This window comes from Arthrobacter sp. B1805, assembly GCF_002929745.1.
Taxonomy (GTDB): domain Bacteria; phylum Actinomycetota; class Actinomycetes; order Actinomycetales; family Micrococcaceae; genus Arthrobacter_D.
This window is the reverse complement of the sequence record NZ_PJIQ01000001.1, coordinates 168,956-280,725: the sequence shown is the minus strand read 5'-3', so window position 1 is coordinate 280,725 and position 111,770 is coordinate 168,956. Positions and strand designations below refer to the sequence as shown.

The following is a 111,770-nucleotide window of genomic DNA, read 5'->3' as shown; positions in this document are numbered from 1 at the left end:
CCTCCGTCCCGGACGGCGCCAACCCGACCCTGCTGGACGGCGAGGCCCTGAGCCGGGGCAGTGATCCGATCGAGGACCTCGAGGTGGGCGAGGCACGGGGCGCCGGCGGGGACCGGGTCGAGGTGCCCGTGACCTACACGGTGGACGGCGTCGCAACGAGCACCGTCTTCCCGCTGCAGCGGACCGGGACCGAGTGGGGCTTCTTCAACGTCTGGCGGTTCGAGCCGACCGTCCTCCCGACCGTCGAGGTATCCGCGCTGAACAGTGTCGTGGCCGCCGTGAACGGCGTCGACGTAGGGCTACCCGACGGCAGAGCAGCCCTCGCGGCCCTCTACCCCACCGCCCTCACCGCCGAGTACGAGGGCAGGTACTTCTCGGCGCCCGCGAGGCACGCGACAATCACCAGCCGCGAGAATCCTCCGCCTCCCCTGGCACTGGCGACGGAGGCGACGCCGGAACTCACCCAGGCCGTCGACGATCAGCTGCACGCGTTCCTGGACGGCTGCGCGGAGCAGACCGTCTTCCAACCGACCAACTGCCCGTTCAACTATCCGACGAACGAGCGTCTGGCCGGCGACATCTCGTGGTCGATCGCGGAGTACCCTTCCGCCACCATCACGCCCGGCAACGGCGGGTGGTCTCTCGCGACGCTCCGCGGAACCGCCCGCATAGAGACCCGGCTCCGGGACTTCTTCTCGGGTGCCGTCCGGGATGTCTCGGAGGCCGTCCCATTCGAGTTCGAGGCCGACCTCGTGGTGACCGAGGACGCGATCACGGTGACCCCGGTGGTGCGGTACCGGTAGCGGTCGACGCCGTGGTTCGGGAGCCGGGTACCTTCAGGGAATGAGGTCCTCCCCGCGGTAGCGGTCGAACAGCGTGACGAACGCATCGTAGGTCCGTCGATACCCGGTGAATCCGGCATCGCGGCTCTTGCCCATATCGGTCACCACTTCGATGTCGCGCCCGAGATCGCTGTCGGTGTGCCACCAGGACGCCATCCGGTCGAGGTTCGGCTCCGCGAGCCCGTGGCGCTGCGCGAGTTCCCTCCACCGGTCCTCGGTGCCCGCCATGGCCTGCTCGAGCGGACGGGGCGCCGTCGCGAAGCCTTCCCATTCGACGCCGAAGTACGCAGCCAGCCTGGGCCACATCCAGCGCCACCGGAAGACATCCCCGTTCACGATGTTGAACGCCTCATCAGCTGCGCCGGGCGTGGTCGACGCCCACAGCATGTGTTCGGCCAGGAGCCCGGCATCCGTCATGTCGGTCAGGCCGTTCCACTGGGTCTTCGAGCCGGGGAACACGAAGGGCTCGCCCGCTTCCCTGCACAGCGTCGCCTGGGTGGCCAGGGTGAGGCCCATGTTCATCGCATTGCCGACGGCATGACCGATGACCGTGTGCGCCCGGTGCACCGACCACGTGAAGCCCTGCTCGGCTGCGGCAGCCCAGAGCTCGTCCTCCTGCGCATAGTAGAAGTTGCGGACCGGCAGCCGCGGTTCCTCCTCGTGGAACGGTGTGTCGGCCATCCGCCCGGCTGCGTAGGCCTCGAACGGTCCGAGGTAGTGCTTGAGCCCCGTCATGAGTGCCACGTGGGCGACGTCCTTGCCGCGCAGCGCAACGAGCAGGTCACGGAGCATGCCCGCGTTGACCGCGATGTTCTCCTCTTCGGACTCTCGGCGCGACCACGCCGTGAAGAACACGTGCGAGGGGTTCTCCTGGTGGAGTGCGGCGGCCAGCGATTCGGCCGACGTCAGGTCCGCGGACAACCAGCGAACGCCGTCGCGCTCCACTCCCGGTCGACGGGAGAGTGCCAGGACGGCCCACCCCTCGAGGGTCAGCCTCTCGACGAGCGCCGATCCGGCGATACCGGTGGCCCCCACCACGAGCGCCGTCTTCTGTCCGTCCACTGCTGTCGTGTTGTCGATCGCCATACTTGGCACAAGCCCGCCCGCGGAGGGTCTATTCCTGCGAGCAGCCCGGCAGTGACGGCCGGACGCACCAAGGGCACCGGCGGAGACCGGTGCCCTTCGGAGCCGGAGTGCGGGACCGGCGGTACCCTTCAGTACCCGTCAGTCGAGTCCGCGCAGGTCCAGCGTCAGGGCGGTGTCGCCGTCGCCGGTCACGGACACGGGGATTCCCCAGTCCTGCTGGTACAGGTGGCAGGCGGCATGGTCCGGAATCTCCCCGCCCGGCTCGCCGTCGCAGGACGCCGCCCGTGCGGTGATGTGCAGGACGCCGTCGCCCGCCTCCGGTGAGAGGACCAGCTCCCGCGTCAGGCCCGTGGACGTACCGCCGCCCGAGACCAGGAGGGATTCCGGTGAAGCGCTGATCTTCAGCTGGGTCGGATCTCCCCAGCGGTCATCGAGCTTCTGGCCCTTCGGCGCAGTGAACCGAACCGTCAGGGCTACCGGCCCGGCGGACATCGGCGTCTTCGGCCGCTGCGTCTGGGACGCTCCCTCGTCGACCGCGAGTGCTTCCTTGGGCAGCGGCACCCTGACGAGCTGGTGCCGGTTGGTCTCGACGACGATGAGCAGCGGATCGCCACCATCGGCCACGGGCGTCATGTCGACGAGCACGTCCGACGGCTCGGAGAGACCACGGAGCAGCGTGGATACCTGGCGCGTCGCGGGGTCGTACCGGCGGACGGCACCGTTGTACGTGTCCGCGATCGCGATGGAGCCGTCCGGAAGTGCTGCCACGCCGAGAGGGTGCTGCAGGCGCGCCTGGCCGGCATCGCCGTCCCGGAAGCCGAAGTCGAACAGGCCGGTCCCGATGGCGGTCTGCACCTGCACCTTCCTGCTCCCGTTCACCTCGATGAAGGACAGGAGCCGCACCGAGGAGGTCTCGGAGTCCGCGACCCAGAGGGTGCCGTTCGCGTCCTCCGCCAGCCCGGAGGACTGGGCGAACCAGGCGGCGGATGCATCGCCGTCGAGCAGCCCCTCGAGGCCGGTACCGGCGATCACCTCCACCGCGTGGGTGCGGGGGTCGTAGCTGAAGATCTGGTGCGTCCCGGCCATGGCGATCACCACGCGCCCCAGCACGGACGAGTACAGGACGTCCCAGGGGGAGGACAGCGACACGTTGAGCGCGTCCGTACCGAGCTGAGTCTCCGTGAGGCGCGGTGTCCCGCTCTCCGTTCCGATGTCCTGGGAGTTCTCCTGCCGCCCGATCTTCGTGTGGTTCCCGGCGTCGAGCAGGCGCTGTGTGCCGTTGCCGGCGAGCGTGCGCACCTCGCCGGTCGCAAGGGAGACGCCGCGCAGTCGGTGGTTCACCGAGTCGGCGACGACGACGTCGTATCCGACCTCCGAAGCCAGCTCGGCAGGCAGCAGTGCGACGCCCTGAGGCTCGTTGAACTGTGCCTCGTCGGGGCTTCCGTCGCGGTGCCCCTTCGTGCCGGACCCGATGGTGCGGCGCACCGTGACGAGGTCCGCCTCGAGCTCTACCAGCCGGTGGTGCCCCGTATCACCTGCGAGGAAGGTGCCGGTTGCGGGCAGCGCGAGGAGCTTGCCGGGGAACTTGAGGTCGCCTGCCGTGCTCTCCGCGGGGACGTAAGGGCCGTCGCCGCGGTGCAGCGTGCCCTTGGCTTCGTGCTCGGCCACCAGTTCCTCCACGAGGGAGGTCAGCCCTGCCGCATGCCCCTCGCCGGAGAGGTGCGCCACGATGTAGCCCTCCGGGTCGATGACGACGAGCGTCGGCCATGCGCGGGCCGTGTAGGCCTGCCACGTGGTCAGCTCGGGGTCGTCGAGGACGGGATGGTGGATGTCGTAGCGTTCGACGGCGGCGGCCAGTGCCACGGGATCGGCCTCGTGCTCGAACTTGGGCGAGTGCACGCCGACGGTGACGAGGACGTCCGAGTACTGCTCCTCGAGGGGGCGCAGCTCGTCGAGGACGTGGAGGCAGTTGATGCAGCAGAACGTCCAGAAGTCGAGGATCACGATCTTCCCGCGGAGGTCCTCGAGCTGCAGCTGCCTCCCGCCGGTGTTGAGCCAGTTACGGCCGGTCAGTGCTGAGCCGCGCACGCGGTATCCGGTGCGCGTGGTGGTCTCGGTCATTCATCGTCTCCTGCGGTGGTGGTCACCCGCGCCGTGGGCTGCTGCCCGGAACGGCGGGGTCCGGCGTCGCGCGCGGCGAGGTCGGCGAACATGCTGTTGTAAGCCGTGAGGTCGGCGTCATTATTCCTGTCGGCTGCCCGGTCCTTGCGCTTGGTCTCGCGGGCGTCCGATCGGGACCACATGATTGCGACTCCGATGGCCAGCAGCAACGTGGGCAGCTCACCGACTCCCCATGTGACGGCGCCGCCCACCTGCTGGTCGGCCAGGGCCGAGGCGCCCCACTCGCGGCCCATGTTCCCGAACCAGGACGCCTCCAGCAACGACGTCGACCCCATGAGCGTGACGCCGAAGAAGGCGTGGAAGGCCATGGTCGCGAAGAGCAGCAGGATGCGCAGGGGGTACGGAGCGCGCAGCGGCACGGGGTCGGAACCGATCATCGAGAGCACGAAGATGTAGCCCGTGATGAGGAAGTGCGTGATCATCAGCTCGTGGCCGACGTGCTCGCGCAGGGCGAATCCGAAGAGCGGCGAGTAGTAGAACACGATGATCGACGCCACGAAGTTGCCCGCCGCGAACAGCGGATGCGTGATGATGCGTGAGGGCCACGAGTGCACGATGACGAGGATCCACTCGCGCAGGCCGCGGGTGCCGTCACGTCGCGCGGCGAGGGCCTTGAGGGCCAGCGTGACGGGCGCGCCGAGGACGAGGAACAGCGGCACCACCATGGTCAGCGCCATGTGGTCGATCATGTGCGCGCTGAAGAGCACCATCCCGTAGATCGCCGGCGCTCCGGACGTGAAATAGGTCAGCAGCACCAGGCCGACGACCCAGCTGACGAGCCGCAGGAGCGACCACGCATCGCCACGGCGGCGGAGCTTCATCACCCCGAGGACGTACGCGACGCCGAAGGTCACGGCGACGGTGATCCACAGCCAGTCGGGGCGCCATTCCGTGAGCCACCGGGCGGCGGTGGGCTCGGGCGGGAGGTCGTATCCGGTGAGGATGCGGGCGGGACCGGCCTCGGTGGGCAACTCCTCGGCCCGGGGCGGTGCAGTGCGACCGAGGGCGCCGGCCACGCCGGAGACGGCAGCCATGATGACCAGTTCTACGGCGATGAGCTGCCAGAGCACGCGACGTGCGGAGTGCTTGGAGGTCGCCGTGCCGTTGGTGGCCTCGAGCTGCGGGATGATCCACTGCCGGTGCATCCAGCCGACGCCGCCGAGCAGGAGCGTGGCGATGGTCTTGAAGGTGACGAGCAGCCCCCACTGCGAGCTTAGCTGAGCCAGGTCGGTGATGCGGAGGCTCGCGTTCACCACGCCGGAGGCGACGACGAGGAGGAAGGCGAACCCCGCCAGGGCCGAGAAGCGCTTGAGTACCGGCAGCGTCTGGTTGCCGAGAGTGCCGCCGACGACGGCGAGGGAGATGATGCCGCCCACCCAGAGACACACGCCGACGAGGTGCAGTGCGATGGAGTTGACCGCTGCGTTGTGGTCGTCACCACTGGCGGAATGCCCGATCAGTGCCATCGGCAGGAGGTTCAGGAGCGCGAGCACCATCGTGAGAGCGAGCCCCGTCTGCGACCGGACACCGAAGAGGATCGTGGCGAGCACGGCCGAGACGATGGACGTCACCAGCCAGGCACGTCCCGTCGAGAAGTCGGTGAGGAAGGCCGCCAGCCCCTGGGTGTAGGCGGGGTCGGTGCTCAGCGGCAGGCCCGCCGCGTCCGAGTAGGTGAAGACCATGACGCCGAGCGCGCCCAGCGTCCAGACGACGGCGGAGACGGCGGCGAGCAGCAATACTCGGGAGAAGGCGGGGTGCTCGGCCGCATCCGGCTTGGGGGTGCGGCCCTTGCCCGCTACCTGCCGCGGCAGCATGACCACGGCGAAGACGAGGGCGCCGATGGTGGCGGCGGCGGCCGTGTTGTTCAGGACCTTCGCGACGGGCAGCCCCCACCGGGTGACGGCACCCGGATCACCGAGTTGCCGAGCTGCAGCGGCGCCCGAGTAGAACAGCGCGACGACGAGTGCCGCGAAGACGACGGCACCCGCGAGGATCAGCCAGACGTTTCCGACGCCGGTCTCACGGTCGGCGCCGGCAAGCGCGCTGCGGGGTTGCTTCGCTGTAGTCGACACATACACCATTCTCTACCCGGAGTAGAAATAGGGCCAATCATGGACAGGTCCCTGCTCCGGGCGAGACATCGATCCGAGACGGAGGGCCGCTGCCGTCACGGCAGCGGCCCTCCGGGGATCTGGAAGCTACTTGGCGGAAGCCTTCAGCTTGGAGCCTGCGGTCAGCTTGACGCTGTGCCCGGCGGCGATCTGGATCGTCTCACCCGTCTGGGGGTTACGGCCGGTGCGCGCTGCGCGGCTGGTGCGCTCGACGGCGAGCCATCCGGGGATGGTGATCTTCTCGTCCTTGGCGATGGACTCTGCAAAGACGTCGAACAGAGCGTCAAGGACGCTGTTGACCGATGCCTGGCTGGTGTCAGCCTTCGCTGCTACCTCGGCGACAAGTTCACTACGGTTTTTAGCCACTTTAGGTCCTCCTGGACGTCACTCTTCGGAACGAGCTTTTCACGGTATACGAAAAGCCTCTGTCCGAAAACCTATCAGCTAGTGCGCCCTGTTCCGCGTGTTTACGCGGCTTTCCGGCAGAATCACGGCCTTTTCGGGGCGGTTCACCGCCCGGAAAGGCTCCGAGCGGATCCCCTCGGAGCCGGCTTGGGCCGGAAAGACGGAGAAGCCGGCAACCCGAGGGCTGCCGGCTTCTCCGGTCACCGCCAGGGGCGGTGGACGATGCTGCTGGAGCGTGACGCTCCGGAGGGTGTTACCAGCTCGACTTGGTCACGCCGGGCAGTTCGCCGCGGTGGGCCATGTCACGGAACCGGATGCGTGAGATCCCGAACTTCTGGATCGTTCCGCGCGGGCGTCCGTCGATCTGGTCGCGGTTGCGCAGGCGCACCGGCGAAGCGTTGCGGGGAAGCTTCTGCAGGCCAAGGCGTGCTGCTTCGCGTGCTTCATCGGTAGCGTTCTCGTCGACGAGAGTCTTCTTCAGCTCGAGGCGCTTGGCCGCGTAGCGCTCGACGATGACCTTGCGCTGCTCGTTGCGAGCAATCTTTGACTTCTTGGCCATGGTTAGCGCTCCTCTCGGAATTCGACGTGCTTGCGGATCTTGGGGTCGTACTTCATCAGGACCATGCGGTCCGGATCGTTACGACGGTTCTTGCGCGTCACGTAGGTGTAGCCCGTACCAGCGGTGGACTTCAGCTTGATGATCGGACGTACGTCTTTGTCCTTTGCCATTAGAGCTTCACTCCCCTCGCGAGGATGGACGCCACGACAGCGTCGATGCCACGGACATCAATCGTCTTGATGCCACGGGCGGAAACCTGCAGGGTCACGTTGCGGCGCAGGGAAGGCACGTAGTAGCGCTTCTTCTGAATGTTGGGGTCGAACCGGCGCTTGTTGCGGCGGTGCGAGTGCGAAATGCTGTGTCCAAAGCCGGGCTCGGCTCCGGTCACTTGGCAGTGGGCTGCCATAACTCTCCTCCAGATTAGATGAACGTGACGGAATCACTTGTTGAGCGTCCCGCCACCAGTAATGACACCGTTATTACTGCAGCTTTCCGGAGGTTGACCTGGCAGGGTGAGAACCTGCCGAAGCGCCTCGCCGCGGGGAAGACGGTGAAGATTAGGCTGGGTACGGCCTTGCGGTCGACACAGCCTTAAATTCTAGGTAGTCACGGGTAGCTGGGCAAATCCCGTCCCGTCCTGACGACGGGGCAGCATCAACCGCAGCCAAACGCCTTACCATACTACCGGCTGGATCTTGCTTGACCAAAACCGGCCGGTCGCCTGTCCGTCAGTCCCTGGGAACGATCAGGGGATCGTCGGGTCCCGTACCCTCGCGGGCTCCGGACACGACGGCGCCCGAATCGACGATCGCGTACCTGACGGAGCCGCCGCCCGCGACCCGCACGCGGTCCAGCAGCACGGAGTCCTCGACGACGGCCCCCGCCTCGACCGTTGCGCCGGATCCGATGACGCTCCTGCGGACGGTGCCGTGCACCACGGCGCCGGGTGCGATCAGCGCATTGCCGATGACGGACCCATCGCCGATGAATGCAGGGGCCAGCTGCGGAGGCTCGGTGAGGATCGGCCACGCCGGGTCCGCGAGCTCCAGGCCCTTGCCGTCGAGCAGGTCGAGGTGGGCGCGGAGGTAGTTGGCCGGGGTGCCGAGGTCACGCCAGTACCCTTCGAGCCGGTGCTCGACCACGGAGCCCTGCTCCACGAGGTGGGGAACCAGGTGGTGGCCGTAGTCACCGAGGCCGCCGTGGTCGTCCTGCAGCCGTTCGAGCGCGTCGAGCAGGCTTGCGGCGGTATAGAGGAAGACCTCGGCGGCGACGATGGTGGTTCGCGGGTTCTTCGGCTTGTAGGCGAACCCGGTGACGCGCCCGTCGTCGTCGACGTCCGCCACGCCGTGGTTGGACGCGTCGCCGTCGAAGTCGACCGTGACCATCGTGAGGGCGGCGCCGGTCCTGACGTGGGTGTCGATGACGTCGCGATAGTCGAGCCGGTACAGGTGGTCCGAACTCAGCACCAGCACGAGGTCCGGCGCGAAGTCCCGGATGAAGGATGCCTGGCGGAGGAGCCCGTCCGCGTTGCCCTCGGCGAAGCCCTCGCCCTCGTGGCCGCTGAAGGGAGGCAGCACCAGCAGTCCGCCGCGCGTGCGGTCGAGGTCCCAGGGCCGGCCGTTGCGGAGGTGGTCGTTGATGGTCTTGGGCTGGTACTGCTCCATGATCCAGACGTCGGAGATCCCGCTGTGGTGCAGGTTGGACAGGGGGACGTCGATCAGCCGGAAACTGCCGCCCAGCGGCATGGCCGGCTTGGCCCGGTGATCGGTCAGCGCGCCGAGGCGTCCGCCCGCCCCTCCCGCCAGGACGATCGCGAGGATGCGGGGCTCGTGCCGGGAGTGTGGCCGGGAGTGTGTCTGGGTCATGCGTCGTCCTGTCCTGCCCGGCCTATGCGCCGGTCTCGGGTGCCTGTTCGCCAGGGGCGTCGAGCGCGGCACCGGATCCCTGCACAGGCACCCCGCCCGTGATGTCGGCCTCCACCGCCGCTTCGCCGTCGGCGAGGATCCAGTGGGCGCTGTCCATGCCGCGCAGGATTTTCCGGCCGACCCGATCGAGGTCTGTCACGTCCTGTTCGTCGAGCGCGTCGAAGACGGTGGAGCGGACCTGGGCGACATGGGACACCGCCAGCTCCGTCAGCATCTCGAGCCCGGCCGGCGTGAGGGAAGCGGTTGTCACGCGTCCGTCGGACGACGAGGGTACGCGGGCCACCCACCCGCGGACCTCGAGCTTCTTGACCACGTGGCTCAGGCGTGACAGGGATGCCGCCGAACGCGCTGCCAGTTCGCTCATGGGCAGGCGGGCATCCTCGGCCTCGGAGAGCATGGCCAGCACGTGGTAGTCGAACAGGGTGATGCGCGCCTCGCGGAAGAGATGGGCGTCGAGGCTCGCCGGGAGGAGGGACGACAGCGCATAGAGGGCCAGCCACGCGCGCCGCTCCTCGGGTGTGAGCCAGTGCGCCGCCATCCGCTCATTCTGGCACATCGGTCCCTGGGCCGACGGGGGTCCGGGCTGTGCGCCCCGTGCTTGCGCACGTCCCGAAGATCGTGGTGAGTGCGTGCTGCTACCCGTTCGCCCGGAGTCTCAGGCGCTGGTCGTGACCCGGCGCGGATGGGTCGGCGTCGGATACTTCGGCGTCAGGGTGTCGCCCGACGAGACACCGCGCAGCCGCCTGCCGACCCACGGCGTCAGGTACTCCCGCGCCCACTGCGCGTCGGCCCGCAGTTGCTCCATCCGTCTCAGGGCAGGGCGCTCCTGGAGTTCCGGCAGGTCGATGCGGTGCGATGCCTGCATGGCCTCGAGGACCCGCGCGGCCATGAGCGTGTGACCGGCCGCCGACATGTGCATCCGGTCGACATCCCAGTAGCCCCAGTCCTGGAACTCGCGCAGGCGCCAGTAGTCGACGACGGTGGCGGCCCTCGTGTCGGCGATCTCGCGCACCCACTCGTTGTACACCGCCGTGCGACCCCTGGTCCTGCCGAAGACAGCCGACCCCGACGCGTCGAACCCCGTGAACAGCACGACGTCGACGCCCGCATCACGGAGCCTGCCGATGCCTTCGTCGTAGTGCCCCATCAGACGGTCGATGTCGATGCGCGGGCGGAGGATGTCGTTGGCGCCGGCATAGATCGTGACGAGCGTCGGCTCCAGCAGCAGGGCCGCGTCGACCTGCTCGTCGAGGATCTGGCGCATCTTCCGGCCGCGGATCGCCAGGTTGGCGTAGCCCCAGGACGCATCGGCGAGGACGAGCTGCTCGGCCACGCGATCGGCCCAACCGCGGACACCGTTGGGTGATGCCGGGTCCCAGTCACCCACTCCTTCGGTGAAGGAGTCGCCGAGTGCCACGTATCGCTGGGTGAAAGTCACGTCCGAAAGATTACCCCTAGGGCGGCCACCCGCAGCGATAAGCTCGGCAGAGGCCCCCGTTGACACCCGGACGAAGGACATCATGCCTACCGACGCACCACCCGAAGCAACGCCTGACACGGCCGCCGACGCCGGATCGGGCAGTCGCCGCGCCGCGCTCATCATCAACCCCATCAAGGCCACCACCGGCGATGTCGAGGGTGCTGTCAGGCGCGTCTCGGCAGAGGACGGCTGGGAGGAACCCCTGGTCATCGAGACCACGGAGGACGACCCCGGGCACGGCCAGGCACGCCAGGCGTTGGACGCCGGCGTCGATCTCGTGATCGCGGCCGGCGGGGACGGTACCGTGCGGTGTGTTGCCGAGGAGCTCGCGGAGACCGGCACCATGATGGCCATCGTGCCGCTGGGCACCGGAAACCTGCTCGCACGCAACCTCGACATCGCCGTCGATGATCCGGACGCCGCCGTCGAGGCTGCGTTCAGGGGGACGGAACGCACCATCGACGTCGTGCACGTGACGGTGGACCGGGCACAGGACGCCCACGTCTTCCTCGTCATGGCGGGCATCGGCTACGACGCCGCCATCATGTCCGATACGCGCGACGACCTGAAGGACAAGGTGGGCTGGCTCGCCTACGTTGACGCGGGCATCCGGAACCTGCCGGGCAGGCCAGCGCGGACCACCATCTCGGTCGACGGCGGAAAGCCCTTCGTCCGCCGCCTGCGCAGCGTGATGGGTGGCAACTGCGGGAAGATCATGGGCGGTCTGGAGATCTTCCCCGGTGCGAAGATCGACGACGGCCTGATGGACCTCATGACGGTCGCCCCGAAGGGCAGGCTGGGCTGGCTGGCCGTCGCCGGCAAGCTCGTCGCGCGGGGGAAGGGCAAGGGCAAGGACCCGTCGCTCGAGTACTTCCAGTGCCGCACCGCCGAGGTCACCCTGCACGAACCGCTGGAGGTTCAACTCGACGGCGACCCGCTGGGCAAGGCGACCCACATGGCGTTCGAGATGAAGCCCGAGTCACTCCGGTTGAGGATGCCCCTCGGGTACAAGGATCCCGCCGTCGTCAGCGAACCGCTGCCCTGACAGGCGCCGGGGCGCCTCCTCGGATCGCTCCTGCGCGGTACCGGCGGCCGCCATGGCCGCGTGCTCACCGTCGGGTGCAGCGCGACCCCGGGATCGCCCGGGCTAGAGCCAGGGCTGCGGATCGACCTTCTCGTCGTTCACCATGACCTCGAAGTGCAGGTGGCAGCCGGTGGAGTTCCCGGTGCTGCCGACTGCGCCGAGGACCTCGCCACGGTGCACCTGGGTACCGGCCGGTACCTCGAGCACGCTCATGTGGTTGTAGGTGGTCTTCATGCCGTCGCCGTGATCGACGACGATGCGCTGGCCTCCTCCGTAGGCATGCCAGCCGGAGTCGATGACGGTTCCCGCATCGGCTGCGACGACGGGCGTACCGCACGCGCTGGCGTAGTCCAGGCCGGTGTGGAGTTCCGAGCCGTAGCCACCCATGGGGTTGACCCGGTATCCGAAGGTCGAAGCCACGACGGGATTGGCCACGGGAACGTCGAACGCCTTGCGTTCCTTCGCTGCCGGGGTCAGCGAGCTCGAGAGGGCCCTCGCGCTGGCGATGCTCGGAGCGATGCCCTCGGTCGCCGGGCCTGCACTCTCCAGGCCGAACGTCACCGACGCCTCGGCAGGCGCAGTGACAGCAGGAGCGACACCCGAGGCCAGTGCGACACCGGGCGCTTCCGCGGCCGTGGCACTGCTGCCCGTGGCCGCGGTCGTCGTCGAGGGAGCCACGGCACCCATGACCAGACCGGCGGAAGCGAGGACGATGCCGGCGGTCGCGGCGTTGTCCCGCAGTCGTGTGAGCGGGGTGGGGCGGGCTGCGGCGCGGCGGACTGCCGCCGGGCGGACTGCCGCGCGTGGCCGTGTGCCCTGGTGCGGCCGCACGGCCGCAGAGGGCTGGTGGGCGCTCCGGCGCGTCGCCGGGACAGCGCCGTCGACGTCGTCCACCGGTGGTGCCGGTGTGGGTCCGGTGGCTGAAACCTCGACCGGTGCGCGCCTCGGCTCTCCGACGGCGACCTCGACCCGTTCGGACGTCAGGCTCTCGGAGTGCAGGAGCACGGCTGCGGCTGCCTCGCGCGCGGCTTTCCCCTGTTCACGGATCTCCCGGCGGGTGAGCAGGCGCTCGGAGGGGGCGGGCACTGGAAGGGCACGCGCGGTGACGGGCGGAGCCGATACGGGCGGTCGTGGTGCTGCAACCCGGCTCGAGGCTTCGACGGCCGATGCCGCAGGAGGACCAGCCGGAGTCGCGGCCCGTCGACCGGCGCGGGTGGGGGCCGCGCCACCGGCCGAGGCAGCCATGGGCGCGCGGGCAGGAGCCGTCGGGAGGCCTGGAACGGCCACGCGGGCGGTAACGGCCGCGACGGGAGCAGGCGCAGCAACGGCAACGGCAACGGCAACGGGCTCAGCAACGGCAACGTGGGCAACAACGGAAGCGGGCGCGGCTTCGATGCCGGGCGCAGCATGGGTCACGATCGTGGGGCGCGTGTCGACGGGGGCGACGCGGGCCGCGGGGGTCCGTACTGCAGGTCGGGCCTCGTACGTCCCGACACGGAGCGACCGGCGGCTCGGGAGGGCGGGGGCAGAGCTGTGCGGAACCGACTGGTGGTGCGCCCGATCGTCGGACGCGCGACGGCGCCCGGACGTAACCGTCTGGGTCAACTGCATACCTCTCTCAGGACGCCGGCGAAGTTAGCTGTCGGATTCGAGCAAGAGTTGACTCGGCCCCCTCGGCGCAGCCCCGGACGCGGTGGAACCGCAGGTGGGGCCGTGCTGATTAGCAATGCGTAGAGGGCTTCACCCCAAGGCGGCTCGCACCGCCGGAATGTGGATCCTCCACCCCTGTCACAGGTTGTTCATGCGGTCCGCTGACAGGGTTAGGCGTGCGGACCTGGATCACAATAAAACGAGCTTCGACTGCTCAAACCTTAGGGCACGGAACGCGCAGTTACAATTCCGTTATCCATCCTGTGGATCTTTCGTGCAATACTGCTTTCCGCTCACGGGAACCTGCGCAATTCCCCCGGAGAACCTGCGCCTCAGGAACCGATCGGCGGCATCAGGACAACTCGGCGCGCCCTTTGCGCCAGTACCCCATGAACGCAACCTGTTTCCGGTCAACGCCCACATCGCGCACCAGGTAGCGGCGCAGTCCCCGCACCACCGCGGCCTCCCCCGCGATCCAGGCGTAGAACGGTTGGGTGCCCGACGGGCGCTCGGGATTGACCGTCGACCTCACGATCGCAGTCTCGAGCAGTTGCGGGGTCTCCCAGAGGATGGTTCTGTCGACATCGACGTACTCGGGTTCGGTACCGCCACTGACGGCGTCGGCGGAGCCGGCGAGGGACACCCAGCCGGGTACACGCACGGCGTCGCGAACCGCTGTCTCCAGCAGCTCGCCGTGCGGGAGGCCCTTGCGGGGAAGCCAGGTGATGGCGACCGAGGACCGGGTCTCGATGCTCTGGATGTCCCGCTCGTCCGGGACCTCGAGGAAGGCCTGCCCGCCCATGTCCTCGGGGAGCGCCTCGAGGATGGCGCTGATGGCGGGCACTGCGGTCTCGTCACCGGCCAGCAGGACGTGCTGGGCAAGCCCCGGGCTCCACTCGATGCCGCCGTAGGCTCCCGCCGTCAGGCACTGCGCCGCCGAGGAGTTGGGTCCGATGATGCACACGCGGTCCCCCGGCCGCGCCGTCGAAGCCCACTCGGCTGCGGGCCCTCCCCGGCCCTCGTCGTCGAGGTGCATCACGAAGTCGACGTCGATCTCGGGCCGTGGCCCTTCGCAGCGCGCATCGCGCACCGTGTACGTGCGCATCGAGCCGCGCTCCTCCGCGTCCATGCCGAGCCACGACTGGTACCAGCTCGCGGCACCGCCGCGCTGCATCAGCCCTGCGATGTCCGGGCACTCGCGACCCTGCGACGGGATGATGATCTTGATCCTGAGGTCCAGCGTGTCGCCCGCCACGCCGAACGCCGCGAGGCACGAACCGCCGAAGGTGATACGGCGGAAATTCGCGCCGAGCTCCTGCACCCGGGTGACGACGACGTCGAACGCCAGCACCATGGGCTCGGTGTCCGCGGCGGTCCGCAGGGTGCTCCGCTGGCTCACTTCGGTCATGATGTTGCCTCCAGGTGGGCCGGGACGGTGTCCTGCGGGTTGGGTCGGTAGCCCCGTGCCGGCACCTGGCCGGCACGGGAGGTCGGTGCGCTCATCGCCGTCGGGGCGCCGTGGTGCCTGCCGACAGGCACGACCATCGGTGTGCCGGAGACGGGATCCTCGATGACGCGGCAGTCGAGGTTGAAGACGCCGGAAACGGTCTCCTGGGTGACGACGCCGGACGGGGGGCCCTCTGCGACGATCCGCCCGTCCCGCATCGCGATGAGGTGGTCGGCGTAGCGCGCAGCGAGGTTGAGGTCGTGAAGCACCATGACCACCGTGGTCCCGGCGCGCCGGTTGAGGTCGGTGATCAGATCGAGGACCTCGATCTGATGCGTGACGTCCAGGAAGGTCGTGGGCTCGTCGAGCAGCAGGATCCCGGTCTGCTGGGCAAGTGCCATGGCGATCCACACCCGCTGGCGCTGCCCGCCGCTCAGTTCGTCCACGCTGCGGTCGGCGAGGCCCAGGGTGTCGGTGGCCTCGAGCGCGCCCGCCACTGCCGCGTCGTCCTCCGCTGTCCACTGGCGGAACCAGCCCTGGTGCGGGTACCGGCCGCGTCCCACGAGATCGGCGACGCTGATGCCGTCGGGAGCGACCGGCGTCTGTGGGAGGAGCCCGAGTACGCGGGCGACAGCCTTGGTCGACTGGGTGTGGATGTCCGATCCGTTCAGCACGACAGTGCCCTTCGCGGGTTTCAGGAGGCGCGCCAGTCCGCGCAGCAGCGTCGACTTGCCGCATGCGTTCGCGCCCACGATCACCGTCACCCTCCCCGCCGGAACCTCGACGGAGAGCCCTTCGACGACGACGCGTTGGTCGTACGCGAGCGTGAGGTCCTCCGCCGACAGGGTGTCGGTCGTCCTAGGATCTCGGCGTGCAGCCATCATCAGCCTCCCTGGCCGGAGCGGTTGGCCGTGGCGAGCAGCCACAGCAGGAACGGCGCGCCGAGGGCGCCTGTGACGACGCCGACGGGCAGCGATGCCCCGGGGATGAGGTTCGCGGCGACGAAGTCGGCCGCGAGCACGATCACCGCACCCACCAGTGCCGCCATCGCGAGCGAGGACCGGTTCGCGAGCAACCGGCGGGCGATCGGTCCGGCGAGGAAAGCAACGGAGGCGACGGGCCCGGCTGCCGCGGTGGCCACCGCAGCGAGGGCCACGGCCGTGAACATGAGCCACAACCGTGATGCCTCGACCCGGACGCCGAGGCCTGCGGCGGCGTCGTCCCCCAGTTCGAGGCCCTGCAGGCTGCGGGAGAGGACGGCCGCTCCCGGCACCAGGACCACGAGACAGGCGAGCAGCACTGCAACACGGTCCCAGTTGCTCGAGTTGAGCGACCCGCTCAGCCACAGGACCGCCTCCGCCGCCGTCCGGAGATCCGCACGGGTGATGAGGAAGTTGACCAGGGCGTGCATGACGGCGGCGAACCCGATGCCCACGAGGATGAGCCGGTAGCCCGCCACACCTCCGCGCCGGGAGATCAGGTAGATCGCCGCGGCCACCACCAGTGCCCCGATGAGCGCCGAGAACGAGACGGTCGCTCCGGCAGCCCCGAAGAGCACGATGGCGGCCACCGCCGAGGCGCTCGCGCCGTAGCTGATGCCGATGATGTCAGGGCTCGCCAAGGGGTTGCGCAGCATCGTCTGGAAGACTGCGCCGGCGATCCCGAAGGCCACCCCGATCATGAGACCGATCACGGCTCTGGGCAGTTTGCTCTCCAGCACGATGAAGCTTGCGCCCGGTATGTCGGCCCCGCCCAGGATCCGGAAGAAGTCGGGGATCGTGACGGTGTAGGAGCCGAGAAGGATGTTCACCGCGAACAGCACGAGGACGATGCCGGCCACGGCGGCCATCCGTATTGCCGAGCTCCTGCGCCGGCGGGCGCGGACGGCGGCGAGGCCTTCAGCGGGGTGCGGGAGTGTCCGGGGATGCCGGACGGCGAGGGAGGTGCTCACAGCTGCGCCATCCTCCGTCGACGCACCAACCAGATGAAGGCGGGAGCGCCGACGACGGCGGTCATGATGCCTACCTGCACTTCGCTCGGAGGCAGGACGACTCGCCCCAGGATGTCGGCGCCGAGCAGCAGCACGGGCCCGAGGAGCGCGGAGAACGGCAGGATCCAGCGGTAGTCGGCTCCGACTGCCAGACGCACCACGTGCGGGATGACGAGCCCGACGAAGGCGATGGGACCGGCGGCAGCCGTCGCGGCACCACACAGGACCACCGCGCCGAGGCCGGCGATACCACGCGCCAGGGCGACATTCTGGCCGAGCCCCCGGGCGACATCGTCACCGAGCGCGAGGCTGTTGAGGACCTTGCCGGTCGCGAGGGTCAGCGCGAGGCCCGCCAGGAGGAACGGCGCCACGATCCCGATGACGTCCCAACCGCGGCCGGAGAGCGTGCCGACCTGCCAGAACCGGAAGGCGTCCAGCGTCTCCTGGCTCGATACGAGGATGGCGTTGGTGAGGCTCGCGAGCCCTGCCGCGAGGGCAGCACCCGCGAGCGCGAGCTTGACCGGCGTCGCGCCCTCCCGCCCGAGGCTCGCCACCGCGTAGACCGTGAGGGCTGCGGCGCCTGCGCCCGCGAAGGCGAACCAGATGTACCCGGAGGCGCTGCCGAGCCCGAAGAGGTAGATCCCGACGACGATCGCGAGGGAAGCCCCTGCATTGATCCCGAGGATGCCGGGGTCGGCCAAAGGATTCCGGGCGATTCCCTGGAGTGCTGCGCCGGCAGTTGCGAGTGCCGACCCGACGAGCAGTCCGACGACGGTGCGCGGGACGCGGGAGAGGACGACGGCGTGGTCGCCGTTGGCGGGATCGAAGGCAACCACGGCATCGACCATGGTGCCCACGCCGACGGACCGTGCGCCGATGGTCAGCGAGGCGAGGCAGAAGACGGCGAGGATGACGGCTGTGATGAGGAGCCCCGCCACGGTGCGCGGTGTGGACCGGCGGCGAACGGCGGGACCAGGTTCGGCCGCGGGAGCCGGACGCAGCACGGAGGCCTGAACTGCCATGGTGCCTCCCTCAGCCAGACGATCGGTCTGAAGTAAGGGTAGCCTGTGCTATTGCCCATTAAGAAACGGATTTGTTTCCTAATGCTCCGGGCCGCCGCGTCGTCCGGGGCAGCCGGACCAGCCGAGTACCTAGGCGGCCGCGGGCGGCGTGCCGTTGCCGAAGGGCCTGCCCCCGAGGGATTCGCGCCCGTGCTCGGTGGTCCATCCCGCGAGGTCAGGGCCCTTCGGGACGATCCGGGTAGGATTGATGTCCTCGTGCACGATGTAGTAGTGCTGCTTGATCTGCTCGAAGTCGATGGTGTCCCCGAAACCCGGCGTCTGGAACAGGTCGCGGGCGTAGGCCCACAGCGCCGGCATCTCCGTCAGCTTGTTCCTGTTGCACTTGAAGTGTCCGTGGTACACGGGGTCGAACCGGACCAGCGTCGTGAACAGGCGGACATCCGCCTCCGTGATCGTGTCCCCCACCAGGAATCGCTGCGAGGCCAGGCGTTCCTCGAGCCAGTCCAGGGCCGTGAACAGCCGGTCGTACGCGGCGTCGTACGCCTCCTGGGAACCGGCGAAACCACAGCGGTAGACGCCGTTGTTCACCTCGGTGAAGACACGCTTGTTCACGGCGTCGATCTCCTCGCGCAGGTCCTCCGGGTAGAGGTCCGGCGCGCCGTCGCGGTGGAACTCCTGCCATTCGCTGGAGAAGTCGAGGGTGATCTGCGGGAAATTGTTGGTCACGACCGCGCCAGTCGTCGTGTCCACGATGGCCGGCACCGTGATCCCGCGCGAGTAGTGGGGATCGCGCTTGAAGAAGGCCTCCTGCAGGCGCTCGATGCCCAGCACCGGGTCGCGTCCGTCAGGATCGAGGTCGAACGTCCAGGACCGGCTGTCGTGCGTCGGTCCCGGAGTTCCCAGCGAGATGGCATCCTCCAGACCGAGGAGCCGCCGCACGATGATGGTCCGGTTGGCCCAGGGGCATGCCCTCGCGGCGATGAGGCGGTATCGCCCGGCTTCAACGGGATAGCCATCGGAGCCGTCACGCGTGATGCGCGTCTCGATGTACTGGGTGTCCCGCGTGAATTCCTTCCCCGAGGTTACGTAGGCCCCCTTGGTGCTGTGCCCTGCCGTGTCGGACTGCTGCGTGTCGGTCATGGTGCAAGTGTAGGACCGTCGGCATACCGGAGGCCCGGCCATTGACATGGCCGGGCCTCCAGGTGCAGGCGCGGTGGTGCTACCGCCGCGCGGACTCCCGCCCGTATTTCTCCCGCAGTTCGCGGCCCTCGTTCACGAGCTTGAGCTGCTTGTCGTGCTTCTTCTCGGCGGCCTTGGTATCCCGCGGCGGCAGCTGGATCGTCTCCTCCGCTTTGATGCCACCCTGCAGCTGCCGTCCACGTTCCATCTCGGCGTCGAACTCGACGCCGAAGAGGAGTGACAGGTTCGCGAGCCAGATCCACAGGAGCAGGACGATCACGCCTGCGATGGCACCGTAGGTCTTGTTGTAGTTACCGAAGTTGGCGACATAGAGCGAGAACCCGGCGGTGGTGACGGCGAGGACGATCAGTGCGATGAATCCGCCCAGACTCATCCAGCGGAACTTCGGCTGCTTGACGTTGGGGGAGCCGTAGTACAGCACCGCGATCATGAGCACGGCGAAGAACACGACGACGGGCCACTTCGCGATGTTCCAGATGATCAGGGCCGTTCCGCCCAGGCCGATCGTGTTACCGACCGCCTCGGCAACGGGACCGGACAGGACGAGCATGAGGCCCATGATCACGATCAGCACGAGCACGATGACGGTGATGAGGAGCATCTGGGGGCGCAGCTTGAAGAACGAACGGCCCTCTTCCACCTCGTAGACGCGGTTCATCGCCCGAGAAAAGGCGTTGACGTAGCCCGACGCCGACCAGATGGCGCCGAGGAGGCCGATGACGAAGGTGAATCCGGCCGCCTGGTTCGAGGCGAGGTTCTCGATGGTGGGCTTGATCGTCTCGACTGCGTCCGGCGGGGCGAATTGACCGATGATCTCCATCACCTGGTTCGTCGTGTTCTGCGCCTGGCCGAACAGGCCCAGGAGGGACAGCAGCGCGAGGATGCCGGGGAAAATCGCGAGGACCGCGTAGTAGGTCAGCGCCGCGGCCAGGTCGGTGCACTGGTCCTTGCCGAACTCGCTGACGGAACGCTTGAACACGTACTTCCAGGCCGGCTTCTTGACATCACTCGGATCGTCCGGCTTGCGGGGATCTTCCGGATCCGGCGCCGTGTCGGCCCTCTTCGCCGCCTCACTCCTGGGGCCACTGCCCACCTTGCTGTTGCTGCTCACGGATACCTCCCGGTCTGGCCCCGGAATCGGTGGGGCGTGCTGACGGCTGTACGCCTCCTCCAACTGCACCATAAGCTTACTTAGTAGTCCAGTTCCGATCAGCACACGCCGTGTGCCAGCGAACCCCGAGACCAGGAGTTAGTCATGCGCATCGCAGTCATCGGAGCCACCGGGAACGTCGGCACCGCGCTCCTCACCCGCCTCCAGCGAGCAGCCCGAGACCGGGAGGCCATCCAGCGCACCGGCTACGACACGTCGGAGGGCGCCGACGGTATCTCGATCACCGCGATTGCCCGCACCGTCCCCGATACAACGCAGGAGCCGTACGACGGCATTGACTGGCACGCCATCGACATCGGCACCGACGAGGGCAGGGACGCCCTGACACGCGCCCTCGAGGGGGCTGACGCCGTCGTGCACCTCGCGTGGGCCATCCAACCCAACCACGACGAGCCGGCCATGCGCCGTACGAATGTCACGGGGACGGCCAACCTGCTCCATGCGGCAGGGACCGCCGGCGTTCGCCAAGTCGTCTGCGCTTCCTCCGTCGCCGCCTACTCGCCCGCGGACAAGGGCAGCCGCAGGGACGAGACCTGGCCGACCCAGGGCGTCCGGTCCTCCCAGTACAGCCGCCAGAAGGCCGACCAGGAGCGGCTGCTGGATGCGTTCGAGCAGGAGTACCCGGAGATCGCGGTGGCACGCCTCCGGCCCGGACTGATCTTCCAGAACGCGGCGGGCAGCGAGGTGGGGCGCTATTTCCTGGGACCGCTGATCCCGAAGGTCCTGCTGGGCCGCCTGCCGCTGCCGCTGCTACCCATTCCCTCGGATTTCATCTTCCAGGCAGTCCACGCCGAGGACGTCGCGGAAGCCTACTGGCGCGTCGTGGCGCGGCGCGCGTCCGGAGCATTCAACATCGCCGCCGAACCCGAACTCACTCCGGTACGCCTCGCCGACCTCCTGGGAGCCCGCCGCGTGATCGGCTTCCCGGTGCGCGTGTTGCGATGGATCGTGGCGGCCAGCTGGGGGCTCGGTATCCAGCGAACCGATCCCGGCTGGATCGACCTGGCAGCGCAGAGCCCTGTCATGGACACCTCCCGGGCCAGGAGGGACCTCGGGTGGGAACCGCGCCACTCGTCCCGCGAGGCGGTGGCGGAGGTACTGGCAGGGATGCGCCACGGCGAAGGGCACAGCGGCTCCCCGAAGATGTACCCCCGGTCGGAGGGCTAGCCCGGGTCGCGAGCTCAGGGTGCCGGAACCTGGGGACTGTCCTCGGCGTCGACCAGGGGAATACCTTCGGGCAGGTGCCCGGGCGCACCCGGTAGGCTGACGGTGAACTCGGCGCCGCCCTGCTCCACGTTGCGCACCGTGATGGTTCCTCCATGGCTTTCGGCGATCCGACGGCAGATCGCCAGTCCGAGGCCTGTGCCTGTCGCCTGTCCAAGGCCGTTCTCCGATCGGTGGAACTCCTCGAAGACCCTCTCGAGGTCGCCCTCGGGGACACCGATACCGTTGTCCTGCACATGCACGAGGGTCCTGCCCGACGACGCGTCCGTGGAGGTCGACACCCGCACCTCGCCCGTGCCGTCCGTGCGCCCGTACTTCATGGCGTTCCCGATCAGGTTCTCCATGAGCTGCAGGAAGAGCCGCTCGTCGGCATAGACGGGGTGGGGCGCGGACACGTCGAACATCACCGCAGGCAGTTGTGTTCCGGGCAGGGCGGTGCGCAGGTCGATGATCCCCTCGACCACCTCCGCGACATCTATCCTCGAAGCGCTGAGCTTCTCCTCCTTGGCGAGACTGTAGGCGAGCAGGTTGCGGATGAGCTTCCTCATCCGCAGGCTCGCCTGCTGGAGACGCTCGATGCTGGCCTGCCGCTCGGCGGGTGGCAGGTGCGGGTCCTCGAGCATCTCGAGCCAGCCATCGAAGACCGTCAACGGCGTCAGCAAATCGTGCGCCACGACGGAGGCGAAGCGACCGAGATCGCGCTGATGGACCCGCTCGTCGGTGACATTGCGCATCACCACCAGGGCGCCCTGACCATTCGGGAGCGGCATCGCGTCGACGGACAGGTACTTGACCTCCCCCGAGCGGTGCATCAGGTCAAGGTCCAGCCGTTCCGTGACCACGCCCTGCAGCGCCAGCGTCAGCGGGTTGTCGTCGTCCGTCAGCGGTTCACCGTTCGGCGCCGTGACCTGGTAGTCGCGGGTCCATATCTCACCGGGCTGCGCGCTGCCGGGACCGAGCCACCGCGCGCTCGTCGCGTTCTGGAAGATCAGTCGGCTATCGGGCCCGGTCACCAGGACGCCGTCGTTCATCCGACCGATGACGAGGTCGCGGAGATCCGCAGCGGCCTTCGCCTCGTCGGTCGCCCGGTACAGCCGGGCGATGAGCCGGCGCCGCTCGTCCATGCTGAGCGCCAGGACGGCCGAGAGGGAGAAAGCGATGAACATGAACGACTGCGCCACATAGGCGGCGATGTCGGGCCTGAGGTCCTGGAACGGGCCCAACCCGGCCAGGGTGAAGAAGACCAGGAATGCGCCGCTGAGGACACCGTGCACCATCGCCCAGGCGGAGCGGAGCCTGAGACCGGCCCACATGTGGGCCGGAATGGTCGCGTAGGCGACCGGCAGTGCCATACTCGTGCCGAAGGTTGCGACATACAGCACCACCGACAGGACGACGAGGAGGGCGTACTCCGCCCGGCGTGCCGACGGTAGGGGCGGGGACACTTCATTCCTTGCGCGTGCAGCGATGCTCGCCGCAATGACGATGCCGAGTGATCCGAGCGCCGTCAGGGAGACGGCGTGACGCACGAGCCAGGGGATGAACGCCGTGAACGGCTCGGCCGCCCCGTCGAGGGCGCTACCGGCCACGATGAACAGCGCGCCGACCGAGCAGGCACCGATCGCGACGCCGCCGAGGCGCAGGTACTCCCCCACGGTCCGTACGCTGAGCGTTGGGACGAATCGCCGAAAGAAGTAGACGGACAGGGCGGTCTGGGCGAGGCTCCCGAACGCCACCGACAGTGCGAGGACGGCACTGAGACCGGTTACGAGGTTGACCACCGCCAGGATGGGAACCGTGCACCCCAGCGCGATCGCGAAGTCCCTCCTCGTCCGTGACGCCCACAGCCCCCACAGGAAGTTGATGCCGGCGGCAGGCCAGACGAGTGCGAGGCCGCTCGATTCGAGGTTGGTGTTCCGACCAAAGACCGCGGCAAGTGCCAGGAGGAGGGCGAACAGGAGGTGCAGGGTCACCGGCGACAGGGTTGCCAGCCTGCCCGTGACCGCCTGCATCCGCCCCTTGCCCATGCCACTACCTGTTCGAAAGTATCAATGTCCTGCCGCGGTCGGACCAGGACCGGCGGAGCGCAGCCTGGAGAGGCCACCGTGGCTCACAGCTTACTGGCTCCCCGGCCTCCGGCGCGTCCGATCGTCGTCCGGTCGTAGTCCAGTGGCCCGTCCCACGCGCCGAGCGGCAGGGCCGGGCCCACGGACTCCCAGCGCTGCCGTGGGAGTGCGTCGGGGTATCGCTCCTGCAGGAAGCCCACCATCGACTCGCGGGTCTCGCACCGCAGGTCCCAGAGAGAGCTGCTGTCCTCCGCGCTGACGAGTGTCCTGGCACTCACTACGCCGTCCACGGCATCCGTCACCTGCAGCGCGCCCGTGCGCCCGTCCCACAGGTCTGAGGTACGCAGGACGTCGTCGAGGTACTTCCGGAGGGCCGACACAGGGGCATGCCAGTCCAGATCGAGTTCCACCGTCCCCAGGAGCTCGGACCGGCGGCGGGTCCAGTTCTCGAAGGGCGTGCTGGTGAAGTAGGTGGACGGCAGGATGATGCGGCGCTCGTCCCAGACGCGCACCACGACGTAGGTCAGGGTGATCTCCTCGATCGTCCCCATGTCCTCCTCGACCACCACGACGTCGTCCACGCGGATAGCCCCCGTGAAGGCGAGCTGGACTCCTGCGAAGACGTTGCTCAGGGAGTTCTGGACCGCCAGCCCTGCCACGATCGGGATGAGGCCGGCGGACGCGAGGATCCCGGCGCCGAGAGCGCGCACCTCGTCGATGGTCACGAGCACGCTCGCGACGGCGAGCGTGCTGATGAGCGCCACGCTGATGCGCCGCGCGAGCACCACCGCCGTCTCGAGCCGCTTCAGGCGGCGCGTGTCCTTCGCGAGCGCCGTGTAGCGAGCAAGCACGACGGTCTCGACGATCAGGAGCACGACGACGAGGAACCACCATGCGAACGCGGCGATCAGGAGCAGGACGAGCGCGTAGTCGACTGCTCCCGACCTCGGTTGGTCCGACGCCGTCTACCCCAGCGCGATCCTCGCGCCGAGCACGGACAGGACCAGCCGCGCCGGATTGTTGGTCCTCCTGGTCACGGCCTGCACGTCCGGCGCGGCCCGCAGGAGCCGGTGGACCAGGCGACGACGAGGGCGACGACGACGGCGCCGACGACAGTGGCGAGTGGTTGGAGGGCATCGAGCAGGGAATCCATCCCTCCACCATGTCAGATCACGCAAGCACCTTGGGTTGCTTTAGCCGTTCCGGCCGCGTCTTCGATAAGGAACTCCCGCTCGACGACATCGCCGAAGCCTACCGCCTCATGGACTCTCGCGAAGCCCTCAAAGTCCTGATCCGCCCGTAACCATCTAAGAACCAACAGCCGGGTGACGAGGGAAGGACACAGCGTCATTCCCTCGTCTGTCATCGGGGGACCTGTTGTTCAGGCATGACAAGCAACGTTGCACGCGGCGGGATTCCTGACACATCGTCCCGCCGCGTACGCCATGGATAGCGGCATTGCCTCTGACACCTACCTTCACTCTTCACCCTTATCAGGGTGTGATGCCTGCGATGCAAGTGGTTGCCGCGCAGCTGGGCAGGAAAATTCACCAACTGGGCTTCCTTGTGATCCATGCTGAGGACCGGCGCATTTGGTGATCCTTGTTAGTGTGCTGTTTTAGGTTCGGGTTAAGACGCTAGCTCGTTCCACCGTCGTCGAATGGCTTACGCATGCCCTCCACCATCGAGCCCTCACCCTCATCCGGGTCCGGTGTCGATTACTTCATTGACTGTCCGACCGGCACCGTAGAGCACTACTTCGCTGACGACACCTATACCTGGTCGGATGAGCTGTACCGGATCCACGGGTACGAACGCGGTGACGTTGTCCCGAGTCTCGAGCTGGGCATGTCCCACGTCCACCCGACAGACAGGGACGCCGTCCGTGCGTTCTGGACCAAGGTCACCACCACCGGTGGACCATCATCAATCTACGCAACCCTCCTCGATCTGAAGGGGGGCACTCGCAAGCTCCTGATCTCCGCGGACCTCATCCTCAACAACGAGGAAGAGCCCGTTGGGATATGGGCTCTCGTGGTGGATCTCACCCACTCCATTCACGCGGACACGCACAAGATCGCCAACGAGGCGGTTGCCGCGTCCGCGCTGACCCGTGCCGTGATCGAGCAGGCCAAAGGCATCCTTATGGGCCGCGCCGGTCTTGATGCCACCGAAGCGTTCGAGCGGATCAGCTCCTACAGCCAGCGTACGAACCGCAAAGTCGTCGTCATATCCCAGGAGATCATCGACCGGGCACTACACCTGACACGCCAGCGTTCCCACCAGTCCTCACCCGACGCGATGATCGAGCTCTTCCAAGCGCTCTAACCTCTAGAAACTTCACGCAGAACCCCAGACTGCCGGCGCGTCGACGCCCGATTGACGTCAGCTCTGTGTTGTCGATGCCCGTACTAAGGTAGTGGCACACGGTTGCGCGACTAGCTCCGCTGGTTGAAGGCTCGCATAGCGTTGAGGCCGGCGCGGCCCATAGGAGTGCCTTCGGCCGGCTCGATCACGGCCCGGCTGACTGCGGATGCGGCGGATGCATCACTGGTTAGTTGGTGCGCCTATGTGGGACTTTTCCGAGCGCCGCAACACCCCCGGCCCTAGCTCGCCGCTGAGTGCGGGAGCCGGGGTTGCGTAAAGCTGAGGTCAGATGGTGGGAACGGAGCCGCCGTCGATGACGTACTCTGCGCCGAGGATGGCGGAGGCGCGGTCGGAGACGAGAAACCCGACCAGGTGGGCCATCTCGTCGGTTCGGGCGAAGCGGCCTAGCGGAACGCCGCCCAGACCGTCCATGACGCCTACTGTCCTGAATGACAAAATGATGGTGCGTAGTCGTGGTGTCAGGATTTCGGCGGGAGGAGGCCGCGTTCGAGCATGCGGTCGGCTGAGGCAATCGCGTCCTTCACGAATCTCTCGGTGAGGTCGGTGTATTGACTGATGTCGGCGTCCGACCAGCCCTCAAGCACCTCGGCGATCATTCGATCACCGAGGGCGTAGACGCCGCGCGCCGCCTCCTGTCCGGCCTCGGTAAGGCTGATGAGGGTCGCTCGACGATCGGTCGGGTCGGCCGTTCGCTCCACGAGTCCGTCGCCTTCGAGCCGGCGCACGATCTTGCTCACGTGCGAAGCTCCGGTCGCCAATACCTCGGAGAGAGCGGTCGGCCGCATCGACCCCCACGCGAGCAGGTGCCGAAGGGTCTGATGGGACTGCTGGTCGAGGCTCTCACCGGTCTTGGCGAGAATGTCTCCCTGGATGGCGGGAGAGTCCCATAGGAGGATCAGGGCGCTGAGATTCGCGAGCAGCTGCGACCTGTACGGGAAGTCGCTGGCGCGCAGCGACCTCGGGCCGTCGGTCTTTCCATTGTCTTCCACGACGCGATCCTATCGATCCAGTCACTCACTCCTAAAGTACTGTCCATTACGACAGTACAGGTGATACTGTCGTAGAGGACACAAAAAGGGCTAGGGGTCAGCCCACCCAGCACAGAAGAGAGAAACAGATGAACGACATCACGCTTTCCAGGGCCGTCGAGAACTTCGTCGCCGCGAACAACGCCCACGACGTCGATGGTCTGATGGCGACGCTCGCTGCGGACGCGGTCGTGTCCGATGACGGCAGGACCTACACGGACGACGCCGGCATCCGCGCGTGGATCGGCAGCCACCTGATCGCCCCCAAGATCGTCATCACCCCGACGTCGTTCGACGGCAACCGCATGGTCGCGTCGTCCTCCGGCGACTTCCCGGGAAGCCCCCAGCCGTTCGCCTTCAAGTTCGACATCGAAGGCGATCTCGTCAAGGGACTGTCGATCGATCCGGCCTGAAGCGTCGTCAGCCGGAGCAACTCGTCACGCTGCTTCCACCAAACGCAGGGACGCGGGCATGAGCCTTGGTGGTCGGCGCCCAGTTTTCAGTACAAGTCAGATTATCAACGCCCGCCGACTCATCGAGCAAGGCCAACCCGCCACCCACGTCGCCCGTGCCCTCGGCATGTCCCGAGAGCACGCCCCGGGCAACGTGATCAGCGGCAGAGGGTCCTGAAAAGATCAAGTACAGGCCGTCGCGAGCGGATCGCAGGGGTCACTGCTTCACTGGGATGACCCGAGAATTGGTGACGGGGTGACCGGAAGCTCACCTCCCGGGATTTACCCAGGCACAGGAAGGCGACATGAGCGAGGACCGCAGACGGGAACTGGGCGAATCGAACGCCCCAGTCGAGGACGAACTCAAGGAATCCTTCGACAGAACGATTGAAGAAGGAGCCGAGAGGCTACACCGGACCATGAGGAACATTTTGGTGACGGGCGTCTTTGGAGGATTCGAGATCGGCCTTGGCATCCTGGCCTACCTGGCCGTCATGCATGAGACGGGCAACCACCTGCTCGCCGGCCTCGCGTTCAGCGTCGGCTTGGTCGCACTCTTGCTGGCTCACAGCGAGCTCTTCACCGAAAACTTCCTCATGCCCGTCGCCGCCGTCGTCGCTAAAGAGGGAAGCATCGCGCAACTGGGGAAGCTATGGGCAGGCACCCTGGTGGCAAACCTTGCTGGTGGGTGGGTTTTCGTCTGGATTGTCATGCAGGCCTTCCCGCAGTGGACCGACACCGTCAGCGAAAGCGCCCACCACTTCGTGGATGCGCCCTTCTCCCTGCAAACCGTCGCCCTCGCGGTTCTCGGGGGAAGCACCATCACCCTCATGAGCCGCATGCAACAGGGTACCGACAACGACGTTGCACGCATCGTCGCCACCGTTATCGGAGGATTCCTTTTGGCCGGACTCCAGTTGTTCCACTCCATCCTCGACTCCCTGCTCATCTTCGCCGCCATCCACTCCGGCTCCGATATCAGCTATGGTCAGTGGCTCGGCTGGTTCGGTTACACCCTTCTCTTCAACATGCTCGGCGGGCTGGTCCTAGTCACCCTCCTGCGGCTCGTACGCACCAAAGAACTCCTTGAGAAACGCAGAAACGAAGCTCCCCATGACCCAGAAGCGCCCCACGGCCGATAACAGAACTCCACCGGCCATGGAAAGTAACGCGGTTTGGGCATAGGAACTGTCGGACCTGCATGGATGCGGGTTTCACAGCGGAATTTCGACGGTGGCACCGCGCGCACCGTTGCTGTGTACTGTCGAGAACAACGCTACAAAAGGGGCATGCGAGAGCCGCATGGAAGGAGAAAGATGATCAACGCCAGCACCGTGCTTGCCCGCTGTCACCCAGGTACTGCGGCCAAGGGCTTCATCGTGATCGGACATGGGAGTGTCAGCAATGTGGTTTGACTCGTGGGCCGACATCGTCCGGGTCCTCGTTGTAGGGACTGTTGCTTATGGCACACTCATCGGGGTCCTGCGGCTCTCCGGCAAGAGGACTTTCAGCCAGCTCAACGCTTTCGACTTCATCATCACCGTCGCCTTGGGATCAACCCTCGCGACGATCCTGCTCAGCTCCGATGTCGCATACGCCGAAGGAATCACGGGCCTCCTAGTCCTGGCGGGACTGCAGCTCATCGTCGCCTGGATTTCCGCGCGTTGGCCTGGGGCACGGAACACCGTGACAGCGAAACCCACCGCCCTCGTCATCAATGGACAACTGCAGCACGACGGGCTCCGCCGCAACCGGCTTACCGAGTCCGAAGTCCTGCAAGCGGTGCGCAGCACCGGGACCGGGGACTTGTCCTCAGTTGCCGCCGTCGTGCTGGAGACCAACGGGAAACTCAGTGTCATTCCTATGAAGACACTGGGTAGCGGCTCCGCTATGCACGGCATCAGCGGCTACCCCACCGGAGACGGTTTATAGTTCAGCACTGATGGACGAGGGACTGATGGAGCCGGCTCGGTGAACGAACTGATGAACGAACCGGTGACGGGGCGCGACGCGAGCCTGCTCCGCGCGGAAGCTATGGCAGCCCGCCTGGATAAGCCCATGGGCATCCTGGGCGTCATCTTCCTGTTCGTGGTGCTCGGGCAGATCCTGGCCACCGGTGCCGGGATGGTCCTGTTCTTCACCGTGGTGGGGTGGGTGTTCTGGGCCGTGTTCGTCGCCGAATTCCTGCTCCGCGCCTACATCGCCGGGTTCAGCGGAACGTTCTGGAAGAAGAACTGGTGGCAGGTCGTCTTCCTCCTGGTACCGTTCCTGCGCTTCTTCCGTGCACTGCAGGCATTACGCTTCGTCCGCCTGGCCCGTCTCGCGCGCTTTGCACGCTTCGGCGGCATCGTCTCCGCAGGCGTCCGTGGCTCACGATCGGCCGGAAGGCTTTTGTCGAGTCGGATCGGCTGGCTGGCGGCCGTGACAGCGGTCGTCATCCTCGCCTCTAGCCAACTGCTGTATGCGACAGGCACCCACGATTCCTATGCCGATGCCCTTTTCGAATCCGCGATGGCAACGATTACCGGCAGCGGTCTCACCCCCACAACGTCCTTCGCCCGTATCCTGCAGGTGATCCTCGCGGTCTACTCGGTCGCGGTCTTCGCCACTCTCGCCGGGTCCCTCGGTGCCTTCTTCCTGCGTGGAACCGCCCCATCCTCATCCCTACCCGACCAACCCGACCAACCCGACGACTGAACACCCGTAACCGAGGCGTCCCGGCCCAGACCCACATGCGGTGGCCTCTGAAGAGGTTCGGTCGTCGGGTTGCACATCATTCCCACAGCTTCACGCCGGCGAGGCTATCCGTAAGGCATTGCTGGATCACCGAGTCCAGGGGCGAACCATCGATCGAGGATCGGACTCGTCGGACCTGCGCGTGGAGCGGGGTGGCGAGGTGGGCCAGCGAGCCGGCGCGGGCCGCGCTGAGAGTTATTTCCGAGAGCATGTCGATTGTCCGGGCAGCTGTTCGCGGATCGTTGAACGCGTAGGTGATGAGCTGATCCATCACGAGCTCGAGGAGCCCGGTGAAGGCCGGAAGCGTCAGCCGCACTCGTGTGATCCCTTCGCCGTCGGTGAGCGTTCGTGGTCCTGTGGACCGGTCGGTGAGGGAGCAGAGGATCGCGGAGATGTGGCTGAGGGCGTGGACGGCTGTGGTGGGGTCGTTCACCCCGGGAGACAGCGCCTTGTCGGTGACATCGAGGAGTTGCTGAAGGCCGAAGGATGGGTCCTGATTGGAGGTGCGCTCGAAACCGGTCCTGAACGCCGCAAGCACCTCCTTCGCTGCTTCTGCGCCTCGTTCATCGTCGAGCGGTGCCCCATTCGTGCTCCACATTCGGGCGACGGGAACTCCCTGTATGAGGGAGGCCCCGGGAGTGACGTCGACGCAGACGAACACCGCCCTTCGGGTAGCACTGGCAATGAGGGCTTCCTCATCGACTTTGGTGAGGAACCCCGAGCGCGGAGCCGGCAGCGGTAGGCCTCCGGAGCGGGAAAGCCGTTCCTGATCCTCCTTGAATCCTTGATCGGGGTAGATCCGCTTCAAAGTGCGGTCCGTCTCGCGGTGCACATCGCGCAGCATGGTCTCCACGCGGATCTGCCGCGCCAGGTGAGCCAGGAACAGGACGAGGCCCACCACGCTTGCGACGGTCAGCATGAACGCGGTGGTGACAGCGATCTCCGGGACGAAACTAGCACCAGCGCTGCTCTCCACCCGGATACTCCTCAGCACAGTCAGAGCGAAGACGAACGTCGCAAGGAACAACGCGAGGGTGTTGTGGACGAACCGATCCCTGGTGAAGGTGCGCAGCAGGCGCGGGGAGAACTGGCTGCTGGCCAGTTGGAGAGTCACGACTGTCAGGGAGAACGTCAGCGACGTCACCGTGATCGTCGAACTCGCGATCGTCTCCAGCAACGACCGTGCCGCCTCAGGTCCCCCGCCGAAAAGAACACCCGACACCACGGCAGGCATGCTGTCATCGAGGCGCTCATCCAGGATCGGAAGAACCTGCCCCAGGACGAGTGCGACAAGGACAGCGGCCAGCGGGATCGGCCACAGCTGGGCTCGGAGGGACTCCCGAACAGACTGCCCATCCATACGACTCACCCCAGATCGACCTCCTCTTCCCTGTCTCTGTCTTTATCTTGCGGTCGCACAGCATCGCGTGACGATCATCGCTGGGATGAAGAGCACTGAGACACCGAGATAGATCAGCGCACGCGGCACTGACCGTAGCGTTATTCGGGTAGGTAGGGCCGGTACCGCTCAAGAGTCCCATCAACGACCGGGACAACCAGGTCCGTTGTTTCGCCGTCGGCCTCGACAGTGATGGTCGTATTAGCCCCCGGCGCATCTCCTGCTGTCTCGAAAATCGCCTCGTTCGTATCAAAGGGGTACTGCCCATTGCCAGCGACAGTAACAATGACGTTGTCATCCTTGTCGCTGAGCGTGATCTCGAGCGGCTGATCCGTCTCGTTCATTAGGGTGCCCAGCAGCCGCGCAGGCTCACCCTCACCAGCGGAAACCAGTAGGACGCTCAGGAGTTCCACCGACCCCACCTTCCCGTCCTCCCCTACGGCGATCGCGTCCCTATCCTCCTCCGCCGGGCTCGAACACCCCGCTCCTACCAAGACCAAAAGAAGGACGGACGCCACAGTCCATCGGGTACGACGAGTAGCAGGGAGACCCAGGCTGAAGGAGCCCATTGATGCCTTTCCAGAGCGGAGAGCGTGGCGCAGACCCACGCCACGGCGAAGCACGTGCTTCAACCATAGATATTAAGCACTGAGCAACTAACGAAAAAGGAAGAAGAACAGAGAATCGTAACCATACTGAAGAGCGCCAGCCATCCGGCCAGCAACAACCAACACACATCGAAAATACGGAGCCCACACACGACGCCGAACAGGCAACAGAACCCTCCAGGGCGTCCCAAAAGTGCTCGTCGCTTCCAGGCTTTGTGAATCAGCACGGCGGAATGGGGCATCTTTGTCATACCCGTGTCAGCGCATCGAGCCAGGACGCGCTGTTGCAACTCGACGCACTGACGGTCGCGATCATGCGCTGACGTAACGTGTTCGCCGGTGTCACCCTAGGAGCGGAGACCGAGACGCAGCGACCCGGCATGAAGAAACTGCCCACAGGCTCATATATCAGCGTGTGATGGGGATTTCGCCGCTGGTGATGAGATCATGGGCGACGTCGATGACTTTGGTGTGGGTGCGTTGGCTGGCCAGGGACAGCACCATGAATGCTTCTGCCCCGGTGATCTTGTGGCGTTCCATGAGAATGCCCTTGGCCTGCCCGATGGTGTCTCGTGAATCGATGGCATCTTTGAGGTTCCGGTTCTTCTCTGCCCCTGCGAACGCCACCGCGGCGTGGGAGGCGACCAGCAACCCAATGTTCTCCGACTCGTCGGTAAAGGCGCCGGCTTCGCGGGAATACAGGTTCAGGGCGCCGAGGTCATCGCCTTCAACCCATAGCTGGATCGAGAGCATCCCGTGCGCGCCTGCCTCTGTGGCGCGTTTGGCGAAAAGCGGCCACCTCTGCTCGAGACTCATGTCTGGAACACGGACGGTGCTGTGTTCGTATGCCGCTTCCAGGCACGGACCCTCATTGGTTTCCATCTGCAGCGCATCAATGCGCTCAGGCAAATCGCCCGAAGGCGCTTTCGAGCCGACGTTCTTCCGGCCCAAGACGACGCTGACAGAGGCTTCGTCCGCTCCCGGAATCAGATCCAGGGCGGCGTGAACGAAACCGGCAAGAACAGCATCCCCGTCAGGGGCCTGCTGCAGTGACCGAGCGAGCTCCGCGAGTTCCGTCGCCAGATCCCGGGCCCGCTCCTGCCCATCATGATGGGTGGACGGCATGCCCCTTGCCACTCCGGGCTCCTCACTCACAACTCCCGCACCCCATCCTTTGAATCATCTCAGCCTTCGATTGATCTCGGCCGATTCGGCCCGTTCCATACTTCCATCGCCTCTCACACTTTGCTGAACAAGTCATCAGGAGGGAATCGGTTGATCCTTGCCCCGGTTACCCCCTTCACTGGAATAAGTCCTTAGGTCAAGCAGCCGGCACTGAGGGCGGCAGGGGTGTAGGGCCCCACCGCCCTGCACCCCTGTTCACCCCTGTTCACCCCTCAGCACTGCACTTCCAGGAGTGAGCCTCATTCCAAGGGCCGTGGTGGCCCGGCTTCCTCACCGCATCTGCCCCACAGCGCCACAGCGCCACTAATAGGACCATCGAGCGGTACTCGACCGGCTACTGAAGGGTCGGCTGGGTGGTTGCGCGTGGTGGCTAAAGAGACGAGATGCACACTGGCCTAGGAATCGTTTAGACTCCTTCACGGCTAAACAGATGCCTGACGAAAACTCGTTACGTGAGGTGTCTGCAATGCCCACCAACCCCTTTGGACCTGTTCGCGGCCTTTCAGTGTGGTCCCTCGTCCGACCTAACGTTGCCGAAACAGTTCAGGACGATCCCGGCTACGGCCAGGATCCCGCCCGCACGATACCGGTGGACCTTTCGACCATGTCGACGCGTCAGTTACGCGTCCTGTCCAACGCCCTTTATCGCGACCTGGACACCAAAGCCCCACCCTTCGGAACCTGCGCGCATTACCAAGACGTGTCCGAGGAACTGAAACTTCGCGAAACCGAAGCGGCCCAGCACCTCGGCAAAAGCACATCATTCAGGGACAACCCGCTACGCTCACGCTTCGAGCTCTTCAGCGACGGCGACCTCGTCGGCACGCTCACCTACACGCTACGAGCAGGTCACCTAACCTTGCAGAAAACCCTCGTTACCGATGACATCTATCAGGCAGAACTGGAAGCTGACCTGATCCGTCGCGCGCTGCTCAACGCACACCGGCGCCGCCTCGCCGTCCGTCCATACTGCCCTCAGACCCGACAGTTTTTGAACGACCATCCCCAATTCCGGTCACTCGTGCCCAGACACTGATCCCACCAGTCACTGACACCACCAGCACACCCCTCGGACAACCAGAGCACCCTGCTGCCTGGGATTCCCGAATTGTGCGTTCTTGCAGGACGCTGATCGTGGCGACGGAGGCCAGAGCTTGGGCGATGACGGCATCTTCCTGCTCGAGTTCTCCCGTAGTGGTGCCGAATATTCCCATGCCGCCGATTCAACCCACAACTGGATGGACAGCATCCCACAGGCTCCTGCCTCGGTGGCGCGCTGAGCGAAGGGCGGCCACCGCTGCTCGCCGCTCATATCAAGGACCCAGATGGTGCTGCGCTCATGTGCTGCTTCAGGCACGGACCCTCGTTCGCTTCCATCGGCAAGGCTCCGAAGTGGAAGGTCGACGACCGGCACTCGCCAGGACCGATCATCCGATACGGCGAGCCGCTTGCCCGCAGTACGCTCAAGAGGAGCCCTCCACGTTATTCCCAGGGTCATCCTGCTACGATGTAGACCCTACGGTGTAGCATAGTGACGGACGACTGACCTGCTGAAGAATGAACCGAGGAATTGCCATCAACCAGCCAAGGGACCCCGACGGGCCGAATGAGCCCGAGAATCCAGTTGAACCGCCCCGGAAACCCGGCGAGGTCCAGAGGGCTGGGCAGGATCAGGCCGGAAGCAGGCGTAGCCGGCTGAGTCGGGAGGCTGTTCTTAGGGCAGCCCTTGATCTGGTTGACGCGGACGGCCTCGACGCTCTGTCTATGCGCAAGCTGGGTACTAAACTCGGCAAAGATCCCATGGCTTTGTACCGGTATGCAGCTAACCGGGATGCACTCCTGGATGGCCTGACCGAGCTTTTGCTGGATCAGTGGATCATTCCGCGAACCAGTGACCTGCCGTCCTGGCAGGACCAGTTGCGCTACGCGGCCCATGACTTCCGTGCCCTGGTCCTGCAGCACCCCCATGTCGTTCCACTGCTGGTGACACGGCCCCTTTCTACACCGATGGGACTGCGACCACTGGGAGCTCTGCGGCCGCTGGAGCAGATCCTGGCTGTACTCAGAGGCGCCGGATTCGCTTCCGCAGGCGCCCTCCATGCGTACCGCGCCTACTATGGTTTCCTGATCGGTCACATCCTCAACGAACTCGAGGAATTCGTTGTCAATCCCGACGAGGACGAACTCGGACTGAAACTCGGACTGCACCGACTGCCGAAGAAGGACTTCCCGCACCTGCGCCAGCTCGCGCCAATGCTCCTGGGTTACGACGGGGAAGCAGAGCTCGACCAGGGCATGACCATCCTCCTCCAGGGACTGCAGGCACAACTCCACGCCAAAGGACCCTCAATAGCACCCTCGGCATCACCATCAGCGTCATGACCCAGATGAGTTCAGTCGCGCGGAATGTGATGCACGCCTGCCCCTCAATATCCCAGAGATCAGATGGCTTGTGCCCTGATCAAGGAGGACCGGCCGGGGTTACACTAAGCATGCTGATGAATTGTTTCAGTGGCTGTTCGCACCACTAGCCGCTCCCTGTTCCAACCCGAAGGAGACGCAATGAGTACGAAGGTTGAAAAAAGCATTCTCGTCAACGTCCCGGTCAGTATCGCGTACAACCAGTGGACCCAGTTCGAGGAATTCCCCCATTTCATGGACGGTGTCAAGAAGGTCACCCAACTCGATGATGAGCGACTGAACTGGGTCGTCGAGATTAGCGGGGTTCGCCGGCAGTGGGATGCGGCCATCCTTGAGCAGGTTCCGGACACCAAGGTGTCATGGGCGGCGACGGAGGGTGCGACGAACGCCGGCTCGGTGTCCTTCGATGACGTCGGAGGCGGGCAGACGCAGGTGCATCTCGTGCTCGAGTACGAACCCGAGGGCGCGATTGAGAAGATCGGCGACAAGCTCAACGTCGTCGAAAAGCAGGCCGAGGGAGACCTCGAGCGGTTCAAGGCATTCGTCGAGGACGAGGGCTACGCTACTGGCGCGTGGCGGGGAACGGTAGGAACCGGCATCGATACAGGTGAGCCCGGAGTCGAAGCTGCTGCCGCTTCACGAGGCGACAGCGGCAAGGCCGGGATCTCAGGCAAAGTAGCTGCCGGTGTCGGACTGGCCGCTGCCGCTACCGCTGCAGCCGTCAGTGTCGCGGCCAGCAAGAAGAACTCGGAAGACACGACGGAAGCGAACGTCACGATCACACCCGCCAATGACACCGCCCCGGAGGTCTACACGACCGAAGAGGACAGCGTACTCTCACCCAGCACGGCGGCTACCCTCCGGCATCTGGATGAGGCGGACCCGTCCCTCACCGGGACGCAGGCCGGGCAGACCGGCCTCGGCGCTGATGCACTGGATGATCCGCTGCTCGACAAGAATCGCAGCACAGGCGGCGCACTCTAAACAACACCGCCACCTGCACCACTGGCACCACCGGGACCGGCGGTGATCACCGGTAATCACCGAAGGGATGAGTTCGAGCACCACTAGCAGTCACCCGCCCACCTCCACTCGGAGCGGGTGGCTGCCAGCCTCCGGACGAGAGGAGCCGACGATGAGACCCGACACCACAACCAGAATGACGGATGTGGATCACCTGACTACCAGCCAGTTGCTCACCGTTGCGGCGAACCTCGTTTCCCACGCCTGGAATCAACGCCTCATCCAGCTGAGTGTCACCCACGCGGGCCTGGTGACGCTGCAGGAACTTGCGATTGCAGGACCGCAACGACAAATTGACCTAGCCACCCGGCTGCAGGTCGCCGGTCAGACGCTGGGACGAATGCTGCACAACCTCGAGGAACGCGACCTGGTGAGCCGGACCGCCGGCATCAACGGCGACACTCGACAGGTCCTTGTCACACTCACCCGCCGAGGCAACGACACCCTGGCACAAGCCAAGAAACTCGAAACGGTTCTCGAGGCCACGGAGGCGCAGCTCGGCGACGGGTTACGATCCGACCTCCTCCACATCCTGCAATCCCATAGCAGGAACCACCAGAAAGACCGCCGCAGCGACATACCTGGGATGTCGCGTGCCGCGCACAAGCACCCGCATTCAAGCGATTCCTGCTGAGCGACAGCACGCGGGGAGCGGCCCAGCCTCGCTCCTGATGCTTGAAAGGTGCCCTTCCTCGACCACTGGTAAGCCGACTTGCTAATTCGGCATCTACATCGTAGGATCTACAGAGTAGAGAGCTTCCGTGGAGGACACCGCGGACTGACTCAGTCTCTCTCTCCCTTCTACAGGCTGACTCGACTTCCGAGCGCTTGTTCTTCTGCCGATCACGGCACCCCCGCACATTAGGAGCTACCTCATGACTAATAACAACAACAGCAATAACAACAACGGCAACAATGGCGGCGGCAATAACGGCACTCACAACAACAACACCGAGACCCGTTATTCAACCGAGACGAAGGCCTCGACGAAGAGCACTGAGTTCTTCGCCTATGTTGCTATGGTCCTCGCCACGGTGGTCACGTCGGTGATGGTCGGTAACGGCGAGGGTGGCGGCGATGACATCTTCGACGGCCGTGACGCCATGCAGCTCATTACGTACCTGACCATCGGCTACATGGTGTCCCGTGGACTGGCGAAGTCCGGCAGCCGCGAATACTACAACGCCTAGCACTGGATGAGGATCCTCGTGCCGGAGCGGTTGCTCCGGGACGAGGATCCTGTCGTATTCAGGACCGGTCGAAGGTGGATTTTCGCCGCCAGCACCGGCTCCGGCGTCACAGCCGCTCCAAATCAGGCACAGAACCCACATCCCACTTGCACCACCGTCCACCCAGCACCATCTACCCAGCAGCATTCCCCAGTAGACCGAGGAAGACACCCTTGAGCGATCTCGCCACCCCACCGGCCGTGCCTCTCGCCACCTCTGCCGCTCCTGAAGCGCCCCTCGCGGCTGCCCCCGTTGCTGCTGCCGCGCGCACCGTGCGTATCTCGAAGCCGAATGACGTCGTCGCTTCCTACTCGGTGCTGCTGAAGCAGGTCCGCAAGGAAGGCCTCCTGAACCGGCGGCGGCGCTTCTACGTCTCGGTGTTCGCCGTCCTCGCCCTGGTCATGGGGGCGGCCTGGACCGGGTTCGCGCTCCTGGGTGACACCTGGTTCCAACTCCTCATCGCCGCCGTCCTCGGCGTCGTCCTCACCCAGGTCGCGTTCCTCGCCCACGAGGCCTCGCACCGCCAGATCTTCAGGACCCGCGGCGCCAACGACTGGTCCGGGCGCATCCTCGCCGCCGGCGTCGTCGGTATCAGCTACGCCTGGTGGATGGACAAGCACACCCGCCACCACAATGATCCCAACACCCGCGGCAAGGACCCCGACATCGAAGTCGACACCATCTCGTTCCTCGAGGAGGACGCCGCGAAAGCCACCGGCCTCCATGCCTGGATCACCCGCCGCCAGGGTTACCTCTTCTTCCCCCTGCTGACCATGGAGGGCATCAACCTGCATGCCCGCTCCATCAGCACCCTCTTCGCCCGCCGCACCATCAAGGGCCGCTGGGTCGAACTCGCGCTCCTGGGCGCCCGATTCGGTGCCTACCTCGGCGTCCTCTTCTGGTTCCTCCCGGTCGGCATGGCCTTCGCCTTCCTCGGCGTCCAGCTTGCCGTGTTCGGGATCTACATGGGCGCCAGCTTCGCGCCCAACCACAAGGGCATGCCCATCGTCCCCAAGGACAGCAAGCTCGACTTCTTCCAGAAGCAGGTCCTCACCTCCCGCAACATCCGCGGAGGGTCCTTCGTGAACAACGCCTTCGGCGGATTGAACTTCCAGATCGAACACCACCTCTTCCCCGACATGCCGCGCCCACACCTGCGCCGCGCCGCCGTGATCGTGAAGGAACACTGCGAGCGCCTGCGCGTGCCCTACACCGAAGTGGGCGTCACCGCCTCCTACGCCGCCGTCGTCACCTACCTCAACCGGGTAGGGCTCGCAGCCCGTGACCCCTTCGACTGCCCCATGGTCAACCGCTACCGCCAACCCTGAGACCTGGACCCGCTCCGACGCTAAATGCAGACGACCTGGACGCAATACTCAGGATCCCGCGAGTTGGACCCCAAGAACTCCGAGACCACGAGAAATCAATGATGCCAACACAAACCGCCGACGCTGCCGCAATGATCGCGAGCACGAGAACCATCGAGGTCGACGCCGCGCGCGAGCGCTTTTCCTGCCGGATACACCTCGCCCGCCGCGTGCCGGACCCCGGACAAGTCCGGCCCCTGTTCGTGATGGTGCATGGGATCGGCATGTCCCACCGCTATTACGACAAGCTGCAGCGCAAATTCATCGAGCACGGCGACACTCTCATCCTGGACCTGCCCGGTTTCGGTGGCACACCGAAACCGGGACACCGGATGAGTGTGGAGGACTACGCGGCAGTGATCGCCCGCACACTGGACGATGAGGGCGCCAGCGGGTGCGTGGTGATCGGGCATTCGATGGGCGCACAGTTCGTCACCGAACTCGCCATCAGCAGACCCGACCTCGTCTCCCGGCTCGTGTTGATCGGTCCTGTCACCGACGTCGAGCATCGCTCCCCGATGAAACACACACTCATGCTCGCCGCCGACACCCTGATCGAACGGCCCGTCACCAACCTGATGGTCGGTACCGCCTACGCCAAGTGCGGGATCCGCTGGTACCTGCAGGAACTACCCGTCATGCTCGACTACAGCCTCGATGACCGCCTTCCCCTGGTCGACTGCCCCGTCCTGATCATCCGAGGCACCCGCGACATCATCTCCGGCCACGACTGGTGCGAGAAACTCAGCTGCCATGCCCGCAACGGCAACCTCGTGGAGATAACGGGACAGCCCCACGCTGCCCACCGTGGAGGCGCCGCCGCGATCAGTACAGCAGTGCTCACAACGGTGGAGAAGCAGGCAAGGAAGCAGGCGGAGGAGTCGGCTGCTGACCAGTCAGATGAGCCAGCGGACGGGCGGGCAGGTGACCGACCGCTGCAGGGTGAGCTGCTCCAGGAGAAGCACGCGCACGCTTCTTTCACCCGTTCTGCCAGGTCCTACACCCCCGGGCCCCGATCCTTTCCTCAGGTGCTTGAGCTGAGGAGTATTACCGTGGGGGACCGGCAGTGCCGCTCCTACTTCATCGGCCATGACACAGGTCCTAGCCGCGAAGGCCGCACCGACCGCGTCCGCCCGGGAAATGGAACCGCTGCGCCGGTATTCGTGCTCATCCACGGGATCGGCATGTCCCACCGGTACTTCCGCCGCCTCGGCGCTGTCCTGGCCGCTTACGGTGACGTGCACCTGATCGACCTACCTGGATACGGCTGGACGAGACGACCGGAGCACGCATCCAGCAATGAGGCCACGGCTGACCTGGTCGGCAGGCTCCTGGACGAAGCCGGTGCGTCGTCCTGCGTCGTTGTCGGTCACTCCATGGGAGTGCAAAGCGCCACGGAATTGGCCATCGAACGCCCCGACCTGGTGTCGCACCTGGTCCTCATCGGTGCCGCCATCGACGTCGACCACCGCACCGTCCCCCAGCAGGCCGTGAGGCTGGGCGTCAACTCGATCCTCGAAAAACCATTGCTGAGCATGATGCAGTCCTTCGACGTCCTGCGGTGCGGGCCGCGCTGGTACCTGGCCCAGCTGAAACTGGCATTGAGCTACCCTATCGAGGACCGCTTGCCGCTGGTTGATCAGCCCGTGCTCGTCCTGCGTGGTTCACGTGATGTCGTCGCAGGCGCTGCGTGGTCCGACCGGCTCGCCCGCACCGCCCGGCGGGGAGACGCAGGCACCATCGACGGCGCACCCCACGCCGCGCACCACAGCGCCGCCGGCGCCGTAGCAACTGCCATCACTGATTTCCTGAGCCGTCGGTAATCTGTCCGTAAGCCCAACCCGACCTGTCGTGTGGTCACCCTCCGCGACGTTGCACGCATGATGAAGACCCTTCCACTGAAAGAGCAGTCATGGACACGACATCCACGGAATGGCCCCGCAGGTTCGATGTGATCACCATCATTTTCAACCCGAACAGCACCGGCGACGCCCCGAAACTCGCCCGGGAACTCCACGATGAGCTCACCCCCCGGCTTCCTGGAACCGATATTCGGCTGACACCTACCGAACATGCCGGCCACGCGATCGACCTCGCCCGGAAAGCGGCGTCGGCCGGCAACGCGCTGATCGTGTCGGTCAGCGGGGACGGCGGCTACAACGAGGTGGTCAACGGCGTCATGTCCAGCGGCAGCGACGACGCCGTCTGCGCGGTCCTGGCCGCCGGGAACGCGAACGACCACAGCCGCGTCACCGGGCGCAAGCCCCTGGCCGAGGCGATCATCGAAGGCCACGTACGCCGGATCGACCTGCTGCGCATCAGCATCGGCCCGGCAGGCACGGACGCGGTGTACGCCCACTCCTACATCGGCTTCGGGCTGACACCGGTCATGGCGATCGACCTGGAGAAGGGCAGCAAGGGCGCCATCAAGGAGATGTTCTCCGTGGCGCGCACCTTCCGCAAGTTCAAGCCCTTCGAGATCCGGCAGAGCGACGGGGAACGCCGCGCCTTCGACAGTCTGGTGTTCGCCAACATCTCGCAGATGGCCAAGTACGCGACCCTGAGCGAGGCCGGCGACCAGCCCACCGACGGGAAGTTCGAGGTCATCACGTTCCCGCACATGGCCAAGTGGCGGATCCTGCTCACCGCGCTGCGCGCCACGACCAAGGGACTGGGCGATCAGCCGAGCTACGCCCAGTACCGGTTTTCCACCCTCAAGCCCATGCCCTACCAGCTCGACGGCGAAGTGAAGTCCGTCGAAGCCGCCACGGACATCACCATCGAGAGCGTTCCCCGGGCACTGTCCATTCTGGGCTGACCACCCGCCATGCGATACATCCACTAACAACACATGGGGCATTTCCATGCCCCCCCCCCCACTGGCCGATAACAGGAGTGTGACGCACTGTGGCCCAGTAAAGCTTGAATGACAAGGAAACCCAACACCATGAGCCATGCCACCACGAGGACGACTGCCCTTCCAGCGGCGCCGAGGGGTCCCTGGACCGATTCCCTCGGACGCAGCAGCATCCGAGCTATCCAGGTACTGGTGCTGCTGGCCCTGGCGCTGGTGGTAGTACGCGCGCTGGCACAGGTGCAACTGGTCATCATTCCGCTGCTGCTGGCTCTCATCCTCGCCGCGGCCGTCGGTCCACTCGTTATCTGGCTGCGCAAAAAAGGTTGGCCCAGTGCCGCCGCAACCGGGTTCTCCTTTTTCCTGCTCCTGTCCGCCTTCACCGGACTCGTCACCGCGATCGTGATCGCGGTCATCGGGCAGGCCGGTGAACTGGTCAGGCAGGCCATCGAGGGCTTTGACCAGGTGTACGCCTATCTGCAAAACGGGCCCCTGCCCATCGATGATGCACGAATCCAGCAGGTGCGCACCACGGCTGTGGATTTCGCCACGAGCAGCACGGCCGGCGCAAGTGCGGTCACCGGCATCAGCGTCATCGGGAACTTCCTCACCGGCGCACTCCTGATGGCCGTGATCCTGTTCTTCTTCCTCAAGGACGGCGAGAAGATCTGGGCGTTCATCCTTCGGGCTTTCAAGGGTCCCCGGCTGGTCAAGGCCCGGCTCGTCGGCCATGACAGCCTCGCGGTGCTCGGTGGTTACGTCCGCGGCACGGCGATCGTGGCGCTGGTGGATTCGGTGTTCATCGGTCTTGCACTGATCATCCTCGACGTGCCCTTGGCCCTACCCCTGACCGCCGTCGTCTTCGTAGGCGCCTTCATCCCCCTAGTGGGTGCCACCCTCGCAGGTGTTCTTGCTGCGCTGATCGCCCTCGTAGCCAACGGTCCCGTCACGGCCCTGATCGTCATCATCATCGTCTTCGTGGTGAACCAGCTCGAGGGCAACTTCCTGCAGCCGGTCGTCATGGGGCGCACCCTGAGCGTGCATGCCCTCGTCATCCTGATCGCCCTCACCGCCGGCACGATCCTCGCAGGCATCATCGGCGCCATCCTCTCCGTACCTCTGACAGCAGTGGTGTGGGCGGCCATCAAGGCGTGGAACGAACACGACGACGACCAGATCAGTGCCGGCTCCATCGAACAGGCCGAATACGAAACACTCCTCGATGAGACCGGCCACGGCGTCAGCACCCTGCCCGATGGAGAAATACCCCAACTACCGGCATCCGGCACCACGACATGATCATCCACCAACGCTGAACACGCACTGGGATGAGAAGTTTGATCCCGCCCGTCAGGCTACCCAAGCTCCCCGCGATTCCACTGGCCTAATGGACGATGGCCGAAACTAGTGCCACGGTTGCTCAACCCGGTTCATGCTCGGTGTGAAGGTCCAGGACAGCTTTCACGTCGGCAGTGGACAGTGGGTGTCCGGCGTAGAACCGCACCTCAGGCCCGCCGACGACGAGCCCGTCGGCGGGCTTCCAGCAAAGGGGCTCTGACACGGTGAATTCACAGGGCCTGCACAGGGCCCGTGTGGCGAATTCCACGAAAGGCGCTGCGGACACCGCCGCTGGGCGGGGAGTGGAGTCGGCCAGGCGCACCCTGTGCGACCCCGTCCGCGCCTAGCCGAGCGTGGCGGTATCGATCACGAAGCGATAGCGCACGTCGGAGGAGAGCACTCGCTCGTAGGCGTCGTTGATGCCGTCCGCCGGGATGAGCTCGATCTCCGGCGCGATGCCGTGCTCGGCACAGAAGTCGAGCATCTCCTGCGTCTCACGGATGCTACCGATCCCCGACCCCGCGAAGGAACGCCGCTGGTTGAACAGCGTGAACACGTGCAGGGGAAGGGCATCCGCCGGGGCACCCACGTTGACCATGGTCCCGTTGAGTCCCAGGAGCGAGAGGTACGCATCCAGGTCGATCTTCGCGCTCACCGTATTGATGATCAGGTCGAAGGCGTTGGCGAGCTGCTTGAACGTGTCGGGGTCGCTGGTGGCGTAGTAGTGCTCGGCCCCGAAACGCCTGCCGTCCTCCTGCTTGCTCAGGGTCTGTGACAGCACGGTGACCTCGGCACCCATCGCGTGCGCGATCTTCACTGCCATGTGGCCGAGTCCACCGAGCCCGACGACGGCTACCTTCTTGCCCGGTCCGGCTTTCCAGTGAGCGAGGGGCGAGTAGGTGGTGATGCCCGCGCACAGCAGGGGCGCAGCGGCCTCGTAGGGGATGCTCTCGGGTACCGACAGTACGAAATCCTCGACGACCACGATGTGCGTCGAGTAGCCGCCCTGCGTGATGGACCCGTCCCGGTCGACGCCGGCGTAGGTGCCGGTGTTCCCGTTCAGGCAGTACTGCTCCTCTCCCTGCTTGCAGTTCGCGCACTCCCTGCACGAGTTCACCATGCAGCCGACGCCGACCCGGTCGCCGACCTTGTGCCGGGTGACCTCCTCGCCCGTCTCCTCGACGACTCCGACGATCTCGTGGCCCACGGTGAGCGGATAGTGCTGCGGTCCCCACTCGCCCCGCACGGTGTGGATGTCGGAATGGCATATTCCTGCGAAGGCGATCTTGATCAGCACGTCCTTCGCCCCGACGTCGCGACGTTCGATGGTCGTGGGGATGAGCGGGTCGGTGGGCGACGTGGCGGCGTACGCCTTCACTGTCTTCATGCGGTTCCTCCTCGGAACATCGGGGACGCGAACTGGGCCTGCAGGTTCACTAGTCCAACGGTAGGTCGGATCGGGCAGGCGTGGGAGGTTCTGCTGGTACCCCCGTCGGCCGCGCGAGATCGAGCCACTGCCGTGCCCGGCGAGCGGTCTCGAAGTATCTCGTCGGGTAGGGCGGGCTGTGGAGCTGCTTGTAGTAGGAGGCGATGACGCGGTCGCCCTCCGCACCGACGATCGCCAGGGCGGAGACATCCAGCCGGGCGGCGAAGACCTCGAGCGCTTCCTGCGTGAGCGAGACCATGTCGTTGTTCAGTGCGAGCATGGGCCGGCGGTCTGCAGGAGTCAGGGCAGCCACGGCCGCCACCAGCGCTTCGGCGACGGCAGCGTTCACACTCATACCGGCGTCCCACTCGACCATCACCAGGCCGTCCTCCAGCCACGCCCTGAAGGGTTTCCGTGCCGCTTCCCGGCTCGTCGACTCGCCGCCGTCCGCCCGCCCGGTCAACCATTCGATGGCCTCGGCCTCGGTGGAGAAGTACCGGCTGGGCGTCACCGACCGGTAGTTGAAGGCGGTCAGCACCTTGCTGACCTCATCAGCTCCCACGACGCCGGTCCGGGACGAACAGGTGTCCTCGATGAGCAGGTGCCGCGCTTCAAGCGTGATCGCCTCGACCAGTCCGATGTCCACCAGGAGCGGTCGTTTGCACCCGTGCGACGCCGCCGTCACCGCTGCCATCGTGGAGAGGACGTCCTCGGCCCCGATGGTCACCCGCGCTGCCCACTCGAGGCGGAGGAAAGCGCCGTCGTCCGTGAGCGTGTAACGAGGCTGTTCCCCCAGTTCCCCGGTCATGTCGATCCCGTTCCTCGTGAGCCTGGATCCGATCCTAGGCGCAGGAGCTCCCGCGCGACAGCGCGGGCACTCCCTGTACACGGGCGCATTGTGGCCCACCCGTACGGGGTGGAGGATGGGAAGCGCCACCCCGGACAGATAGAAGGAGCTTCCCCATGGACTACGCGTTCGACGTCCTCGTCATCGGTGGCGGACCCGCCGGCATGGCCGCTGCCACGCGCGCAGCCGAGCTCGGCGCACGCACGGCTGTCGTCGAACGCTCAGCACTCGGCGGGACCTGCGTGAACTCGGGGTGCGTTCCCACCCGCGTGCTGGCGAAGACCGCGCGCCTCTTCCGCGAGGTCCGCACCGCCTATGACTACGGCATCGTGGTGGACGAGCCCTCGGTGGACTGGAACAAGACGGTGCAGCGTGTCCGGGCGACGGTGGCGCGCGTCCTCGACGCGAAGGGGTACGGACCCACCATGGAGCGCCTCGACATCGAACTGATCGAGGGCGACGCCGAGCTCACGGGCGAGCACACCGTCGTCGTGGACGGGAGCGAGATCACGGCGGCGACCATCATCCTCTGCATCGGTGGCAGCGGGCGGCGCCTCCCCATCGAGGGCGCCGAGCACGCCGTGCTACCCCACGAGGTCCTGGGCCTCGAGAGTCTGCCGGGCACGGTGGCGATTATCGGCGGCGGGCACACAGGCGCCCAGATGACCACGATCTTCGACGCGCTGGGGTCCGAGGTCCTGCTGCTCGACCTCGCCCCACGCATCCTGATGACCGAGGACGACGACGTCGCTGCCGCCGTCACGGCCAGCTTCACCGGCAAGGGCGTCCAGGTGGAGACCGCCATCGGCGGCATCGAGGCCATCCGCAGGGACGGTGAGGGGCTCGCGCTGGCGTGGACGCGTGACGGCGAACCCCGGTCGCGGCGGGTTGACGCCGTCATCATGGCCGCGGGGTGGCCCGCCAACCTCGCCGGCCTGGGGCTGGATGCGGCGGGCGTCCAGGCGGCGAGGTCCTTCATCCCGGTGGACGAGTACCTGAGGTCGAACGTGCCGCACATCTTCGTGGCAGGTGACGCCAACGGCAGCAGCATGCTGGTACAGGCAGCCGTCTTCGAGGGCGAGACCGCCGCCGAGAACGCGGTGCTGGGAGCCACACGCACCACCCCGCACCATCTCCTGCCCGAGGGCGGCTTCACGGATCCGGACTATGCCGGCGTCGGACTGACCGAGGCCAAGGCCCGGGAGCGCGACGCCGAGTGCCATGCGGTCACGGTGCCCTACGCGGCCGTCGAGCGTCCGATCATCGACGACCGCGAGCAGGGCTTCCTGAAACTCGTGATCGACCGGCGTCGCGAACTGATCCTCGGAGCCCACGCTGTCGGCGAGAACGCCGTCGAGGTGGTCACGGCCGTCGCGTCGGCCATGGCGGCGGGGACGGACCTCGCGACCCTCGCGCGCGTGAAGTTCGCCTACCCCACCTACAGCGCTGTCATCGGACACGCCGCCCGCGCCGCCCTCCGCAGCTAGGGCTCAGCTGCGGACCAGCACCAGTTCTTCCAGCGGAAGACGCGTACGCGGCGCGGTCTCCCGCTCGGCCAGGGCCTCGGGAAGCTTGTCGGCCTCATCGGCGGTGCCCACCGCGGTGATCGTCAGGGGCTTGAGGTTCTCGTCGAGGTCGAACGCGGCCACGATCTCGCCCCATTCGACACCCGCCATCTGGTGCGTCGCCAAGCCCTCCGCCTCCGCCTGGATGGTCAGGTGGGCCACGGCCTGGCCGAGGTCGTACTCCGCGTAGGGGCGCACGTCACCTTCGACGGAGGACGTCTCGGCGATCCCGACGATCAGGGCCGAGGCGTTGTGGGCCCAGGCCGCGTTGAACCCCACGAGGGCCGCGACGATCGTGTCGAACTCGCGGGTACCGCGACGGGCGACGATGAACCGGCGGGGCTGGAGGTTGATGGCGGACGGCGCCCAGCGCGCAGCTTCCAGCAGTGCATCGAGCTGGTCGTCGGTGATCGTCGCCTCGGGATCGAAGGACCGCGGGCTCCAGCGATCGGCCAGCTCGGGCATGATCGGCACGCGGGTCTCCGCACTGCGGGTGGTCGTCATGGAAGGAATGAGTGACATGGGAATACTCCTGTGCTCGATGCGGATACTCGGCGCACCGTTGAGCCTCGGTGCCTGCAACAACAGAATCCGCAGGGCCATTCCCGAGGAGCACTCGGCATCCAGGCCCAGTCCATCGGATGCATCCGTACGCCCACTAATAGGAACTATGTTCTATTGTTGGTGGTGAGCAGCAATCGGAGGGAAGGGCAGCGGGCATGACAGTACAGGCCACCGATGCAGATCATGCAGGGCGCCGGCTCCTCGACGAACCTGCCACAATCCGTTTCACGCCGTCCGGGAGGCCCCTCGCCCTCCGCTGGCACGGCAGCATCTGGCAGGCCTTCGGAGAATCCGTTCCGTCACCGGGTGGCCCCGGAGCCTGGACGGAGGCCGCCCACGCGCCGGGCACGACGCCGTCCGCCTGGCTGTTCACGGCACAGACCGGTCCCGTCTCGCCCGTCCTGGAGTTCAGGATCGCCTTCGACACCCGGCGTGAGGAATGGCGCCTGCTCAGCGTCCGCCCCGTGGAGGGTTGACGGGCGCAGTCCGCCGTCCGTCCGCTGCAGGAACAGCGATCCTCGTCAGCGCCGGCCCAGCTCCTCGGAAACAACCGCACGATCGTCGCGACGGCGCCAATAGGCGGCGATCGCGGCTCCGGACAGGTTGTGCCAGACAGAGAAGATCGCGCCCGGCAGCGCCGCCTCGGGAGTCAGGTACGTACGGGCGAGTCCGGCCGCGAGACCGGAGTTCTGCATGCCCACCTCGATCGCCGTCGTCCTCCTGGCCGCAGTAGGCAGACCGAACAGGCGCGCGGCCCCATAGCCGAGCGCGTAGCCCAATCCGTTGTGCAGGACCACGGCCGCGAACACCAGCAGCCCGGCCGAGAAGATGATGCCGGCGCTGCCGGAGACCACGGCGATCACCACCACCGTGATCGCGGCCACCGAGATCCACGGCAGCGCGGGCAGCAGCCGCTCCACCAGGCGAGGCAGGAAGTACCGGACGGCAAGGCCGACGAGGACCGGGATCAGGACGATCTGGAGGATCGACAGGCCGATGGCAGCGGCATCGACGGGCATGTACCGGCCCGCGAGCCACAGGGTGAGCAGTGGCGTCAGGAAGGGCGCGAGGATCGTGGACACCGACGTCATGGCCACGGAAAGTGCCACATCTCCCCGGGCAAGGTAAGAAACCACGTTGGAGGCGGTCCCACCCGGACAGCACCCGACGAGGATCACCCCCGCCGCGAGCGCCGGCGGAAGTCCGAGGGCCGTCGAGACACCCCACCCCAGTAGCGGCATGATCATGTACTGGGCCACGACCCCGATGACCACCGGAATCGGTCGCTTCCCGATCAAGGCGAAGTCCACTGGCGTGAGCGTCAGTCCCATCCCGAACATGATGACGCCCAGCAGGGGGTTGACCAGCGCTCCGAGTCCCGTGAAGGTGCCGGGTGTGAGGACCGCCGCGACTCCCCCGGCGAGGATCAGGAGCGGGAACAGGGTCACCGCGATCCTCGCACTGCGCTCTTCTGCGGTCCGGGGGCGGTGATTCTGTGTGCTCATCGTTAACCCAATACCACCTGCTCCCGGATATGACCCACTGCTACCATTGCAGTCACCCGAAAGGCAAGGGTACTTAGTTCCTCTTCAAGGGCAGGTATGACGATGGCGACGACCGACAAGAAGTTCACCGCTACCGAGGAGTCGACGAGCAAGCATCCGCACGATTGGGGCCGGGCGATGGCGGTTGCCATCTGCCGGCTCACGGACATGGCGAGAGAGGCAGGCGATACCGTCCACCATGAGGCGCTCATCGGTGAGGACCTCCACCTCTTCGTGGAGGACACGGAACACGGCGTCAACATCACGATGTCCTGGACGCCGCGAGAACAGGGCGCATTGACGGACGGTGCCGATCAGGAAGGCTCCGAACCGGACAAGGGCGGGCTGTCGCACAGCACGGCAGGTCAACGGTTCGACCCGACAGGCGGAAGCACTGCGGGCGTGGGCCAGTAGACCCGAGGCGCAACCCCCACCCGGAGGAAGGATAAGTAAGCACGCTTACCTTGTGCGGGGTAGGGTGAGACCGAACCGTCGGTCAACCCGTGGAGGACAGCATGAGTGAACGCCCGGACCCCTTGAACGCAGGGAATCCTGATCCTGTCGAGAGCCACATCACCGGCCTCGAGCCCGGCGGCGGAGTGCCCCCGGGCGAGACTCCGCCTGCCGAGTCCAGCACCGCCTGGCAGCAGCAGGGCCATGCGGACGAGGAGACCCCGTCGAAGGGACGTCAGGCCCTGTGGATCACGATCATCGGCATCGTCGTCCTGCTGGTACTGCTCTACATCGTCGGCTACATCGTCGGCATCATCGATCTGTTCTAGGCGCAGGCCGACAGGAAGAGCCCCCATCCGCCGTCGGCGGGTGGGGGCTCTTCCTGTACCTGCGTGCCGGCTAGGACGACACTGCGTCATCCCGCAGGCTGTAGTAGTCGACCAGCGCGGACTCCTCCTCCGGAGAGAGTTCCACGCTGCTGGCGGCGCTCGGCGCACCGACGATCTGGTCCTTCGTCCATGCGAGGTAGAGAGCGTCACCCTCGAAGCGCGAATTCGCCAGCGGCACGTAGTGCTTGCGGGAGTTCAGCAGCCCGAGTGACACAGTCACCCACGCAGGGACGCCGGACTCCTTCTCGAGGTGTACGTCATTGACGTCGCCGAGCTTCTTGCCCTTGCTGTCCCAGGCCGTTGCATCCTGGAGCTTGTTAATTTCCGCCTGGACCATCGAGGTTCCCTTCACGAGTCGGTTCTTCCACCATTCCAACCGAGATACGGTCGAAGGGCAATCGGCAGCTGTTCGTCAGGCCTTGTCCGCGGCCTCACCGAGCATCGGCAGGAAGCGGTCCAGCGCCCAGACCAGGCTCAACGGGTTGGCCGCGGAGATGGAGAGCGTCAGGGTGTTGTCGCTGTCCGCGACGAGTGCGCCGCTCTTGACGGCCGGGATCTGGCTGAGCAGCGGATCACCGGCGATGGCCTCCTTGGTGCCCGCATCCGGAACCCAGGTGACGAAGATGTCGGAGTCGAGCTCGTTGGCGCGCTCGGCCGACCACGGAATGAAGAACTCTTCCGAGCCCTTCGTGTTCTCGGTGACGACGTCGGCCTGCACCATGCCGAGCTCGGTCAGGAACCGGGGACGGTTGTCGTTGGCCGTGTAGACGCTCACGCCTTCGGCACTGGCCGGTTCGAGGTTGCCGTAGATGAAGGTCTTGTCTTCGAGTTGCGGGTACTCGGCGGCTGCGTCGGCGATCGCCTGCTCGGTCTCGGTGACGAGCTGTTCGGCGTCGTCGGACAGACCCAGGGCCTCACCGATGATGCGGGTGGAGTCCTGCCAGGCGGTGCCGTAGGCGACCTCAGGATAGGCGACGACCGGGGCGATCTTGCTCAGTGTGTCGTAGTCCTCCTGCGACAGCCCCGAGTACGCGGCGAGGATGACATCGGGATCCGTGGCGGCGATGTCGTCGAACGCGATGCCGTCGGTCTCGGAGTACTGCACGGGTGCATTCTCGGTCCCGATGGCGGCGCCCAGCTCCTCGAGCTTCGCGTCCTTCCAGGGGGTCGACTGGTTCTCGTTGCCGCCATAGCTGTCGGCCGGCATGCCGACGGGCACGACGCCGAGGGCGAGGGACACATCTGCATTGACCCACGAGACCGTTGCCACTCGCTCCGGCTTCTCGGTGAGGGTGGTCTCACCGAAGGCGTGCCCGATCGTCACGGGGAAAGCCCCGGCATCGGCGGAGGCGCTGCTACCGCTCGTGGACTCGGCGCCGCTGCCGGCAGGGCCGGTGGAGCACGCGGAGAGGGACAGAACGGCGACGGCGGCAGCGGCGATCAAGCTGCGCAGGCGTGAGGGGGCCATGAGGCTCCTTGGCTTCTGTGGCCTCCCAGGAGGCCGTGGACGGGGTAGAAGTAAGGCTAGCCTAAGCCGCCGGCTATTACGAAATACTTTCGTAGCGTAATAGCTACTGCTTGCGTGCCCTGCGCGTCTCCCGCTCGTTCGCCTTCTGCAGTGCGTCGACCAGCTCGTCCTTGGACATGCCGGAGCGGCCCTTGACGTCGAGTTTCTTCGCGAGGTCGTAGAGGTGCTGCTTCGAGGCATTGGCATCCACCCCACCCGCTGTCGGCCGCGCTTCCGCGCTGTCTCGTGCGGCCTGCTCGTCCGAGGGCCCCTTCTTCTCCTTCGGCTCCCAGTGGTCGCCCACCTTCTCGAAACCGTGCTTCAGCGACGCGAAGGCAGTGCGCCGCGCCCGCTCGCCGTCGCCGTACTGCTCCTCGGCGGCGTCGAGCGTCGCCGCGAAAGTGTCCTGAGCCTTCTCGTCGGAGCGCTGCAGCGTGCTCGGTAGCGCGTCCGGCTTGACCTTGCCGTCCTTCGTGAAACGGGACATCCCTGCATCCTCTCGGAGAACTCGAGCCCGCCACACGGGCCGGCCTGTACCAGCACGCTACCGCGTAGCTGTCAGCCGCGGGCGGAGAGAAATGCCTCGAGCGCCGGCAGATCGTCCGTGTTGATGTGGTCCACCCCGGCGTCGGCCAGTTCGGTCCAGACGGCGTCGCGGGCCGCTCCCGGACGATCCGGCGTAGCCCAGAAACGGACGCGGGCGCCCTGCTCATGCGCAGTGGCGACATAGGCCCGCAGCTTCGCACGCTCCCCCGCCGGCATCTCCCCGACGCCCTGCCAGGAGAAGAGCTGGGTCCAGTTGTTGCTGATCAGGGGCATGAGGCTCGACGGGAGCGGGGAACCGAGATCGGTGGCACGGCCGTCGTAGAAGCTGAGCCGCTGCTGGGCGGCAGCCATGGTGGCGAGGGGGCGGTTGCCACTGATGACCACGCTCACGGCGCCCTGCTTGACCTTGCCATTGCTGAAGCGGCTGAGCATGGGGCGGTGCTCGCCCAGCTCGCTCTCGATGGCGGACCAGGTCTGCTCGGCGTCACCCTTGATATCCACGAGGAGCTGGAACTCGCCGCTCCACCCCGGGTAGACGCTGCCTCCCCGGCCACGGACGAGATCATCGAGCGGATCGAGGTAGAGACTCTCGAGCGTCACCCCCGGCACCACGTCCTCGAGGTCGTGGGCCACCAGGAGCTCGCCGTCCACGAGCCACACGTCGGCCTCGACACTTGTGAAGCCGTGCTCGAGGGCGTCGTACAGCGGTCGGTCGTGCTCGTAGTCGTTGTGCGCGTGGGCCGCCGCGTGCGGCTCGCCGAGGACGACGTCGTCCCGTACGGAGCGGCAGCTGCCGGCAGGGCCGTGGAGATCGCGAGTGCGGAGCCCGCGAGCAGGACGGCGATGGGACGTGCGAGGGTCATGGCTCAACTTCCTTCGGGTGCGTGGACGCACCCACGCTAGGAAGCGGAGGTGATCAGCAGACCGACGGCGGTTGACCCTCCGATGAACAGCACCGCCGGTCCCGCCGCGTCAGCCGAGGGTCTTCAGGTACCGGACCAGCTCCCTGGGGGCGGACGTCGGGGCCACGGCCTCGACGGCGGCGTTGTAGTTGGTGTTGGTATTGACGTCGTAGGTCAGCACCCTGCCGTCCGCCGTCTCGATGAACTCGATGCCGCAGACCTCCAGGTCGTTGCGCCGGGCGAACTCCTCGAACCGGGCGATGACCGGGTGGTCGAATCCCTCGCGGAGGCTGAAGAGCTGCTGGTCAGGCTCGGGCGGGATGGTGGCGCCCGGCGGCATGATCGGCCTCCCCGTCTCCGGGTCGATCGCGCACGCATCCGCCGGGCACAGCTGGAAGCCGCCACGCGCGGTGTCGGCCTTGATGGCATAGACGAAGCGCCCGCCCACGAGCTCCGCCCGGGTGATGAAGGGTTCCGCAGCCTGGATGAATTCCTGCACGAGCGTGATGCCGTCCGCCGGCTCCTCGAACTCACTCGACGCCACGTACTCCGCGAGCTCCTGGTGCGAGTCTAACTTGCGCACGCCGAGACCTTTCCCGCCCTGGTTGTGCTTCAGGATGAGCGGCACGTCGAAGCCCTGGGCCGCTTCGAGGATGCGGTTCCGCCCGACGGCGGCAACGGTGCGCGGGGTTTCGATACCCGCCGCACGCAGGGCGGTGAGCTGGTCCACCTTGCTCATCTCGAGCTCGAGGACGCGGCGTCCGTTGACGGTACGGCGTCCATGGGCTTCGAGCCAGGACAGCACCGATCGTGCGTAGTCCTTGGAGAGTCCGTGGTCCCGCGTGTGGGCCGAGGCGCTGATGCGTGACCAGAAGACGCCTTCCGGCGGGACCGAATCGAGGTCCAATACGCCGTCCGTGAGCAGCCACTCGACCACCTCCACGCCTTCCGCCTCGAAGGCACGGGCGAACGGAGGAAACCACTCGGGGTTCTCGTGCAGGGCGTAGACCGTCGTCACGGATAGATCCTTCCGTCAGGGAGCAGGGGCTTCTGGGATAACCCGTGTACCCGGGCACCTATTCCGTCCGCATCTCCCCGATCAGCTGTCCATCCGTCAGGTTCTCCCGTCACCCCGGAACAGAGTGCGCAGCAGGGCGTAGACCTGAGCGGCCGCGAGCACTCCGCTGATGAACAGGGCCGGCAGCCAGGGCAGGCTCGTGCCGTACACGAGGACGAAGGCCATCGACAGGGCGAAAACGGCGATCGCGAACACACGGATCAGCTTCAGCAACCATCGGCGCCCTGCAGCTTCCGCCAGGAGGTGCCGCGGGATGCCCTGATCGTCGTGCGCGTCGTCCTCCACTGCCCCTCCTCCTGTCGGACCTGGCCTTCAACCCACGAGATCCCACTTCTCATGGCCCTGCGCCCCTCCGTCCGGGACATCCGACGCTCTGCCGGCCCCTCCCCCGTGCCGGTCAGTCCTGTATGAAGATGTCGTTGCCCGGGCCCATCGGCAGGTCGAGGTAGAAGAACACCGTCAGGATCGCGACCCAGGCCAGCCAGAAGGGCACCACGAACGGCAGCATGCGCGCCATGAGCGTGCCGAGGCCCGCCTCCGGCTCGTACTTCCGCAGCATCGTCAGCAGCACGATCATGTACGGGTTCAGCGGCGTGATGACCTGCGTGGCGGAGTCCCCCACTCGGAAGGCGCCCTGGATGAAGGCCGGCTCGTAGCCGAGGAGCGCGAACAACGGTACGAAGACCGACGCCATGAGAGTCCACATCGAAGAGCCCGAGATGATGAACAGGTTCAGCACCGATGCGAGGAGGATGAAGGCGATGACGGCCGGATATCCCGTCAGCCCGATGGCGCTGAGCCCCGACGCCCCTGCCACGGCGATCCACGACCCGATCCCGGACCAGTTGAAGAGGGCGATGAACTGGCCGAGGATGAACGCGAGCACGAGGAATCCCGCCATGTCCTTGATCGCCTCGCCCATGACACGGGGGACATCGCGGCCGGTGGTGATGGTCCCGACGATCCGCCCGTACACCAGCCCGGGAATGGTGAAGAGCAGGAACACGATGAACACGATCGAGCTCAGCAGCGGCGAGCGCGGCAGGAAACCACCGGTCTCGTTCCGCCAGGGCGAATCCGGCACGATCACCGCGACGAGGATCACCAGCGCGACGACCGCGCCGACGATCATCGACCACTTCAGCCCTCTCGCCTCCCGGGGCTCAAGCTCGGCCTTCAGCACCACGGGCGCCGCCGCGTGATCGCCGTCCTCAACGATCTCGTCGACCGGGACGTTCTGCCGGGCGAGGCGGGGTTCGAGCACCCGATCGATGATGAATCCGGCGATCAGGATCAGCACCACCGAGGACGCGATGTTGAAGTAGTAGTTGGACAGCGGAGTGACAGGGGCGCCGGCATTGGGAAGGTTCTCCGTGACCGCCGTCGTGATCCCGGCGAACAGGGCATCGAGACTCGTGACGAGGAGATTCGTCGAATAGCCGGCCCCGGCCGCCGCGAAGCCGCCGAGCAGTCCGGCGACCGGGTGGCGTCCGGCAGCCTTGAACACGAGCGCCGCGAGCGGCGGGATGATGACGAAGGCGGAGTCGGACATCACCGATCCGACGACACCCACGAAACCGACGGCGTACGGCAGTGCCCAGCGCGGGGCGGATCCGAAGACGCGCCGGATGAGGGCACCGAGCAGACCCGACTTCTCCGCCACTCCGACCGCGAGCAGGATCGGCAGCACTGTGGCAAGGGGCGGGAACCCGAGATAGTTCGCGCCGATGTTGGCGGTCAGCCAGGTCATGCCCTCCCCGGTGAACAGGCCCTTGATGACCGTCATCTCCTCCGCTCCCGGCACCTGCACCGTCACCCCGGCGAGCGCCATCCCCGTGGTGACCACGGCCGTGATGCCGAAGAGGATCAGGAAGAGCATGAACGGATCGGGCAGCTTGTTGCCGACCCTTTCCACGCCCGTGAGGAACCGGTCGGTCAGTCCCGGTCGGGTCGCTGCGGTGGATGACATGCTTTCTCCTTGGCTGTCGGTGGTGCGGGCGCTGCGCCCGGTCGGAACAACCGGTGGCGACCGCCGGATCAGTCGAAGTAGGACGGCACGTCGATGGCGCCGCCCTGCTCCTCGAACTCCGCGTGCACCGCGGCGCGCAGGGACGCGTCGAACAGGTAGTCGAGCGCAGTCAGGGCCAGCCCGACGGCGCCGTCCAGCGCGCCCTGCTCGGCTGCCACGCTGGCTGCTGCCTCCGCGAAACCGCGCGTGTGCAGCGCCGTCGAGGGTTCGGCGATGCGGATGAGCGGGTGGATCCCCGGGACGCGGTAGCTGACGTTCCCGAAGTCGGTGGACGCGGCGAGGGTCTCGGAGACGACGCCGAGCGGAAGCGGAGAGCGTCCGCGCCGTTGCTGGGCGGCGACCCAGCGACCGGTCAACGCGTTGTTCGTGCGGATAGGGAGCGACGGCGGATGCTCGTCCCACTGCAGCTCCACGCCCGTTCCCGTCATCAGGGCCGCCCCCCGGGCCACGTCCTCGAGGCGCCTGCTGAGGTCCTTGAGGGTGGCAGGCTGCTGCGAGCGCGCGTAGAGCTTCAGGACCGCGCGGCCCGGGATGATGTTCGGGCTCTGCCCACCCTCCGTGATGTTCGTGTGCACCCGGTCCGACGGCGGTAACTGCTGGCGCAGCAGGCCGATGGCCTGGTAGGCGAGATTTGCGGCATCGAGCGCGTTACGGCCCATGAAGGGTTGCGCCGAGGCGTGTGCCTCCACGCCGGTGAACGTGATGGTCAGCAACCGCCGACCGAGCCAGACCTGATCGGCGAGGTCGTAGCCGTAGGGGTGCACCATGATGGCGGAGTCGACGTCGTCGAAAGCCCCGTGGCGGGCCATGACCTCCTTGCCGGAGTGTCCTTCTTCGGCGGGCGTACCGAGGAGGACGACGCGACCGGGCAGGCGGTCAGCCACCCCGGCGAGGGCCAGGAACGCGCCGAGGGCTGCTGCGGCGATGACGTTGTGGCCGCAGGCGTGGCCGATCTCGGGCAGGGCGTCGTACTCGGCGAGGATCGCGATGGTCGGACCCCGGTCCCCACTGCCCACCTCCGCGCGGACCGACGTTCCGACGCCGTACCCGCCGAGCCGTGCGTCGATGCCGTGGCGCGCGATCTCCTGGTGCAGGAGCATTGCGCTGCGGTGCTCCTGGAACGCGGTCTCCGGGTGGGCGTGCAACTGCTGGACCACGTGCCGCAGTTGCTCCGCGACGGCGTCGATGCCCTGTTCCACCTCCTCCGACACGGCGGTCGGCGCGCCGTCGAACGGCGAAGGATCCGGAACGGACTCGGCGAGGAGCCTTCTCGTCAGCGCATCGATCGACTGGAGATACGCCCGGTCCGGCTCGGTGGGTTGGCTCATTCGAGTAGCTTAGGCAACGATCAGCAGGCTGGGCAGTCCCTCACGTACATGCTGGGTAACACTGCGCCTCGGGTCCCGGAAAGATAACCTGCCGGAAATACCCCGGCAATACCGCTTCTGAATCATGGAGACAGCCGCCCCTCACCCGCACCGGGACGGACCGTGAAGATTCAGGAGCACCCCATGACCACCATCGCAGTCCCCAGCACCGCCCGTGTGCTCGACCTGGGCACCCTCAGCGCCGGAACAGTCGTGGAAGCACGACGCAAGAACGAGGTGCACTACCGCGGCTGCGTCGAGGACACCGCTCCCGGGCTCGGCGTCGTCTGGGTCCGTGACGATATGGCCGGGCACCGGGCCATCCTGCACCTCGACGAATACAGCATCTGGCAGATCAGCGCCTGAGCCGGACCGGCGGAGCCGGGCCCCTTCTAGACTGGAGGAATGACTGCAACCCTCGTGGCGAAGGACCTGTCCGGGGGCCACGCCCACCGCACCCTCTTCTCGAAGCTCGATCTCACCGTCGCGCCCGGCGACGTCGTCGGGGTGGTAGGAGCGAACGGCGCTGGGAAGACCACCCTCCTGCGCCTGCTCGCAGGAACAGACACCCCGCTGGCCGGCACCGTGCGCACGACTCCCGCCGACGCCTTCGTGGGCTGGTTGCCGCAGGAGCACGAGCGCGTCGAGGGTGAGACGGTCTCCACCTACATCGGGCGGCGCACGGGCACGGCGGCGGCGACGGAAGCGATGGAGGCCGCTGCCGCCGCACTCGGCAGCGGAACCAAGGGTGCCGATGACGCCTACGCTGCGGCCCTCGACCACTGGATGGCGTCCGGCGCGGTCGACCTCGAGGACCGCATGCCGGCAGTACTGGCCGACGTCGCGGGCGCGATCGACCCGGCGACCCCGACGACTGCCCTCTCGGGCGGACAACTCGCGCGGGTCGCGCTCGCCGCACTGCTGTTGAGCCGGTTCGACGTCGTGCTCCTGGACGAACCGACCAACGACCTCGACCTCGCCGGGCTCGAGCGCCTCGAATCGTTCATCCAGAACCTGCGCGGCGGCGTCGTCCTCGTATCCCATGATCGGGAGTTCCTCGCGCGGTGCGTCACCACCGTCGTCGAACTGGACCTCGCCCAGAACAAGGTGGCCGTGTACGACGGCGGCTACGACGCGTACCTGGAAGAACGCGCCGTGGCGCGCCGGCATGCGCGCGAGGCCTACGAGGAGTACGCGGAGAAGAAGCAGGATCTCGTGGGGCGGGCCCGGACACAACGCGAGTGGAGCTCCCAAGGCGTGCGCAACGCGATGAAGAAGAGCCCGGACAACGACAAGATCCGGCGCAGGGCGAGCATGGAGTCATCGGAGAAACAGGCCCAGAAGGTGCGCCAGATGGAGTCCCGCATCGCGCGGCTGGACGAGGTGGAGGAACCGCGCAAGGAATGGCAGCTCCAGTTCACCATCGGGTCGGCACCGCGATCCAGTTCCGTCGTCGCCACCCTGAACAATGCATCGGTCACCCAGGGCAGCTTCACCCTCGGGCCGGTCTCGCTGCAGGTCAACGCGGGCGAGCGCATCGGGATCACCGGCCCCAACGGGGCCGGCAAGTCGACGCTCCTGCGCCTCCTGCTGGGTCACCAGCAACCGGACGACGGCGCCGCCGCCCTCGGATCGAGCGTCGCGGTCGGCGAGATCGACCAGGCGCGTGGTCAACTGGACGACGCCAGTCCGCTCGGTGCCGCCTTCGAGGCCCTCGTGCCGGATATGACACAGGGGGAGGTGCGTACGCTGCTCGCGAAGTTCGGGTTGAAGGCCGACCAGGTGCGGGCCGCAGTCGGTGCACTGTCCCCCGGCGAGCGGACCAGGGCGGGGCTCGCGCTCCTCCAGGCGCGTGGCGTGAACCTCCTCGTGCTCGACGAGCCGACCAACCACCTGGACCTTCCCGCGATCGAGCAACTCGAGGATGCCCTCGAGTCCTACTCAGGCGCGCTGCTGCTCGTCACGCATGATCGCAGGCTGCTCCAGAACGTCCGCCTCGACGCGCGCTGGCAGGTGGACGGCGGAACGGTGGTCGTCGACTAGGAGAAAGGTGCACCGGGCAGGGCGGTCCGCCGCCTGTGCAACCATGGATGTGAGGCGGATTCATCCGTCTCCCGGACGAGGGGTGCCGTACCCGGTGTGCGACAAGACGGCCCATGGGAGTGAGTCATGGCCTGGATAGTCCTCGTTGTCTCGGGAGTCCTGGAAGCTGTCTGGGCGACAGCGCTCGGCAAGTCCGAGGGTTTCAGCAAGGTGGCGCCGACCCTGGTGTTCGCCGTTGCGATCATCGCCAGCATGGCAGGCCTCGCGTACGCCATGCGAACACTGCCCACCGGAACGGCCTACGCCGTCTGGGTGGGGATCGGCGCGTCGCTGACGGTGATCTACGCGATGGCGACCGGCACCGAGCCTGCGTCCCTGCTCAAGATACTGTTCCTGCTCATGATCGTAGGCGGCGTCATAGGGCTCAAGCTCGTTCACTGACCGCGGCTTCCTGCTCCCGCGGCTCTGTACTCCCGAAGCCTCGCGTCAGGACCGTCCCCGCTCCTGACCGCCCCTCGCCCCTCGCCCCTCGCCCCTCGTTGAGGATGTTCGGCGACCTTGCGCCAAAACTGAGCGTGCACAGGCCGTTCAGTTGAGGTGCGTTCGCGAGTATTGAGGGAGGCCCAGTTGGGGGCCGCGACGAGGAGTTGGGCACAATGCAGTACGACGAGACCCGGACGGCGATGGAATTCGCCGGACTGACGGCCTACGAGACATGGATGCACTATTGCAACATGGGCGGCCTCACCGACTATTTCGAACTCGATGCCTACCTGTGCGGCCTCTACGGGCTCGACCCCGAGGACGCCGACCTCGTTTCACAGGCAGTCAACGAACTCATCGATGACCTGTGCACCTCCGAGGACGCGATGTTCTGCCGTGCGCCCTACTCCTGGACAGAGGAACGGGCCGGATCGTTCGGCACGGACCACGAAGCCGGCAACGGCCAGGAGGGTTTCAACGGGGCCCGGCCGGTCCGGATCCCGGCCGAAGACCTCGTCGAACCCCACGGGGCGGGGACGTTCGGCTCACGCTTCCTCTCCGAACTGGATGTCCGCGCCCTGGCCGGCCGACCCGGCGTACCGCTCCCCCCGGGAGCCCACGCGGAGCTCCTGGGTGAGATTCTCGACAGCGGGATCATCGGGCGCATGTTCTCGGGCGAGCGGAACCAGCGCTAGCGCCCGGGCTCCCGCTCGAGTGCCTGGTCGTGCTCGGCGTGCGCCTTCCGGATCATCTCCATGAACTCCGTCTCGTTGCGGATCAGCCGCTTGTACTTCTCGGGGAGCGTCCTGAGATCCGCCTCCTCGGCGCAGAGCTTCGCGAAGATCTTCTCGCGCTCCGTGATGTCGGTCTCGTAGTTCAGGTCCAGGTACTCCGCGGCGTGGCGCTTGGCCCCGGAGATGGCATTCTTCGCCTTGCCCTTCGGACTCAGGACCGAGGCCAGGACGGTCACTACGAGCACACCGAGGATGACGGTCAGCGATAGCCCGGTGCTGATCTCGACCACTTTCACGTGTTCGCCGTCGTTGATGAAGGGCAGGTTGTTCTCGTGCAGGGCGTGCAGGATCAGCTTCACGCCGATGAAGCCGAGGATCACGGCCAGGCCGTAGGAGAGGTAGATCAGACGGTCCAGCAGCCCGTCGATCAGGAAGAACAGCTGACGCAGGCCCATGAGCGAGAACGCCGTCGCGGTGAACACGATGAACGTGTTCTGGGTCAGGCCGAAAATGGCCGGGATCGAGTCGAGGGCGAACAGGATGTCCGTGGCACCGATGGCCACCATGACGAGCAGCATCGGGGTGAGGACCCGCTTGCCGTTCTCGACGGTGAAGAGCTTGTCGCCGTCGTAGTGCTCCGATGCCGGAAGGAAACGCTTCGCCAGGCGGATGACAAGGCTCTCGCTGTCATCGTCATGACCGCCGGGCTTGAGCAGGTTCCCGGCGGTGATGAGGAGGATCAGGCCGAAGATGTAGAACACCCAGGCGAAGCTGTTGATCAGCGCAGCGCCGAGGAAGATGAATCCCGTGCGCGCGATGAGCGAGAAGACGATGCCGAACAGGAGCACTTTCTGCTGGTCCGCACGCGGCACCCTGAAGCTGGACATGATGATGAGGAACACGAAGAGGTTGTCGACCGAGAGCGCCTTCTCGGTGATGTAGCCGGCGAAGTACTCGGTGCCCATGGTCGGCCCTCCGGCGACCAGCACTCCGACGCCGAACAGCAGCGCGATGCCGACGTAGATCGAGGACCAGACGGCGGACTCGCGGAGGCTGGGAGTGTGCGCCTTGCGGACATGGAAGAAGAAGTCGAACACCAGCAGTCCGACGATGCCGACCACGGTGGCGATCCAGACGAAAAGCGGTACCTCCATGCTGCAGGTCTCCTCAAGGGTCTCGCTGACGCAGTGCCGTTGTCCTCAGGTATTCGGTTGTCTGCTCCTTCTACACTCGGGCAACCCGCTCTCCACCGCAATGGTTCCCGTGCTGCATCCCGGCAGGGTCACACCGTGGTTCGGGCCTCGTTCCCATCACCCTGCGTGGGCGGGGACTCCGTCCTGAGACTGGGCCACTGGTACGAGGCGGGTGAGTTGCGTGACGTGCCTGGGCTCGAGCTCACCGAGGTGGGAGACGCCGAGCAGGCGCATGGTGCGCTCGATCTCGTCGCGCAGGATGGCTATGGTCTTATCGACGCCTTCGCGTCCGCCGGCCATGAGCCCGTAGAGGTAGGCGCGGCCGATGAGGGTGAACTTCGCGCCGAGGGCCATGCAGGCGACGATGTCCGCGCCGTTCATGATCCCCGTATCGACCATGATCGTCGCGTCCGAGCCGACCTCGCGGATGACCTGCGGCAGGAGGTGGAAGGGGATGGGCGCGCGGTCGAGCTGACGGCCGCCATGGTTGGACAGGATGATGCCGTCGACGCCCATGTCGACGAGACGAACGGAGTCCTCGACGTTCTGCACCCCCTTGATCACGATCTTGCCGGGCCACAGGTCGCGGATGACGGCGAGGTCGTCATAGCTGATCGTCGGGTCCATCGCGGCGTTCAGCAGGTCGCCGACGGTTCCGCCGGTGTCGGTCAGGGACGCGAACTCCAGCTTCGGTGTGGTGAGGAAGTCGACCCACCACCAGGGCCGCGGGACGGCATTGAGGATCGTGCCGATCGACAGCTGCGGCGGGATGGAGAAGCCGTTGCGCTTGTCGCGCAGGCGGGCGCCAGCTACGGGGGTGTCGACGGTGAACATGAGGGTGTCGAATCCGGCTTCGCCGGCACGCTTGACGAGTTCGTAGGAAATCTCCCGCTGCCGCATCACGTAGAGCTGGAACCAGTTTCTCCCGGTCGGATTCGCAGCTTTCACGCCCTCGATCGAGGTCGTGCCGAGGGTGGACAGAGTGAACGGGATGCCCGCGGCAGCGGCCGCGGACGCGCCGGCCGTCTCACCCTCGGTCTGCATGAGCCGGGTGAACCCGGTCGGAGCAATGCCGAAGGGAAGGGCACTGGGCCCACCGAGGATCTCGACCGATGTGTCGACGTGCTCGGCCGGCCGGAGGATCGATGGGTGGAACTCTATGTCCTCGAACGCCTGGCGGGCGCGCGTCAGGGACAGTTCTCCTTCCGCTGCGCCGTCCGTGTAGTCGAAGGCAGCCTTGGGGGTCCGGCGCTTGGCGATCGTCCGCAGGTCCGCGATCGTGAGCGCCGAGTCCAGCCGACGTTTCTTGCCATTGAACTCGAACTTCTTGAACTGCATCAGCTCGAGCATCTCCGCCGGAACGGGAAGTTGGCGCTTGGTCACTGAAACGTCCTTTCAATCTCACGATGGGTGCGGCACTGCACAGCTTGAATCGTTTCATAAGAATTCCCCGCAGGCTACATCCGCAGCCCCGGTCGCGCGCTCACGGCGCCACTCCCGTGCCATCATTCTGCAGGACGGACGAGAGTCCCGATCCACCCAGCGGCTCGGCATGCCAGCACTCCAGCGTCCACCGGGACCACGCATCCTCTGCCAGGACGCTCATCCCGGTGTTCTGGATGGTCAGGTTCCGCACGGCGGTCGGATCCATCCCCGTCGAGACGGCCGTGTACGTCCTGATCGCCGCACCGTGTGAGAACACCGCCACACGATCGCCCGGGCCGTGGTTACCCGCAATCTGCTGGACAGCGCGGTCGTAGCGATCGAGGAACTCGCGCCCGGTCGCGCCTCCGGGCATGCGCCTGTCGAGGTCGCCCTCCATCCACCCGACCACGCACTCCGCGTAAGCTGCAACCGACTCGGCGTCGTTGAGCATCTCCAGCGCGCCTGCGCCCACCTCCTCCAGGCCCGGGACGATGCGGATGTCCAGGCCGAGCGACGATGCCAGCGGACGTGCGGTCAGCTGCGTACGGATGAGGGGTGAGGCGTAGACGGCTGTAATCTGCTGGTCCTTCAGCGCCACCGGCACTGCTTCGGCCTGCTGTTCTCCGAGGCGGGTCAGACCGGCTCCAGGGAATGCCGTATCCAGCGAACGCGCGGCATTGTTCGGCGTCTGGCCATGGCGGATCAGCAGCAATCTCATGGACCGACCCTACGGTGCCCAGGCCGCCCCGGTGCCGCGCAACGGCGAGGTTCTTCGCTTCAGCTCGCGTCGCGGTCCGCTCGCGTCGCGGTCCGCTCGCGTGTAGGTCCGAAGCATGCTTACGATGTCAGTGGCACGTCTATCCAAAGGAGAACGACTATGCAGCAACGCTCGCTCGGCGGTACCCCGGTCAGCGCCCTCGGCCTGGGCGGAATGCCCATGTCCATCGAGGGACGTCCCGACGAGGACCGTTCCGTTCGCACTATCCACGCCGCGCTCGATGCCGGCGTCACCCTGATAGACACTGCGGACGCGTACCACCGCGACGCGGACGAGGTAGGCCACAACGAATCCCTCATCGCGAAGGCCCTCGCGAGCTACGGCTCCGACAGCTCCGGCGTCCTCGTGGCGACCAAGGGCGGGCACCTGCGCCCCGGTGACGGCTCGTGGACGCAAAACGGCCGTCCGGAATACCTGAAGGAAGCGGCGAAGGCGTCCCTCAAGCGACTCGGCGGCGACGCGATCGATCTGTACCAGTACCACCGGCCGGACCCCGAGGTTCCGTACGAGGACTCGATCGGTGCGCTGAAGGAGCTGCTCGACGAGGGCGTCATCCGTATGGCGGGCATCTCCAATGCCACCGTGCACCAGATCATGAAGGCCAACGAGATCCTCGGCGGCAAGCTGGTGTCCGTGCAGAACCAGTTCTCCCCCGCCTTCCGTTCCAGCGAGGACGAACTCAGGTACTGCGGGGAGAACAACATCGCCTTCCTGCCATGGAGCCCGCTCGGCGGCATCAAGAAAGCAGGCGGCCTCGGCGAGCAGTACACGCCGTTCCAGGAGATCGCCGACAAGCACGGAGTCAGCCCCCAGCAGGTGTGCCTGGCGTGGGAACTGGCCCTCGCGCCGACGGTCATCCCGATCCCCGGGGCATCACGGCCGGAGAGCATCCAGGACTCGGCCCAGGCCTCGGAGCTCGTGCTCTCGGCGGACGAGGTCGAGACGCTCTCGCGCACCGAATAGCGCACTGCCGGCGCCGCATCACCTGCGACGGACGTCCGCACTCCTTCCCGGAGCGCGGACGTCCGTCCATGCTCGGGCCCTTGGACGCCGCGACGGATGGACGCCTAGCGGCGACCATCCGCATCGAGCGCGACGGCGCGGACAGGAGCACCGTCCGCGCCTGCGAGTGCCAGAGGGAGCACGGACACCACCGGCCGGTCCCAGGTGACCTCGACCAGGTTCGTGAGATTCTCGATGATCACTCCGCCCGCGCCGAGGAACGCGGTATGGAACGGCAATCGTCCTTCGTTGTCTAGAGTCGGATCCGGATTGAGGGTGTCAACCCCGACGACATCGATCCCGGCCGCCAGGAGTCGATGTGCCACCTCGGGAGCCAGGACGGGGTGCTCGAGGTAACGGTCCTCCCCGAAGTACTCGGACCACCCCGTCCGGAACATCACCATGGCGAGTCCGTCGAGATTCCCCAGCTGATCGGCGACCGAGGGCCACGTCACCACCTCGTTCGGCGCCAGACCGGTACACCGGACGATCCGCGCCGGCCCGATCAACCGGGCGAGATCGATGTCATCCACCGACCCGCCGCCCGGAATCGAGTGGAGCGGCGCGTCGAGATGGGTCCCCGTGTGGGATCCGGCATGGAGGGACGCGACCTGGTAGCCGTCCTCGGTGACCGTCGCCACGGTCGTCAGGGTGACGTCGGGATCGCCCGGGTAGACCTGCATCCCCGTGTGGATCGGCTGGGAGAGGTCAACGACCCGCATGCGCCCGGTCGGTCTCAGGGAGGTCCAGGAGGTGGGCGTGTGCGCGGTTCGTCCGGTCGATGCGTCCGGTGGCCGCCGCCCAGGCCAGGTACAGCAGGGCCGAGAGCACGAATGTGGGGATGGTCGCCCCGATCGGGCTTGGCACCACGTAGGTCAGGAGCAGGGAGGCGCCGGCCCCGATGAGCCAGACCAGCACTGCGGCGATATTGACCCCACCGCTGTACCAGTACTCGCCTCCGTCGGCCCGGAGGATGTCCCGGCCGTAGTGGCGCGCCCGCACCACGTAGTAGTCGACGATCATGATGGCGAAGACCGGGATGAACAACGCTCCGATCACCACGAGGAAGGCCGTGAACTGGTTCAAGAGCGCCAGCCACGTGGACCCGAGGATCGAGATGACGCCGAGGACGATCGCCGTCGGCAGGAACGTGACCCGGCGGGACGGCGCCATATTCACCACGGACGCGACCATCCCGTACACCACCATGGTGTTGGTGGCCATGACGGACAGGAAGATCACGACGGCGAGCGGCGCGCCGAAGGAGGCGACGATCACGGTGGGATCGAACGGCACGGGTTCACCGCCGTCGAGCACCACGTACCCGATGGCCACGGCGCCGAGGGTCATCGAGAGCACGGTCGACAGTGTGTACCCGATGCCGGAGCCGATCATGCCGGCGGACTGCGTCCGCGCGAGCCGGTTGAACTCCGCGGACAGGACGGTCCACGAGACAGCGGTCGCGATCACGACGTCGAGGGCCGCGACGGGAGTCCAGCCGGCTGCGACATCCTGCGGGATCGACGCGAACTCAGCAGGGCTGAAGGCGAGGAAGGCCGCCGTGAAGATGTAGGCCATGAACGCGAGGATCACGAGGGCGAGCCATGGCTCCACGCGCGCGATACCTGCGTGGCCGAAGATCGCGAGGCAGACCACGAGCAGCTGGCACAGCACGGAGAACAGGACCGGGCTCGAGAACCCGGTGGCCTGCTCGACCAGGAAATTCACGGTGACTCCTGCGAGCATCGCCTGCACCCAGCTCCAGCCCATCAGGATCAGCACGTTCGCGACCACCGGCAGGAAGGAACCGCGGAGCCCGAAGGACGCCTTGGTCAGGGACATCGTGGGCAGACCCGTCCGCGTCCCCATGTTTCCGACGAGCACCAGGACGGACCCGCCGATCAGTGTTCCGAGGACGATCATGCCGACCGCTACGCCGACGTCCAGACCGGGGACGAAGAGCGTGCCGGTCAGCAGCGTGGTCACCACCAGGTTTGCTGCCAGCCAGATCATGCCCATGCGGGCGGTGCCGAGCGTACCCCGGAGCGGTCCATAGCCGTCGGAGTTCTTGTCGAGGTGGTCCGACAGGCGCCGGAATGCGGAGGTGGATCCGGGTTTCATCATGGCGTGCTTTCTTCCGTGGCGCTGGCGGGGATGGGGCTCAGGTGCTCGTGGACGGCGAGGATGGATCTGTTCGGAGTACCCGATCGGTGGAACACGATCGTCTCCCGCTCGCGGGTGGTCTCGGTGGTGCCCACGATCGTGGTCGTCGTACGGACGTCATGCGTGAACACCGCCGTCGCGCCCAGCATCTGGACCAGAGGGCTGCTGCTGAGGCACTCCTCGACCCGCCATCCGTCGGCGAGCCATGCGCCCCACAACTCCTCGTATTCCGCCCTGCTCGCGAGCCGGCGTTGCTCGGTGTGGAACACGAAGGTGGCGTCCTCGGCGAAGGAGTCGAAATAGGCGCGGGTGTCCGTGGCGCGGAAGGCAGCGACGAGCGAACTCGCAGCCGCGAGGACCTCAGCCTCCGTGAGGTGTGCAGCGGGTGGGTCGTGTACAGGCACAATGCCCTCTCTCAATTGAGTTGCCCCCCAGTGAACAAATGTTGTCTAGCGATCTTGTGTGACGCGGACCGCATTGTCAACGGGCGGCAGCAGCTCCTTGCGTCCGTAGGTGCCCGTGCGACGTGGCTCCGGCATGCCGCCTTGCTAGGGTGAGGGGGTGTCCACCACACCTGTCGCCCTCGTCACGGGAGCTTCCCGCGGCATCGGCCGTGCCATCGCCGAAAACCTCGCTCCGACGCACCACCTGCTGCTCGGCGGTCGCGATCTGCATGCGCTTGCGGAACTGTCGTCGTCGTTCCGTTCGGCGGAACCCTTCGCCGCGGAACTGCGAGACGCCGCGCAGGTCGCCGCCGCCGTCGCCGGCATACCCCGGCTCGACGTCCTGATCCATTCGGCGGGCGTCCTGCGGATGGGCGCGGTCGCGGAACTGTCCGACGACGCCTGGCGCGAGAGCTTCGAGGTCAACGTGTTCGCCGTCGCATCCCTGACCCGGGTGCTCCTACCCGCACTCCGCTCGGCCGGAGGCCAGGTCATCGCGATCAACAGCGGCTCGGGCTACAGTTCCGGTGCGGGCTCGGCCGTGTACAGCGGCACCAAGTTCGCGCTGCGCGCCTTCACCGACGCGTTACGCGAGGAGGAACGGCCGCACGGAGTCAGGGTCAGCTCGATCCACCCCGGCCGGGTCGCCACCGACATGCAGGAGGAACTGCATGCGTGGGAGGGCAAGGACTACCGGCCCGAGGCGTGGATCCAGCCGGATCAGGTGGCAAGGGCTGTGCGCCTCGCCGTCGACGCGACGAGGGATGCGACCGTGGAGTCCCTCAGCATCCGACCCTCGGGCATGACCCTCGGGTGATCAGGATCGCACGGTAGGACGCAGGAGCGGCCGGCGTCGGCATGGCGAGGCAGTCAGCCGGGGCGCACCACGCTGGGTTTCCCGAACTGCGTCTGCACGCCCGGTGAGAACAGCACCGACTCCGGTGGCCCCTCGACGCGCAGCCCGGCGGCACCCAGCAACCCGTCGTCGAGCTCCGTGAGGACGGCATGGTGGAGCGGCCAGGAGCTGTGGGTGTTCGGGATGTAGAGCGTTCGGCCGGCGAGGGTGCTGTGCAGGCCGAAGCGGGCGGTGAGCTCGAGCGACAGCGCGTCGTCGGCCGTCCGATCCATCTCCGGCAGGACCAGGAAGCGGGACGTGGCCTGCCTGCGGTACCGGACGACGTCGTACCCGTACTCCCGCTCGGCTTCGGCGCCGCGCGTCAGAGGCGAGCACTTCGACCACACGTAGGGGATCCCACCGGCACGTGCGGCGAGAACCACGGCCAGGCGCGAGGCATCAAGGGTCACGAACACCACCCCTCGCGTGCCGTCGGGGCCACGTGAATACAGCCGGACGTTGATCTCGCTGAAACTCCCGAAGTACGGCACGGGAAACCCCCGGCCCAGACCGGCGCCGACCATACGAAACCCGATCAACCCGACCCAGGAGGAACCGTCCACCACGTCGGGGACGACGCCGGCGGGCATGTAGCGCGCGACGGCTTCAGCACCGATCCGCCAGTGCAGGAACACGGCGTCCGCCCAGAACTGATCCATGATGACGGGCCGCGGCAGAGTCGGCGCGAGGTGCCGGTCCGGGTCCTGCTCGCGATGCGTGGTCACGCCAGCTGCTCCCCGCAGTCGTCGGGCTCCTCCGCGAAGCGATACCACTCCGGGAGGGCCTCCGTGAACTCGGATCGGGTCTCGGGATTCTCCAGCACCGTCCAGTCCACGGCGGCACCCACCTCGGGCTCCACCTTGTTCCACTCGAACCAGTTCACCATCCGCAGCTGGGGCAACCGCTCGTGTACCGCCGGGTCGAAGACCTGCTCCCACCAGGCACGCTTGATGTTGAGTGCCCGAAGGTCACCGATACCCTCGACGACGAGCGCCGCGGTCTCCGGGATGGCGACGGGCTTGTCGTGGCCCACGCCGTACTCCGCATGGAAGTCCGGCAGCATCGAATCGTCGCCGTTCTTCCCGTTGTACGTGCCGGTCAGCTGATCGACGAACTTGCCCTCCTCCGGTATCTCGCTCTCCCCCCAGGGGTAGGTGCTGCCCCAGTGGTAGAGGGACATGCCCACCCAGTCCACGGCGTCGTCGCCGGGGTAGTAGGGGGCATAGGGATCATCGAAGGGGGTCAGGGTGCCGTCGGCATCCGTGTCGAGTTCAGGGAAGCCGGAGGTTCCGGGCAGGGATTCGTAGGATCCACCCGAGAAGGGATACCCGCCCGCATAGTTCGGCGCCCACATCATGGCCGACCCCGGAGCGGCCCGGTGCACGGCGTCGGCGACGCGCCGGAATGCAGCGACGTACTCGTCGGCTTGCTGTCCCCAGGGATACCAGGAACCGTTCATCTCGTGCGCGAAGCGGACGATGACAGGGACACCATTGGTATTGAAGTGCGCGAGCATCGCTGCGAGCTCATCGGCCCGTTCATCGGTTACGGCCGCGAGGCCCTGCTGGGGCTCGAGTGTCAGCAGGAGCATTCCGCCCTGCTGACGCACCTGCTCGGCTGCCGACGCGATGAGGTCGGGTTCGCCCTCCTCGAAGGGGAAGTCCGCGAAGGTGACCGCCACCGCGGGCCGCTCGCCGAGCCTCTCCGAGTACTCCGCGAGCGTCTCCCTGCCCCATTCGAGGTTCACGCCCATCAGCGTTCCGTCGGCCGGGGCGAGGTTCTGCCCATCGATGTCCTCGCACGCCACGGCGGCCGGGTTGATGTTGCACGCACACAGCACGAGGAGGAGCAACGCGGTGAGTACGCGTGCGAGATGTGAGACCACCCGACCAACCTACCGGTTCGAGCGCCCGGTCGACGGCCGGCCACGAAGGAGCCGGTTCGGGCCCGGATCAGAACGCATAGCGGATGCGGCAGTAGGGCAGACCGGTCTTCGCGAGCCGGAGGAATTCGTCGAGGTAGCCGCGCTTGTCATAGGCCATGTACCGCACATTCGTGAAACCGTTCTGGGAGCGCTTGGTCTCCTGGAGGTCCGGTCGCCACAGGATCTCCTCCGCCTGCGGATGCCAGCCCAGGTTGACCTCGTGCAGTTGCTGGTTGTGCGTGAGGAAGATGACCTCGGCGGCGAGCTGCTGCTTCGCTGCCGGTGAGAGAGCGGCGTCGAGCTGCCCGAAGAGCTCGCGCCAGTCCTCCTGCCATCCCGGCGTCACGATCACGGGGGAGAAATTCACGTGCACCTCGTAGCCTGCATCCACGAAGTCGTTGATGGCCGCTATCCGTTCCGCGACGGGCGCCGTGCGTACATCGACCACACGGGCCAGCTTCTCCGGCATGAGCGAGAAGCGGATACGCGTGCGCTCCTGCGGGTCCCAGGTCAGCATGTCCCGATTGACGTACTTCGTGGCGAAGGACAGCTTCGCCGTGGGCAGATCCCGGTAGAGCTCCACGAGATCGCGCACGTTGTCGCTGACGAGGGCGTCCACGGAGCAGTCGCTGTTCTCGCCGATGTCGTACACCCAGGCGTGGTCGTCGCATTGATTCGGCTCGAGCTTCATGCCCTGGCGGGCCACGTGCCGCTCGAGGTATCCGCTGATCTGCTCGATATTGGCGAACACCGTGATCGGGTTGCTGTAGCCCTTGTGGCGGGGCACGTAGCAATAGGCACAGGCCATGGCGCAGCCGTTGGCGGTCGAGGGCGCGATGAAGTCGGCCGACCTGCCGTTGGGCTTGGCCGTGAGGGTCTTCTTGATGCCGATGACGAGCGCTTCGGTCTTGATCCGGACCCAGCGCCGCACGTTCGCCTCGTCGCCGCTGAGCTCGGGGATACGCCAGTGACTCGCCACCTCCACGACGTCGGCCTCGGGCCATCGCGCGAGAATCTCCTTGCCCCGGGGCAGTTCTGCCGCCGCGGGCTCGACATAGATACGACTGACCTGGAGCAACTTGTTGGCCTGGAGCATTGGACCCTTCGACGTGTCGGCTTTGCCTCCACGGTATCGCTCGCCACCGACATTTCCCGGTCCCTCCGGGGAGGCCTACGCTGGTCGCATGGCTCACGGTCCCACGGGCGGCGACACCCCTGACCGGGTCGGCATCGTCGACCTCGGGGACCATGACGCGACCCGTTCCGACGCGCCCGAGACGTCCCCACCCGCCCTGCCGCGCCGTCGTCGTACCGTCTACCTCGTCGGGTTGGCCGCTGCGCTGCTGGTCCTCGCTGCGAACATTGCTTCCCGCGGGGAGGGGCCACCTCGGCCCGAAAGGGGCGTGCAGGCACAGGACAGGGCACTCAGCGTCTGCGAGGCCGTCTCCTTCGCGAACCAGACCGGCGGGCTCCCCTCCAGACCGACCGTGCTGCCCGCCCGTGCCAGCGGCTACTTCGCATTCATCGAACCGACGAGCCGCAGCACGGTCGTCGGCGGGCTGGCCTACCAGGACGGCACGGTGTCCCTCTGCCGGCCTGTGCCCGAACCCGGAACAGGTAGTCCCAAACCGCTACAGCGCCAGCTGCCCGTCCTCGGCACGGGGGAGACGTACGCGTACGAGATGCGCCCCGGTGGTCTGACGCTGATCGGCGAGCGCGCGGTGGACGGCACGATCGTTCGGTACGAGGACCGCCCACATCCGCACCCGCACGATCCCGCCGTGCCGCGGTCCCTTGTGGGACTCGACCAGTAGTACACTAACTATCAGGCCCCGAATAACCGTCGACAGTGCAGGAGGCAGCATGTCCACCACGTCCACCCCGACGGATGAGGATCTGCTGCTCGAGCGCCAGCTCTGCTTCGCGCTCTCCGTGGCGGCCCGGAGCGTGGTCGGTGCGTACCGTCCGGTTCTCGAGGAGCTGCGACTGACGCATCCGCAGTACCTGGTGATGCTCGCACTGTGGGAGGAGAGCCCCAGGACGGTGCGGAGCCTTGGACAGGCACTCGCGATGGAGTCCGCCACCCTCTCCCCCATGCTCAAGAGGCTCGAGGCGCTGGACCTGCTCACCCGGACCAGGGCACCCGGAAACGAGAGGGCACTCGCCGTCGAACTGACGACTGCGGGGCGCGAACTCCGGACGAAGGCCCTCTCGGTCCCGCAGACGATGATGGAGCGGCTCGGCCTGACCCGGGCAGAAGTGGAGACGCTCAACGAAGCCATGCACGCGATCATCCGCGCGACCGGGACCGACCTGCCCCCCTCCCCCCGCACCGGAAGCGCTGGAAGCACCGGCAACACCACGTGACACGCGATCACACCAGCACGATCAGCCACGAGGAAGGAACTGGCAGATGAGCAAGAAGGAGCCGATGTCGGCACGTTTCATGAGCGCGACCGGCAAGCTGCGGATGTTCTTCGGGCCTGCGGCGCGCGGTACGACGTCGGGCCCTGTGGTGTATCGCGACGATGACGCCCAGCGCGCCCGCCAGGAGGAACTCCAGCAGTGGCGGGTCGTTCGGAATCCGGACGGCTCCACGTACCTCACCACGAAGCGGGACGAGTAGCCCCCGGCCGGTCCGCCGACTGCGTCCGGGAGGCCCCCTTCGCCCTGCCCGTCTGCAGTGCTAGATGGACTGGCGCGCGCGGATGCCGGCCCTGCCCATCGCGTCGGCGTAGGCCGACTGGATGTCCTTGAGCCACAACTCCTGGTTGGCCGGGGTGCCCTTGAAGGCCCGTTCTCCGGGGGACCGTACCTCGTAGATCTTGAACCCGCGCTTCGCGATGGCGCGATTCTCGAGCTTCATCAGGCGGCGCGCAGCCTTGTGCGCGTCGGCTCCGTGCGCAACGAGCGCCGAGGCTCGGGGAACCTGCTGGAGGAACGTCAGGAGCGGTTTGACGCCGTCCGTGATCTGATCCATGGTCAATGCGCGTTCCTTGCCCTCCGGGAGGTACCAGGGGTGCGCGTTCCAGGGCATGAAGGCATCCGGGCGCAGACCGACGGCCTCGTAGATGCCTGCCATCCGGATGGATGCGGGGTCATCGTTCTCGAACGAGACGAAACCCGAAGGCAATGATGATCCCGGGTTGGAGAAGAGACTGACGATCTTGCAACCGTCGACGTCGTGGATCGGGTCGATGTAGGGAACCGCCGACCCTGGCTTGGACTCGGCCAGCGTGTCGCACAACCGGTTCACATCCTCGATCTGCGGATCGTAACGTTGTTCCCACTGCTGGGCCCGATACGTGGGGTCTGACATACGCTGTACCAATTCCGCCTCCTCGCGGACGGCGCCAGAGGTGGCGCGAACGTGTCCGCAGGATTCCAGCCTACGCCAGTACCCGGCGGATTCCCCGAGCGGGGGCGCCTACCAGTCGTGAACCGTGCCGTCCGAGAGGCGATTGTAGGGCAGGTATGCCTGCTGGTACGGGAAGGATGCGGCGGCCTCCTCGTTGAGTTCGACACCTAGCCCGGGAGTATCTCCGGGGTGCAGGTAGCCGTCCGTGAAGGTCATGGACTGCTCGAAGACGGTATTGGTCTTCGCGCTGTGCTCCATGTACTCCTGAATCCCGAAATTGTGGATCGCCAGCCCTACATGGGTCTGCGCCGCCAGGCCGACCGGTGATACATCGGTGGGGCCGTGGAACCCGGATTTGATCTGGTACTGCGCCGCATAGTCCATGACCTTCTTCAGCGGTGAGATCCCTCCGAAGTGCGTCGATGCCGCCCGCACGTAGTCGATCAGCTGCTCCTTGATGAGCGTCTGGAAGTCGAAGACGGTGTTGAAGATCTCGCCGACGGCCAGCGGCGTGGTGGTGTGCTGGCGGATCAGCCGGAACGCCTCCTGGTTCTCGGCCGGCGTCACGTCCTCCAACCAGAAGAGGTCGTAGGGCTCCAGCGACTTGCCGAGCTTCGCCGCCTGAATGGGGGTCATCCGGTGGTGGCCGTCGTGCAGCAGCGGGATCTCCGGGCCGAACTCGTTGCGGACGGCCTCGAACACGGTGGGCACGTGCCGCAGGTACGCCCGGGTGTCCCAGTCCTCTTCCGTCGGCTGGGCTCCGCGGCCCGCGGGCTCGAAGTCGTACCGCTCCCCCGTGGCCTGGGCTTGAGCCGCGACTCCATAGAGCGCGGTGATGCCCGGCACGGAGGTCTGCACCCGGATGGACTTGTAACCCTCCTCGAGGTGGTGCCGGATGGAGTCGAAGAGTTCCGGGATGTCCCGGCCGGAGGCATGCCCGTAGGTGCGCAGGGCCGTGCGCGAGGCCCCGCCCAGCAGTTGGTAGACGGGCATGCCTGCCGCCTTGCCCTTGATGTCCCAGAGCGCCATGTCCACTGCGGCTATCGCGGCCATCGTGACGGGGCCACGGCGCCAGTAGGCGCTGCGGTAGAGGAACTGCCAGGTGTCCTCGATACGGTGAGGGTCCCGGCCGATGAGCAGTTGCGTGACGTGGTCCGTCAGGTAGGACGCCACCGCGAGTTCGCGCCCGTTCAAGGTGGCGTCGCCCAGCCCCGTCAGTCCCTCGTCGGTCGTGATCTTCAGCGTCACGAAATTTCGGCTCGGGCTCGTCACGATGACGTCCGCAGCGATGATCCTCATGCGTCCTCCAGGGGGTAGTCGACATACGCGAAGCGGCGACTGTCCGGCGCCCAGCTGTTGACGTTGATCGTGCCCTGGCCGCCGAACACCTCGACGGCGTCCCAGGCGTTCCGTGCATCGCTGTCCGCGACGCGCAGCAGCACGGGCTCGTTGGCCGGGTGGCCCTGCACTCCCGTCGAGTAGCTGAGGTACACGAGGACGGCGCCGTCGGGCGAGAGGTGCGGGAACCAGTTGACGCGGGGGTCGAAGGTCAGCTGCTCCACCCCGGTGCCGTCGGGGCGCATGCGGAACACCTGGGAATGCCCTGCGCGCTCCGAGCAGCGCTCGGAGTTGAAGTAGAGCCAGCGCCCGTCCGGGCTGTACTCGACGCCGTCGTGCGGGCGCTCGGAATCGGTCAGCCTGCGGGTGGCGCCGTCCCGCAGGCTGACGGCGTAGATGTTGTAGGTCGTCACGCCACCGAGGCGACGGCAGCCGATGTGTACGAGTGTTCCGCCGTCGGGTGAGATGCCGTGGAGGTAGCGCGCTTCGAGGCCGTCGTCGGGCCTAGTGACGCGCCGCGCCTCTCCGCCGCCGATCGGTACCTCGTAGAGGTGCCCGTCCTGCGAGGAGAGGTACAGGAAGCGGCCGTCCGCGGAGATGACGTGGTCGTTGTTCGAGTCCGTCACCGACCCCGTGTAGATGACTCTTGGCTGGCTGTCCTCCTCCGGGGCCGTGCCGTACAGGAGCCCGTCGCAGTTGACGACGAGCCGCTCCCCGTCCGGCGTCCAGTTCGGCGCCTCGATGACGAAGTCCTCGGTCTCGAAGACACACGTCGCGGAGCGGGCGACGACGTCGAACACCATGAGCCGGGACCGCTGGCCGGGGAGGAGCTGGCGCCATGACGTCGTCGCGGCGTGGCCGGGATAGTCGTCCGTCGTGCTGGTCTGCCCGTCCACGGTGGTCCTTCCGCGTGTTGCCCTGGTCTGTGCCGCGCGGGACCGCACCGCCCGCGGTACGGTCCTCAGCGGTACCGTCATCGCTGCGGCTACGCCTCGAGGGCTTTGGCCCAGAGGTTGATGTCGGAGTCGACCGCGAACTCGTCGATCGCCTGCAGTTCCTCGGACGTGAAGTCGAGGTTCCGCACCGCAGCAAGGCTGTCCTCGAGCTGATGCACGCTCGAGGCCCCGATCAGCGCCGACGTGACCGGGGTGCCCTTGACCTGGTCCCGAAGCACCCAGGCGATGGCCATCTGCGCGAGAGTCTGACCGCGACCCTCCGCGATACCGTTCAGACCACGGATACGGCGCAGGTTCTCCTCGCTCAACTGACCCGCATCGAGGGACTTGTTGGACGCCGCCCGCGAGTCCTCCGGAACACCGTCGAGGTAACGGCTCGTCAGAAGGCCCTGCGCCAACGGCGAGAAAGCGATCGAGCCGGCCCCCGACTGCTCCAACGCCTCATACAGGTTCGGTGTCCCGTTCTCGGTCCACCGATTCAGCATCGAGTAGGAGGGCTGATGGATCAGCAACGGCGTCCCCAGATCCGCAAGGATCGCGGCCGCCTCGAGCGTACGTTCCGGCGAGTACGACGAGATACCCGCGTACAGGGCCCGCCCCGACCGCACCGCGGTGTCCAACGCACCCATCGTCTCCTCCAACGGAGTGTCAGGATCAGGGCGGTGGCTGTAGAAGATGTCCACATATTCCAGGCCCATACGCTCCAGGGACTGGTCCAGGCTCGCCAACAGATACTTCCGCGACCCCCACTCGCCGTAGGGGCCCGCCCACATGCCGTACCCGGCCTTCGTGGAGATCACGAGCTCATCGCGGAACGGTCTGAAATCGTCCTTCAGGTGCCGGCCGAAATTGGTCTCGGCACTACCCGCCGCTGGACCGTAGTTGTTGGCGAGGTCGAAATGGGTGACACCGAGGTCGAACGCCCGGCGAAGAATGTCACGCTGCGTCCCGAACGGCTTGTCGTCGCCGAAGTTGTGCCACAGGCCCAGCGAGACGGCCGGAAGCAGCAACCCGCTCCTCCCCACCCGGCGGTACGGCATCGTCTCATAGCGGTCATCAGCAGGGTGGTACGTCATGGTGGATTCCGTTCGTGGTGTCACAGTGACCGGACCGGTCGGTGGTCCGGGCGGAGGCAGAAGCATGTGCCGCCGAGGTGGACGGAGGGTGCCGCGGGGACTACCCGCGGCACCCTCCGGGATCAGGAGAGGGTGGAGGCGTACGGGTCCCAGTCCTCGGGCAGTGGCTCGGCGGCCGTCGCGGTACTCGAGAGCGAGACGAACTGGCCCGTCTCGATGCTCTCGGAGATGGAGACCATGGCATCGAGCACATGGTAGGCCATCTCGCCCTGCGCGCGGTGCGGGCGGCCCTCACGCAGGGCGCGCGCCATCTCGAGCACCCCACTGCCGCGCGTGGAGGTGGCTCCGACTGCCGGAATAACTTCGGGCTCGTCGGCTCCGCGGCGCGTGAGCATCAGGTCGCCCGTGAAGTTGTTCGGGTCGGGGAACGCGAGCGTTCCCTCTGAACCGGTGACCTCGACGAAGCCGGCGCGCTTGAGCGGCGAATCGAAGCTGAAGATGCTCTGCGAGGACTCCCCGTTCGCGAACTGGGCGATCGCGCTGACGTGGGAGGGTACGGTCACGTCGAAGACCTCGCCGGCCTTCGGGCCCGACCCGATGGTCCGGGTCTCGCGTGACTTCGAGCCGAATCCCGCCACCTTGGTGATCGCGCCGAACGTCTGCACGAGCGTCGTCAAATAGTAGGGACCGATGTCGAAGAGCGGTCCGGCGCCTTCCTGGAAGAGGAATGCGGGGTTCGGGTGCCAGGACTCCGGACCCGGTGACTGCATCAGGGTCAGGGCCGTCAGGGGTACGCCGATGTCGCCGCGTGCCACGAGGCGCAGCGCTGTCTGCAGGCCTGCGCCGAGGAAGGTATCAGGGGCGCATCCGAGGCGGAGCCCCGCGGCATCAGCCGCCTTCAGGAGGCCCTCGCCGCTCTCTCGGTCCAGGGAGAACGGCTTCTCGCTCCAGACGTGCTTGCCGGCGTTGACCGCGGCCGTGGCCACTTCGACGTGCGCGGCGGGGATCGTCAGGTTCACGACGATCTCGACGTCGGGGTGGTTCAGGGCATCCTGCACGCCACCGGACGACGCGACGCCGAATTCCGCTGCCCGCGCTGCGGCGACCTCCTCGAACATGTCCGCGACGATGTGCACCTTCACGTCCGGGAAGCTCGTGAGGTTCGTCAGGTATTCCTTGCTGATGACCCCTGCACCGATGATGGCGACTCCGACGGGGCCCGTGCGCACTGCTCCGGTGCTCATTTCTTCCCCTCGTTCAGGTAGGCCAGGCTGTCGGCGACGGCGGTGAAGATGTCGCCGTCGAAGTCGTCGAGTTCCACGACGGCGGCCTCGAGGCCGGGAACGGCGTCGAGCACGTCCCACACGCGCATCTTGCCCGATCCGACCGCAACCTGCTCCTTGTCGTTCTTCGTCAGCGGACCATCCTTGATGTGGACGAAGCGCACCCGGTCACCGAGGCGGCGGAGCAGCTCCGCCGGGTCTTCGCCGCCTACGGCTGCCCAGTAGGTATCCACCTCGAGCACCACCTCGGGGTCGAGGTAACGGGCCAGGACCTCGAGCCCCGAGGTGCCGTCGATGCGCTCCTCGAGCTCGAACTCGTGGTTGTGGTAGCCGACCCTGATGCCGTACTCCGCGCCCTTCTTGGCTGCGGCATTGAGGGCGTCCGCAGTGGCCTTGATGTCCTCGTCCGAGGTCCAGTGGGACCGTTCCACGTGGGGGTCGATGACCGTGCCGATGCCGAGCTTGCGGGCTGCCTCGAAGATCTCGTCCTGATCGGCGCGGAGGAGCGGCGCGTGCCCGGACGGCGCGGTGAGGTCGTTGGCGCTGAGGGCCTCTGCCAGCTCATCCGCCGTCGCAACGAAGTTGTACGGCTCCACGGCGGTGTAGCCCAGCCCGGCGACGCGTTTGATGGTGCCCGGCAGGTCCTCCCCTATCGCTGTCCGTAGTGTGTAGAGCTGGAGTGAATACGTCACGGAAGATTCTCCTCGCTGAGAAAGTGGGACTACTGAACCGGTTCAGGTAATACGACGAACCTAAGGGATATACCGGGGTCGGTCAAGCAAATCGTGGGGCTATTGTGTAAGCCATGGCCAAGGAAACCATTGCCGGTCTGGCGAAGCGGCTGGGTATTTCGAAGGCATCCGTGTCCTACGCCCTCAATGGCCAGCCGGGTGTCAGCGAGCTGACCCGGCGCCGGGTACTGGACCTCGCGGAGGAGCTCGAGTGGTACCCCAGCTCGTCCGCGCGGGCCCTCTCGCGCTCGCGCGCCGGCGCCGTGGGAATGGTGCTGTCCGCCGATCCGCTGCTGATCGGCACGGAGCCCTACTACATGGGCCTCCTGGCTGGCATAGAGACAGCCCTCGCAGAGGGGGACATGGCCCTGTTGCTGAGGATGGTCGCCAAGGATCCGGCGCAGGAACGGGCTACCTACGAGCGGTGGGCCGGCGAGCGGAAGGTGGACGGCGTCCTCGTGTTCGACCACCTGCACGACGACCCCCGCCCGGCCCTGCTGGAGCGGCTCGGCCTCCCCTTCGTGCTGCACGGCGCTCCGGACACCGGCTCGCCGCCCGCTTTATCGGGTACGACCGCCGACCACGGCGCGGATTCCGCGACGATCGTCCACCATCTCGACGCCGGCGGGCACCGGAGGATCGCGCACGTCTCTGGACCACAGACGTTCCTGCACGAGGAAGAGCGGATCAGGGGCGTGCGGGAGTGCGCAGCGCGCCACGGAATCCGCGTGGAGCACTACGAAGCCGACTACGCACTGGAATCGGGGAGGAAGGCGATGACGCACCTGATCACTGCCGGCTCGGCCGGACCCCCGACGGCGGTGGTCTTCGGCAACGACCTCATGTCCATGGGCGGGCTGCTGGCCCTTCGGGACCTCGGCCTGCGCTGTCCCGACGACGTGGCGATCATCAGCTGGGACGACTCCCTGCACTGCCAGCTCGCCTCGCCGTCCGTCACCGCCCTGTCCCGCAACCCGGGGATGCAGGGACGGGTTGCCGCCGAACTGCTGCTGTCACTGCTCGACACCGGAGAGGTCCAGACGCGCTCCATGCCGGGCAGTGAACTCGTCGTGAGGTCGAGCACCTCGCCCACCTAGGGCCGGCGGCAGTGCTCCTGCCAGTACTCGCCCGACATCGAGGACCCGCGGTTCCCGGGGCCGCACGACACGCGTCGTGAGGCGGGACCGCCCCGCTGGGCGGTCCCGCAGCTACGGTCGATGATTCAGGGGAGGTCGGAAGCGCTTGGAATCGCTTCGTCCAGGGTCAGCAGTGCCGGCTCGTCCGGGGCGCCGGTCAACTCCAGTACTTCCTCCGGCTCGAGGTCCACGACCTGGGCGATGACTTTCGGATCGGTTCCGTGCTCGAGCGCCACGACGACGGCTTCCTTCAGGTTCAACTCCGCGTGATCGAGCTCGAACGCTGCAGTTTCCTTGTCTGCTGCGGCAACGGCGAGCCTGTGGAGATCTGCTTCTGACATTGCTACGGAACCCTCTTCCTCTGGTGCGACCATGTGTCTGCAGACTGGTCGTCGAAACCGCCCCCACGGGTCCTTGCGTCGCTGGCTGCACCTCAATGATTACCCGAAGACCGTCCGCAGCAACAGCATTTTCTTCTGCCGGCCCTGCGTGTCCGCGCTAACCCATCAGCGCAAGCGCGGCTCCGCGGGAGCGGGTGTCGCCGGCGAGGGAAAGGGCGCCCCGTACCCCGGACTCGTCCCCTAACTCCGGCCGGACCACGTACCCGCTGCCCGGGTCGAGGAGCGGGTGACCGGCCAGCGCGCCGCCCACCAGCTTCGCGAGCTGCTCCCGGACGGCGGCGAGCAGGCCGGGCGTCTTCAGCACGCCCCCGCCCACGACGATCCGCTGCGGTGCCGCCGCGTAGGTGACCGTGGCGAGCAACTGGGCGATGTAATAGGAGGAGAGCGCGACGGCGTCCTCCCGCAACGATCCGAGATTCATCCCCGGCCTGCCCCAGCGCGCCTCGATCGAAGGCCCGGATGCGAGCCCTTCCAGGCAGTCGCCGTGGAAGGGGCAGACCCCGGCGAAGGAATCCCGTGGGTGCCTCCTGATGACGAGATGCCCCAGTTCGGGATGGCTGCGCAGCGTGAAGGGCGCGCCGTTCACGACGATACCCACGCCGATGCCGGTACCAACGGTCACGTAGGCGACGTCGTCGACACCCCGTCCGGCACCGAAACGATGCTCACCGAGCGCTGCGCCGGTCACGTCGGTCACGAGACGCACCGGCGTTCCCGGGGCCAGCGCGAGGTGCGTGATGAGGTCCGTGTCGCGCCATCCCGGTTTAGGGGTGGAGGTGATCCAGCCGAAGCGGGGTGACGCGGCGTCGACGTCCACCGGTCCGAACGACGCGATCCCGACGGCGTCGAACCGTCCCTCCACCGCGTGCGGGGCGAGGAAGCCGCGGATGGCTCCCAGCGTCCGCTCCGGTGTCGTCGTGTCGATGCGGGCGTGGTCCACCAGTGTCCCCGGATCCCGGGGATCGGCGACCGCACAGATCACCTTGGTGCCACCGGTCTCGATGCCCGCGATCATCGTGCGATGTCCCCTGCAGACTCGTCGGAGTAGGCCGGCACCAGGGCCGCGCCGTCACCGATGCAGCGGATGACGGGGAACAGTTCGGCCGCCGAGAGGTCCGCCTGCACATCGAGGGGAGCGCCGTCCCGCCTGCTGACGGTGAAGACCGCGGATTCCCCCGGCAGGAGGGTCAGCATCATGTCGTCGACGGTCAGGTCCGGCGCCGATACTCCGAGCTGATCCGCGAGACGGTCCGCGAACAGGCACAGGTCGCGCAGCAGCGACTGCGCCTCGACGGTGACACGGAGTGCACCCTCCTCGATGACAGCACGGGCCGAGAACCGCGGCTCCACGGGCGTGAGTGCCGCATCGGGCCTGAAGAACCAGGTGGAGCGGAAGCCGCCGGCGTCGGCGACGAGGAACTCGCGCTCGCTCGGTGCGACCAGCGCGGCGGGCAGGAGCGAACGGGACGTGCCGTCCGCCGCGGCTGTCAGGCTGACCTGTTCCCGGGCGATCTCCGCACCGTCGAGCCCGAGCCGGCGCACGACGACGTCGGCCGTCCAGTCGCTCAGGCCGTCGTTGACGACGACCACCTCGAGCCCGTCCGGGCCCGTCGGGTCATCGGTCCCGCCGGCAGTGACCGGCACGATTGCCAGAAGCCGTTCGGCGAAGGAGCGCCGGAGCGCATACCAGACGGGCTTCTCGATCCCGTCGCCGTCGACGGCGGACCAGCTCAGCACGGGCCAGCAGTCGTTCAGCTGCCAGATGACCACGCCCGCGCACCGTTCGCGGGTACGCAACCACTCGGCGCCCGCGACCTGGGAGCGGGCCTGCACCATCTGCGTGAGGTAATGCCAGTCCTCGGCCGCCTCCGGCTCGCCGAAGTACGGCGCCAGTCCCCTCGCCAGTTTCTCCATGCCCTCGGCGGCCCGCATGTGGTGTGCCACCTGCGGGTTGCCCGGGACGAGCTCGCCTTCTGTCACGACACGCTGCAGTGTCGACCAGGCGGGCGGCGCGCACCATCCCATCTCGGAGACGAAGGGCGGGTCGACGTCCCGGTAGTGCACGAAGTCGACGTTGTTCCACACCTCCCAGATGTGCACGGGCCCGGAGTCGCGGTCATTCGGGTGCTTGTCGAGTGAGCCTGACCACGGACTGTTGGGCACGTAGGGACGGGACGGATCGAGCCTGCCGAGGACACCCGGGAGCACCTCGGTGTAGAAGGCTGCTCCGTAGGGGCGCCCGTCGAGGATTTCGGACCACCCCCAGTCGTACATGCCCCAGACGCACTCGTTGCCACCACACCAGATCATGAGGCTCGGGTGGGAGGACAGCCGCGCAACGGCCTGCTCGGCCTCCGTGGTCACTGCGTCGATCATGGCGGCCGACTCGTCGTACGCGGCGCAGGCGAAGAGGAAGTCGTGCCAGACCATGAGCCCGCGCTCGTCACAGCCTGCCATGAACTCCTCGGTGGAGAAGTAGCCTCCGCCCCACACGCGCAGCAGGTTGGCTCCGCCGTCGACCGCCTGGTCCAGACGCTGTCCCAGCCGTTCCTCCGTGACCTCCGCGATGAAGGGGTCGTCGGGGATCCAGTTGTAGCCACGCACCCGGACACGGCGGCCGTTGACCACCAGCGCCCACGTGGTCCCGACGGCGTCGGGCTTCTCCTCGACGACCACGGTGCGCAGACCGATGCGCCGCTCGGCGGACGACAACGTCCCGTGCTCGTCCCGCACCTCGACGGACAGTCCGTACAGCGGTTGCCCACCGAGTCCGACGGGCCACCACAGCTGTGGATCGGCGACGTCCAGCCCGAGGACGACGTCGCTCCCGTCCGCCGGGACACTCACTCGCGCGGACTCGGTGCCGTCCGGGGCGGTGAGGACAGCGTCGACCGACAGGCCCGACGTCGGCCCCTGGTGTTCGACACCCACACTCACGCTGACGCGTGCCGCGCCCGCCTCCAACACCACGTCGGGTCGGATCGAATCGATCCGGGCGCGTGACCACGCCTCGAGCCGGATCGGCTGCCAGATGCCGGCGGTGACATAGTGTGGCCCCCAGTCCCAGCCGAAGTTGCACGCGCTCTTGCGCACATAGGGGTAGGGCTCGTCATAGGGGCGGGGCAGCTCGCCGAGCTTGGCCTCGCACTCGTGGGCCGCGTCCCAGGCGGACCCGAACGTGATGTCGAGGAGGTTATCACCGGACACGAGGAGGTGGGCGACGTTCCAGCGATACCCGATGTGCTGGTCCGCGGTCACCGCGATCTCGTGACCGTTCAGCCGGACGGTGGCGAAGGTGTCGAGGCCGTCGGCGACGAGCTCGATGCGGTCTCCCGACAGATCGGCGTTCCACTCGAAGCGCCGCGAGTACGTCCACTGCGAGTGCCCAATCCACATCTGGTCCGCTTCCCGCAAGCCGACGTCCGGGTCCTCGAGCAGGCCGGCGGCCAGCAGGTCGGTGTGGACCTGCCCCGGCACGGTGGCCGGGATCGGCGCACCGGCCGTCGCGTAGGACGGGGCGTCGTCCGGCCCTGCGGTCCAGGTCAGGTTCCAGGCGCCGCCCAGGTCCAGGATCTGTGGGGCGATGGTCGTGAGGTTCATGCACTTACTCCAGTGGTCGGTGTGCAGGGGCTCTTGCGCCTGCGGTTCGGGGGCCTGTAATCAGGCGCTGATGCGTTTTTCCGGGTTGGGGGCCGCTTCCGCGAGGAGCTGCGTGTACTCGTGCTGCGGGTTCAGGATCACGTCGTCGGCCGGCCCGCGCTCCACGATCTCGCCCTTGAACATCACCAGGATGTCGTCGGAGAAGTGACGGGCGGTCGCGAGGTCGTGCGTGATGTAGAACACCCCGAGATTCTCCTCCCGCTGCAGGTCGGCCAGCAGGTTCAGGACGCCCAGGCGGATCGAGACGTCCAGCATGGACACCGGCTCGTCCGCGACCAGGATCTTCGGCTCGGGCGCGAGCGCACGGGCGATAGCGATGCGCTGACGCTGGCCGCCCGAGAGCTCATGCGGTTTGCGTTCCGCCATGTCCGGGTCCAGCCGCACGCGTTCGAGTAGCTTGGTGACGCCGGCCATGACCTCGTCGCGGCCTTTCGCCTTGCCGTGCAGGATGAGCGGGCGCCCGATGTGATGAGCGATCGTATGGTAGGGATTCAACGACGCGAAGGGGTCCTGGAACACCATCTGCACGTCGCTGCGGTATTGCCGGAGGCCGGCACCGCGCCTGCTGACGGGCTCGCCGTCGAGCGTGATGCTTCCCGAGGTCGGGCGCTCGAGCTGCATGAGCAGCTTGGCGAGCGTGGATTTTCCGCTGCCGCTCTGGCCGACGAGCGCAACGGTCCGGCCGCTGTCGATCGAGAAGCTGACGCCGTTGACGGCTTTCAGGGCGCTCGAGTGCCGGCCGTTGCGCAGCCTGTACTCCTTGACGAGATCCTTCACCTCGAGGGCGCTCATGCGTGGTCTCCGTTCTGGATTCGCGATCCGCCGCGGATGAAGTCGCCGCGCTCACCGGTGAGGCTGGGGAAGGATGCGAGCAACTTCTTCGTGTAAGCATGCTGCGGGTTCGTGTACAGGTCGACCGCGTCGCCCAGCTCCACGATCTCGCCCTCGCGCATGACCGCGATGCGGTCGCTGATCTCCAGCAGCAGCGGGAGGTCGTGGGTGATGAAGATGACCGCGAACCCCAGTTCCGCACGGAGCCGCGTGATCTCACGGAGGATCTCACGCTGCACGACGACGTCGAGCGCCGTGGTGGGCTCGTCCATGATCATGACCTGTGGATCGAGGGCCATCGCCATCGCGATCATGACGCGCTGCCGCATGCCGCCGGAGAGCTCATGGGGGTAGGAACGCAGCCGGTCCCGGTCCACGCCCACGCGCTCGAGAAGGTCCCCGCACACAGCGCGTCGGTCCTTCTTCGACATGTCCGGGCGGTGCGTGGAGAAGATGTCCTCCATCTGCCGCTGGATGGTGATCACGGGGTTCAGCGAGTTCATCGCACCCTGGAAGACCATCGCGATCTTGTCCCAGCGGAATGCCCGGAGCTCTTCCCCGCTGAGCTCGTTGAGGTCGATCACGTAGCCCTCGCGGGAGTGGAAGTGGGCGCTGCCGCCGGTGATGACCGCCGGAGGCTTCAGGAGCCGGTTGATGCCGTAGGCGAGGGTCGACTTCCCGCAGCCGCTCTCACCCGCCAGTCCGAGGATCTCCCCTCGGCCGAGGGACAGTGTCACGTTCTTCACTGCCCTCACGACGCGGTCGCCCTTGTACTCGATGCTGAAGTCGTCCATCGTCAGGACGGGGTGCTCGCGGGCCTCGGCCGCACGCTCGCTGCGGCGCTCCCGTCCCGGCCGGGCCGCCGGCGCCCCGCGATCGCCGAGGTCGGTGATACTGACGCCGACGGCACCTGATTCCTGGTTGATGCTGCTCACAGGACGTCCTCCTTGGTGGCTGCGCGCAGTTCGGCCTTCGAGAGCTTCCAGGAGCGGCGGGTGGCGCGCGTCTGCGAGCGCAGCTTGGGGTTGATGATCTCGTCGATGGAGAAGTTGATGAGTGCCAGCGCCGCGCCGAACAGTGCGATGAGCAGTCCCGGTGGGACGAACCACCACCAGGCGCCGAGCCGCAGGGCGAGCCCGTTCTGGGCGAAGTAGAGCATGGTGCCCCAGGTGAAGGAATCCGCGGCGCCGAGGCCGAGGAAGGACAGGCCCGCCTCACCGAGGATCGCGAAGATCACGGCGAACACCACCTGCGAGGCCAGGAGCGGGATGAGGTTCGGCAGGATCTCGACGCCGAGGATGCGCCAGGGCTTCTCTCCCGACACCCGGGCCGCAGCGACGTAGTCGCGGTTGCGCACGCTGAGGGTGAAGCCGCGCAGCACGCGCGCAGAGCCCGCCCAGCCGGTGATCGCCAGCACCACCGACACCAGGAGGATGCTCTTCTCGGGCACGTAGCTGGAGATGATGATGACCAGTGGAAGGCCCGGTATCACCAGCATCACGTTGGTGAACAGGGAGAAGGACTCGTCGAGCCAACCGCCGAAGTAGGCGCCGATGATGCCGAAGAACGCGGACAGGAACAGGGTCAGCACTCCGACGATCAGGCCGACGGTCAGCGATCCCCTCGTCGCGTAGGCCAGTTGCGCGAAGACGTCCTGGCCGGTCTGCGTGGTACCGAGGATGAATCCGTCAGCGGGGCCGGCGAGGCCGACGTTGTTGACCTGGGACGGATCCCCGACGAAGAACGGTGCGATGATCCCGAAGAGGGTGATGCCGCCCGCGATCAGGAGTCCCGTTGCGAGCTTCGGGGTCATGGGCGGCAGGGAGCGCTTGGGCCGGGAGGAGCGCGCACTCGCGGCGGCGATTCCCGGGTCCTGGGTGGTGGTGGTCATGGCGGATCCTAGTTTCGGGCCCGGGTGCGGGGATCGATGATCGAGTAGAGGAGGTCGACGAGCAGGTTCGCGCCGAGGACGGAGAGCGTGATCACCAGGAAGAGTCCCTGCATGAGCGAGTAGTCGTTGCTGCCCACCGCGTTGAGGAGGGCCGAGCCGATGCCGGGGTAGGAGAACACCGCTTCGGTGACGATCGAGCCCGCCACCACGAAGCCGAGCGAGATGGCGAAACCGGCGACCGAGGGGAGGACCGCGTTGCGTGCGGCGTAGGTGGTCATGATCCTCATGGGCCGCAGTCCCTTTGCCTCCGCCGTCAGGATGTAGTCGTCCGAGAGCGTGGAGACCATCATGTTGCGCATACCGAGCATCCAGCCGCCGACGGAGGAGATCACGATGGTCAGGGCTGGGAGGGTGCCGTAGTAGATCACGCTGCCGATGAAGGCCCAGTTCCAGCCAGGGCTCACCTCGTAGACGTTGTAGCCACCGTTCAGCGGGAACAGATCCCACATCCCGCCGAGGACGAACAGCAGGATCAGCGCAAGCCAGAAGTAGGGGACCGACTGCAGCATGGTGGTCACCGGGATCAGGTTGTCCAGCCACGAACCGCGCTTCCACCCGGCCAGCATGCCGAGCCCGACGCCGAGGACGAAGGAGATGACGGTGGCGATCCCGATGAGGCCGACGGTCCACGGCAGTGTCTGCCCGATGATGTCGGTGACGGAGGCGGGGAAGAAGGCCACGGACGTCCCGAGGTCGAGGGTGAACAGCTTGCCCAGGTACTGCCAGTACTGCACCACCAGCGGCGCCTGGGTATTGGTCCCGAGGAGGAGCTCGACGGCCTCGCGCGCCTCGGGTGTCACCGGCCCGCGCTGCGCGAGCTTCGCGAGCATGATGTCCACGGGGTTCCCCGGGAGGAGCCGCGGAAGGAAGAAATTGACCGTCAGCGCGGCCCAGAAGGCCACGAGGTAGAACCCGAGCTTCTGAAGGATGTATTTCATGGATATCGACTTTCCACAGCTGGTCGAGGCGCGGCCACGGGCGGGGCGAAGCATCGCGAGGACGCTTCGCCCCGCTCATGGCTCGGGGTGGAGGGCTGCTTACTCGGCAGGCGTGATGTTCTTCAGCACGATGCCGTTGTCCCAGGCCTTCCAGGTGGCCGCGAGGGCATAGGGGTCCTCGTTCGTGGGCCAGCCGGTGGCGCGCTCGGTGCTGAACTCACTCAGGAGTGAGTTCACATAGATCGGGATGTACGGCATGTCCCGGACGATCTCCTCCTGGATGATGCCGTACTGCTCCTTCTGGACCGCCTCGTCGTTCGTCGACCGTGCGGCCGCGAGTGCCGCGTCGACCTTCGGATTGCTGTAGCGCGAGGTGTTGTTGTTCAGCGCGGACTCACCCACCGGCGTCGTGTTCGCCGAGTTGTACCACTTCTCGTAGGAGTAGTACGGGTTGTTGGAGGGCTGCAGGCCGATCGACTCGAGCGTGAGCTGGTACTGACCGATGTTGAGGTTGTTGATCCACTCGTTGTAGGTGATCGACGTCGGGTTGAGCTCGATGCCGACCTCGCGCAGCTGCTGCGACATGGCGTCGTTGAGCGAGATGAAGTCGCTGTAGCCCGTCACGGTCTGGATGCCGAGCGAAAGCCTCTCGCCGTCCTTCTCGCGGATGCCGTCGCTGCCCTCGACCCAGCCGGCGTCCTCGAGGATCTGCTTCGCTTCCTCGACGTTGGCGTTGGCGGGAGTCTCGAGGTTCTCGGGGTCCGCGATCCAGTCGGCGTCGCGCTCGGGAATGACCAGCGTGGGTGACGCCGTCTCGGCGAAGCCACCGCCCGCGAGCGCGTTGAGCTGCTCGCGGTCGATTCCTTGGTAGATGGCCTGGCGCACCGCGGGGTCGGTCTGCGGTCCCTCGCATCCCAGCTCCTCGTTGGAGCAGGTGAAGATCGACGCCGTGAGAGCGGGGGTGTTCACGTAGGAGAGGTTCTCGTTGTCCGCGAGGATCTGTTCGAGGCCGGGCAGGAAGGAGCTCATCCAGTCCACCTCTCCGGCCAGCAGCGCGCCGGTGGCGGCATCGGCGCTCTCGAGCGAGATGTAGCGCACCTCGTTGATGGCGGGCTTGCCCTCCTCCCAGTAGAGGTCGTTCTTCTCGAGGAGGTAGCTCTGCGGCGTGAAGTCCTTGACCTTGAAGGGGCCGGTTCCGACGGGGTTGGAGTTGACTTCCGTGATGGGATCCGTGACGTCCTTCCAGATGTGTTCGGGCACGATGCCGCGGTTGCCGAGCACGCTCGGCTCCTGCATGAAGGAGTTCTCCTGGAAGGTCAGGACCGCGGTGGTGTCATCCGTGGCCTCCGCCGTTGCCGAGAGCCCGGTGGTGTTGAGTTCCGGGGTCTTGTTGACGAGGTTGAAGGTGAAGGCGACGTCCTTCGCGGTGAAGGGCTCGCCGTCGGACCACTGAACGCCCTCACGTGTCTTGATGGTCAGCTGGGTGCCGTCCTCGTTCCATTCGAACGATTCGGCGAGCAGGGGCGTGGGTGGCTCGTCGGACGCCGCGTTGTACCAGAACAGTGGCTCGAAAATCACGCCCAGGGTGGGCTGCAGCGCGGTCGATGAGAACGGGTTGAAGTTCTCCGAGATGGTTCCTGTGGCGCCATTGAAGACGGTGACGGACGAGCCCCCGGAACCGCCGCCCCGAGTCGATGCTCCCCCGCCGCCTGCGCAGCCACTGAGGGCGAGGGTTGCGACGCTGAGCATCGCGGCAGCAGCCAGGCCCAGTCGCCTGGAGGCCGAGAGTGTTGAGGACATCTTTGTACCTTTCATCTGTGGGCGGCCACGGTGCCGCCGGCCGGTTCGACCACCTGTGAACGAACCGTTGACTACTTTCTTAGGTCACTTTATTATCTAAGTCAAGTAAGTCAGTGGCTTACGTCTCATCCCAGACCCGCCGGAATGCCTTTCGAAGGAGAACTGCATTGCTCCGTCATGAATCCCGGTCCTCGTACCGCAGACGATCGGTGACGGCGCTCGTGGTCGTCGGCGCGCTCGCTGCTGCGCTCGTATCGGCCGGCCCCGCTTCGGCAGCCCCACCGGCACCCGGCGCCCAGCGCGGAGGTCCTCCGGTCGCCGTCGACCTCGTGGACGGCAGCGCCACTGCAGAAACGCGCTCCCTCTTCGCCTACCTGCAGTCGGTGCGCGGCACCGGCATCCTGTTCGGGCACCAGCACACCACCGATTACGCCGTCACCGATCCCGCGCCGGCCGGGCTGGCGTCCGACGTGAGGAACGGAGTCGGTGACTTCCCGGCGATCTTCGGCTGGGACTCCCTGATCCTCACGGGCGACGAGCGCCCGGGCATCCAGGGTGCGTCCCTGGAGGAGAACGCCGAACTGCTCGTCGACGGGATACAGAAGGCCGACGCGCTGGGTGGAATCAACACCATCAGCGCCCACTTCCCGAACTTCGCGGCGGGCGGGCGCTACAACGACACCGGCGGCAACGCCGTCCGCCAGATCCTGCCCGGCGGGCCGGACAACGCCGCATTCCTTGACTACCTGGATGCCTTCGCGGACGTCGCCTCGAAGTCCGTCGACGAGTCCGGCCGGCAGATCCCGATCATCTTCCGGCCCTGGCACGAGAACAACGGCGGCTGGTTCTGGTGGGGCGCAGGCCACACCACGAGTGCCGAGTACCAGGAGATCTTCCGCTATACGGTCGAGTATCTTCGCGACACGAAGGGTGTCCACAACTTCCTGTATGCCTACTCGCCCAACGGGACGTTCGGTGGTACCGATGAGACCTATCTGAAGACCTACCCCGGCGACGACTTCGTCGACATCCTGGGATACGACCTGTACGACGGGACGAACGGCAGCCAGCAGTGGCTCGATTCTCTCGTCGCGGACACCGCCATGATCTCCCGACTGGCGGACGAGAAGGGGAAGATCTCCGCTCTGACGGAATTCGGCATGAGCGGGGCGCTGAAGCCCAACGGCCAGAACCCCGACCTGCAGTGGTACACCAGCATCCTCGACGCGTTGCGGAGCAATCCCGACTCGGCGCGGATCGCGTACGCGCAGACTTGGGCGAACTTCGGCCTCGAACAGCACTACGTGCCGTACCCCGCCTTCGGGACGACGCCGGAGCACGAACTCATGCAGGACTTCCGTGCGTTCCACGCCGACCCCGCGAGTTATTTCGCGGGCGACCTGACGAATGTCTTCGACCGGCGCACCACGCCGGTCAAGCAGCAGCCGAGCGTCCACATCGTCACGCCGACCGATCGCCAGCGCGTCACCGGCACGACGGCGACCATCCGCGTCAGCGCGACCGGTGTCAGGAAAGCCAGCGCCACCTACACGGTCGACGGCGGGCCTGCACAGCCCCTTGCACTCGACGAGCAGGGCTACTACACCGGCACCTACACCATTCCGGACGGCAACGTGGAGGCGCGCACGGCGACCGTGCGCGCCACCGTCACAGAGGGCAACGGCCGGGGTTCGAAGGCCACTTTCACGGATTCGGCGCTCCTCCTCCTCGGACCCGCCCCCGTTGCCGTGCCCGGCGTGGTCGACACCTTCGAGGGTTACTCGGGAGACGATGTGACCCTCGACGAGACGTACACGAGCGCCGGAGTCAATTCGATCGCCCATTCGACCGAGAACAGGGCATCCGGCAGTTACGGTCTGTCCTACAGCTACGACTTCACGTCGCAGAGCTACACGGGCATCGGCCGGACGGTGGATCAGGACTGGTCCGGTTTCACGACCCTCGACGCCTGGATGCTTCCGGACGATTCCGGTACCGGCGCGACTTTGCAGGTCGTGGCCGACGGGATCTACTTCGAGTACAACGTGCCGCTGTCCGGCACCGCGCCGCTGCAGCTATCAGCGCCGTTCTCGGAGTTCGCGCCGGCGTCGTGGGACACGGCACACGCCGGTGCCGTCCTCGATGCGGCGAAGCTCGCGAAGGTCACGCAGTTCAGCCTCTACCTGGGCCAGGGTGGTGCCGGCGTCACCAGCGGCACCGTCTACGTCGACGACATCATCGCGAGGTAGTACCGCGCATTCCTGCCGGCGGATGCCTCTCGCCCGACGACGACGGCTTCGTGCCGTCGTCGTCGGTGGGGTGTTGCTGTTGGTAGTACGACCCGACCCTGCTGGTCCGTCCCAGCCCGATGGCGCGAGGCCTACGATGGGCAGATGCGCAGCGCCGATACCCGCCCCCTGCCCGCTGAACGTGATGCCGAGGCCCGGGGCCTCGGCCTCACGCTTGTACCCAGGGGCGACGACGGTGCATTCGACGCTGCCGCGACCGGGCAGGGCCTGACGCCGGACGACGGCGTGAAGACGATGGTGGTCAAGGTCAGCGGAAATGAGACTGTCTTCGTGCTCATCCCTGGGACCCGGCGCCTGGACTGGGTGAAGCTGCGGTCTCTGCTGGCCGTCAACAAAGCCGCCCTCGTGACGCCGGAAGCGGCGCTGGAGGCAACGGGCTACGCGTCCGGAACCATTACCCCACTGGGCAGCGCGAGCGTCCTTCCGGTGTATGCCGACGAGCGGATTCGGGGGCGTCGGATCGGCATGGGCTCCGGGTCCTCGGACTTCCTCCTGTTCACCGACGCCGACCCGCTCCTGGACTCGCTCCAGGCCGTCGTCGGGGACATCACCTCCTGATCGCCCGTCGCTTACCCCACGATGCGGGAGTAGCAAACCGAGCGAGCCTCACCTGCGCAGGCGCCGAAACTCGTGCTGCTTTCTACTGCTGCGCGGTAGGCTCGAAAGTTTCTCCTTCAACTTTATTAAGCCCTGCGCTATCATTGACCGTGATCGAAAAGACCCGCCGCCGCGAGTCCTCCCGGGGCAAGGTCATCGATCTGATCCGCTCCAGCGGACCCATCAGCCGTGTGGAACTCGCCGAGAAGACCGGACTGACACAGGCCACCATCTCCACGCTGGTCCGGACCCTCCTGACGGAGGACATCATCGTCGAATCGGGCCGTGGGGAATCCACGGGCGGCAAACCACGCATGTTCCTGGAACTCAACCCGGCATCCCGGCTCGGAGTCGGAGTACACATCGGCCAGGACTACATCACCTACATCATCGCGGACCTGCGCGGCCACGTCATCGGCAGGCGACGCGTCGACGGCCCTGGGGACACCTCTCCCCTGACGGTGGTCAGCCGGATGACCAGGGATATCGACGCACTCATCCTCGAGTCCGGTGTGGACCGCAACAGCATCGTGGGGATGGGCATCGCGACTCCGGGCCCGCTGGACCGCGCTGCAGGTACGGTCCGAAACGCTCCGTCCCTCGAGATCTGGAGCGACTTCCCCATCCGGCGCGCCCTGTCCTCTACCACCGGCTTCCACTGCGAGTTCGACAATGACGCGACGGCAGCGGCCATCGGCGAGTACTGGCTCGGTGCCACCGAGGGCTACGCGAACTACGCCTCCGTCTACATGGGGTCCGGCATCGGCTCGGGCATCGTCATGGACGGCACCATCTACCAGGGCGTTAGCTCGAATGTCGGCGAGATCGGGCATGTCACGGTGGATGCGAGGGGACTGCAGTGTCCCTGCGGCAACATCGGCTGCCTCGAGCTGTATGCGAGCCCGAGGATCGTCGTCGCGCAGGCAGCCGAAGCTGCTGCCCGGGGCGACCTCGACATCCCGCTCACGGGAGTGATCTCCGAAGACTTCGCTGCCGTGGGGACGGCCGCGACGAACGGTGACGAGACCGCCCTGCGACTGATGCACGAGTCTGCCGAGTACGTGGCGAGCGCGGTGATCTCAATGGTGAACCTCCTCGACCTGCAACTCATCGTGCTCGCCGGCAGCGCCTTCTCGACCGCCGGCGGCTTCTATGTGGACATCATTTCGGAGGCCCTGTCGCACCGGGCCATGGCACGGGCCATTCATCCCGTGGAGGTCCGCCTGTCGGTCAACGGGAACGACGCGGCGGCCCTCGGGGCCGCAACCCTGGTCCTGCAGGACCGATTGTCCCCGCGCACCCTGCGGTCGGTGTCCTTCGCCTGATCCGACCCGCGCCGGACGATGACGCCTACCGGGGAAGACGGGAACCGGGAACCGGGCGAGCCCTCCGTCCTGCGCGAGAACTGCAGGAATCCTTCGTCATCCTTGGGCTCGCAGCGGCCCACAGGACAGGGCTTCCGGGGACAATGGGAGACGTTCCGCCGCCAGGGTGGAACACGGCGCTCGGGCACCCGCCCGGCGTCGAGGGCAAACCCGGCGCGAGCCGGGGACGCAAAGCCACGGGACCCACGCGGTCAGCCGGGCTACCGACCAGGTAGGTGCCGATCATGCTTCCAGCCACCGCTACCCCATCATCCGTTGGCCCCGTCCGCGGAACAGCCTTCCGGCTCCTCCTCCTCGCCACGGCGATCGCCACCCTCATGGTCGGGCTGGCTCCTCCGCCCGCCCAGGCGGCCCCGGCCCAGCCGGCAAGGATCACGCTCAGCAGCACCTCCGGAGAGCCGGGTACGCCGGTGGCCGTGACGGGAGCAGGATTTCCCAAGCGGAGCAAGGGAACAGTGGTTGCCGGCAGCGCCAAGGTGGCCATCACGACGACGTCCACAGGCTATTTCCAGACGTCGATCATGATGCCTGCCCAGCCGGGTCAGGTCACGGTCACGGCTACGGTCGGTGCCGCCGTCGCGACAGCTGCCTTCACCGTCGTCGAACCCGCACCCGTGAACGACTCCCCCAAGTCCCTCCGGTTCGGGATCGGCACCAACGGCGGGCCCTCGGCCGGCGGCGAGCTGGACGAGGTGGCCGCCCTCGCGGGAGAGGCGCCCTCGATCGTGCTCTCCTACAAGGACTTCAACCAGCCGGCGCCGATCGCGGAGCTCGACGCAGCGCGCGCCCGCGGAGCGGAGACCCTCCTGACCTGGGAGCCCTGGACCTGGGGAGGCGGCACCTCGCAGCCCGCCTACTCCCTCGACCGGATAGCCGCCGGGGACTACGACGCCTACCTGCGCGAATGGGGCACCACTCTCGCGACATGGGGTCACCCCGTGTACCTGCGGTTCGCTCACGAGATGAACGGCGACTGGTACCCGTGGGCCGAAGGCGTCAACGGCAATGGCCCAGGTGACTACATCGCGGCCTACCGCCATGTACACGACGTCGTCGCATCGACCGGGGCCAGCAACATCAGCTGGGTCTGGAGCCCGAACGTCCCCTACTGGGGCTCGACCCCGCTCGAGGCGCTGTACCCGGGCCAGGGGTATGCGGACGTCGTGGCATTGGACGGATACAACTGGGGCACGTCGCAGTCCTGGAGCGGCTGGCAGGAACCCGAGGCGCTGTTCGGCGAAGGCCTGGCCCAGCTCCGCACGCTCGCTCCCGGCGTCCCGATCATGATCGGGGAAACCGCCTCGGCCGAGAGCGGCGGATCGAAGGCCCAGTGGATCACCAACCTGTTCGGCTATCTCTCGGCGCAGCAGGATGTCATGGGGCTCGTCTGGTTCCACATCAACAAGGAAACCGACTGGCGCATCAACAGCACCACGGCCTCGGCTGATGCGTTCAGGGCCGGCCTCGCGAGCCGCCGCTGACCCACCGGGTCAGTGCTTGACCGGGCCATTCGTCGTACCGGCTCATCGCCGTCGGTGCTGCATGCTGCCCGCAAACGGGACCGGATCGCCGCATGTGGGGTCCGGGCGGGCCCGTCATCCGGGAGATTCCACCAGCGGCTGGCAGCGGGGACACCACCATGTCCGACGACGGCCCGCGTCACCCGGCACTTCGGCTCGAACGCGTACGGTCGTCCCGCATCGCAGGCACGGCTTCCCGGCCCGGCCCGCAACCCAATGCTGCTGCCCCTTGCGCGTGTTCCCTGTGGTGACCTGATAGGCACCGGGCTGCGTGGCGGAGAAACGAAGGCATCTCGCGCCGAGAGCCACCAGGGCGGGGATGTCGACGTCAGCCGTCGCCGTGTCGGGATGCACGCCGCGCAGGAAGCACAGCTCGTTCGCCCAAAGGTTGCCGAACCCGGCGACCTTGTGTTGATCGAGCAGGGCCGCGATGATGCGCTCACCGGGATCGCGGCGGAGGCGGCGCACCGCCTCATCGGCGGACCAGTCGTCCCGCAACGGGTCCGGCCCGAGGTGCCCGACGACATCGACCTCCGCGCGCGTAGGCAGCAGATCGACGACGGGGATGCCGAGCCCGTACGCGGTGGGGCCGTTCTCCACTCCGAGGATCACCCGCGCGTCCGGCAGCACCGCGCGCGGCAGCGTTCTGCCCGGAGCCGTGATCGTCCAGGAACCCTGCATCCGCAGATGCGTGTGCAGCGTGAGACCCGCATCGAGCCGGGTGAGCAGGTGTTTGCCGTAGGTCGCGTGCTCGAGCACCTTCATCCCGTCCAGGGCATCGGTTGCATGTGCGGGGACGCGCAGATCCCCGCGCGCGAGCCTGCGGCCGTCGAGCGCCGCCCGCAATTTGATGGCAAGGCGGAAGACGCTGTCACCCTCCGGCATGCTGCCTCCCTGACCGTTCCCGCCGCTCCGCGACAGATTAGCGCCCGCCACCGACAGTCTGGGCCAGGTGCCAGCTCCTGTTGACGGTCGGTTGCGTACCCGTTCGGCATCGCTCAGTCCCTGAGGTTCTGCACCCAGCACGGTCGAGAAGAGCAGGACCCCCAGGGACACCCTCGCCCTCCTGCTGACCACAGTGGCACGCGCCTTCTGGCCCATGGGCGCCGTCCCCGCCACCGTCGACGACCAGAGGGACTGGGAGCCGAAGAGCGCGTCCACGGAGGAAGCGGCTGCTTTCGTTATCGGTAGGGGACCGATACTATTTATCACTGCCGGACTCTCACCCGGCAGAGCGCGGTCTAGAAGCGGGCCCGGTTACGTGTCCCCGTCGTCTCACCGAACAGGCCCCCATGAGCACCAGACTGACGCCGTCCGAAGACTTTCCGGAAGATCTCACCGCACTCGCATTGCCCGAGGTCGAGGTTCTCAACAGCAGGATCCACCGCGAGCTCGACTACGAGTATGCGAATGACGGCGAGCCGTCCATGGAGACCGAGATCCGCCACGAGGAACTGACGGAGGAACTCGACCGCCGCGACCAGCAGCCGGAGTCCACTCCGGCACTGCCCGACGCCGTCGAATCGACGCGCCGCTCTTCCTGACAGGTCGGCGCCGCAGGCGTCGGCCGGTCCGATCCCGCCTCATGAACCGCCGCGGGCGTCGGCCACCCGGTCCGCCGCACGCGCCGTTACGGGCGTCGGCCCACCCGATCTTCGGCACGCGGCGAGCAGTGCTGCGCACGCGCCGCGCCGTCCCGACTCATGCAGCAACCCGGGACCCCGTGGCGGGCTTCAGGACGCCCATCAGGAGCGCAGCGGCAACGATGGCGCAGCTCAGCATCACGATGGCGGTGGGGACGGGTGAGGACAGTCCGAACGCGCCTGTGACCGGCGCCAGCACAGCCGCACCGGCCATGTTCGACGCCCCCAGCAGGGAGGCAGCGGTTCCGGCGCGGAGACCGTGATGCTCCAGGGCCGTGGCCTGCAGAGCCGGGTTCACGAGCCCGAACGACGTCGTGAACCCCATGATGGGCACCATCAGTCCCCACACGCCGAGTTGCGGGGCAAGACTCACGCTCAGCAGCAGGACGACGGCAGAAACCACCAGCGCCACGGCGCCGACGCGAACTGCGAGTGCCGGGGAGGCTCGCCTGGCCACCAGCCCGCCGACTTGCGCACCGACGACCATGAGCGCGCCCTGCGCCCCGAACAGCAGCGCGTACCCCGTCGGCGTGAGGCCGTAGACCTCCTGCAGGAGGAATGCACTCCCTGCCATGAAGGACATCATCGCCGCGAAGAGCAGTCCGCCGGCAAGAGCCACGGAACGGAACTGCGCGTCGCCGAGGAGGTTGCGGTAATCGTCGCGCAGGCTCACGCCCTTGCGGAGTGACCGGCGGTCCGGCGGATGGGTCTCGTTCCGCAGCAGGATCGATCCGGCGACGCAGAGCAGTACGAGGCCATAGCCGAGGAGAACCCAGAACAGGCCTCGCCACCCCACGATCTGCAGGAGTTGCGCACCGAGCGCGGGTGAGGCGACCACGAACACGCCCGACGCGATGGAGAGGCGCGCAAGGAACACCAGTAGCTGCTTCCCGCTGTAGAGGTCGCGGACGACGGCGAGTGCTATGACCGCGCACGCCGCGGAGCCCATGCCCTGAAAAGCCCTGCTCGCCACGAGCCACCCCATTGAAGGGGCGAGGGCGCACGACGCCGTTGCGAGGCAGTACAGCACGATCATCACCGCCAGTGGGCGAGCACGACCGACGGCGTCCGAGACCGGACCGGATGCCAGTTGGCCGATCCCCATGCCGATGAAGGCCGCGGTCAGGGTCAGCTGCACCCCGCTCTCGTCGGCGCCGAACTCCCGTCGGATGGCCGGGAAGGACGGCAGGTACAGGTCCATGGTCAGCGGCCAGATCACCTGCAGCATCGCGAGGGCAGCCACGAGGAGCAGGACGCGCCGGGGAGCCTGGCCAGACCCGTGACGGCGGTCTCGAAGGGTGTGCTGCGGAACGGTCATGATCTCCTCGGCTGGATAGCGCTTTCCGGTCTATCCTTCCGCATCGGATCAACCACTGGTAGTCCCGACGGAACCTCTGCGTCTCTTGTACAGGCTGCCGGTTCCGGGAAAGTTCCCTCGCTCCGCTCGGCAGCGTGGTCTAGATTCGAGGGCAACGCAGTCCACCGATAGGAGAACGGCATGAAGAACAAACTCGTTTTCGGCGCAGGAATGGCGGCCGGTTATGTCCTCGGCACGCGGGCAGGACGCCAGGGCTACGAGCAGCTCAAGACGAAGGCGCAGCAGCTCTGGAACAGTCCGAGAGTGCAGGAGACTGTTGCCTCGACGACCGGCACCCTCAAGAGCAAGGCGCCGGAAGTGCAGGACTCCCTCAAGGGCGTGCTGAAGAGAGGCGGCTCGGGATCGAACGACGGCGCCAAGGCGCCGCAGGATCCAGGGAAGGACATCGGCGCGAGCGGCGATCTCCCCCTGGACGTGCCACCGGTCGTGACTGCCATGGACACGGGAGCCCCCACGGACACGGGCCCCAGCGGCGGGGATCCCAGCCACATCGCGGACACACCGTTCGAGGCGCAGGACGAGGCAACCCGCCCGGACCCCCAGAGGTAGGACCGAACCCACCGCGAATGGACGACGCAGGAGGGCCCGGGTCGTGCCCGGGCCCTCCTGCGTCCATCGCGGATCCACGTCCGGCGCACCCCTACCGCGGGGCTGGAAGCATGCTCACTCGGGCGATGGGGCCGCCTCGGAACGCCGAAGGGATGCGAATCAGACGCTTCCGCTGACGGTCTCCTCCGCGTCCACACACAGCTCGCAGTCCTCCTCGACGAGCATCGCATTGATGGCGACAGCGGCGCGGTAGGCGTCTCCCGCCGCCGGCACGAGCTGCGCCGCGGGATCAGCGGCATTGCCGACGGCCCACACGCGCTCCACGGTCGTGCGCCCGATATCGTCGGTCACCACACAGCCGTCGTCGCGCATCTCGCAGCCCAGGTCGGAGAGCAGCGGCGTGCCGGCATCGGCACCCGGTTCGCAGAAAATGGCGGCGCACGGGACGAGCGACCCGTCCTCCAGCCGAACACCACGGATGGAACGCGGTCCGCCGCCGTCGGCCTGTCCGAGGGCGAAGCCCTCCACCGTCCCTTCGACCACCCGGACCCCGCGGTTACGGAGCCGTCGCTCGTCCTCGTCGGAGAGCGGCCCGAGGAGATGGGGGAAGAAGGTCACGTCGTCAGACCATTGCCGGAGCAGGATCGCCTGATGGATGGAGGTCTCGGCTGAACCGAGTACGCCGAGTGCCTGGTCCCGCACCTCCCAGCCGTGGCAGTACGGGCACTGGAGCAGTCCCCGCCCCCACGCCTCACGCGCACCGCCCACCTCGGGGAGGATGTCACGCAGGCCGGAAGCGAGAACCAGTTGGCGCCCCTGCACGGTCGTCCCGTCCTCGGCGCGGATGGACCAGCCGGTCGTCGTCCGGGCCGCACGTTCCGCACTGCCCTCGAGGAACTGCACCGCGTATGGCTCCAGATCCTCACGGGCGAGCGAGAGCAGCTGCTCCGGCGCGGTGCCGTCGCGTGTGATGAAGCCGTAGGCGGCTTCCGCCGGGGCGTTGCGCGGTGTTCCGGCATCGATGACGACGATGTTCCGCCTGGCCCGGCCGAGGACGAGTGCGGTGCTCAGTCCCGCAACTCCACCGCCGACGATGACGACGTCGAATTTCTCCTGCTTGTTCATTCCTCTATCCGACCACGCACCGTCGACCCCGCGCGGCAGCAGATTCTGCTTGCGATCAGGCGGCGGGCCCCGTTTCCGCCCCGTCTGCGGACGGTAGACCCAGTGCCGCGACGAGCGACGAGAACCGCTGGTTCCCGGCGATGTCCTCCACGAGGACGGCGGTGCCGTCGGCATCGGCGAGCGGGATCTGCCAGTTGGGGTACTCGTCGTTCGTGCCCGGCTGGTTCTGGGTACGGCGTTCGCCGACGGCGTCGGCCAACGCGACTCCGAGCAGCACGGACGGCGTCTGCGCGATGAAGCCGTGCAATGCCTCGACTGTCTCCTGGACGGTCGCCGTCCCGCTCGGGAGAAGACCGCGCTCCCGGAGGAGCGCCAGGAACTTCTCCTGGGTGGCACGGTCCTCGGCGCGTTCCTCCTCGACGGGGCGGCTCAGCAGCCCGAGCTTCTCGCGCAGGGTCACGTGCTCGCCCGCGAGGTAGCCGGCGCTGGGCGGAAGGTCGTGGACGGTGACCGTCGTCAGGCAGCCCTTGCGATACGACTCCGGGGGCAGGGGCCCATCCTCGTCCTGTTCGAACCACAGGATCGAGGTTCCGAAGATGCCGCGCTCCCCCAGGTACTCCTGCACGCCCGGCTCGAAGACGCCGAGGTCCTCGCCGACGACGATCGCACCGGCACGCTCCGCCTCGAGCGCGAGGATGCCGATCAGGGCCTCGTGGTCGTAGTACACGTACGCTCCCGCGCCCGGCGCCTTGCCCTGCGGGATCCACCATAGGCGGAACAGGCCGAGGATATGGTCCACCCGGATCCCACCGGCGTGACGCAGTATGTTCCGGAGCATGTCCCTGAAGGCCGCGTAGCCCGACTCGGCGAGCCGTTCCGGATGCCACGGCGGCTGGCTCCAGTCCTGGCCGTGCTGGTTGAACATGTCCGGCGGAGCCCCCACGCTGATTCCGGTCGCAAGGACGTCCTGCAGCGCCCACGCGTCGGCTCCGCTCGGGTGCACGCCCACAGCGAGGTCGTGCACCACGCCGATGGACATGCCGGCACCGGTGGCTTCCAGCTGGGCTTCCTGCAACTGCTCGTCCACAAGCCACTGCAGCCACTCATGGAATTCGATCCGTGCCGCGTGCCGCTCCGCGAACTCGCGGGCGCCCGCCGAGCCGGGGCGCCCGACGTCGTTCCATTCCGGCGCGCCCGGGGGGAGGGTCTCGGCGAGCGCGGACCACAGCGCGAAGTCGGCGAGGCCCTGGCCCTGATGGGATCGGTAGGAGTCGAAATCCCGCTGACGCTGTTCGGGCCGCTCGACGGCGAAGACGAGTTCGAGCGCTTCGAGCTTCGCCGCGTAGGACGAGTCCCGGTCCAGCAGGTCCGCGGTCGTGTTGGCGGCTCGGAAGCCGGCAGCGAGCTCCTGCACCCGCGCCTGCGCGGGATCACCCAGCCGCGAGTACTCAGGGATGTCCTCGATGCGCAGGTACAGGGGATGGAAGTAGCGCCGCGTCGTCGGGAGATAGGGCGACGGCTCCACGGGAGGTACGGGCTCCGCGGCGTGCAACGGGTTCACCAGCACGAAGTCGCCGCCGTGCGCCGCGGCGGCGACGGCGATCTGACCGAGGTCGGCGAGATCTCCGATGCCCCACGACCGCGATGAGCGGACGGAGTACAGCTGGGCCATCAGTCCCCAGGTGCGTCGGTCCATGAGCGACGCCGTCGTGCTCAACCGGTCAGGCGTCACCACGAGGGTGCAGGAGGACTCCTGTCCGTCGACGCTCGCGTGCAGCGTGTGCCAGCCGAGGGGCAGCGAAGGCGGCAAGGTGCCATTCCTCCGCTCGATGTCCTGCCCATCGATGGACCGGGTCACCGTCGCCTCTTCCACCGTTCCGGTGAAGCGGGTGCCGTCCTCGTCGACGACCCACAGGTCCACCCCGGCGCCCGCGGGCGCGTGGATCGTCACGGGGTCGTCGTCGCTCTCGCGCACGACGACGACGGCGGGCAGCACGGAGCGCCACGGCCCGGCGTCGACGGCTTCCAGGGCATGGGTGATCGCCGCGTCGGAGGACGCGTCGACACCGAGCGCGGCGAGCACCGCCACGAGCGTGTCCGGCGCCACGCGCGCCGGCTCGCCGTCCCATCCCTTGAAGGTGGTGCCGACGCGGTGGGCCTCCGCAAGCTGCTCGAGGGGAGTCGGGGTCTTCCGGGGGGCTTCTTCTTGCTGCGTCGTGTCTGCCATTCCACCAATCTAGGCGTCGATCAGCAGGCTGCGCATCCGGCCCGGTACCTTCCCCCTGATTTGACGCGGCACTTCCGGCTCCCGCTACCCGGCCGGATCCGGCCCCGCTAGCAGCCCACCGCGCGCCGGACAAGCTTCCGGCGCTCCACCGTCCGGGTGGCGACGGTTCCCCTCCCGGTGCAACTGTGAAGCATGGCCTACTTCCTCGAATACCTCGTCCCCGCGGAGAATGACGGCGCGGAGGTGCCCGTCGACGACGCCATTGACGGCTTCACGGTTCCCGTCGGCGAGACGGCCGAGCGCGTGATCCACATGGACGCCCTGCCCGCCCGCAGCCGCATTCTGGCGGGCACGCTGGACGAGGCTCGTGCCGAAGCGGAGCAGCTCCTCCTCCACAGCAAGGCCGACGCGGGCGAGCTCTTCGAGGACTCGGAGGACTCCCTCGAGGCCGGAGCGGGCCGGCGCGTAGGAAGCTTCCGTGAGGGATCGGGCTGGAGCGGGGACTGACCCGTTACCAGGTGTCCTTCGTGTAGGTGCTGTTCAGGCGTGCGATCAGCGAGCCGAGGCTCGCCACGTCCTCCGGCTTCCAGCTGCGCATGAGGTCGTTGAAGGCATTGCGCCGTCCGGTCTGTGCGGTGGTGAGCTGCTGCTTCCCGAGCGGCGTCAGCACGACCCGCTGGGACCGGGCGTCATCCGGATCGAGCTGCCGGCTGACGAGGCCCAGTCGCTCGAGCCCCGCGAGCTGCCGGCTCACGGACGGTTTGCCGACGCCGATGCTGTTGGCGATGTCCGTCGCCCTCAGCGATCCCTCGCGCTGCAGCAGGGTCAGGATCCCGTAGGCTGCCGGTTCCATCTCGGGATGGACGGTCTTCGCAAGCGAATGCGATGTCGTCCGCTCGCGGCGCCACAGCACGCTCGTCTGCTCCTCCAGCACCTCGATAGCGCGATCGAACTCCCTGCCGTCGGGCCCCTCCGCAATCTCCATGGAGGAAGCGTATAGATGCCCGTAGGAACGAGCGCCACCTTCCACGGAAAAGTCCGAAGATTTCAGCGAAGGGCAAGTCCGCCGCTCCGGATGAAGTCCAGGTGCATCTGCGTCTGGTGGAGGGCGGACAACAGCTGGAACCCGTGCAGCCCCTTCCAGCCCGCGGTCCAGGTGACGAGCGAGGCGATGTCCCAGATCCTGGGCTCTCCTGGCCGTCCGCCCCCGGCCGCCACGACCTCGGCGACCTCCCGCGCTCGCTTCAGATGGTGGTCCGCGCATTCCCGGGCCCTCTCGGCAACGCCGCAGAACCGGTAACCGTGTCCCGGCAGCGCCTCGTGGTCCGGATACCGGCACACGGCGTCGATCGATGCCAAGTAATCGGCAAGCGGGTTGGACGGTGTTTCTCCACCCAGCCCGAGACCGGGAAAGACAGTCGGCAGCACGTGGTCACCCGTCAGGAGGAGGCCGCGGGCGTCGTCACGCAGGCAGAGGTGGCCGGCTGTGTGCCCGGGGGTCGCCATGACCTCGAGCCGGAATCCCGGGACGGAGAGGACGTCGCCGTCGGCGAGCTCCCGATCGACCGCCAGGACGAGCCCCTCGGGCGAGCGATCCACGTACTGGGCGAGTTCCGCCCTCCGCTCGGACGGTACACCCCACGTCTCCAGCCGATCGTCCGCCGGCACATCACCGACTGCCCGGGCGCAGTGCCGTTCGAGCGCCTCACGCTCGAGGACATGCATCCCGAGCGTGGCTCCCGACGCGTCACGCAAGCGACCGGCCATTCCCACGTGGTCCGGGTGCAGGTGCGTGCCGATGATGCCCGTCACGACATCCGCCCCTGAACACCCCGGGACGAGCTGGTGCAGCGCATCGGTCAGCCGCTGCCAGTTCTCGTCGGAGTCCCAGCCCGGGTCGACGACGAGGACGCCACCGTCGGTATCCCGCAGCAGGTAGGTGAAGGAGTAGGCGAGGTGGTCGCCGGGCATCGGTTGCGCGAGGGCCCAGACGTCGTCGCGCACCTGCTCCAGCGGCGGTAGGTCACCGCGCTCGAGCGCCTCCTCCTGCTGCCTGCTGGTGCTGTCCACGGTTCCCCTCAGATCGACTGGTCCCATTCAAGCAGTGCCAGGATCTGCGCCGCGACGTCCTCAGGCGAGCGCGCCGTCGTCCGGATTCGGTGGACGGCGTCCGGCGCCTCCCGGTCGAGCCGCTCGGCGGCCCGGGCACTGCGGAGCCGGTGCTCCTCCAGCTGCCGGCCGGTCTCGCGACCCGCGAGACGCGTGTTCGCCGTCGTCGTATCCGCCTCGAGCAGCACCGCCACGACCGCCGGGGCATCACCCATGGCAGCGGTGAGGGCCCCTGTCTCGAGGACGGACACAGTGTTCGTGTAGATCAGGCGGCGGTAGCCGAGCGCCCGATAGTTGGACCAGATGGCGGCGAGATTGCGCTCCGCGAGCCGATGCTCCCAGGGCTCGGGGTAGGCAAGGTCCAGGGCATCACCCTCGACGACGGCGTGCCGTACACCCCGCTCGACGAGGAGGTCGTGGAGGGCCAGCCCCACCGTCGTCTTGCCGACGCCCGAACGCCCGCCGATGAACAGTACCGAGCTGCCAGCACTGTCCATCGGCGGGCGCGTGGGGCATCCCCCGTCAGCCGCCAAAGAGGGCGGCGACGCGCGTCAGGGTCTGGAAGACGCCGTAGGCGAGGGGCACTCCGACGAGTGCCCACACTGCGGCGATGCGTGCTCCGGCCATGTCAGGCCTCCTTCGCGAATTGTCTCGGGGCGCCCTTGGCCGGTTCGTGGAAGCGCGGATCGACCGGCTTGACGAGCAGGTTAGCGATGAACCCCACGATCAGCAGTCCCACCATGGTGAGCAGCGCGGGCTGATAGGCCCCGGCCGTGAGCTCGCCCGGGGTGCCCTGCGCGTCGAGGAAGGCGTTCACGATCAGCGGTCCGGCGATCCCTGCGGCAGACCATGCGGTCAGCAGGCGGCCATGGATCGCACCGACCTGATAGGTGCCGAAGAGGTCCCGGAGGTAGGCCGGCACCGTGGCGAATCCACCGCCGTAAAAGGAGATGATGACGAAGGCCAGAGCGACGAACAGCAGCGTGGTGGAGGACCCGGCCAGGGCCAACACCAGGTAGAGGGCCGCCCCGACGCCGAGATAGACCATGTAGATGCGCTTGCGGCCTATGAGGTCCGACGTCGTCGACCACACGAAGCGTCCACCCATGTTGCCGATCGAGAGCAGACCCACGAAACCGCCGGCCACCGCGACGGACACCGCCGTCGAACCATCAGCGCCGCGGAAGAAGTCCTGGATCATGGGGGACGCCTGCTCGAGGATGCCGATACCTGCCGTGACGTTGCAGAACAGGACGATCCAGACTAGCCAGAACTGTCGTGTCTTGATCGCGTTCGCGGCCGACACGTTGTCGGTCGTCACCAGCGGCTTCGACTTCAGTTGCGACGGATCGAACCCGTCCGGCTTCCAGCCTTCGGCCGGCACCTTGATGGTGAAGGCCCCGAACATCATGTAGACGAAATAGACGACGGCGAGGGTCAGGAACAGCTCCCCGACGGCGTCGCCACTCGCCACCCAGCCCTCCGCATCCGAGTTCGGGTCGTACATGCGGAGCAGTTGTGTGGACAGCGGACTTGCGATGAGGGCGCCGCCCCCGAAGCCCATGATGGCCATGCCCGTGGCCAGGCCGGGACGGTCGGGGAACCACTTGATCAACGTCGACACGGGCGAGATGTAGCCGATTCCGAGGCCGATGCCGCCGATGAAGCCGTACCCCAGGTAGACGAGCCACAACTGGTTGGTGAAGATACCGGCGGCACCCACCAGGAAGCCGGAGGTCCAGAAGAGCGCCGAGGTGAACATCGCCTTGCGCGGCCCGTGCCGGTCCACCCACGTGCCCAGCACGGCAGCGGACAGTCCGAGCATCACGATCGCGATGGAGAAGATGATGCCGATCTGGGTCAGGGTGGCGTCAAAGTGGGCCGTCAGCGCCGTCTTGTAGACGCTGGTCGCATAGGCCTGGCCGATGCACAGGTGCACGGCCAGCGCCGCCGGTGGAATCAGCCATCGGTTGAATCCCGGTGGCGCGATGGTGTGGTCGCGGTCAAGCCAACTCATCATTACCCTCTTCGTCCGTATGGGTGGCCATCCCCGGGCCATCGTTGATGGAGGCAATTATGCGGTGCATCACACCGAGCGGGAAACACCCCAGAATTCTCGGGAGTTTGTGGCGACGAATGGCGCGCGCCGTGAGAAACTACCCAGCAGGCTTAGCACTCTCGCCTACACTGACCCCTATGGCCACTATCGAGCAGGTACCGGACACCAAACTCAAGCGGGGGATATCGGGGCCGCTGCTGTACCTCTTCATCCTCGGTGACGTCCTTGGAGCCGGCGTGTACGCCCTCGTCGGCGTCATCTCGGCCGAGGTCGGCGGCGCCATCTGGGTTCCCCTCATGGTGGCCCTCGCCCTGGCGCTGCTGACCGCCGGGTCCTACGCGGAGCTCGTGACCAAGTACCCTAAGGCGGGCGGCGCCGCCGTGTTCGCCGAACGCGCCTTCAAGAGGCCGTTCATCTCCTTCCTCGTCGGCTTCTGCATGCTGGCAGCGGGAGTCACGAGCGCGGCAGGCCTCGCCCAGGCCTTCGCCGGAGGTTACCTGACCACGTTCATCGATGTGCCCGCGGTTCCCGCTGCCCTCGTATTCCTCGTCCTGCTCGCGCTGCTCAACATGCGCGGCATCAAGGAATCCGTCCGCAGCAACGTGGTCATGACCGTGATCGAGGTGTCAGGGCTCGTCCTGGTGATCGTCGTCGTCGCGATCTTCGTGGCCGGCGGCAACGGTGATGTCTCGCGGGTCACCGAATTCCCGCCGGGGGTCAGCGCAGCTTCAGCCGTCCTCGCGGCGTCGCTGATCGCCTACTACTCCTTCGTGGGATTCGAGGTCTCCGCCAATGTCGCCGAGGAGGTCAAGGACGTCAGCCGGGTCTACCCGCGGGCCATCTTCGGCGCCCTGCTGACAGCCGGCGTCGTCTACCTCCTGATCGGGCTCGCATCCTCGGCCGCGATGGCCCCGGAGGATCTTGCGGGCTCCAGTTCACCGCTGCTCGACGTCGTTGCGGCTACGGGCGCGGGCATCCCGAACTGGCTGTTCAGCCTCGTGGCACTCATCGCGGTGGCGAACGGTGCCCTGCTCACCATGATCATGTCGAGCCGCATCACCTACGGAATGGCGGAACAGGGTCTCTTCCCGTCCGTTTTCGACCGGGTCCTCCCCAACCGGCGCACACCTTGGGTAGCGATCGTCGCGACGACGCTGGTGGCCATGGCGCTGACGCTGACGGGCGGGCTCGAATCGCTGTCCCAGACCGTCGTGCTGCTACTGCTGTTCGTATTCCTCAGCACCAACATCGCCGTGCTCGTGCTGCGAAAGGACGCCGTGGAACACCGGCACTTCCGGATTCCCGTGGTCTTCCCCTACCTCGCGATCGCGTCCTGCATCCTGCTCCTCACGCAACAGACCGGTGAGATCTGGCTGCGCGCCGGCATCCTGCTCGCGCTGGGGCTCGCCCTGTACGGTGTTCAGCGGCTGGTTCGGGGTCGGAGCAAGTCGCGGGGCACCCACTAGCGGCGTGCAACCCGAGCGACGGATCACCAGGCATGCGGTGCAGGGCGGCGCGTGCTCGGCAGCGCGTTGTTGAGGCGCCATTCGTGGATCCACTCGGGCAACACCACATCCTCAGGAGGGGCCCCGAAGGCAGCGATGATCTCCGTGTTGCTGACCGGCCCGGACGGCGAGACGAGACGCGTCGCGATGACGGCACGTGCATAGATCTCACCGTCCGTCACAGCGCGCTGCTCGAAGTAGATGGCTCGCTCGTCGAGTCCGATGATCCGCGTCTTTATGGTGTACCGCTGGTTGAGCTGGAGGGATTTCCTGAAGCTGATCGTCTCGCCCGCGGCGACGGGCGTCCATCTGCGCCGGCGCATCTGCCGCCAGACTCCACTGCGCACCATCAGGTCGAAGCGTCCGAGGTCGAACACGGAGAAGTACATTCCGTTGTTCATGTGCATCGCGATATCGATGTCCGTCACCAGCACCCGAAGGGCGACGCTGCTCGGGCCCCACACGCTGAGTGCGGGGCGCCTGCGCGCGAGGAACAACTGGAGCAGCGTGCGGAAGATCAGGTGCATGACCGACATGTTACCCATGGGTAACGTGGCCCGGACGCGAGGTGCCGCCGCGATAGGAGGCGTCACGAGCGGCCTGATCGGCCTCGGCCAGCACGTGGACAGGATCAAGTTCTCGGCGCCGTGCGGGGTGGTAGGCGCGGCGGTGGAGCGAATACTGCTCCGACCGTACCTGCGCTACCTCATCACAGCCCGCAGCCGTTTCCTCGTCGCTCCGCGGCTGCCCGAGAAGGGCTAGCCCTCCGCGGCGACCAGTGAGGCCTCGAGCCTCCTGCGCTGGTCGGGCGGCAGGAGCGTGCGGTACTGCGGGAACTCCGCCAGGAAGTCACGAACCCTCGGGCAATAGGGGACGACGGCAATACGCCGCCGGTGGGCATCGAGGAGTACCTGGCGGATCAACGCCGGTTCGACATCGACTGCATCGAAGCGCGGATCCACAACGGCCTGGATCAGGACCGCGTGCGAGCCCTTCATCTCGTACTTCACGTGGCCGGCCATCGTGCCGTCACTGAACAGCTCGAAGCGGGAGAACAATGAATTGTCACGGAAACCACTGCGCACACGGACGGGAGCCACCCTCGTCTCGGCCTGGACCTCGCGCTGCTCGATCTCCTCGACCAGCATCTCGTACCGATGCAGGGCCTCCATCGGCGGGAAGTCCCTGTCGAGCAGGCGGTACACCTGGTTGCACAGGACCCGCAGCTGGCGCGTGCTGACTGTGCCCAGGTCACTCGGGAACCCGGACTCGTCGGGGCGCGCCGCATGGATAACCTTCGGCGTGCTCCCCCAGGCAACGTGCTCCGCCTCGCGCAGTCGCACAGCTTCGGGACGATCATCGACGAGCGGGAAAGTTTCCATGGTCAGCTCCACTGGTAGGTGGTTCGATGGCCCGCTGCTAGGCCTGTCCGAAACTATAGGCGCATTCTTCCGCAATGTGAAATTAAGCACCCTTATCAATTTCGTCCGCGCGATCGCGTGCAGGACGACCGCTTGAGCGAATCTTGAGGTTCCGTGAGGGACGCCTTGAAGGAGTTGGGCGTAAGTTTGCGTGAACATTCGGCGCCGGCACTGCCGGTGATCCTGCCATGAGGAGCCCGTCGTGCAGTTCCAGACCGCCCACGCGGCGATGATGACGTCGGCACTCACAGTGCAGGACATCCACTCCCACTACCTCAACTCGGGGGGCTTCTTCGACGAGTTGGAGATCGACGCCTACCTGCACGGCCTCGCGCCCCTCCCCCGTGAGGAGCGGGACTGCGTCGCGCAGGCCATCAATGAGCTGATCGACGACCTGCTTGCTGACGGCCTGCCCCACCAGGGCCCCCGTGCCTCCTACAGTGGCTCCTCTGGTGGCTCCTTCAGAGTCGCGACCAGTTCCACCACCGAGGTACCCGAACTCAGGTGGCAACCGCTCATCAGCTAGGCCCACCCGAACGGTCGATGATCCCGCACGTCGCCCCGGTATGTTGACGACGTGTGTTGACGACGTGTGTTGACGAGGTGTGTTGACGAGGCGCCCGCGGAGGGGAAATGGTGGGTCGGACACCGACCTTCGAGCAGGAGCTACCCCATGGCACTCGCCCCCACCGTCCAGCTGCGCAGCGGCGCCCGCCTACCCCTCCTCGGTCTCGGCACCTGGCCGCTGAACGACGAGGAAGCCGCTGAGACGGTCGACCTCGCGATCGAGACCGGGTACCGGCTCATCGATACCGCCGAGAACTACCGCAACGAGAAGGGCGTCGGCGAGGGGATCCGCCGCTCGGGGCTCCCTCGGGAGGAACTCTTCATCACGACGAAGTTCAACCGCGAGCACCACTCCACCGACGGTGTGCGTCGCGCGTTCGAGGAAAGCACGAAACTGCTCGGCGTGGACTACATCGACCTCCTACTCGTCCATTGGCCCAACCCGGCCCAGGGCCGTTACGTCGAGGCCGTACAGGGTATTGCAGCGCTTCTCGAGGAAGGGCTCGTGCGTGCCGTCGGAACCTCGAACTTCAAGCCCACTCATCTGCAGCACGTCATCGACGCCGGGATCGTGCCCGACGTCAACCAGATCCAGCTCGACCCGCAGCGCCCGCGGATCGAGGAGCGCGCCTTCCACAACGAGCACGGCATCGTGACCGAGTCCTGGAGTCCCCTGGGCCCCGGCAGCGGCCTGCTGGACGAACCCGGTGTCGCCGCCATCGCCGAGGCGCACGGCCGCACCGCGGCGCAGGTGGTGCTGCGCTGGCACGTGCAGCAGGGACTGGTGGCCATACCGAAGTCCTCGAACCGCGAGCGGCTCGCGCAGAACCTCGACATCTTCGACTTCGAGCTCTCCGGCGCCGAGCTGGCGAGTATCTACCTGCTCGATACCGGCGCAGCGGACATCGTCGATTCGGACGAGTTCGGTCACTGAGGCGGAATCCGTCGGCGGGTCATTCCTTGACAGCCGACCTCCCGACGACGAGGGTAATAAGCACGCTTAGTTCTTCGGTCCGGGCATCCAGTGCCCGCGACCGGGAACGTCGACCGGAAGGAAGTTCAGCATGGCGAACGAGCCCGGGAACCAGACCCCCGACACACCCGACGTCAGCGAGACCGAATTGCGCGGGATGAAGGTGGACGAGC

113 protein-coding genes and 3 riboswitches (2 of these 116 running past the window's edge) are annotated in these 111,770 nt (G+C 66.8%); of the genes, 43 read left to right on the top strand and 70 right to left on the bottom strand.

The annotated features are described in order from the left end of the window. A protein-coding gene (locus CXQ96_RS01445) for a hypothetical protein (RefSeq protein WP_258058719.1) crosses the window boundary here: on the top strand, positions 1 to 803 show its 3' portion. The gene continues 187 nt to the left of window position 1, outside the view; the window shows 803 of its 990 coding nt (coding positions 188-990); the start codon falls outside the window, past its left edge; the stop codon is at positions 801 to 803. Positions 804 to 836: 33 nt separating this feature from the next. Here the strand turns inward: CXQ96_RS01445 and CXQ96_RS01440 are convergent, their stop codons facing one another. From CXQ96_RS01440 to CXQ96_RS01395, 10 genes are all read right to left on the bottom strand, one after another. Further along, positions 837 to 1,928, bottom strand: coding sequence for an SDR family oxidoreductase (locus CXQ96_RS01440; protein ID WP_104116238.1), 1,092 nt, complete (start codon positions 1,926 to 1,928; stop codon positions 837 to 839). Between the two features lie 138 nt (positions 1,929 to 2,066). Continuing rightward, on the bottom strand, positions 2,067 to 4,049 hold the full coding sequence (locus CXQ96_RS01435; RefSeq protein WP_104116237.1) for an NHL domain-containing thioredoxin family protein: 1,983 nt from the start codon (positions 4,047 to 4,049) through the stop codon (positions 2,067 to 2,069). Beyond that, positions 4,046 to 6,106 (bottom strand): bifunctional copper resistance protein CopD/cytochrome c oxidase assembly protein, encoded by a 2,061-nt coding sequence (locus tag CXQ96_RS01430; RefSeq protein ID WP_258058767.1) that lies wholly within the window; start codon positions 6,104 to 6,106, stop codon positions 4,046 to 4,048. The genes CXQ96_RS01435 and CXQ96_RS01430 overlap by 4 nt, the downstream gene beginning before the upstream one ends. Positions 6,107 to 6,307: 201 nt before the next feature. Then, complete coding sequence (locus CXQ96_RS01425; protein WP_087074140.1) at positions 6,308 to 6,586, bottom strand: HU family DNA-binding protein; 279 nt, start codon at positions 6,584 to 6,586, stop codon at positions 6,308 to 6,310. A gap of 292 nt (positions 6,587 to 6,878) precedes the next feature. Beyond that, positions 6,879 to 7,184, bottom strand: a complete 306-nt coding sequence (gene rpsN, locus CXQ96_RS01420; RefSeq protein WP_104116235.1) for a 30S ribosomal protein S14 — start codon at positions 7,182 to 7,184, stop codon at positions 6,879 to 6,881. 2 nt (positions 7,185 to 7,186) lie between these two features. Further along, positions 7,187 to 7,354 (bottom strand): 50S ribosomal protein L33, encoded by a 168-nt coding sequence (gene rpmG / locus CXQ96_RS01415; RefSeq protein ID WP_019481734.1) that lies wholly within the window; start codon positions 7,352 to 7,354, stop codon positions 7,187 to 7,189. After that, entirely contained in the window at positions 7,354 to 7,590 is a 237-nt protein-coding gene (gene rpmB / locus CXQ96_RS01410; protein WP_043441573.1) for a 50S ribosomal protein L28, read from the bottom strand. Before rpmB ends, rpmG begins: the two co-directional genes overlap by 1 nt. Before the next feature lie 322 nt (positions 7,591 to 7,912). Continuing rightward, a complete protein-coding gene (locus CXQ96_RS01405; RefSeq protein ID WP_104116234.1) occupies positions 7,913 to 9,049 on the bottom strand; it encodes a glucose-1-phosphate adenylyltransferase family protein in 1,137 nt (378 codons plus the stop codon). Between the two features lie 22 nt (positions 9,050 to 9,071). Continuing rightward, on the bottom strand, positions 9,072 to 9,647 hold the full coding sequence (locus CXQ96_RS01400; RefSeq protein ID WP_104116233.1) for a MarR family winged helix-turn-helix transcriptional regulator: 576 nt from the start codon (positions 9,645 to 9,647) through the stop codon (positions 9,072 to 9,074). Between the two features lie 117 nt (positions 9,648 to 9,764). Then, positions 9,765 to 10,547, bottom strand: coding sequence for an SGNH/GDSL hydrolase family protein (locus CXQ96_RS01395; protein WP_104116232.1), 783 nt, complete (start codon positions 10,545 to 10,547; stop codon positions 9,765 to 9,767). A gap of 82 nt (positions 10,548 to 10,629) precedes the next feature. Here CXQ96_RS01395 and CXQ96_RS01390 point away from each other — a divergent pair, with 82 nt between their 5' ends. Further along, complete coding sequence (locus CXQ96_RS01390) at positions 10,630 to 11,634, top strand: diacylglycerol kinase family protein (RefSeq protein WP_104116231.1); 1,005 nt, start codon at positions 10,630 to 10,632, stop codon at positions 11,632 to 11,634. Between the two features lie 102 nt (positions 11,635 to 11,736). On the opposite strand, the gene CXQ96_RS01385 is transcribed toward CXQ96_RS01390, so the two are convergent. The 7 genes from CXQ96_RS01385 to CXQ96_RS01355 all read right to left on the bottom strand — a co-directional run bounded on the left by CXQ96_RS01385 (position 11,737) and on the right by CXQ96_RS01355 (position 20,093). Beyond that, entirely contained in the window at positions 11,737 to 13,278 is a 1,542-nt protein-coding gene (locus tag CXQ96_RS01385) for a M23 family metallopeptidase (RefSeq protein WP_146070789.1), read from the bottom strand. Positions 13,279 to 13,281: 3 nt separating this feature from the next. Continuing rightward, positions 13,282 to 13,510, bottom strand: a riboswitch (cyclic di-AMP (ydaO/yuaA leader). Positions 13,511 to 13,675: 165 nt separating this feature from the next. After that, positions 13,676 to 14,731 (bottom strand): siderophore-interacting protein, encoded by a 1,056-nt coding sequence (locus tag CXQ96_RS01380; protein WP_258058718.1) that lies wholly within the window; start codon positions 14,729 to 14,731, stop codon positions 13,676 to 13,678. Further along, positions 14,728 to 15,651: an ABC transporter ATP-binding protein gene (locus CXQ96_RS01375; protein ID WP_104116229.1), complete on the bottom strand. Its 924-nt coding sequence runs from the start codon at positions 15,649 to 15,651 to the stop codon at positions 14,728 to 14,730. Before CXQ96_RS01375 ends, CXQ96_RS01380 begins: the two co-directional genes overlap by 4 nt. A 2-nt stretch (positions 15,652 to 15,653) precedes the next feature. After that, on the bottom strand, positions 15,654 to 16,619 hold the full coding sequence (locus CXQ96_RS01370) for an iron chelate uptake ABC transporter family permease subunit (RefSeq protein WP_104116228.1): 966 nt from the start codon (positions 16,617 to 16,619) through the stop codon (positions 15,654 to 15,656). Positions 16,620 to 16,717: 98 nt separating this feature from the next. After that, positions 16,718 to 17,782, bottom strand: a complete 1,065-nt coding sequence (locus CXQ96_RS01365) for an iron ABC transporter permease (protein ID WP_104116227.1) — start codon at positions 17,780 to 17,782, stop codon at positions 16,718 to 16,720. Positions 17,783 to 17,911: 129 nt separating this feature from the next. Next, positions 17,912 to 18,922, bottom strand: a complete 1,011-nt coding sequence (locus CXQ96_RS01360) for a glutathione S-transferase family protein (protein ID WP_104116226.1) — start codon at positions 18,920 to 18,922, stop codon at positions 17,912 to 17,914. Between the two features lie 79 nt (positions 18,923 to 19,001). Then, positions 19,002 to 20,093, bottom strand: coding sequence for a YihY/virulence factor BrkB family protein (locus tag CXQ96_RS01355; protein ID WP_258058717.1), 1,092 nt, complete (start codon positions 20,091 to 20,093; stop codon positions 19,002 to 19,004). 144 nt (positions 20,094 to 20,237) lie between these two features. On the opposite strand from CXQ96_RS01355, the gene CXQ96_RS01350 reads away from it, so the two are divergent. Further along, positions 20,238 to 21,320 carry an NAD-dependent epimerase/dehydratase family protein gene (locus CXQ96_RS01350; RefSeq protein ID WP_104116224.1) on the top strand — a complete coding sequence of 361 codons (1,083 nt, stop codon included), beginning with the start codon at positions 20,238 to 20,240 and terminating at the stop codon, positions 21,318 to 21,320. Between the two features lie 14 nt (positions 21,321 to 21,334). Here the strand turns inward: CXQ96_RS01350 and CXQ96_RS01345 are convergent, their stop codons facing one another. The 3 genes from CXQ96_RS01345 to CXQ96_RS18275 all read right to left on the bottom strand — a co-directional run bounded on the left by CXQ96_RS01345 (position 21,335) and on the right by CXQ96_RS18275 (position 24,809). Further along, a complete protein-coding gene (locus tag CXQ96_RS01345) occupies positions 21,335 to 23,404 on the bottom strand; it encodes an ATP-binding protein (protein WP_104116223.1) in 2,070 nt (689 codons plus the stop codon). 83 nt (positions 23,405 to 23,487) lie between these two features. Further along, the gene (locus tag CXQ96_RS01340) at positions 23,488 to 24,318 is read right to left on the bottom strand and encodes a mechanosensitive ion channel family protein (RefSeq protein WP_258058716.1); all 831 of its coding nucleotides are present in this window, start codon (positions 24,316 to 24,318) and stop codon (positions 23,488 to 23,490) included. Between the two features lie 290 nt (positions 24,319 to 24,608). Beyond that, positions 24,609 to 24,809, bottom strand: coding sequence for a hypothetical protein (locus tag CXQ96_RS18275; protein ID WP_181036318.1), 201 nt, complete (start codon positions 24,807 to 24,809; stop codon positions 24,609 to 24,611). A gap of 305 nt (positions 24,810 to 25,114) precedes the next feature. On the opposite strand from CXQ96_RS18275, the gene CXQ96_RS01335 reads away from it, so the two are divergent. Then, positions 25,115 to 25,771 carry a PAS and ANTAR domain-containing protein gene (locus CXQ96_RS01335; RefSeq protein ID WP_104116222.1) on the top strand — a complete coding sequence of 219 codons (657 nt, stop codon included), beginning with the start codon at positions 25,115 to 25,117 and terminating at the stop codon, positions 25,769 to 25,771. 324 nt (positions 25,772 to 26,095) lie between these two features. On the opposite strand, the gene CXQ96_RS01330 is transcribed toward CXQ96_RS01335, so the two are convergent. Continuing rightward, positions 26,096 to 26,242 (bottom strand): SDR family oxidoreductase, encoded by a 147-nt coding sequence (locus CXQ96_RS01330; protein ID WP_219816061.1) that lies wholly within the window; start codon positions 26,240 to 26,242, stop codon positions 26,096 to 26,098. A gap of 47 nt (positions 26,243 to 26,289) precedes the next feature. Further along, the gene (locus CXQ96_RS01325; RefSeq protein ID WP_104116221.1) at positions 26,290 to 26,820 is read right to left on the bottom strand and encodes a MarR family winged helix-turn-helix transcriptional regulator; all 531 of its coding nucleotides are present in this window, start codon (positions 26,818 to 26,820) and stop codon (positions 26,290 to 26,292) included. A 128-nt stretch (positions 26,821 to 26,948) separates the two neighbouring features. Between CXQ96_RS01325 and CXQ96_RS01320 the strand changes: the two genes are divergently transcribed. The 4 genes from CXQ96_RS01320 to CXQ96_RS01305 all read left to right on the top strand — a co-directional run bounded on the left by CXQ96_RS01320 (position 26,949) and on the right by CXQ96_RS01305 (position 30,008). Beyond that, positions 26,949 to 27,272 (top strand): nuclear transport factor 2 family protein, encoded by a 324-nt coding sequence (locus CXQ96_RS01320; RefSeq protein WP_104116220.1) that lies wholly within the window; start codon positions 26,949 to 26,951, stop codon positions 27,270 to 27,272. A gap of 344 nt (positions 27,273 to 27,616) precedes the next feature. After that, on the top strand, positions 27,617 to 28,453 hold the full coding sequence (locus tag CXQ96_RS01315; protein WP_104116219.1) for a formate/nitrite transporter family protein: 837 nt from the start codon (positions 27,617 to 27,619) through the stop codon (positions 28,451 to 28,453). Between the two features lie 262 nt (positions 28,454 to 28,715). Next, a complete protein-coding gene (locus CXQ96_RS01310; RefSeq protein ID WP_104116218.1) occupies positions 28,716 to 29,243 on the top strand; it encodes a DUF421 domain-containing protein in 528 nt (175 codons plus the stop codon). Positions 29,244 to 29,282: 39 nt separating this feature from the next. Beyond that, positions 29,283 to 30,008 (top strand): hypothetical protein, encoded by a 726-nt coding sequence (locus CXQ96_RS01305; RefSeq protein ID WP_258058715.1) that lies wholly within the window; start codon positions 29,283 to 29,285, stop codon positions 30,006 to 30,008. 76 nt (positions 30,009 to 30,084) lie between these two features. Here CXQ96_RS01305 and CXQ96_RS01300 read toward each other — a convergent pair whose 3' ends face one another. From CXQ96_RS01300 to CXQ96_RS01290, 3 genes are all read right to left on the bottom strand, one after another. Further along, positions 30,085 to 31,407, bottom strand: a complete 1,323-nt coding sequence (locus CXQ96_RS01300; protein WP_104116217.1) for a DUF2254 domain-containing protein — start codon at positions 31,405 to 31,407, stop codon at positions 30,085 to 30,087. Between the two features lie 140 nt (positions 31,408 to 31,547). Continuing rightward, on the bottom strand, positions 31,548 to 31,859 hold the full coding sequence (locus CXQ96_RS01295) for a hypothetical protein (RefSeq protein ID WP_146070787.1): 312 nt from the start codon (positions 31,857 to 31,859) through the stop codon (positions 31,548 to 31,550). A gap of 603 nt (positions 31,860 to 32,462) precedes the next feature. Continuing rightward, a complete protein-coding gene (locus CXQ96_RS01290) occupies positions 32,463 to 33,191 on the bottom strand; it encodes a GAF and ANTAR domain-containing protein (protein WP_258058714.1) in 729 nt (242 codons plus the stop codon). Between the two features lie 514 nt (positions 33,192 to 33,705). On the opposite strand from CXQ96_RS01290, the gene CXQ96_RS01285 reads away from it, so the two are divergent. The 9 genes from CXQ96_RS01285 (at position 33,706) to CXQ96_RS01240 (ending at position 43,432) form a co-directional block, all read left to right on the top strand. Beyond that, positions 33,706 to 34,275 (top strand): GNAT family N-acetyltransferase, encoded by a 570-nt coding sequence (locus tag CXQ96_RS01285; protein WP_181036317.1) that lies wholly within the window; start codon positions 33,706 to 33,708, stop codon positions 34,273 to 34,275. Between the two features lie 659 nt (positions 34,276 to 34,934). Continuing rightward, the gene (locus CXQ96_RS01275; RefSeq protein ID WP_258058765.1) at positions 34,935 to 35,621 is read left to right on the top strand and encodes a TetR/AcrR family transcriptional regulator C-terminal domain-containing protein; all 687 of its coding nucleotides are present in this window, start codon (positions 34,935 to 34,937) and stop codon (positions 35,619 to 35,621) included. 180 nt (positions 35,622 to 35,801) lie between these two features. Continuing rightward, entirely contained in the window at positions 35,802 to 36,644 is an 843-nt protein-coding gene (locus CXQ96_RS01270; RefSeq protein ID WP_104116213.1) for an SRPBCC family protein, read from the top strand. 151 nt (positions 36,645 to 36,795) lie between these two features. Further along, positions 36,796 to 37,317, top strand: a complete 522-nt coding sequence (locus tag CXQ96_RS01265) for a MarR family winged helix-turn-helix transcriptional regulator (protein ID WP_181036316.1) — start codon at positions 36,796 to 36,798, stop codon at positions 37,315 to 37,317. A 241-nt stretch (positions 37,318 to 37,558) separates the two neighbouring features. Further along, positions 37,559 to 37,873: a hypothetical protein gene (locus tag CXQ96_RS01260; RefSeq protein ID WP_181036315.1), complete on the top strand. Its 315-nt coding sequence runs from the start codon at positions 37,559 to 37,561 to the stop codon at positions 37,871 to 37,873. A 311-nt stretch (positions 37,874 to 38,184) separates the two neighbouring features. Next, entirely contained in the window at positions 38,185 to 39,240 is a 1,056-nt protein-coding gene (locus tag CXQ96_RS01255; protein ID WP_104116466.1) for an acyl-CoA desaturase, read from the top strand. A 101-nt stretch (positions 39,241 to 39,341) separates the two neighbouring features. Beyond that, complete coding sequence (locus CXQ96_RS01250; RefSeq protein ID WP_181036314.1) at positions 39,342 to 41,102, top strand: alpha/beta fold hydrolase; 1,761 nt, start codon at positions 39,342 to 39,344, stop codon at positions 41,100 to 41,102. A gap of 89 nt (positions 41,103 to 41,191) precedes the next feature. Further along, positions 41,192 to 42,097 (top strand): diacylglycerol kinase family protein, encoded by a 906-nt coding sequence (locus CXQ96_RS01245; protein ID WP_104116210.1) that lies wholly within the window; start codon positions 41,192 to 41,194, stop codon positions 42,095 to 42,097. A 129-nt stretch (positions 42,098 to 42,226) separates the two neighbouring features. After that, the gene (locus CXQ96_RS01240) at positions 42,227 to 43,432 is read left to right on the top strand and encodes an AI-2E family transporter (RefSeq protein WP_104116209.1); all 1,206 of its coding nucleotides are present in this window, start codon (positions 42,227 to 42,229) and stop codon (positions 43,430 to 43,432) included. Positions 43,433 to 43,814: 382 nt separating this feature from the next. On the opposite strand, the gene CXQ96_RS01235 is transcribed toward CXQ96_RS01240, so the two are convergent. Then, entirely contained in the window at positions 43,815 to 44,858 is a 1,044-nt protein-coding gene (locus CXQ96_RS01235; protein ID WP_104116208.1) for an NAD(P)-dependent alcohol dehydrogenase, read from the bottom strand. A 49-nt stretch (positions 44,859 to 44,907) separates the two neighbouring features. Next, positions 44,908 to 45,705 (bottom strand): hypothetical protein, encoded by a 798-nt coding sequence (locus tag CXQ96_RS01230; protein WP_104116207.1) that lies wholly within the window; start codon positions 45,703 to 45,705, stop codon positions 44,908 to 44,910. A gap of 155 nt (positions 45,706 to 45,860) precedes the next feature. On the opposite strand from CXQ96_RS01230, the gene CXQ96_RS01225 reads away from it, so the two are divergent. Beyond that, a complete protein-coding gene (locus CXQ96_RS01225; protein ID WP_104116206.1) occupies positions 45,861 to 47,231 on the top strand; it encodes an NAD(P)/FAD-dependent oxidoreductase in 1,371 nt (456 codons plus the stop codon). 3 nt (positions 47,232 to 47,234) lie between these two features. On the opposite strand, the gene CXQ96_RS01220 is transcribed toward CXQ96_RS01225, so the two are convergent. Continuing rightward, positions 47,235 to 47,831: a nitroreductase family protein gene (locus CXQ96_RS01220; RefSeq protein ID WP_104116205.1), complete on the bottom strand. Its 597-nt coding sequence runs from the start codon at positions 47,829 to 47,831 to the stop codon at positions 47,235 to 47,237. A 197-nt stretch (positions 47,832 to 48,028) separates the two neighbouring features. On the opposite strand from CXQ96_RS01220, the gene CXQ96_RS01215 reads away from it, so the two are divergent. Then, positions 48,029 to 48,349 (top strand): hypothetical protein, encoded by a 321-nt coding sequence (locus tag CXQ96_RS01215; protein WP_104116204.1) that lies wholly within the window; start codon positions 48,029 to 48,031, stop codon positions 48,347 to 48,349. A 45-nt stretch (positions 48,350 to 48,394) separates the two neighbouring features. On the opposite strand, the gene CXQ96_RS01210 is transcribed toward CXQ96_RS01215, so the two are convergent. Next, the gene (locus CXQ96_RS01210; protein WP_104116203.1) at positions 48,395 to 49,378 is read right to left on the bottom strand and encodes a bile acid:sodium symporter family protein; all 984 of its coding nucleotides are present in this window, start codon (positions 49,376 to 49,378) and stop codon (positions 48,395 to 48,397) included. Positions 49,379 to 49,480: 102 nt separating this feature from the next. On the opposite strand from CXQ96_RS01210, the gene CXQ96_RS01205 reads away from it, so the two are divergent. Then, a complete protein-coding gene (locus CXQ96_RS01205) occupies positions 49,481 to 49,831 on the top strand; it encodes a hypothetical protein (protein WP_104116202.1) in 351 nt (116 codons plus the stop codon). Between the two features lie 122 nt (positions 49,832 to 49,953). Then, entirely contained in the window at positions 49,954 to 50,199 is a 246-nt protein-coding gene (locus CXQ96_RS01200) for a DUF6480 family protein (protein WP_104116465.1), read from the top strand. A 70-nt stretch (positions 50,200 to 50,269) separates the two neighbouring features. On the opposite strand, the gene CXQ96_RS01195 is transcribed toward CXQ96_RS01200, so the two are convergent. The 8 genes from CXQ96_RS01195 to CXQ96_RS01160 form a co-directional block, all read right to left on the bottom strand. Beyond that, complete coding sequence (locus tag CXQ96_RS01195; protein WP_146070786.1) at positions 50,270 to 50,611, bottom strand: PRC-barrel domain-containing protein; 342 nt, start codon at positions 50,609 to 50,611, stop codon at positions 50,270 to 50,272. Between the two features lie 60 nt (positions 50,612 to 50,671). Continuing rightward, positions 50,672 to 51,727 carry an iron-siderophore ABC transporter substrate-binding protein gene (locus CXQ96_RS01190; protein ID WP_104116200.1) on the bottom strand — a complete coding sequence of 352 codons (1,056 nt, stop codon included), beginning with the start codon at positions 51,725 to 51,727 and terminating at the stop codon, positions 50,672 to 50,674. A 103-nt stretch (positions 51,728 to 51,830) separates the two neighbouring features. Further along, entirely contained in the window at positions 51,831 to 52,253 is a 423-nt protein-coding gene (locus tag CXQ96_RS01185; RefSeq protein ID WP_104116199.1) for a ChaB family protein, read from the bottom strand. 71 nt (positions 52,254 to 52,324) lie between these two features. Then, complete coding sequence (locus tag CXQ96_RS01180; RefSeq protein WP_258058713.1) at positions 52,325 to 53,182, bottom strand: phosphatidylinositol-specific phospholipase C/glycerophosphodiester phosphodiesterase family protein; 858 nt, start codon at positions 53,180 to 53,182, stop codon at positions 52,325 to 52,327. Between the two features lie 102 nt (positions 53,183 to 53,284). Beyond that, on the bottom strand, positions 53,285 to 54,232 hold the full coding sequence (locus tag CXQ96_RS01175; RefSeq protein WP_104116198.1) for a RimK family alpha-L-glutamate ligase: 948 nt from the start codon (positions 54,230 to 54,232) through the stop codon (positions 53,285 to 53,287). Between the two features lie 96 nt (positions 54,233 to 54,328). Further along, positions 54,329 to 54,577 (bottom strand): hypothetical protein, encoded by a 249-nt coding sequence (locus tag CXQ96_RS01170; RefSeq protein ID WP_104116197.1) that lies wholly within the window; start codon positions 54,575 to 54,577, stop codon positions 54,329 to 54,331. Positions 54,578 to 54,689: 112 nt separating this feature from the next. Beyond that, complete coding sequence (locus tag CXQ96_RS01165) at positions 54,690 to 56,261, bottom strand: AbgT family transporter (RefSeq protein ID WP_104116196.1); 1,572 nt, start codon at positions 56,259 to 56,261, stop codon at positions 54,690 to 54,692. 68 nt (positions 56,262 to 56,329) lie between these two features. Continuing rightward, positions 56,330 to 57,649, bottom strand: a complete 1,320-nt coding sequence (locus CXQ96_RS01160; protein WP_104116195.1) for a M20 family metallopeptidase — start codon at positions 57,647 to 57,649, stop codon at positions 56,330 to 56,332. 183 nt (positions 57,650 to 57,832) lie between these two features. Here CXQ96_RS01160 and CXQ96_RS01155 point away from each other — a divergent pair, with 183 nt between their 5' ends. From CXQ96_RS01155 to CXQ96_RS01140, 4 genes are all read left to right on the top strand, one after another. After that, positions 57,833 to 58,054 carry a hypothetical protein gene (locus CXQ96_RS01155; protein WP_104116194.1) on the top strand — a complete coding sequence of 74 codons (222 nt, stop codon included), beginning with the start codon at positions 57,833 to 57,835 and terminating at the stop codon, positions 58,052 to 58,054. A gap of 39 nt (positions 58,055 to 58,093) precedes the next feature. Next, positions 58,094 to 59,731, top strand: a complete 1,638-nt coding sequence (locus tag CXQ96_RS01150) for an ABC-F family ATP-binding cassette domain-containing protein (protein ID WP_104116193.1) — start codon at positions 58,094 to 58,096, stop codon at positions 59,729 to 59,731. 48 nt (positions 59,732 to 59,779) lie between these two features. Continuing rightward, positions 59,780 to 59,847, top strand: a riboswitch (guanidine-III (ykkC-III) riboswitch). Positions 59,848 to 59,857: 10 nt separating this feature from the next. Then, entirely contained in the window at positions 59,858 to 60,172 is a 315-nt protein-coding gene (locus CXQ96_RS01145; protein WP_104116192.1) for a multidrug efflux SMR transporter, read from the top strand. Between the two features lie 215 nt (positions 60,173 to 60,387). Then, on the top strand, positions 60,388 to 60,909 hold the full coding sequence (locus CXQ96_RS01140) for a hypothetical protein (protein WP_104116191.1): 522 nt from the start codon (positions 60,388 to 60,390) through the stop codon (positions 60,907 to 60,909). On the opposite strand, the gene CXQ96_RS01135 is transcribed toward CXQ96_RS01140, so the two are convergent. From CXQ96_RS01135 to CXQ96_RS01125, 3 genes are all read right to left on the bottom strand, one after another. Next, positions 60,906 to 62,102 carry a TerC family protein gene (locus tag CXQ96_RS01135; protein ID WP_104116190.1) on the bottom strand — a complete coding sequence of 399 codons (1,197 nt, stop codon included), beginning with the start codon at positions 62,100 to 62,102 and terminating at the stop codon, positions 60,906 to 60,908. The two genes, CXQ96_RS01140 and CXQ96_RS01135, sit on opposite strands and share 4 nt — an antisense overlap. A gap of 156 nt (positions 62,103 to 62,258) precedes the next feature. Further along, entirely contained in the window at positions 62,259 to 63,524 is a 1,266-nt protein-coding gene (locus CXQ96_RS01130) for an alpha-hydroxy acid oxidase (RefSeq protein ID WP_104116189.1), read from the bottom strand. Between the two features lie 100 nt (positions 63,525 to 63,624). Beyond that, a complete protein-coding gene (locus CXQ96_RS01125) occupies positions 63,625 to 64,284 on the bottom strand; it encodes a histidine phosphatase family protein (RefSeq protein ID WP_104116188.1) in 660 nt (219 codons plus the stop codon). 159 nt (positions 64,285 to 64,443) lie between these two features. Between CXQ96_RS01125 and CXQ96_RS01120 the strand changes: the two genes are divergently transcribed. Further along, positions 64,444 to 65,307 carry an aldo/keto reductase gene (locus CXQ96_RS01120; protein ID WP_104116187.1) on the top strand — a complete coding sequence of 288 codons (864 nt, stop codon included), beginning with the start codon at positions 64,444 to 64,446 and terminating at the stop codon, positions 65,305 to 65,307. Between the two features lie 104 nt (positions 65,308 to 65,411). Here CXQ96_RS01120 and CXQ96_RS01115 read toward each other — a convergent pair whose 3' ends face one another. From CXQ96_RS01115 to CXQ96_RS01105, 3 genes are read right to left on the bottom strand one after another with little or no spacing between them, the layout of a single operon-like run. After that, positions 65,412 to 66,068, bottom strand: coding sequence for a cyclase family protein (locus CXQ96_RS01115; protein WP_104116186.1), 657 nt, complete (start codon positions 66,066 to 66,068; stop codon positions 65,412 to 65,414). Beyond that, positions 66,055 to 67,470 carry a cytosine permease gene (locus tag CXQ96_RS01110; protein ID WP_258058712.1) on the bottom strand — a complete coding sequence of 472 codons (1,416 nt, stop codon included), beginning with the start codon at positions 67,468 to 67,470 and terminating at the stop codon, positions 66,055 to 66,057. The genes CXQ96_RS01115 and CXQ96_RS01110 overlap by 14 nt, the downstream gene beginning before the upstream one ends. Next, the gene (locus CXQ96_RS01105) at positions 67,467 to 67,913 is read right to left on the bottom strand and encodes a nuclear transport factor 2 family protein (RefSeq protein WP_104116185.1); all 447 of its coding nucleotides are present in this window, start codon (positions 67,911 to 67,913) and stop codon (positions 67,467 to 67,469) included. The genes CXQ96_RS01110 and CXQ96_RS01105 overlap by 4 nt, the downstream gene beginning before the upstream one ends. A 157-nt stretch (positions 67,914 to 68,070) precedes the next feature. On the opposite strand from CXQ96_RS01105, the gene CXQ96_RS01100 reads away from it, so the two are divergent. Continuing rightward, positions 68,071 to 68,769, top strand: a complete 699-nt coding sequence (locus CXQ96_RS01100) for an SDR family oxidoreductase (RefSeq protein WP_104116184.1) — start codon at positions 68,071 to 68,073, stop codon at positions 68,767 to 68,769. Positions 68,770 to 68,822: 53 nt separating this feature from the next. On the opposite strand, the gene CXQ96_RS01095 is transcribed toward CXQ96_RS01100, so the two are convergent. From CXQ96_RS01095 to CXQ96_RS01085, 3 genes are all read right to left on the bottom strand, one after another. Further along, positions 68,823 to 69,506: a YqjF family protein gene (locus CXQ96_RS01095; protein WP_104116463.1), complete on the bottom strand. Its 684-nt coding sequence runs from the start codon at positions 69,504 to 69,506 to the stop codon at positions 68,823 to 68,825. 62 nt (positions 69,507 to 69,568) lie between these two features. Beyond that, positions 69,569 to 70,732, bottom strand: coding sequence for a glycoside hydrolase family 26 protein (locus CXQ96_RS01090; protein ID WP_258058711.1), 1,164 nt, complete (start codon positions 70,730 to 70,732; stop codon positions 69,569 to 69,571). 67 nt (positions 70,733 to 70,799) lie between these two features. Then, on the bottom strand, positions 70,800 to 71,867 hold the full coding sequence (locus CXQ96_RS01085; RefSeq protein ID WP_104116183.1) for a spore photoproduct lyase family protein: 1,068 nt from the start codon (positions 71,865 to 71,867) through the stop codon (positions 70,800 to 70,802). 88 nt (positions 71,868 to 71,955) lie between these two features. On the opposite strand from CXQ96_RS01085, the gene CXQ96_RS01080 reads away from it, so the two are divergent. From CXQ96_RS01080 to CXQ96_RS01070, 3 genes are read left to right on the top strand one after another with little or no spacing between them, the layout of a single operon-like run. Next, positions 71,956 to 72,585, top strand: coding sequence for a hypothetical protein (locus CXQ96_RS01080; protein ID WP_104116182.1), 630 nt, complete (start codon positions 71,956 to 71,958; stop codon positions 72,583 to 72,585). A 49-nt stretch (positions 72,586 to 72,634) separates the two neighbouring features. After that, the gene (locus CXQ96_RS01075; protein ID WP_104116181.1) at positions 72,635 to 73,138 is read left to right on the top strand and encodes a MarR family winged helix-turn-helix transcriptional regulator; all 504 of its coding nucleotides are present in this window, start codon (positions 72,635 to 72,637) and stop codon (positions 73,136 to 73,138) included. 46 nt (positions 73,139 to 73,184) lie between these two features. Further along, positions 73,185 to 73,397: a hypothetical protein gene (locus CXQ96_RS01070; RefSeq protein WP_104116180.1), complete on the top strand. Its 213-nt coding sequence runs from the start codon at positions 73,185 to 73,187 to the stop codon at positions 73,395 to 73,397. Positions 73,398 to 73,457: 60 nt separating this feature from the next. Here CXQ96_RS01070 and CXQ96_RS01065 read toward each other — a convergent pair whose 3' ends face one another. The 6 genes from CXQ96_RS01065 to CXQ96_RS01040 all read right to left on the bottom strand — a co-directional run bounded on the left by CXQ96_RS01065 (position 73,458) and on the right by CXQ96_RS01040 (position 79,474). Beyond that, complete coding sequence (locus CXQ96_RS01065; RefSeq protein WP_104116179.1) at positions 73,458 to 74,090, bottom strand: uracil-DNA glycosylase; 633 nt, start codon at positions 74,088 to 74,090, stop codon at positions 73,458 to 73,460. A gap of 108 nt (positions 74,091 to 74,198) precedes the next feature. After that, positions 74,199 to 75,428, bottom strand: a complete 1,230-nt coding sequence (gene manD / locus CXQ96_RS01060) for a D-mannonate dehydratase ManD (protein WP_104116178.1) — start codon at positions 75,426 to 75,428, stop codon at positions 74,199 to 74,201. Next, complete coding sequence (locus tag CXQ96_RS01055) at positions 75,425 to 76,363, bottom strand: biopolymer transporter Tol (RefSeq protein ID WP_258058710.1); 939 nt, start codon at positions 76,361 to 76,363, stop codon at positions 75,425 to 75,427. The genes manD and CXQ96_RS01055 overlap by 4 nt, the downstream gene beginning before the upstream one ends. An 89-nt stretch (positions 76,364 to 76,452) precedes the next feature. Next, positions 76,453 to 77,499 (bottom strand): L-glyceraldehyde 3-phosphate reductase, encoded by a 1,047-nt coding sequence (gene mgrA, locus CXQ96_RS01050; protein ID WP_104116177.1) that lies wholly within the window; start codon positions 77,497 to 77,499, stop codon positions 76,453 to 76,455. Positions 77,500 to 77,621: 122 nt separating this feature from the next. Then, positions 77,622 to 78,743, bottom strand: a complete 1,122-nt coding sequence (locus tag CXQ96_RS01045) for a Gfo/Idh/MocA family protein (RefSeq protein ID WP_104116176.1) — start codon at positions 78,741 to 78,743, stop codon at positions 77,622 to 77,624. Next, entirely contained in the window at positions 78,740 to 79,474 is a 735-nt protein-coding gene (locus tag CXQ96_RS01040; RefSeq protein ID WP_104116175.1) for a sugar phosphate isomerase/epimerase, read from the bottom strand. The genes CXQ96_RS01045 and CXQ96_RS01040 overlap by 4 nt, the downstream gene beginning before the upstream one ends. Positions 79,475 to 79,587: 113 nt before the next feature. Between CXQ96_RS01040 and CXQ96_RS01035 the strand changes: the two genes are divergently transcribed. Beyond that, a complete protein-coding gene (locus tag CXQ96_RS01035) occupies positions 79,588 to 80,610 on the top strand; it encodes a LacI family DNA-binding transcriptional regulator (protein WP_104116174.1) in 1,023 nt (340 codons plus the stop codon). Positions 80,611 to 80,735: 125 nt separating this feature from the next. Here CXQ96_RS01035 and CXQ96_RS01030 read toward each other — a convergent pair whose 3' ends face one another. The 8 genes from CXQ96_RS01030 to CXQ96_RS00995 form a co-directional block, all read right to left on the bottom strand. Beyond that, positions 80,736 to 80,990, bottom strand: coding sequence for a hypothetical protein (locus CXQ96_RS01030; RefSeq protein ID WP_104116173.1), 255 nt, complete (start codon positions 80,988 to 80,990; stop codon positions 80,736 to 80,738). 157 nt (positions 80,991 to 81,147) lie between these two features. Then, a complete protein-coding gene (locus CXQ96_RS01025) occupies positions 81,148 to 82,065 on the bottom strand; it encodes an ROK family protein (RefSeq protein ID WP_104116172.1) in 918 nt (305 codons plus the stop codon). Next, positions 82,062 to 84,650 (bottom strand): beta-mannosidase, encoded by a 2,589-nt coding sequence (locus CXQ96_RS01020; RefSeq protein ID WP_104116171.1) that lies wholly within the window; start codon positions 84,648 to 84,650, stop codon positions 82,062 to 82,064. The genes CXQ96_RS01025 and CXQ96_RS01020 overlap by 4 nt, the downstream gene beginning before the upstream one ends. Before the next feature lie 60 nt (positions 84,651 to 84,710). After that, positions 84,711 to 85,502, bottom strand: a complete 792-nt coding sequence (locus CXQ96_RS01015; RefSeq protein WP_104116170.1) for an ABC transporter ATP-binding protein — start codon at positions 85,500 to 85,502, stop codon at positions 84,711 to 84,713. Beyond that, complete coding sequence (locus tag CXQ96_RS01010) at positions 85,499 to 86,335, bottom strand: ABC transporter ATP-binding protein (protein ID WP_104116460.1); 837 nt, start codon at positions 86,333 to 86,335, stop codon at positions 85,499 to 85,501. Before CXQ96_RS01010 ends, CXQ96_RS01015 begins: the two co-directional genes overlap by 4 nt. 137 nt (positions 86,336 to 86,472) lie before the next feature. Further along, positions 86,473 to 87,432 (bottom strand): ABC transporter permease, encoded by a 960-nt coding sequence (locus tag CXQ96_RS01005; RefSeq protein ID WP_104116169.1) that lies wholly within the window; start codon positions 87,430 to 87,432, stop codon positions 86,473 to 86,475. 8 nt (positions 87,433 to 87,440) lie between these two features. Further along, positions 87,441 to 88,430 (bottom strand): ABC transporter permease, encoded by a 990-nt coding sequence (locus tag CXQ96_RS01000; protein ID WP_104116168.1) that lies wholly within the window; start codon positions 88,428 to 88,430, stop codon positions 87,441 to 87,443. 99 nt (positions 88,431 to 88,529) lie between these two features. Beyond that, positions 88,530 to 90,230: an ABC transporter substrate-binding protein gene (locus CXQ96_RS00995; RefSeq protein ID WP_104116167.1), complete on the bottom strand. Its 1,701-nt coding sequence runs from the start codon at positions 90,228 to 90,230 to the stop codon at positions 88,530 to 88,532. 167 nt (positions 90,231 to 90,397) lie between these two features. On the opposite strand from CXQ96_RS00995, the gene CXQ96_RS00990 reads away from it, so the two are divergent. From CXQ96_RS00990 to CXQ96_RS00975, 4 genes are all read left to right on the top strand, one after another. Then, the gene (locus CXQ96_RS00990) at positions 90,398 to 92,479 is read left to right on the top strand and encodes a glycosyl hydrolase (RefSeq protein ID WP_104116166.1); all 2,082 of its coding nucleotides are present in this window, start codon (positions 90,398 to 90,400) and stop codon (positions 92,477 to 92,479) included. A gap of 144 nt (positions 92,480 to 92,623) precedes the next feature. Further along, entirely contained in the window at positions 92,624 to 93,097 is a 474-nt protein-coding gene (locus CXQ96_RS00985; RefSeq protein WP_104116165.1) for an aminoacyl-tRNA deacylase, read from the top strand. Positions 93,098 to 93,246: 149 nt separating this feature from the next. Next, a complete protein-coding gene (locus tag CXQ96_RS00980; protein ID WP_104116164.1) occupies positions 93,247 to 94,461 on the top strand; it encodes an ROK family transcriptional regulator in 1,215 nt (404 codons plus the stop codon). A 193-nt stretch (positions 94,462 to 94,654) separates the two neighbouring features. After that, positions 94,655 to 94,729, top strand: a riboswitch (cyclic di-GMP riboswitch). A 16-nt stretch (positions 94,730 to 94,745) separates the two neighbouring features. Then, positions 94,746 to 96,002: a glycoside hydrolase family 26 protein gene (locus tag CXQ96_RS00975; RefSeq protein ID WP_181036313.1), complete on the top strand. Its 1,257-nt coding sequence runs from the start codon at positions 94,746 to 94,748 to the stop codon at positions 96,000 to 96,002. Positions 96,003 to 96,116: 114 nt separating this feature from the next. On the opposite strand, the gene CXQ96_RS00970 is transcribed toward CXQ96_RS00975, so the two are convergent. After that, positions 96,117 to 97,253: a DNA-formamidopyrimidine glycosylase family protein gene (locus tag CXQ96_RS00970; protein WP_258058709.1), complete on the bottom strand. Its 1,137-nt coding sequence runs from the start codon at positions 97,251 to 97,253 to the stop codon at positions 96,117 to 96,119. Between the two features lie 80 nt (positions 97,254 to 97,333). Here CXQ96_RS00970 and CXQ96_RS00965 point away from each other — a divergent pair, with 80 nt between their 5' ends. After that, positions 97,334 to 97,585, top strand: coding sequence for a hypothetical protein (locus tag CXQ96_RS00965; RefSeq protein WP_104116163.1), 252 nt, complete (start codon positions 97,334 to 97,336; stop codon positions 97,583 to 97,585). A gap of 157 nt (positions 97,586 to 97,742) precedes the next feature. Here CXQ96_RS00965 and CXQ96_RS00960 read toward each other — a convergent pair whose 3' ends face one another. Then, the gene (locus CXQ96_RS00960; RefSeq protein WP_104116162.1) at positions 97,743 to 99,002 is read right to left on the bottom strand and encodes a multidrug effflux MFS transporter; all 1,260 of its coding nucleotides are present in this window, start codon (positions 99,000 to 99,002) and stop codon (positions 97,743 to 97,745) included. A 180-nt stretch (positions 99,003 to 99,182) separates the two neighbouring features. Here CXQ96_RS00960 and CXQ96_RS00955 point away from each other — a divergent pair, with 180 nt between their 5' ends. Beyond that, positions 99,183 to 99,611 (top strand): hypothetical protein, encoded by a 429-nt coding sequence (locus CXQ96_RS00955; RefSeq protein WP_104116161.1) that lies wholly within the window; start codon positions 99,183 to 99,185, stop codon positions 99,609 to 99,611. A gap of 159 nt (positions 99,612 to 99,770) precedes the next feature. On the opposite strand, the gene CXQ96_RS00950 is transcribed toward CXQ96_RS00955, so the two are convergent. Next, a complete protein-coding gene (locus tag CXQ96_RS00950) occupies positions 99,771 to 100,736 on the bottom strand; it encodes an NAD(P)/FAD-dependent oxidoreductase (protein WP_104116160.1) in 966 nt (321 codons plus the stop codon). Between the two features lie 55 nt (positions 100,737 to 100,791). Beyond that, entirely contained in the window at positions 100,792 to 102,963 is a 2,172-nt protein-coding gene (gene malQ / locus CXQ96_RS00945) for a 4-alpha-glucanotransferase (RefSeq protein ID WP_104116159.1), read from the bottom strand. 192 nt (positions 102,964 to 103,155) lie between these two features. Here malQ and CXQ96_RS00940 point away from each other — a divergent pair, with 192 nt between their 5' ends. Next, positions 103,156 to 103,470, top strand: a complete 315-nt coding sequence (locus CXQ96_RS00940; protein WP_104116158.1) for a hypothetical protein — start codon at positions 103,156 to 103,158, stop codon at positions 103,468 to 103,470. 4 nt (positions 103,471 to 103,474) lie between these two features. Here CXQ96_RS00940 and CXQ96_RS00935 read toward each other — a convergent pair whose 3' ends face one another. The 4 genes from CXQ96_RS00935 to CXQ96_RS00920 form a co-directional block, all read right to left on the bottom strand. After that, entirely contained in the window at positions 103,475 to 103,948 is a 474-nt protein-coding gene (locus tag CXQ96_RS00935; protein WP_104116157.1) for a MarR family winged helix-turn-helix transcriptional regulator, read from the bottom strand. Between the two features lie 62 nt (positions 103,949 to 104,010). Then, positions 104,011 to 105,033 (bottom strand): MBL fold metallo-hydrolase, encoded by a 1,023-nt coding sequence (locus CXQ96_RS00930; RefSeq protein ID WP_181036312.1) that lies wholly within the window; start codon positions 105,031 to 105,033, stop codon positions 104,011 to 104,013. Positions 105,034 to 105,041: 8 nt separating this feature from the next. Further along, positions 105,042 to 105,569, bottom strand: a complete 528-nt coding sequence (locus CXQ96_RS00925; RefSeq protein ID WP_104116155.1) for an adenylyl-sulfate kinase — start codon at positions 105,567 to 105,569, stop codon at positions 105,042 to 105,044. 131 nt (positions 105,570 to 105,700) lie between these two features. After that, positions 105,701 to 107,089, bottom strand: a complete 1,389-nt coding sequence (locus CXQ96_RS00920) for an OFA family MFS transporter (protein ID WP_104116457.1) — start codon at positions 107,087 to 107,089, stop codon at positions 105,701 to 105,703. A gap of 179 nt (positions 107,090 to 107,268) precedes the next feature. On the opposite strand from CXQ96_RS00920, the gene CXQ96_RS00915 reads away from it, so the two are divergent. Continuing rightward, positions 107,269 to 108,597, top strand: a complete 1,329-nt coding sequence (locus CXQ96_RS00915) for an APC family permease (RefSeq protein WP_104116154.1) — start codon at positions 107,269 to 107,271, stop codon at positions 108,595 to 108,597. Between the two features lie 23 nt (positions 108,598 to 108,620). Here CXQ96_RS00915 and CXQ96_RS00910 read toward each other — a convergent pair whose 3' ends face one another. After that, entirely contained in the window at positions 108,621 to 109,163 is a 543-nt protein-coding gene (locus CXQ96_RS00910) for an acyl-CoA thioesterase (RefSeq protein ID WP_104116456.1), read from the bottom strand. Here CXQ96_RS00910 and CXQ96_RS00905 point away from each other — a divergent pair. Beyond that, a complete protein-coding gene (locus CXQ96_RS00905; protein ID WP_146070785.1) occupies positions 109,162 to 109,398 on the top strand; it encodes a hypothetical protein in 237 nt (78 codons plus the stop codon). The two genes, CXQ96_RS00910 and CXQ96_RS00905, sit on opposite strands and share 2 nt — an antisense overlap. On the opposite strand, the gene CXQ96_RS00900 is transcribed toward CXQ96_RS00905, so the two are convergent. Continuing rightward, positions 109,395 to 110,018, bottom strand: a complete 624-nt coding sequence (locus CXQ96_RS00900; protein WP_146070784.1) for a GNAT family N-acetyltransferase — start codon at positions 110,016 to 110,018, stop codon at positions 109,395 to 109,397. The genes CXQ96_RS00905 and CXQ96_RS00900 overlap by 4 nt on opposite strands. 241 nt (positions 110,019 to 110,259) lie before the next feature. On the opposite strand from CXQ96_RS00900, the gene CXQ96_RS00895 reads away from it, so the two are divergent. The 3 genes from CXQ96_RS00895 to CXQ96_RS00885 form a co-directional block, all read left to right on the top strand. Continuing rightward, entirely contained in the window at positions 110,260 to 110,583 is a 324-nt protein-coding gene (locus CXQ96_RS00895) for a hypothetical protein (RefSeq protein ID WP_104116151.1), read from the top strand. A 147-nt stretch (positions 110,584 to 110,730) separates the two neighbouring features. Beyond that, on the top strand, positions 110,731 to 111,558 hold the full coding sequence (locus tag CXQ96_RS00890; RefSeq protein WP_104116150.1) for an aldo/keto reductase: 828 nt from the start codon (positions 110,731 to 110,733) through the stop codon (positions 111,556 to 111,558). 130 nt (positions 111,559 to 111,688) lie between these two features. Next, on the top strand, positions 111,689 to 111,770 hold the beginning of the coding sequence (locus CXQ96_RS00885; protein WP_104116149.1) for a Rho termination factor N-terminal domain-containing protein. The gene runs 548 nt beyond the window's last position; 82 of the gene's 630 nt are visible here — the first part of the coding sequence; it begins with the start codon at positions 111,689 to 111,691; its stop codon lies beyond the right edge, outside the window.

Excerpts from the sequence above, each read along its gene's own strand:
- CXQ96_RS01440 (WP_104116238.1), bottom strand. The coding sequence starts at position 1,928 with ATGGCGATCGACAACACGACAGCAGTGGACGGACAGAAGACGGCGCTC.
- CXQ96_RS01435 (WP_104116237.1), bottom strand. The coding sequence starts at position 4,049 with ATGACCGAGACCACCACGCGCACCGGATACCGCGTGCGCGGCTCAGCA.
- rpsN (WP_104116235.1), bottom strand. The coding sequence starts at position 7,184 with ATGGCCAAGAAGTCAAAGATTGCTCGCAACGAGCAGCGCAAGGTCATC.
- rpmG (WP_019481734.1), bottom strand. The coding sequence starts at position 7,354 with ATGGCAAAGGACAAAGACGTACGTCCGATCATCAAGCTGAAGTCCACC.
- rpmB (WP_043441573.1), bottom strand. The coding sequence starts at position 7,590 with ATGGCAGCCCACTGCCAAGTGACCGGAGCCGAGCCCGGCTTTGGACAC.
- CXQ96_RS01405 (WP_104116234.1), bottom strand. The coding sequence starts at position 9,049 with ATGACCCAGACACACTCCCGGCCACACTCCCGGCACGAGCCCCGCATC.
- CXQ96_RS01400 (WP_104116233.1), bottom strand. The coding sequence starts at position 9,647 with ATGGCGGCGCACTGGCTCACACCCGAGGAGCGGCGCGCGTGGCTGGCC.
- CXQ96_RS01390 (WP_104116231.1), top strand. The coding sequence starts at position 10,630 with ATGCCTACCGACGCACCACCCGAAGCAACGCCTGACACGGCCGCCGAC.
- CXQ96_RS01380 (WP_258058718.1), bottom strand. The coding sequence starts at position 14,731 with ATGACCGAAGTGAGCCAGCGGAGCACCCTGCGGACCGCCGCGGACACC.
- CXQ96_RS01375 (WP_104116229.1), bottom strand. The coding sequence starts at position 15,651 with ATGGCTGCACGCCGAGATCCTAGGACGACCGACACCCTGTCGGCGGAG.
- CXQ96_RS01370 (WP_104116228.1), bottom strand. The coding sequence starts at position 16,619 with ATGGCCGCCGTGGCCGGCATCGTCCTCGTGCTGTTCGCGGTGAACATC.
- CXQ96_RS01365 (WP_104116227.1), bottom strand. The coding sequence starts at position 17,782 with ATGGCAGTTCAGGCCTCCGTGCTGCGTCCGGCTCCCGCGGCCGAACCT.
- CXQ96_RS01360 (WP_104116226.1), bottom strand. The coding sequence starts at position 18,922 with ATGACCGACACGCAGCAGTCCGACACGGCAGGGCACAGCACCAAGGGG.
- CXQ96_RS01350 (WP_104116224.1), top strand. The coding sequence starts at position 20,238 with ATGCGCATCGCAGTCATCGGAGCCACCGGGAACGTCGGCACCGCGCTC.
- CXQ96_RS01345 (WP_104116223.1), bottom strand. The coding sequence starts at position 23,404 with ATGGGCAAGGGGCGGATGCAGGCGGTCACGGGCAGGCTGGCAACCCTG.
- CXQ96_RS18275 (WP_181036318.1), bottom strand. The coding sequence starts at position 24,809 with ATGACAGACGAGGGAATGACGCTGTGTCCTTCCCTCGTCACCCGGCTG.
- CXQ96_RS01335 (WP_104116222.1), top strand. The coding sequence starts at position 25,115 with ATGCCCTCCACCATCGAGCCCTCACCCTCATCCGGGTCCGGTGTCGAT.
- CXQ96_RS01330 (WP_219816061.1), bottom strand. The coding sequence starts at position 26,242 with ATGGACGGTCTGGGCGGCGTTCCGCTAGGCCGCTTCGCCCGAACCGAC.
- CXQ96_RS01320 (WP_104116220.1), top strand. The coding sequence starts at position 26,949 with ATGAACGACATCACGCTTTCCAGGGCCGTCGAGAACTTCGTCGCCGCG.
- CXQ96_RS01315 (WP_104116219.1), top strand. The coding sequence starts at position 27,617 with ATGAGCGAGGACCGCAGACGGGAACTGGGCGAATCGAACGCCCCAGTC.
- CXQ96_RS01310 (WP_104116218.1), top strand. The coding sequence starts at position 28,716 with ATGTGGTTTGACTCGTGGGCCGACATCGTCCGGGTCCTCGTTGTAGGG.
- CXQ96_RS01300 (WP_104116217.1), bottom strand. The coding sequence starts at position 31,407 with ATGGATGGGCAGTCTGTTCGGGAGTCCCTCCGAGCCCAGCTGTGGCCG.
- CXQ96_RS01285 (WP_181036317.1), top strand. The coding sequence starts at position 33,706 with ATGCCCACCAACCCCTTTGGACCTGTTCGCGGCCTTTCAGTGTGGTCC.
- CXQ96_RS01270 (WP_104116213.1), top strand. The coding sequence starts at position 35,802 with ATGAGTACGAAGGTTGAAAAAAGCATTCTCGTCAACGTCCCGGTCAGT.
- CXQ96_RS01265 (WP_181036316.1), top strand. The coding sequence starts at position 36,796 with ATGAGACCCGACACCACAACCAGAATGACGGATGTGGATCACCTGACT.
- CXQ96_RS01260 (WP_181036315.1), top strand. The coding sequence starts at position 37,559 with ATGACTAATAACAACAACAGCAATAACAACAACGGCAACAATGGCGGC.
- CXQ96_RS01250 (WP_181036314.1), top strand. The coding sequence starts at position 39,342 with ATGCCAACACAAACCGCCGACGCTGCCGCAATGATCGCGAGCACGAGA.
- CXQ96_RS01245 (WP_104116210.1), top strand. The coding sequence starts at position 41,192 with ATGGACACGACATCCACGGAATGGCCCCGCAGGTTCGATGTGATCACC.
- CXQ96_RS01240 (WP_104116209.1), top strand. The coding sequence starts at position 42,227 with ATGAGCCATGCCACCACGAGGACGACTGCCCTTCCAGCGGCGCCGAGG.
- CXQ96_RS01235 (WP_104116208.1), bottom strand. The coding sequence starts at position 44,858 with ATGAAGACAGTGAAGGCGTACGCCGCCACGTCGCCCACCGACCCGCTC.
- CXQ96_RS01230 (WP_104116207.1), bottom strand. The coding sequence starts at position 45,705 with ATGACCGGGGAACTGGGGGAACAGCCTCGTTACACGCTCACGGACGAC.
- CXQ96_RS01225 (WP_104116206.1), top strand. The coding sequence starts at position 45,861 with ATGGACTACGCGTTCGACGTCCTCGTCATCGGTGGCGGACCCGCCGGC.
- CXQ96_RS01220 (WP_104116205.1), bottom strand. The coding sequence starts at position 47,831 with ATGTCACTCATTCCTTCCATGACGACCACCCGCAGTGCGGAGACCCGC.
- CXQ96_RS01215 (WP_104116204.1), top strand. The coding sequence starts at position 48,029 with ATGACAGTACAGGCCACCGATGCAGATCATGCAGGGCGCCGGCTCCTC.
- CXQ96_RS01210 (WP_104116203.1), bottom strand. The coding sequence starts at position 49,378 with ATGAGCACACAGAATCACCGCCCCCGGACCGCAGAAGAGCGCAGTGCG.
- CXQ96_RS01205 (WP_104116202.1), top strand. The coding sequence starts at position 49,481 with ATGGCGACGACCGACAAGAAGTTCACCGCTACCGAGGAGTCGACGAGC.
- CXQ96_RS01190 (WP_104116200.1), bottom strand. The coding sequence starts at position 51,727 with ATGGCCCCCTCACGCCTGCGCAGCTTGATCGCCGCTGCCGCCGTCGCC.
- CXQ96_RS01185 (WP_104116199.1), bottom strand. The coding sequence starts at position 52,253 with ATGTCCCGTTTCACGAAGGACGGCAAGGTCAAGCCGGACGCGCTACCG.
- CXQ96_RS01165 (WP_104116196.1), bottom strand. The coding sequence starts at position 56,261 with ATGTCATCCACCGCAGCGACCCGACCGGGACTGACCGACCGGTTCCTC.
- CXQ96_RS01160 (WP_104116195.1), bottom strand. The coding sequence starts at position 57,649 with ATGAGCCAACCCACCGAGCCGGACCGGGCGTATCTCCAGTCGATCGAT.
- CXQ96_RS01155 (WP_104116194.1), top strand. The coding sequence starts at position 57,833 with ATGACCACCATCGCAGTCCCCAGCACCGCCCGTGTGCTCGACCTGGGC.
- CXQ96_RS01150 (WP_104116193.1), top strand. The coding sequence starts at position 58,094 with ATGACTGCAACCCTCGTGGCGAAGGACCTGTCCGGGGGCCACGCCCAC.
- CXQ96_RS01145 (WP_104116192.1), top strand. The coding sequence starts at position 59,858 with ATGGCCTGGATAGTCCTCGTTGTCTCGGGAGTCCTGGAAGCTGTCTGG.
- CXQ96_RS01140 (WP_104116191.1), top strand. The coding sequence starts at position 60,388 with ATGCAGTACGACGAGACCCGGACGGCGATGGAATTCGCCGGACTGACG.
- CXQ96_RS01135 (WP_104116190.1), bottom strand. The coding sequence starts at position 62,102 with ATGGAGGTACCGCTTTTCGTCTGGATCGCCACCGTGGTCGGCATCGTC.
- CXQ96_RS01125 (WP_104116188.1), bottom strand. The coding sequence starts at position 64,284 with ATGAGATTGCTGCTGATCCGCCATGGCCAGACGCCGAACAATGCCGCG.
- CXQ96_RS01120 (WP_104116187.1), top strand. The coding sequence starts at position 64,444 with ATGCAGCAACGCTCGCTCGGCGGTACCCCGGTCAGCGCCCTCGGCCTG.
- CXQ96_RS01115 (WP_104116186.1), bottom strand. The coding sequence starts at position 66,068 with ATGCGGGTCGTTGACCTCTCCCAGCCGATCCACACGGGGATGCAGGTC.
- CXQ96_RS01110 (WP_258058712.1), bottom strand. The coding sequence starts at position 67,470 with ATGATGAAACCCGGATCCACCTCCGCATTCCGGCGCCTGTCGGACCAC.
- CXQ96_RS01095 (WP_104116463.1), bottom strand. The coding sequence starts at position 69,506 with ATGGATCAGTTCTGGGCGGACGCCGTGTTCCTGCACTGGCGGATCGGT.
- CXQ96_RS01085 (WP_104116183.1), bottom strand. The coding sequence starts at position 71,867 with ATGCTCCAGGCCAACAAGTTGCTCCAGGTCAGTCGTATCTATGTCGAG.
- CXQ96_RS01080 (WP_104116182.1), top strand. The coding sequence starts at position 71,956 with ATGGCTCACGGTCCCACGGGCGGCGACACCCCTGACCGGGTCGGCATC.
- CXQ96_RS01075 (WP_104116181.1), top strand. The coding sequence starts at position 72,635 with ATGTCCACCACGTCCACCCCGACGGATGAGGATCTGCTGCTCGAGCGC.
- CXQ96_RS01070 (WP_104116180.1), top strand. The coding sequence starts at position 73,185 with ATGAGCAAGAAGGAGCCGATGTCGGCACGTTTCATGAGCGCGACCGGC.
- CXQ96_RS01065 (WP_104116179.1), bottom strand. The coding sequence starts at position 74,090 with ATGTCAGACCCCACGTATCGGGCCCAGCAGTGGGAACAACGTTACGAT.
- manD (WP_104116178.1), bottom strand. The coding sequence starts at position 75,428 with ATGAGGATCATCGCTGCGGACGTCATCGTGACGAGCCCGAGCCGAAAT.
- mgrA (WP_104116177.1), bottom strand. The coding sequence starts at position 77,499 with ATGACGTACCACCCTGCTGATGACCGCTATGAGACGATGCCGTACCGC.
- CXQ96_RS01045 (WP_104116176.1), bottom strand. The coding sequence starts at position 78,743 with ATGAGCACCGGAGCAGTGCGCACGGGCCCCGTCGGAGTCGCCATCATC.
- CXQ96_RS01035 (WP_104116174.1), top strand. The coding sequence starts at position 79,588 with ATGGCCAAGGAAACCATTGCCGGTCTGGCGAAGCGGCTGGGTATTTCG.
- CXQ96_RS01030 (WP_104116173.1), bottom strand. The coding sequence starts at position 80,990 with ATGTCAGAAGCAGATCTCCACAGGCTCGCCGTTGCCGCAGCAGACAAG.
- CXQ96_RS01025 (WP_104116172.1), bottom strand. The coding sequence starts at position 82,065 with ATGATCGCGGGCATCGAGACCGGTGGCACCAAGGTGATCTGTGCGGTC.
- CXQ96_RS01020 (WP_104116171.1), bottom strand. The coding sequence starts at position 84,650 with ATGAACCTCACGACCATCGCCCCACAGATCCTGGACCTGGGCGGCGCC.
- CXQ96_RS01015 (WP_104116170.1), bottom strand. The coding sequence starts at position 85,502 with ATGAGCGCCCTCGAGGTGAAGGATCTCGTCAAGGAGTACAGGCTGCGC.
- CXQ96_RS01010 (WP_104116460.1), bottom strand. The coding sequence starts at position 86,335 with ATGGACGACTTCAGCATCGAGTACAAGGGCGACCGCGTCGTGAGGGCA.
- CXQ96_RS01005 (WP_104116169.1), bottom strand. The coding sequence starts at position 87,432 with ATGACCACCACCACCCAGGACCCGGGAATCGCCGCCGCGAGTGCGCGC.
- CXQ96_RS01000 (WP_104116168.1), bottom strand. The coding sequence starts at position 88,430 with ATGAAATACATCCTTCAGAAGCTCGGGTTCTACCTCGTGGCCTTCTGG.
- CXQ96_RS00995 (WP_104116167.1), bottom strand. The coding sequence starts at position 90,230 with ATGTCCTCAACACTCTCGGCCTCCAGGCGACTGGGCCTGGCTGCTGCC.
- CXQ96_RS00985 (WP_104116165.1), top strand. The coding sequence starts at position 92,624 with ATGCGCAGCGCCGATACCCGCCCCCTGCCCGCTGAACGTGATGCCGAG.
- CXQ96_RS00975 (WP_181036313.1), top strand. The coding sequence starts at position 94,746 with ATGCTTCCAGCCACCGCTACCCCATCATCCGTTGGCCCCGTCCGCGGA.
- CXQ96_RS00965 (WP_104116163.1), top strand. The coding sequence starts at position 97,334 with ATGAGCACCAGACTGACGCCGTCCGAAGACTTTCCGGAAGATCTCACC.
- CXQ96_RS00960 (WP_104116162.1), bottom strand. The coding sequence starts at position 99,002 with ATGACCGTTCCGCAGCACACCCTTCGAGACCGCCGTCACGGGTCTGGC.
- CXQ96_RS00955 (WP_104116161.1), top strand. The coding sequence starts at position 99,183 with ATGAAGAACAAACTCGTTTTCGGCGCAGGAATGGCGGCCGGTTATGTC.
- CXQ96_RS00950 (WP_104116160.1), bottom strand. The coding sequence starts at position 100,736 with ATGAACAAGCAGGAGAAATTCGACGTCGTCATCGTCGGCGGTGGAGTT.
- malQ (WP_104116159.1), bottom strand. The coding sequence starts at position 102,963 with ATGGCAGACACGACGCAGCAAGAAGAAGCCCCCCGGAAGACCCCGACT.
- CXQ96_RS00940 (WP_104116158.1), top strand. The coding sequence starts at position 103,156 with ATGGCCTACTTCCTCGAATACCTCGTCCCCGCGGAGAATGACGGCGCG.
- CXQ96_RS00935 (WP_104116157.1), bottom strand. The coding sequence starts at position 103,948 with ATGGAGATTGCGGAGGGGCCCGACGGCAGGGAGTTCGATCGCGCTATC.
- CXQ96_RS00925 (WP_104116155.1), bottom strand. The coding sequence starts at position 105,569 with ATGGACAGTGCTGGCAGCTCGGTACTGTTCATCGGCGGGCGTTCGGGC.
- CXQ96_RS00920 (WP_104116457.1), bottom strand. The coding sequence starts at position 107,089 with ATGAGTTGGCTTGACCGCGACCACACCATCGCGCCACCGGGATTCAAC.
- CXQ96_RS00915 (WP_104116154.1), top strand. The coding sequence starts at position 107,269 with ATGGCCACTATCGAGCAGGTACCGGACACCAAACTCAAGCGGGGGATA.
- CXQ96_RS00905 (WP_146070785.1), top strand. The coding sequence starts at position 109,162 with ATGACCGACATGTTACCCATGGGTAACGTGGCCCGGACGCGAGGTGCC.
- CXQ96_RS00910 (WP_104116456.1), bottom strand. The coding sequence starts at position 109,163 with ATGCACCTGATCTTCCGCACGCTGCTCCAGTTGTTCCTCGCGCGCAGG.
- CXQ96_RS00900 (WP_146070784.1), bottom strand. The coding sequence starts at position 110,018 with ATGGAAACTTTCCCGCTCGTCGATGATCGTCCCGAAGCTGTGCGACTG.
- CXQ96_RS00890 (WP_104116150.1), top strand. The coding sequence starts at position 110,731 with ATGGCACTCGCCCCCACCGTCCAGCTGCGCAGCGGCGCCCGCCTACCC.